This window comes from Agaricicola taiwanensis (genome assembly GCF_014635245.1).
Taxonomy (GTDB): domain Bacteria; phylum Pseudomonadota; class Alphaproteobacteria; order Rhizobiales; family Methylopilaceae; genus Agaricicola; species Agaricicola taiwanensis.
In genome coordinates this window covers 1-111,825 of the sequence record NZ_BMCP01000002.1, presented here as the reverse complement: position 1 = coordinate 111,825, position 111,825 = coordinate 1, and the positions used below count along the sequence as shown (strand labels likewise).

Below are 111,825 nucleotides of genomic sequence, written 5' to 3'. Positions count from 1 at the left end.
CATCCGCGAGCCGGATAACGGTCATGCGCGTGGGGAACGGCATCTTCGGCCATGGCATGCCGAATTCGATCAGGGGTCCGTCGACGATCCAGACGTCCGGCGCTACAACCTTCAATGTGTTGAGCGGCGGATAGGTGGCATGGGATTTACAAGACAAATCCTTCGGTCCGTCGCGAGCGATAGCAGATTCCGCCGGCTACCGGCCGTTGGCCGATGTCCCGTCATCCCTTTTCATCATGCCGCCGACTGCCGGATTAAGGAATTCGCTTATCGCCTGTAATCGCGATGGTCACGGTGGTCGCGATACTCACGGCGGTCACGATAGTCACGGTGGTCACGCCGATCGCGACGGTCCGACCGATAGACCTCACGCTCCCGCACGACCGTGCGAGATTGCACATGAGGCGCGCGCTGGTAGACGGTGGGACTGTTGGCATACCCAGGGCGTCCGTCTTGCACGCAGGCTGAAAGCGAGATGCCAGCAATAACAATCGAAGCGATCGACAGCATTTTTGTGAACATGAGGTTCCTCCAGCGAGAGTTATGGGGCAGCTGCGGGATAGGGCAACCCTGGCCGAACCCATAGACTGCGGCAAGCCATTGCAGCGCGCCTCACCGATAAGCGGAGGTGACAACGCCCATGCTCAAATTCGGTGGAGCGCGTTTAATCCCGCCGAATTCCAGAGTAAGGCGAAAGGACCGGATAAGGTCTTCGCGCCAGTTGACGCGCCAATTTCACTGTATGTTCCGTCGTCCGACAAGCACCAGACAAAAGAAAAACCCTCAGAAATGAGGTCTTTTTGCTGGCGCTCCCAAGGGGACTCGAACCCCTGTTTTCGCCGTGAGAGGGCGACGTCCTAGACCGCTAGACGATGGGAGCGGAGCGCGGAATTGCTGCGCGAGGCGCTTCTATAGCCAAGCTGCCCTCCCGCATCAAGCGTAAAGCGCAGGGCGGGCGAAACCGCTCAACGTGGCCGCGTGGCGATGGTGCCGCGCGGCTGAAGCGTCTCGGCATCCAGCACATGCACCGTCACCGCGCCGCCTTCCGCGCCGACCCGCACATAGATATTCCGGCCATCGCCATTGGCGGAAAGGATGGCCGAACCGGGTTCCGCCGGGATCGATTGCGCCATCGCCTCTGCCGGCGTGGGCTCGCTCGACTTGACGAGGCGGTAGGCGATGACCGACATGACGGCCAGAAAGCCGATCAGCATGAGGCTGGTCGATATCGCTACGATGCGCTTGAGCTTGGTGACCATTTCGGCCTGCTTGGGATCAAGCTCGTCCTCATCACGGATGTCGCTCTTCATGACTGATCGTGCTCCTCGCCGCTTTGCCGTCACCGTGCCGCCGGACACGAACGAGCGGCTGGACCGTGTGCTCGCCCAGGCGCTGCCTGAGCTGTCGCGCACCCGGATACAGGCGCTGGTGAAAGCGGGCAAGGTCTTCGCCGATGGCAAGGTGCGGCTCAACCCCAGTGAAAAGGTGGAGGGTGGCACGGAACTGACCCTGGAGGAGCCTCCACCGGTGCCCGCCGTGCCTGAAGGCGAGGCCATTCCGCTGACGGTTGTCTATGAAGACGATGACCTCATCGTCATCGACAAACCGGCCGGCCTCGTGGTGCATCCCGGCGCCGGCCACACCGGGGGCACACTCGTCAATGCCCTCCTCGCCCATTGCGGCGGAAGCCTCTCCGGCATCGGCGGCGTGGAGCGTCCCGGGATCGTCCATCGGCTGGACAAGGACACCTCCGGCCTCCTCGTGGTGGCCAAGAACGATCTGGCCCACCGGGGCCTTGCAGAGCAGTTCGCCGATCACGGCCGCACCGGCCCGCTCGACCGGGCCTATCTCGCCCTGGTCTGGGGCGCGCCATTGGCCACCAGTGGCACGGTGGACGCTCCGCTGGAGCGCGACCCGCGCAATCGGGAGAAGATCGCCGTGACGAAGCTTGGACGCGGCCGCGAAGCCATCACCCACTGGCGTGTGCTGCAGCGTTTCGGGCCCGCCGAGGCGCCGCTGGCAAGCCTCATCTCCTGCCGCCTGGAAACCGGGCGCACGCATCAGATCCGCGTGCACCTGGCGCATATCGGCCATCCGCTTTTGGGGGATGCCACCTATGGCGCCGGATTTCGCTCAAAGGCAAAGAAGCTGTCCGACCGCGCACGAGAGGCGCTGGAAGCCCTAGATCGTCAAGCGCTTCACGCTGAGCGGCTGGCTTTCGAGCACCCTGTTACCCATGAGGAATTGGGGTTTGATTCTCCACTTCCAAGGGACCTTCAACGCCTTATCGACGTTCTCCGTATCTCGGAGACGTGAGGGCTTGCCCCTTACGGAAGGGCCCGCCGCCACTTATATTAACGGGGCGGCTGGCGACATGCGGCCGCAAAGACGGCCTGCCACAATGGAGGCCAACGGAGGATAAAGACACCATGGCGCAAATGGCGCTTCCCGCTCTATCCGGCGATCACGGGCTTTCGCAGTATCTCAATGAGATCCGGCGCTATCCCATGCTGGAACCGGACGAAGAATTCATGCTGGCCAAGAGCTGGCGCGAACACGGCGACCGTGAAGCCGCGCACCGTCTCGTCACCAGCCATCTGCGCTTGGTGGCGAAGATCGCCATGGGCTATCGTGGCTATGGCCTGCCCATCGGCGAGGTCATTTCCGAAGGCAACGTCGGCCTCATGCAGGCCGTGAAAAGGTTTGAGCCGGATAAGGGCTTCCGCCTTGCCACCTATGCCATGTGGTGGATCCGTGCCGCGATCCAGGAATACATCCTGCGTTCCTGGTCGCTGGTGAAGATGGGCACGACGGCCAATCAGAAGAAGCTGTTCTTCAACCTGCGCAAGGCCAAAAGCCAGATTTCCGCGCTGGAAGACGGCGATCTGCGCCCCGATCAGGTCAAGACCATCGCCACCCGCCTCGGCGTGTCCGAGGACGAGGTCGTTTCCATGAACCGCCGGCTTTCGGGCGATTCTTCGCTCAACGCGCCCATGCGGTCTGCGGAAGCGGATTCCGCCGAATGGCAGGACTGGCTGGTGGATGAGAGCGATACCCAGGAGGACATCCTCGTTGAGAGTGAGGAACTGGACAACCGGCGCTCCGCGCTGTCCAAGGCCCTCACCGTACTCAACGACCGCGAACGCCGCATCTTCGAGGCGCGCCGTCTTGCCGACGACCCGCTGACGCTGGAGGCGCTGTCCGATGAATTCGGCGTCAGCCGCGAGCGTGTCCGACAGATCGAGGTGCGGGCCTTTGAAAAGGTACAGAAGGCCGTGCGCGACAACGTCGCGGCCATTGAGGCTCACTGACTGCTGTCAGGGGCAAACAGATCCAACAAAAAGGGCGCCCGAGAGCGCCCTTTTTCAGTTCTGATCAAGGTGCCGGCGGCGGCGGCGCGGCAGTGCCCGCGTCCTGGGCGGCCGCCGGTTGCGCCGCATCGATCTTGCTCCAAGCCTCGATGGCCTGGGCAAAGGCCTGCTGCCCGGGAGAGCCAAGCTCGAGACTGAGCACCGCGCGGCGGCCATTCTCGTAAAGCAGCGGCAGGTCGATCCAGGAGCTCTCGCGCATCAGCTTGAGGTTCTGTTCCTTGTCGTTCGGCGCGTTGGACAGGCCGATCAGGAAGAAGCCGTTCATCACCTTGACCGAAATGCCGTGGAGCGCCGTTCCGCCGGCATCCTCGCCCGCCTTGAACAGGATGCCCGGAACATTGGCGATCCCACCATTGGGGAAGCCCGGAGCCAGGGTGAACTGCATGTCGACCGTGTGGCTCGCCGGCAGCGTCGCATCGGTGTTGCGGCGGATCAGCATGACCATCTTGATGCCGCGGTTCGGCATGTCGATCTCGGCACGAACCTGCGGCTCCTGCCCGTCGCCGCCGTTCGGAATATCTTCCAGTCGCCACACCGCGGAACCGCTCACGGCCGTTCCACTCTGCTGGTCCGGGCTTTCCTCGTAAAGAACGGAGCGTTGGGCCACGGGAGCGACCGCCGGCGGCGTCGGCTCCTGCTGCGCGGCCGTGGGCGGCGCATCGGTCGCGGGCGCCGTGGTGGCGCTCGGTTCGGCATCCGGCGTGGGCTGCGCGTCGCCGGGCGGTGGTACCGCCTCGTCCTCGCCTTCGTCAGTGGTTTCCTCGCCGGCGGGCGCGCGCTCGGTATCCTTGCCCGGCACACCGGTCAAGACAGCGGTTTCGGTCCCGTCTCCGGTCAGCCTGTCGCGCATCGTATAAGCGGCAATGCCCAGACCGGCGAGGATCAGAACAGCGACGATGGCGAAGACGGCCGGGCCACGCCGCCGCTCTACCGGCTCAGCTTCCTCCGCCGGGGCATCTGCCATCGGACGCCGCTCCCGTTCCTCGGCCGGCGTCGGACGCGCGGCCGGAGGCGAGGCTTCGGGTGAAAACCGAGGCTCCACACGCGGCTGCTCGGTCTGCGCCGGATAGCCGTCGAGATCAGCCTGATCCGCAGCTGCGCGGGATTGTGCCGCCGTCGCGGCGGGGCCAAGGCGTTCCGCATCCGCCGCCGCCTGGCGCACGCTTTCCACGGGGTCGCTGCTGCGTGCCGCTGGGTTGGCCGCGCTACGCTGCTCGGTCTCCACGCGGCGGATGGCATCTTCCAGCCCGAGGCGCTCGCGCGTGATGTCCGACTCCGACAGGGGCGGATCATAGCTGCGCAGCTGCTTCACGATGGCTGTACGCGCACGTTCATAAACCGCGCGGCGCGTTTCGGCGGTGTTCTGGTCAAGTCCCGCGATGGCGCGGGACAGAACGGGGTAGTAATCGGCCATGTGGCGCCGGGCTCCCGTATGTCGTTGCGTCGTCTTGCGACGAAGACCGTTGTGTCAGTCAGTCCTGAAACGGATCTTGGACAAGAATCGTGTCGTCTCTTTCCGGACTGGTCGAAAGAAGCGCCACGGGGCAGCCGATCAATTCCTCGATCCGCCGCACATATTTGATGGCCTGGGCAGGCAGCTCCGCCCAGGAACGAGCACCGGCCGTTGATTCGGACCAGCCCTCAATAGTCTCATAAATCGGCTCGACGCGCGCCTGTTCGCATTGGCTTGCGGGAAGACGATCGATTTCCCGTCCATCGAGCTTGTAACGAGTGCAGACCTTGATCTCGGAAAGCCCGTCTAGGATGTCGAGCTTGGTCAGCGCGATGCCGTCGATGCCGCTGGTCTTTACGGTCTGGCGCACGGTGACGGCATCGAACCAACCGCAGCGGCGCGCACGGCCGGTGACCGTGCCAAACTCGCGCCCGCGCTCACCGATGCCGCGCCCGATCTCATCGAAGAGCTCGGTCGGGAACGGCCCCTCACCCACCCGGGTGGTATAGGCCTTGGCGATACCGAGCACATAACCCACAGCCTTGGGCCCGAGGCCGGAGCCGGTGGCTGCCTGTCCCGAAACCGTATTGGACGAGGTGACATAGGGATAGGTGCCGTGGTCAACGTCGAGGAGAGCGCCCTGCGCGCCTTCGAACAGGATGCGCGCGCCTTCGCGGCGGCGCTGGTCGAGCAGCTCCCAGACCGCGTCCATATAGGGCAGCACCTTGTCGGCGACCGCCGCCAGTTCCTCGTAGATGGCTTCCGTGGTGAACTCGGACAGGCCGAAGCCGCGACGCAACGCGTTATGATGCGCCAGCAGCCGCTCGATCTTTTCCTTCAACTTGTCGAGATAGGCGAGGTCCATCACGCGGATGGCGCGGCGGCCGACCTTGTCCTCATAGGCAGGGCCGATGCCACGCTTGGTGGTGCCTATCTTGGACCCGGCGCTGGAAGCCTCCTCGCGCAGGGCATCAAGCTCGCGATGGAGCGACAGGATCAGCGTGGCGTTGTCGGCAATGCGCAGGCTCTCACGGCTGATGGCGACGCCCTGCCCTTGCAGCTTGTCGATCTCGCTGACCAGCGCGTAAGGGTCGATGACCACGCCATTGCCGATGACCGACAGCTTACCCGGCCGCACGACGCCGGAGGGCAGCAGCGACAGCTTGTAGGTCACGCCGTCGATGACGAGGGTATGGCCTGCATTATGTCCGCCCTGGAAGCGAACGACGACATCGGCCCTGTCAGACAGCCAGTCGACGATCTTGCCCTTGCCCTCATCGCCCCATTGGGCGCCGACCACCACGACGTTTGCCATTCGCTTAACCAATCCAACTCGACGTCGAAAAAAGCCCGATTCCGCTAAGGAGTCGGGATGCATCAGCGTCGTAACGGATCGGCGGAGGCGAGTAAAGCGAGGCGCTTCATAAGCAGCGCGGCAATATCCAACATGCAGGGCTGCAACAACAGACAGCTTGTGCGAAAGCTCCGCACTGACGACATGATCCATCAACAGATGGAGATGACCCCATGCCGCACCGGCTGCCTGCCACCACCACGCTCGGCCCCGTGACGCTGCGTATCGCGGACCTCGACCGTTCGCTCGCTTTCTATCGCGATCTCCTGGGCTTCGAGGTCCTGACGAGCGACACTGACGGCACCGCCACGCTGGGTGCAAATGGAAAACCCCTGATCCTGCTTGAAGCCCACGCCGGTCTTCCGCCACGTCCGCATGACGCGCCGGGGCTGTTCCACGTGGCGATCCTTCTGCCCGACCGCCCCTCCCTCGGCGCCATGTTGGGACGTCTCGCCCGTCACGGCATACGGCTTGGCGCGTCCGATCACATCGTCTCTGAGGCGCTTTACCTCGACGATCCCGACGGCAACGGCCTGGAAATCTATTGCGACCGTCCGCGAACCGACTGGCGATGGCATGGTGGGGAAGTCGAGATGGCGACCGAACCCATGGACACCCGCGCCGTCCTCGCCCAGGCCGCACCTGAGGACGAGCCCTATCGACTTCCGGCTGGCACCGCCATCGGCCATGTGCACCTGCAGGTGGGCGATCTCGCCGAAGCCAAGCGCTTTTATGTGGACATCATGGGCTTCGATGTGACGACAGAAAGCTACCCCGGTGCTCTCTTCGTCAGTGCCGGTGGTTACCACCACCATCTCGGCCTGAACGTCTGGCGTTCACGCGGGGGCAAAGCCGCGCCGCATGACAGGGCGGGCCTCGAACGACTGGTGCTTCAGTTCCCATCCCCTGATGCCGCAGCCGTGCGGGAACGTGCCGCCTCGGCCGACCTCAACTCCACCGAGGTGCCACAAGGATTCATCCTGCGAGACCCATGGGGCAACGCCATGCTGGTGACATCGGAACCCGCGTGAAGCGGTTTTTTCGGCAGGCGAGGCCGGACGCGGTTTGACCCCCGCGTCCGGCAGGTCTAGACCGCTGATACCGCTCCCTGCCCGAGTGCCCCAGTGTCACAGCCGCCCCGCTTCTTCGGTCTTTACGACCGGCCCTATCTTCTCCTATCGCTGACGTCGCTGTTCTGGGCCACCAACATCGTGCTCGGACGCTTTATCGCAGGCTCCATTCCACCGATCACGCTCGCCTGGGTGCGCTGGGCCGCCGCGGCGGTGATACTGGCGCCCTTCGCCTGGCATCACGTGAGGCGCGACTGGCCCGCCCTGCGCGAGCGCATCGGCGTTGTGATCGTCCTCTCCCTCACCGGCATCACGCTCTACAACACCATGGCCTACATCGGCCTGACGCACACCCAGGCGCTCAACGCCCTGCTGCTCCAGTCGACGGTGCCGGTCATGATCGCGGTGATGACCTTCTTCATGTACGGCGACCGGCTCACCGGCCGGCAGCTTTCGGGCATCCTCACCTCCATGCTGGGCGTGGTCACCATCATCTGCCGCGGCGATCCGCGGGTGCTCCTGAGTGTCGAGCTCAATCAGGGTGATATCTGGATGCTCTCGGCCCTGGCGATCTACGCGTTCTACTCCGCCGTTTTGCGCAAGAAACCGCAGGTGCATCCGCTGTCGCTGCTCTGCGCCACCATCACCCTCGGCGCGATCCTGCTGACACCCTTCTTCCTGTGGGAGCTCTCCACCGGCGCACGACCCGTGGTCAGCGCCGCGACAGTCGCGGTCTTCGTCTATGTGGCGATCTTTCCATCCCTGGTCGCCTATCTCTTTTTCAACCGCGGCGTCGAACTCATCGGCGCCAATCGCACCGGCCCATTCTTCCATCTGATGCCGCTGTTCGGCTCGGCCATCGCGATCCTGTTCCTGGGAGAGCGGCCGATGTGGTTCCATGCGCTCGGCTATGCACTGGTGGTGACAGGCATTTTCCTGGCCACGCGGCGCAGCCGCCCAGAACCCCAACTCGCCCCTTGATGCTTCCTACTTCGGCAGGCGCAGGAAGCTGAAATCGCACCCCTCGTCGGCCTGCAGAACAGTCTCTTCGAAAAGCCGCGCATAGCCGCGCGCGGGTGCTTCGCGCCGTGGCGCCCTTTCCAGTTCGTCGCGCCGCCGCGCGAGCTCCTCCTCCTCGACCAGAAGATCGATGCGCCGCCCCGCGACGTCGAGCTGGATCAGATCGCCGTTACGCACCAGAGCCAGCGGCCCGCCATCGGCGGATTCAGGCGTGATGTGCAGGACGATCGAGCCAAAGGCCGTGCCGCTCATGCGCGCATCCGAAATGCGCACCATGTCCTTCACGCCTTGGCGGCCAAGCTTCTTGGGGATCGGCAGATAGCCCGCCTCCGGCATGCCGGGAGCGCCCTTGGGGCCGGCGTTGCGCAGCACCAGCACGTCATCGGCCGTGACATCGAGATCGGGATCGTCGACACGGGCGGTCATGTCTTCAACCGACTCGAAGACCACGGCACGGCCTGTGTGCTGCAGGAGATGCGGAGATGCCGCCGCGCTTTTGATGATGGCACCGCGTGGCGCGAGATTGCCGGTGAGCACAGCCATCGACCCCTCCCTTTTGATCGGGTTGGACCGTGGCCGGATGACGTCCTGCCCCGGCACATCCTCGGCCCGTGCCGCGATTTCGGCCAGCGTCTCGCCGGTGATCGTCTTGGCATGAAGATCAAGAAGATCGCCGAGCTGCGCGATCAGCTTCGGCATCCCGCCGGCGTGGTGGAAGTGCTCCATGTAGTGGGAGCCGGAGGGCTTGAGATCGATCAGCACCGGCGCATCTCGGCCCACCTGGTCAAGGTGGGCCATGCTGAAGCCGTGCGGGGTGCGGTTTGCGATGGCCGTCAGGTGGATGACGCCGTTTGTGGAGCCGCCGATCGCCTGCAGCACCACCGCCGCGTTGCGGAAGGCGGAAGGTGTCAGGATCTCGCTCGGGCGAGGCCCGCCGCTCACCGCCATCTGTGCGGCCACCCTGCCGCTTTCCTCGGCGATGCGGATGCGCTCGGCATGGGGCGCCGGCACGGTCGCGCTCATGGGCAGCGACAGCCCCATGATTTCCGTGATGCAAGCCATGGTACTGGCTGTTCCCATGACCATGCAGGTGCCGACTGACGGCGCGAGGCGCCCGTTGACCGCCGCGATCTCCGCCTCGTCGATCTCACCGGCGCGATGCGCGCTCCACAGTCTGCGGCAATCGGTACAGGCGCCGAGCACCTCGCCTCTGTGATGACCCACCACCATGGGGCCAACAGGCACCACCACCGTCGGCAGATCGACACTGACCGCCCCCATGATCTGCGCTGGCAGCGTCTTGTCGCAGCCGCCGATCACCACCACCGCGTCCATGGGCTGGGCGCGGATCATCTCCTCGGTGTCCATGGCCATCAGGTTGCGCAGGAACATCGAGGTGGGGTGCGAGAAGCTCTCGTGAATCGAAATGGTCGGGAAGGCCATGGGCATGGCGCCGGCCAGCATCACTCCCCGCTTCACCGCCTCCACGAGCTGCGGAACGTTGCCATGGCATGGATTATAGTCGCTGTACGTGTTGGTGATACCGACGATGGGCCGGCTCAGGGCGTCGTCGGAATAGCCCATGGCCTTGATGAAGGCCTTGCGCAGAAACAGCGAGAAGCCCTCGTCGCCATAGCTGGTCAGCCCCTTGCGCAATCCCTTGGTCATGTCCATTCCTCCACACGACGCCACCATTCACCAGATCGGTGATAAGCTGCAACCAGATCATTATCAATAATATCAACGAGATTTGGCGCAAAATAGCTCATTGAAGCGATGAGTTATCAAACATTATTGACAATCCTGCTTTTCGGCCCCATCGTTCATGCTGACTGAAGAGGTCAGAGGTTCTGACGGCAATGATTGAGACGTCTCCTTCACGTGACAGGGCCCTTGAGGATCTCGTTCGCGCGATCGAAGAGGACATCATCTTCGGCAGGCTCGCGCCCGGCTCGCGGCTAGTGGAAGACGCACTCATGGCGCGTCATGGCGCGACCCGTCATTTTATCCGCCAGGCGTTGGTGCAGCTCGAGCGCAGCGGGATCGTCCGCCGCGAAAAGAACATCGGCGCGACGGTCGCCTCCTATTCGGCCGAACAGATCCGGCAGATCTATCAAGTGCGTGAGATGCTGACCCGGCAGGCGGCCTTGATGACGCCCCTGCCCGCGCCCCCGGCGCTGATCGATCAGCTGATCGAGATTCAGGCCCGCTATATCAAAGCCGCCGAAGAGGGCCGCCTTCGTGATCTGCATGAAATCAACGAGGAGTTTCATGCCGCGCTCTTCGCCGCCTGTGGCAACCGCTATCTGGCCCAGACGCTGCAGGAATATGTCAGCCTGACGCTGCTGGTGAGGTCCAAAACGCTTGCCGATCCAGCGGGTCTCGCCAAGTCACGGCGCGAGCATGACATGATGATCGAGCTTCTGCAGGGCGATGACCCCTGGGTCTTCGCGCAGCTCTGCGTCGAGCATCTCCAGACCAGCAAGAAGGACTATCTGAACCGCGTCGCCTCCGGGAAGCCGCCCTTCCCGGTCGCGGTTCCCGATGACAGCTGAAAAATCGATGGCGAAGCCCCGCAAGAGGGCGGCCGAAACCGGGAGGAAACATCGATGAGAAAACTGATCCTGCTCACGGCCCTCGCGTGCATGGGGGCCAGCCTTGCCGCGCGCGCCGAGGAAAACTGGCCGAAGAGCGACGTCTGGGTGATCGTGCCCTTTGCCGCGGGCGGCACCACCGACATGTTCGCCCGTATCTTCACCAATGACATGCAGGCTAAATACGGCAAGCCGTTCGTGGTGGAGAACAAGTCCGGCGCGGGCGGCACCGTGGGTGCGGCCGCGGCGGCCGCCGCCGAAAACGACGGCCAGACCTTCCTCGTGGGCACGGCCAGCACCCACGCCATCGCGCCCTTCGTCTATGCCTCGCTGCGTTACGACGCGGAAAAGGATTTCCAGCCGGTCGGGCTTTTCGCCAAGGTCCCCAACCTTCTGGCGGTCAGCAACAAGCTGCCCATCAAGACCGTGCAGGATCTGATCGATTACGCCAAGGCTCATCCGGGCGAGCTGAACTTCGGCTCATCAGGCATCGGCAGCGCGCCTCACCTGCCCGCCGAGCTCTTTCAGGCCATGACCGGGACCAAGCTCAACCATGTGCCCTACAAGGCATCCAACGAAGTCATGGCGGCCCTTATCGCGGGCGAGATCGATCTCGCCTTCGACAATATCACCTCCGCCCTTCCGCAAGCGCAAAGCGGCACCATCCGCGCCGTTGCCGTCACCAGCCCGGAGCGCAGCGCGGCGGCGCCCGATCTGCCGTCGGTGGCGGAGACCCTGCCCGGTTTCGACGCCCAATCATGGCATGGCCTCTTCGCGCCGGCAGGAACGCCAAAGGCAATCGTCGACAAAGTGTCTGCCGATGTGAAGCGGATCGTCGCCAAGCCCGAAGTCGACAAGAGACTGAAGGAGATCGGCGCTGTCCCGAGCCCGATGACACCGGAAGAGTTCACGGCCTTCGGGGCGGACGAGCGGGTCCGTTACAAGGAGATTGTCAGCAAGGCCGGCATCGTGCCGCAGTAAGGGACCGACGGCCGTTTGTTCTACAGCTTGCGCGGCGGCGCACCCGTATAGGCCCAGAGCCATTCGCGGGGCAGCGGACCCTTGTTGCGATCCGGCTTCTGAGACTGCTCCCAGGCATGGGCCAGGATGCCCACCGAACGGGACAGGACGAACAGGCCGCGCGTCAGCGTCGGCGGGAACCCCAGTTCCCCATAGATAACCGCCGTCGCGCCATCGATGTTCATGGGGATTGTCTTGCCCTTGCGGGCTGCGATGTCGGCCTCGATGGCCTCGGCGATGCCTGCGAAACGGCCGTTGATGACCCCTTCCCGGGCATACTGGCGCGTGATCTCCAGAAGCCTCGGCGCTCTGGGATCAACGGGGTGGAAGCGATGTCCGAAGCCGGGGACATAGCCTTTGGTTTCAGCAAAGAAGCGGTCGAGCCGATCCCGGACGGCATCTTCAAGCGATGCGCCACCGTCCATATCCGCCGCGATGGCACCGTAGAATTCCAGGGCCTGTTCACCGGCGCCGCCATGGACATCCCCCAGCACGTTGACGGCCGAGGCCATGGCACTGTTGATGCCGACGCCGCAGGTGGCCGCGATGCGGGCGATCGCGATGGAGGGGGCCTGCGGCCCGTGATCCACAGCAGCGGCAAGCGCGATGCCAAGCAGCACCGCCTGCTCCTCGGTCGGCAGCTCGCCACGCAGCATCAGCCAGATCATGGCGGGAAAGCTGACATTGCCGATGAGATCCTGGATCTCATAGCCCCGCAGCCGGATCGTTCCCGGATGCATTTCGATGATGTCGGTCGACCACCATTCCTCGCCGCGTTCCCGTCCGGTTTTCCTCTCACTCATGCGACAGCATCCTTTCGATCACGCGGCGTAAGGCTGGCGAAGACATCGTCCGTGTGTTCGCCAAGTTCTGGCGGGGCGAGCGAGGGGCGCGGCGCGGCGCCATCCACGAGAAAGCCGCCCCTGAGCACCGTCAGCGGCCGTCCGTCCTCGCCACGGTCGGGGAAGCTCGACGTGAGCTGACGCTCGACCACCTGCGGCTCGGTCAGCACCTGAGGGATGGTGAGGATGCGCCCGGCGGGCACGCCGGCGCGGTTGAAGATCCCTTCCCACTCCAGCGCGGATCGTGTCATCAGGCGCGCCTCGATTTCGGCTGTCAGCGCGGCACGATTGACCTTGCGCGCTTCCCGCTCGGCGAAGCGGGGATCGGCCGATAGATTCGCCCGGTCGATCAGCTGGCAGAGCGTGACGAACTGCTCCTGCTTGTTGGCGGCGATGTTGAGCAGGCCATCGGCGGTCCGGAAGGCGCCGGAGGGCGAGGCCGTCATGTTCTCGTTGCCCATGGGCCGTGGCTCCACATCGGCGGTGAGATAATTGGATACCGGCCAGCCGAGCGCGGAGAGGGTGCATTCCAGCATGGAGACATCGAGGAAGGCACCCTGCCCCGTCGTCTTCTGCCGGATCAGGGCGGACACGATGGCAAAGGCGCCGACAAGGCCTCCGAGCGTGTCGGCAACGGGATAGCCGACCCGCAGCGGCGCCGTATCCGCCGTTCCCGTAATGCTCATGACCCCGGAAAGGCCCTGGATGATCTGGTCGTAGGCGGGATTGTTGCGCATCGGACCGGTTTGGCCGAAACCGGAAATGGCGCAATAGACCAGCCCCGGCTTCACCCGGCTGAGCTCCTCGTACCCAAGGCCAAGCCGTTCCATCACGCCCGGCCGGAAATTCTCAACCAGCGCGTCAGCTGATGCGACGAGATCGAGGAATTTTTCCCGATCCGCCTCGTGTTTGAGATCGACCACCACCGACTTCTTGCCGGCGTTCTGGGCGAGGAAGGAGGCGCCCATACCGGCCCTGTTCAGCTCCGATGACGCTCCCAGCTGACGCGCGAGATCGCCGCCATTGGGCGTCTCGACCTTGATGACGTCGGCACCGAGCAGCGCCAGCTGATAGGCGCAATAAGGCCCGGCAAGGACATTGGTGAGATCGAGGACACGGATGCCCTCAAGCAAATTCGTCATGAAAACTCCTGAGTATCAGGCATCGCCGGGAACATGCGCGAGGCCGCGCATGCGCCGCTGCCTGATCAGGCTGAAGAGAAAAGGTGTGAGCAAGGCAAAGGCCGCGAGGGACAGCAGCGTGAGCGACAGCGGATGCGTGTAGAAGACCGACCAGTCGCCATTGGAGATGGTCATGGCGCGGCGGAACTGCGTTTCCGCAAGCGGTCCGAGGATCATGCCGATGATGACGGGTGCGATGGGAAAATCATAGCGCCGCATGACGAAGCCGATCGCTCCAAGCACATAGAGCACCACGAGGTCGATGGGCGACTGCGAGATGCCGTAAGTTCCGACCGTGGCGAAGATCAGGATGCCCGCGTAAAGCTGCGGCGCCGGAATGCGCAGCATGCGGACCCACAAGCCGATCAGCGGCAGGTTGAGAAACACCAGGACGACATTGGCGATGAACAGGCTGGCGATCAGGCCCCAGACCAGCGCCGGCTGCGTCTGCAAAAGCATGGGGCCGGGGCTGATGCCGTAGCTCTGGAATGCCGACAGCATGATCGCGGCCGTGGCCGAAGTCGGCAGGCCAAGCGTCAGCATGGGGACAAGCACGCCGGCGGCGGATGCATTGTTGGCCGCCTCCGGCCCCGCGACGCCTTCGATGGCTCCGATCGTGCCAAACTCTTCCTTGTGCTTGGAGAGCCGCTTTTCCAGGGCATAAGACAGGAAGGTGGGGATTTCAGCGCCACCGGCGGGCATGGCGCCGATGGGAAAGCCGATGAAGGCTCCGCGGATCCAGGCCTTCCATGAGCGCCCCCATTCCGCAGCGGTCATATAGAGCGAGCCCTTCAGCGGTACGACTTCGTCTTTGCCGGCGCGCAGGCGGGAAACCATGTAGAGCGTCTCTCCCACGGCGAAGAGACCAACAGCCGCGACGACCACATTGACCCCGTCGAGCAGTTCGGTCAGCCCAAAGGTGAAGCGCGGCTGGCCGGTTTGCAGATCCACGCCGATCATGCCGAGGACGAAGCCGAGGAACAGGCTGCTGAGGCCGCGCACCGCCGATGATCCGAGCACGGCCGAGACCATGACGAAGGCCAGCACCATCAGAGCGAAATATTCCGCCGCGCCGAAGGCCAGCGCGACACTGACGACGACGGGTGCGAGGAAAGCAACGCCTGCGGTGCCGATCAGACCGGCGACGAAAGAGCCGATCGCTGCGGTTGCGAGGGCGGCTCCCGCGCGGCCTGATCGTGCCATGCGGTTGCCTTCGAGCGCGGTCACAATCGTCGCGCTCTCGCCTGGTGTGTTGAGGAGGATCGATGTGGTCGACCCGCCATACATCGCGCCGTAGTAAATGCCCGCGAACAGGATGAAGGAAGCTTCCGGAGCGACCTGATAGGTGATGGGCAGCAAAAGCGCGATGGTGAGCGCCGGCCCCAGGCCCGGCAGCACGCCAATGGCGGTGCCGAGTGTCGTGCCCACCAAGCACCACATCAGGTTCGCCGGCGTGAGCGCGACGGCAAATCCGTTCGCAAGCTGGGTGAGCGTCTCCATGTCAGCCTCCGAGCAGATTTTCGATGAAGCCGGAGCCGATGCTGACGCCGAGCGCCTTGGCGAAGCCAAAGTAGACGGCAAGCGAAAGCACCAGGCCGATCAGAGCATCACGTCCCGGCCGCCTGCTGCCGAACCCATGGCACACGAGCACGAACAGGACGACCGATGCGGCCGTGAAGCCGAGGGGCTTGATGAGAACGACGTTGGCAAGAAGACCGGCGGCGACAAACAGGACTGATCGCCAGTGGACAGCCGTGTCCTTCTCTTCCTGGGGCTGCCATCCGCCCCGTACCGCCGAGATCAGGAGCAGCAGGGACAGGAGAACAAGCCCCGCGCTCGTCATATAGGGAAAAACTGTTGGTCCGACCTTGGAGTACATGGGCGAGACCGGGATCGCCACGACCTGCCATATGGCAATGCCGGCGCAGGCCATCAGGCCCAGCGCGATGGACAGCTCGGGCAATGCAAGGCGCGCGGGGGCGCGGCGCTCATCGCTGAGGCTCATCGTATCACTCCAGATATAGTGGGTCATTGCGGGGAGAGAGGTGAGCGCGGCGGAGTTGGCCGCGCCCACCCGTCGATCACGCCAGGCCGAGGTCCTTGAGGATCGCCTCGATCCGCGCTGTGTCCTCCTTCAGGAACCGGTCGTAATCGTCGCCGGTCATCAGGATGGGCGTCCAGCCGCGATTCTTGCATTCGGCCTGCCAGGCCTCGCTGGCCGACATGGTCTCCATCAGCTTGATCATCGCCGACTTGTTCTCGTCGGTGATCCCGGGAGGAGCGAAAACGCCGCGCCAGTTGAAGAGCTCGACGTCCACGCCGGCTTCCTTCAGCGTCGGGGCATCGATGCCGGGCTGCCGGCTGTCGGACGAGATCGCGAGGACCCGAAGTCCTCCCGCCTTAACCTGCTCGGCGAATTCTCCATAGCCGGAAATGCCGCCCGCGACCTGATTGCCCAGCAGCGACGCCAAAGCTTCGCCCCCGCCGGCAAAAGGCACATAGGACAGGCTCGTTGCCTTCACGCCGACGGCTTTGGCGATCAGACCAAACAGGATGTGATCGGATCCACCTGCCGATCCGCCCGCGACCGGCACCTTTGTCGGATCCGCTTTGAGGGCGTCGAGGAAGTCCTGCGTTGTCTTGAAGGGCGATGCCGCCGGAACGACCAGGGCTTCGAACTCACCCGTCAGCCGCGCGATCGGCGTCACCTGGCTCAGGTCGTTGGCCGAGCGATTGGCGATGATGCTGCCCACCATGACCATGCCGCCGACCATGAGGGCGTTGTCACGCCCCTTCCACTGATTGACGAACTGCGGCAGCCCGACGGTGCCGCCCGCGCCACCGACGTTCGTGATCTGGGCGCCGCCGATCAGCTTCTCCTTGCGCAGAACCTGATCCATCGTGCGGGCCGTCTGGTCCCAGCCGCCACCGGGAGCGGCCGGCACGAACATCTGCAATTGCTGGATATCCTGCGCGAAAGCCGGCGAGACGCCGGGCAGAAGGCCGGCTGCACCGAAGGCGGCGGCGGTCAGAAGAAAGCTGCGTCTGTCCATATGGAATTCCCTCCCTGGGAGCGCCTGACGGCGTCTTGAATGGTGGCGTGGCCAACCTTGCCGCGTCAGTAAGCCCATGACGTTTTGTTCTGTCAAGAAGAATAACGTTCTGTTAGACAGAACGAAAACAAGCTGCTACGGTCATCACACAAGAGATTGGAGATTTGCATGGCACCAGCAGCCGACGGCGATTCCTCCGCGACGGGCGGCGGAGTTGCCGCCCTGAACCGAGCCATTGCCATCCTGACCGCCTTCACAGCCAAGGACAGGTCACTGAGCCTGGCGGAACTTGCCGCGCGGACGGGGCTCTACAAGAGCACGATCCTGCGGCTGGTGGTCTCGCTGCTGGAGCATCAGTTCATGGAGCGGCTGGAGGATGGCCGCTACCGCATTGGGCCAGCGGCATTTCAGCTCGGGACCATGTATCAGCGCTCGGTCGCGGCCAACGACATCATGCTGCCGATCATGCGGGAGCTGTCGGATCTCTCCCTGGAGAGTGTCGCCTTCTATGTGAGGTCGGGAGCGCTGCGGACCTGCCTCTATCGCGTCGAGTCCAAGCACCCGATCCGCTACAGCATCCGCGAAGGCGATGTGCTGCCGCTGGAATCAGGTTCCGGCGGCCGGGTCCTGGCCGCCTTCTCCGGCAAGGCGGGGGAGCCCTATGACGCCATCCGACGAGATTTCTTCTACATGGCCCTGGGTGAGCGCGATCCCGAGACCGCGGGCATATCGGCTCCCGTGTTCTCTCCCGGACAGAATCTGGTCGGTGTCCTCACCCTCGCCGGCCCGCGCATCCGTGTGACGGAAGACTTCCTGATGAAGATGAGACAGCCGTTGCTTCAGGCGGCTGCCCGCGCAAGCCGCGCCTTCGGTGACGATGGAGCGGGGCTCGACCGTGCCAGCCGCATGAATTGAACGACACGAACAAGAAGAGCCGGATGCATCACCGCATCCGGCTCTTTCGTCGTTGGGATCGGTGGGCGCCAACCTGCGCCCGGTCACGATCAGAACGTCAGGGCTTTCGCCTGCTTCACCTGCGGCAGCGCCTTCACCTTCTCCACCACATCATTGGCGATGGGGCCATCCACCTGCACGATGGCGATGGCATCACCGCCCGGGGAGGTACGACCGAGATTGAAGGTGGCGATGTTGACGCCGGCCTGGCCGAGCGTGGAGCCGAGCGCGCCGATATAGCCCGGCTGGTCGGTGTTGGTGACATAGAGCATGGACGCACCGAATTCGGCGTCGATCGAGATGCCCTTGATCTCGATGATGCGGGGCTTGCCGTCGGCAAAGACGGTGCCTGTCACGCTGCGGCTCTGCTTCTCGGTCTGGATCACCAGCTTGATCGCGCTCTCGTAATTGGCGGATGCCTCACGGCGCACCTCTTCGATAGCTATGCCGCGCTCACGCGCGACAGCCGGAGCGGACACCATGTTGACGTCCGACAGCATGGGGCGCAGCACGCCTGCCACCGCAGCCGAGGTGAGCGCGCGGGTGTTCATGTCCGCAACGGCACCCTCATATTCGATACGGATGCCCTTGAGGCCCGTCTCGGTGAGCTGCCCGGCGAATGAGCCGAGCTTTTCAGCCAGTTCCACGAAAGGCTTCAGGCGCGGAGCTTCCTCGGCCGAGATGGACGGGAAGTTGATCGCATTGGTGATCGCGCCGCGCACCAGATAATCCGCCATCTGCTCGGCAACCTGGAGAGCCACGTTCTCCTGCGCTTCATTGGTGGAGGCGCCGAGGTGCGGTGTGGCGATGACGTTCGGGTGGCCGAACAGCACGTTCTCGGTAGCCGGCTCCGTCACGAAGACGTCGAATGCCGCACCGGCGACATGGCCGCTGTCGAGCGCGGCGCGAAGCGCCACCTCGTCGACGAGGCCGCCACGGGCGCAGTTGATGATGCGGACGCCCTTCTTGGTCTTGGCAAGGCTTTCCGCCGACAGGATGTTCTTGGTCTTGTCGGTGAGCGGCGTGTGCAGGGTGATGAAGTCGGCCCGAGCCAGAAGCTCGTCCAGCTCGACCTTTTCCACGCCCATCTCCCGCGCGCGCTCCGGCGACAGGAACGGGTCGAAGGCGATGACCTTCATCTTCAGGCCGATACCGCGCTCGGCGACGATGGAGCCGATGTTGCCGCAACCGATGACGCCAAGCGTCTTGGCGGTGATCTCGACGCCCATGAAGCGGTTCTTTTCCCACTTACCGGCCTGGGTGGAGGCGTCGGCGGCGGGAAGCTCGCGGGCCAGCGCGAACATCATGGCGATGGCATGTTCGGCGGTCGTGATGGAATTGCCGAAAGGCGTGTTCATCACGATGATGCCCTTGGCGGTTGCCGCCGGGATATCGACGTTATCGACGCCGATGCCGGCGCGGCCGATCACCTTCAGATTTGTGGCGGCGGCAATGATCTTGTCGGTGGCCTTGGTCGCCGAGCGGATCGCGAGGCCGTCATACTGGCCGATGACGGCGGCGAGCTTTTCCTTGTCCTTGCCGAGGTCGGGCTCATAGGTGACGTCGACGCCGCGATCCTTGAAGATCTGCACAGCTGCGGGGGAAATCTTGTCGGAGATGAGTACTTTGGGTGCCATAACGGCTGCTCCTCGAAAATGTGGTGATGCGATCCCGGCGCCAGGCCGGTCGGTTCAAGGCAAAAATCTTCGGGATCGGAAAGCATGGCCGGATGGTGCCGGCCATGCGGAAGAACGATCAGGCGGTGGCGAGTTCGGACTTCGCGTTGGCGAACGCCCAGTCGAGCCACGGCGTCAGCGCCTTGATGTCCGACGTCTCCACGGTGGAGCCGCACCAGATGCGAAGGCCGGGAGGCGCATCGCGATAAGCGCCGATGTCGAGCGCCACGCCTTCCTTCTCCAACGTGGAGGCCAGCGATTTGGCGAAGGCGGCCTGGGCCTCGTCGGGAAGCGCCGTGACGGCGGGATCGACGATCTTCATGCAGACTGAGGTGTTGGAGCGGATCGCCGGATCGGCTGCCAGGAAGTCGACCCAGTCGGTCTTGGCCGCCCAGTCGGCCAGCACCTTGGTGTTGGCATTGGCGCGTTCGATGAGCGCGCGTCCGCCGCCGATGTTCTTGGCCCAGTTGAGGGCGTCGATGTAGTCCTCGACGCAGAGCATGGAGGGCGTGTTGATGGTCTCGCCGACGAAGATGCCTTCGATCAGCTTGCCGCCCTTGGTCATGCGGAAGATCTTCGGCAGAGGCCAGGCCGGCGTATAGCTTTCCAGACGCTGAACAGCCTTCGGGCTGAGGATCAGCATGCCATGGGCCGCCTCCCCGCCGAGCACCTTCTGCCAGGAGAAGGTCACCACATCGAGCTTGGCCCAGTCGAGGTCCTGCGCGAAGGCCGCCGAGGTTGCATCGCAGATGGTGATGCCCTCGCGGTCGGCCGCGATCCAGTCGGCATTGGGCACGCGCACGCCCGAGGTCGTGCCGTTCCAGGTAAAGACGACGTCGCGGGCCTTGCTGTCGACGGTGGAAAGATCGGGAAGCTCGCCATAGCCCGACTTGATGATCCGGGCATCCTGCAGCTTGAGCTGCTTCACCACGTCGGTGACCCAGCCTTCGCCGAAGCTTTCCCAGGCGAGCATGTCGACGCCGCGTGCGCCAAGCATCGACCACATGGCCATTTCAACGGCGCCGGTGTCGGAGGCCGGAACGATGCCGATGCGGTAGTCATCAGGCACGCCGAGGATCTCGCGCGTCAGATCGATCGCGAGCTTGAGCTTTGCCTTGCCTGGCTTGGCGCGGTGAGACCGGCCGAGCAGTGCGTCGTGAAGGGATTGGAGAGACCAGCCGGGGCGCTTTGCGCAGGGGCCGGAAGAAAACTTCGGATTCGCGGGCATCGTGCCCGGCTTTGCAGTCGTCATGTTGGCTATCCTTTCAGATAGGCGCCTTCCGTTGGGGGAAGGTGTCCCACGGATGGCGCTACTCCTCTCCAGCGGCGCTGTCAAGGAGGCCCTCCCCTCGGCGCGCCACCCGCGCCGAACGCAATGAACAAACTAAAAAGGCCGGGCGATGGCCCGGCCTTGAAGGTTTGACGAAACCTGGATCAGAACTTGGCGAAGAGCGGTTCTTCGTCGCCGAACATGGGCGCGGGCGAGCCGCCGAAGCGATAGCGCAGGCCGATCATGAAGTCGTGGCTGCTGACGTCCTTGAACTCCAGAGGATTGTAGACCGCGTTGGTGCCATCGAAATTGATGATGTCGCCGGTGCGGCCATCGCCGAGATTGAGGTAGCGGTAGCCGAGGTCCAGGGTCCAGTTCTGGGTCAGCTGGTAGCCGAAGCCGGCATAGAGCGCCCAGGCGAGGTTCCACTCGTGCTCGGTTCCGGCATAGCCGCCGCCGCCGGTGACCTCGTTGACGTCGGTCAGATCGCCGATTGACAGCCGCGTCGCGCCGATGCCCGCGCCGACGTAAGGCGTGATGCCATACCAGGTGCCGATGTCCACATAGGCGTTGGCGAGGAACAGATATTCCTTCTTCTTGGCGCGGTAGTCGTTGGTGCCGCCGCCGAAGCCGGAATAGCTGTCGAAGCCGTCAAAGTCGCTGTCGTGCCGATATTCCGCCGTCACGTCGAAGCGCACCCAGCGATTGAGCTGGTAGCCGACGCCGCCGCCGAAGAAGACTGATTCGTCGAAGTCCTTCTCCGACACGATCACCGTGTCGTCGAACAGCGCATTGTCGAGCTTGCGCACCCGCTGGCTGCTGATGCCGATATGCCCCCGCAGGTACCAGCCGCTCATGTCTTCCACTGGCGGAGCGATGATCGGCGCAGGCGGCAGGTCCGCCGCCTTGGCGACGGGCACGACAGCGGCGGCAACGGAAATTCCGAGAAGCGCGGCGGTGAAACGTAGCATGTGAATTCATCCCCGAAAGATTTCCGCGCCCCGCACGGAAAGAGTCCTCTTTCGGGACAATCCACTGTCTTGCTTAAAAACCTCTTAACCTTAACGCCGCGTCACCAATCTTCGTGCGTGATTAACCAAAAATGCTCAGGCGGCAGTGCCGGAGAGCGCGCTGACGACATCGTTGACGGCGGTTTCAACCAGCGCCGGATCATCCGCCTCACCCATCACGCGGATGACGGGTTCGGTTCCCGAAGGCCGAATCACAAGGCGCCCGCGCTCACCGAGCCGCGCCGTCGCATCAGTGATGGCCTTCTGCACTTCGGCACGCTCCAGCGGCTGGCCGCCCTTCTTGTAGCGCACGTTCTTCAGGACCTGCGGCAGAGGCTCAAAGCGGCGACAGACCTCCGATACCGGACGGTCGAGCTTCTTGACCATGCTCAGCACCTGAAGTGCCGCGACCAGGCCATCCCCCGTCGTGGCGTAATCGGACAGGATGATATGGCCGGACTGCTCGCCGCCGACGTTGTATCCCTGAGCCCGCATCTGCTCGGACACATAACGATCGCCCACGGGCGTCCGTACCAGCGTCAGGCCACGGCTGCCGAGATGCCGCTCAAGGCCGAGATTGGACATGATGGTCGCGACGATGCCGGGCTTCGACAGGCGGCCATCGTCCGCCCAGCTTTCCGCCACCACCGCCATGAGCTGGTCGCCGTCGATGAGCTGCCCCTTCTCGTCCACCAGGAGCACGCGGTCAGCGTCACCGTCGAGCGCGATGCCGATGTCGGCCCGCGTCTCATGAACCTTTCGGGCCAGGGCATCAGGAGCGGTCGAACCAACGTCGCGGTTGATGTTGAAGCCATCGGGTTCCACGCCGATGGCGATGACTTCGGCCCCCAGCTCCCACAGGGCTTCCGGCGCGGCGCGATAGGCCGCGCCATTGGCGCAGTCGACCACAACCCGCATGCCTTCGAACGAAACGGCGCGGGTCAGGGTCCGTTTGGCAAATTCGATATAGCGGCCCGAAGCTTCCTCGATGCGGCGTGCGCGGCCGAGTTGGTCGCTGTCGGCCAACTTAGGCGTAAGGTCCGATTCGATGAGGGTCTCGATCTCGCCCTCCACCTCATCGGACAGCTTGTAGCCATCCGGTCCGAACAGCTTGATGCCGTTGTCCGCATAGGGGTTATGGGAGGCTGAGATCATGACGCCGAGATCGGCGCGCATGGAGCGCGTCAGCATGGCCACCGCCGGGGTCGGCATGGGCCCCAGAAGGATCACGTCCATCCCCACCGACAGAAAGCCCGACGTCAGCGCCTGCTCGATCATGTAGCCGGACAGACGGGTGTCCTTGCCAATGACGACGCGGTGGCGATGGTGGCCGTTGCGGAAGATCGTCCCTGCCGCCATGCCCACCTTCATCGCCAGGTCAGGCGTGATGGGAAACTTGTTGGCGCGGCCGCGAATACCGTCTGTGCCGAAATACTTGCGGGTCATGTGTCTAGAGATCCTGGCGAAAGCTCGCTGATGGATAGCGCGAAACCATGCAAGATGGCGTCACAAAAATTTAAAGATTGTTTCCAGTGCACGGGAAACGAGAAACGGCGCCGTGCTGCCACGGCGCCGTTTTCCGGATCTGGCTTTGAATCAAGCCTGGGGTTGCGGCTCCAGGCCGCTGTCACCGGTCGGCTTGGGGCGGGCCTTGCCGGTCGAGGGCACAGCCGAGCCGCGCGGGGCCGGCGGCTCGTCGGCGTCGCGCACCGGCGGCTTGCCAGCGAGCAATCCGATGATCTCCTCGCCCGTCAGAGTCTCGTATTCGATAAGCCCCTTAGCCAGGTTTTCGAGAGACTCCTGGCTCTCGGTGAGAATCCGAGACGCTTCCTGGTAGCCCTCTTCCACGAGACGCCGGACCTCATTGTCGATCTTCTGGGCCGTCGCCTCGGACACATTCTGCTGGCGAGACACGGAGTGGCCGAGGAACACTTCCTCCTGGTTCTCGCCATAGGCCACCTTGCCGAGCTCCTTGGAGAAGCCCCAGCGGGTCACCATGGCCCGGGCCAGGCGCGTCGCCTGATCGATGTCGCTCTGAGCGCCCGAGGTCACCTTGTCATGACCGAAGATCATCTCCTCGGCCACGCGGCCGCCCATGAGGATGGCAAGACGTGAGGTCATCTGCTCGTAGGACATGGACAGCTTGTCCCGCTCGGGCAGTTGCATGACCATGCCGAGGGCGCGGCCGCGCGGAATGATGGTCGCCTTGTGCACCGGATCGGTCGCCGGCACATTGAGCGCCACCACGGCGTGGCCCGCCTCGTGATAGGCTGTCAGCCGCTTTTCTTCCTCGGTCATGACGAGCGTGCGGCGCTCCGCACCCATCATGATCTTGTCCTTCGCGTCCTCGAACTCCTGGTGCGTCACCATGCGCTTCGAACGGCGGGCGGCCATGAGGGCAGCCTCGTTGACGAGGTTCATGAGATCGGCGCCGGAGAAGCCGGGGGTGCCGCGTGCAAGGGTCTTGAGGTCAACGTCGGGAGCCAGCGGCACCTTGCGGACATGAACCTTGAGGATGCGCTCGCGGCCGACGATGTCGGGGTTGGGGACAACCACCTGCCGGTCAAAACGGCCCGGACGCAACAGCGCGGGGTCGAGCACATCGGGACGGTTGGTGGCGGCGATGATGATGATGCCTTCGTTGGCCTCAAAGCCGTCCATCTCCACCAGGAGCTGGTTCAGCGTCTGCTCACGCTCATCGTTGCCGCCGCCGAGACCGGCGCCACGATGGCGGCCGACCGCGTCGATTTCGTCGATGAAGATGATACAGGGCGCGTTCTTCTTGGCCTGCTCGAACATGTCGCGGACACGGCTGGCGCCGACGCCGACGAACATCTCGACGAAGTCCGAACCGGAGATGGTGAAGAAGGGCACATTCGCCTCGCCGGCGACGGCGCGTGCGATCAGCGTCTTACCGGTGCCGGGAGGGCCGACGAGCAGCACACCGCGGGGAATACGGCCGCCGAGCCGCTGGAACTTCTGCGGATCGCGCAGGAACTCCACGATCTCATGCAGGTCATCCTTCGCCTCTTCCACGCCGGCTACGTCATCGAAGGTAACGCGCCCATGGGCTTCCGTCAGAAGCTTTGCCTTGGATTTGCCGAAGCCCATGGCCTTGCCCGCGCCGCCCTGCATCTGCCGCGACAGGAAGATCCACACGCCGATCAGCGCGAGGAACGGCAGCCAGGAGATCAGGAGGCTGATGAACCAGGGGACGCTGTCCTGCGGGGGGCGCGCGGTGACGGTGACGCCCTTGCCATAGAGCCGTTCGACCATGCTTGGGTCGTTGGGCGCATAGGTGCGGAACTGGCGGCCATCCACGAAAGTGCCCTGCAGGTTCGGCCCCTCGATGATGACATCGCGCACACGGCCGTTGTCCACCTCGGTGAGGAACTGCGAGAAGGCGATGTCATTGGTGCCGCCGCGCTGGCTCGGACTCTGGAAGAGCGTGAACAGCGCCAGCAGAAGCAGGACGATGATGACCCACAGGGCCAGATTCCGGAAATTCGGATTCATAGTGTTTCCCGACCTAGAGACGGATCCTCAGGAATGTCCATCTCGTCTGTGGCAAATGTAGGGGCGCTGCCGCCCCTTGCCAAGTGATGGAACCCTACCAAACAATCACTTCACGAGGGTGAACGCGGCCTGCGCGGCGGCGCCGGTGTGATGCGCAACTCGTTGCGTGTCAGCGCAACCCTCATTCCTGCCAAGGTTTTCACCAGGCTCGCTCCCTCGTGAAAGGCATCTCGGAGGGCACCGGCAAGAGCTTCCAGGCGATCGAGGCGCAAGGACAAAATGTCCTCGTTCGAGGCCAGCGCCCGCCGCAGCAGACGCAGTGTGATCTCCTCCGGCAAGCCGAATGCCTCCGCCGCGATGCGGAAATCCCCGCCCGTCCCGCTGACATGGCGCGCCCAGGCCTGATCAACCGCTGCTTCGACGGCCTCATCCATTCGGCCCATACGCTGCGCCAGGATAGCCAGGCGTTTGTTTGTCAGTCCTTCCCGGGCCAGCACATCCATGGACCGCCGCAGCCGCGCCCGTGCGAACGCCGGATCGGCGTTCATGGGATCCTCGCTCCATGGGATGCCCCGCTCTTGAATCACTTTCACAAGTCGCGACTTCGGAACCTGCAAAAGTGGCCGCAAGTGCATGATTCCATTGGAACGTTTCACAAGCCTTCGCATGCCGCGGAGGCCGGACGGGCCTGATCCCGCGGCCAGCCTCAGCAGCACGGTCTCGGCCTGATCGTCCAGGGTATGAGCCGTGACCAGCCAGCCCGCCCCCTCCACGGCCATATGCTGCTCCAGCAGCGCATAGCGTGCGGCACGTGCCTCGGCTTCGATGCCTGTTTCAGGTTTATTGCCCCGCCAGGACAGGATCGCATGCGGCACATCGAGACTGGCCGCAAAAGCTCCGGCTCGCACCGCCTCGTCGTGGCTGCCCTCGCGCAGACCATGATCCACCGTGGCAGCGATCAGCCGTCCGGCTCCTCCCCAGCGCCACAGCAGCCAGAGAAGCGCGACGGAATCCGCGCCGCCCGACAGCGCCACAAGCACAGAAACGCCCGCCAGAGGCTCGAAAAGCCGCGCGGCCTCCTGCGGCTCGACAGGATCTGAAGGCTCCGCCGCGCTCAATGATGTCAGCAGCCGAGGCGCTGGCGCTCGCGCGCGCCCTGTGCCTTGGTGTTGGTGGCGCGGGGATACTTGCGGTCGATTTCCGCGAAGGTCGCGCAAGCGTTTTCCTTTTCACCGATCTGCGCCAGCGACTGACCCAGCCGCAGCAGGCTTTCCGGCGCCTTGGATGAATCCCCATGGTCCGTCACCACATTGAGAAACGGTTCGATGGCATCGCGGTGCTGGCCGCGCTGGTAAAAGCTCTCGCCGAGACCGTAAAGCGCCTCACCCACCCGGCGGTCCTGTGGATGTGCCTCGGTGAACTGGCGGAAAGACACCTCTGCCAGTTCATAGTCCTTGCGCTGCAGGAAGCCTGACGCCAGGGCGAACTCATCATCCGGGCTGTTGGTCGGCGCGGCGATGGGCGCGACGCCGGCCGGCGTATTGTTGACGCCGCCGCCGGTGCCCGCACCCACACCGGGAGGTGCGAGGTTCAAGGGACCGCTGTTTCCGCCGGCACCGCCTGCCGGCAATGTGCCGAGATTGCGCGGGGGCGCCCCCGGCCCGGTCGGAGTCGCGGAATTCTGCGGAGGCATCGGCGCCGGCGGCATAGCCTGTCCGCTGCGCTGCGGCGCTCCGGCGGGAGCCTGTCCTCCGCCCTGCGCTCCGCCACGGCTCAACTGTTCCTGGCGCTGCCGGTTCTGATGCTCCAGCTGCTCCAGCCGGCCGTTCATTTGCCGGATCTGGTTTTCCAGCTGGTTGAGCCGCAGGCTGAGGTCGGCCGCCGATCCCTGCTGCTGCATCGGTTGCTGCGGCTGTCCAGGCCAGGATTGTGCACCGGCGGGCACAAGCGTTGCCGCCAGCATGGCGCCGGCAACAAGAGAGCGGGACAGATAAGCAGCGGTCATAGTCAAACCCTCAAGCTCTTCGCGGACAAGTCCACGAATATATGTCGCAATATGCGCAATCCGGAGGTCCGGCAATAAGATGCCGGCAGAAAGACTGTGAGACTGGGGCTTTATTTGGGCCGTGGCTTCAGAGCTTTGTGAGCAGGCTGGCACACCCGCGCGACAACGAAAACACCCTCGTCTCCGCTAGGAAACGAGGGTGCAGAAGATCGGCTGGATGGCGGAAAGACCGCCTCGTCAGCTTCCGGCGGCGCCGCCGAGAACAGTCACGCCACGGCGATTCTGCGACCAGCAGGAAATGTCGTCACAGACCGCGACCGGCCGTTCCTTACCGTAGGAGATCGTGCGCAGCCGGCCCGGGTTGACGCCGCGCGCCGCGAGATAGTCTCGAACGACCTGGGCGCGGCGGGCGCTGAGCGCGAGGTTATATTCACGGGTGCCGCGCTCGTCGGCATGACCTTCGACCGTCACAGGATAATTGCCGTAACGGTTGAGCCACTGCGCCTGCTTGTCCAGCGTAGCGCGGGCCTGCGGCGTCAGATCGGTGGAATCGGTCTCGAAGAAGACGCGATCGCCGACATTGACGACGAAATCCTGCTGGCTACCCGGCGTACCGGCGCTACCGCCGAGGCCGGCACCGGGCCCACCGGCCTGATTGTTCTTGGCACAGGCAACGGCAAGCAGGGCCAGGCCAAAGGCGGCGGCAAGCTTGCCGCGACGCATAACCGAGGTACGCGACATCTTTCAAACTCCTCGTGTCCCCATCGGACGCGCGAACCGTAACCGGTCCATGGTTAAGTGAGCGTTGCCAAACTCTGGGCGAATCGCGGCAATTTCGAGTCATTCAGTAAATATTTGCCGCGATCATGCGCGGATTCACAGCTTTCAGCTGAGCGGCGGCGACCAGGCCGGATCCGAGGCGAAGGATGGCGTCGGAACGCGCTGCTCATTGTGGCCGGTGATGTCGATGGAGTAGAGATGCGGTCCGCCGCCACCGCCGCTGTCGCGGAAGAACATCAGCACACGGCCGTTCGGCGCCCAGGTGGGCCCCTCATTGTGAAAGCCCTCGGTCAGGATGCGCTCGCCGGACCCATCGGGCCGCATCACGCCGATGGAGAATTTGCCGCCGGCCTGCTTGGTGAAGGCGATCAGGTCGCCGCGCGGCGACCAGACCGGCGTGGAATAGGAACCGTCGCCGAAGGAGATCCGCTGCTGCGAGGATCCGTCGGCACCCATGACATAGAGCTGCTGCCGACCACCGCGATCGGATTCAAAGACGATGCGGCTGCCGTCGGGCGAAAAGGATGGCGCGGTATCGATGGCCGGCGTATCGGTCAGGCGCGTGGTGGCGCGGGAGCGCAGATCCATTGTGAAGATGTTGGAATTGCCGCCCTGCTGCAGGCTGAGGATCACGCGCTGGCCATCGGGTGAGAAGCGCGGGCTGAACGTCATGCCGGGAAAATTGCCGACGATCTCGCGCTGGCCCGTCTCGATGTTGAGGAGATAGACCCGCGGCTGGCCGCCGGCGAAGGACATATAGGTGATTTCCTGACTGGTCGGGCTGAATCGCGGTGTCAGCACCAGGTCCTCGCCGCGCGTCAGGTAGCGCACCCCTACCCCGTCCTGATCCATGATGGCGAGACGCTTCACGCGCTTGCTCTTCGGACCGGATTCATCGACGAAAACGATGCGGGTATCAAAATAGCCCTTCTCGCCGGTCATGCGCTCGTAGATCTCATCGGCGATGAGATGTGCCACGCGACGATGGTTTTCAGCGGAGGTGAAATACTGCTGGCCGGTGATCTGCGTGCCGCGCAGCACGTCCCAAAGGCGAAACTCCGCGCGAAGACGGCCATCCCCTTCCCGCGTGACCCGTCCGGTGACCAGGGATTCGGCATTGATGATGCGCCAGTCGCCGAACCGAGGCGGCTGATCGATGTTGACGATATTTTCAACGAAGGCGGCGCGATCGATGGGGGCAAACAGGCCGGAACGGCGCAGATCCGCTTCCACCACCTGGGAGATCTGCATGGCGACTTCGCCCTCGCTGCCCGTACCGGCAACGAAATTGGTGATGGCGATCGGCAAGGGCCGCACCTGGCCTTCCGTGATCTCCACCTGAAGCTGGGCATGGGCCGGAAGCGTGAACAGACCACCGACGGCCAGAGCCGTCAGAACCATTGTGCTGCGAAGCTTATGCGTCAGCGATGGCATTCGTATCTCCGAAATCAAGGTCTGAGGGCCAGCGGAAACCCTTTAGCCGCCGAGCATCTGGCTGGGATTGAGCGTAATCTGAACATCCCGCCACTGCTCGTAGGAGGCCGCGGGTAGATCCTGGAACGGCGCGCTGAGGTAGACTGCACGAAGGGCCGAATCCGCAGCCGCCGAGAAGAAGGGGTTAGCCGAATTGTTGACCACCTGCGGGTTGCCGCTCAGCGTTCCGTCCTGGTTGAGCTGGAAGCGCACCACGACCAGGAGATCGGATGCGCCCTGAGCGCCGATGGGAATGTTCCAGTTTGGGCGAATCTGATTGCTGATGGCTGAGACCAGTGCCTGGAGCTCATTGACGGACAGGCGCGATGCCTCGCCGGTGGCGGTGCCAAGGGACGCCGTCTGCGAGATCTCGTCGCCCGAACGTTCCGTGCGCGAGGGTGCGCGTTTGTCCAGCAGGGCGCTGATCGCGTCCGGGTTGAACTCGCGTTCCGGCTTCTTCGGCTTTTCCTCTGCCGCCTTTGGCTTGGGCTCGGCCTTGGCCACCTTCTTGGGCGGCTCCGGCCGTTTCGGCGGTGTCGGCACCGGCGGCTTTTCGGCCGTCTTCGGCTTTTCCGGCTGCGGGGTCGGCTCGGGCGCCTTGGCCTCGGCCTGTTTCGGGGGTTCGGGCTTGGGCGCAGGCGGAGCGGGCTCCGCCTTGGCCGTCTCCGGGGCGGGCTTGGGCTCCGGCTTGGGAGCATCAGCCTGCTTCGGCGGCTCGGTGTTGTTGGGCTTCACATCCTGCTTGGCGACAGGCGCATCCGGCTTCGGATCACGCTTGACGGGCTCGACCTTCTCCACCTTCTGCTTCGGCTTGGAGACGTCCTTGGACTTCAGCTCACCCTTGGTGATCTGATTGAACTCTTCAGTGGTGAGAAGCTCCACCGGAAGCGCGGGCATGGGAGGAGCGTTGTTCGGCACGGCGTTACCGAAGCTGATCAGCCCCCAGGTCAGGACGACCGTATGGGCCGCGACAGAGACAACCATCCCAGGACGCACGGGCGGCATGGCATCAGCCTCCTTGCGCCTGCTCGGTCACAAGCGCGACACGGCGGAAACCCGCGCCCGAGATCGCGCCCATCACCTGCATCACCTGTCCGTAATTCACGCTGCGATCACCTCGAACGTAGATGCGCTCCTCGTAACCGGCATTCGTGATCGCAATGAGGCGAGGAACCACCTCCTCGGCTGTAACCTTCGTATCCTGCAGGAAGATTTCGCCCTGACCGTTCACGGAAATCGTGAGAGGCTCCTTCTCCTGGTTCAGCGCTTCGGCCTGGCTTTCCGGCAGGTCGATGGGAACGCCGACGGTCAGCATGGGCGCCGCCACCATGAAGATGATGAGCAGCACCAGCATGACGTCCACGAAGGGCGTCACGTTGATTTCCGACATGACGGCGGCCCTGCGGCGCGACCTGCGCCGCCTGCTGCCGCCTCCACCGCCACCGCCCGGACCGCTCATGCCCATGGGTCAGGCTCGCTCGTCGATCTGGCGCGACAGGATCGCGGAAAATTCATCGGCGAAGCCTTCCAGCCGCGCGCCCTGTTTGGCCACCTCACTCGCGAACTTGTTATAAAAGATCACCGCCGGAATGGCCGCGAGGAGGCCCAGCGCCGTCGCAAAAAGCGCCTCGGCGATACCAGGCGCCACCACGGCAAGGCTGGTGTTCTTCGAAGCCGCGATCGACTGGAAGCTCGACATGATGCCCCAGACAGTCCCGAAAAGGCCGATGAAGGGCCCGGCGGAACCAACCGTCGCCAACACCAGGAGGCGCGTCTCCAGCCGTTCCAACTCGCGCTGGATGGTCACGTCGAGCACCTTGTCGATCCGCTGATTGAGCGTGCCGATGGCGCGGCCGCCGCCCTCGAAGGAGCGCTTCCACTCGCGCATGGCCGCGACGAAGACAGCCGCCATGGACGTGTTCGGCCGGTTTGCCAGCGAGCGATAGAGTTCCTCAAGGCTCTGGCCGGACCAGAACACTTTTTCGAAACGGTCCATCTGCCGGCGCGTGCGAGCGTACAGCATGGTCTTGTCGACGATGATCGCCCAGCACCAGACTGATGCGATGACCAGGCCGATCATGACGAACTTGACGATGAAATGCGCTTGAAGGAACAGCCCCCACAGGGACATGTCCGCATTCGCTGCGCCGATCGCGGTTTGAGCAACCGCTGCGGGCTCCATTTATCCGATCTCCGCGTTCAAAAACATATCCGTGTGGGTCCTGCCCTCACACCGGTCACCATCATGTCTGGCGCGCGCCTCTTCCCGCGTGCGCCGAAAAACCTTAATGACGGCTGCGAGCGCTAGGTCGCTTCCCAATGTGTTGAAACTGCGGCGTTCGGAGCAGTCGCAACATCTCTTAATCGCGCGTCAAGGTTAAGGGCGCCTTAACCTTGTTTGTAAGGTGCCCATATGCCGCGTTCCTGGTTTCTTTTTGCAGCTTCTTTCCTTCTGGCCGCAGGTTCAGCCAAGGCGCTGGATGGCGGATATCCCGCCCGCGCCGACCATGCCCTGCGCCGTTCCACCGTCGCCATCCAGTCGGTCCAGCCGCTCGCCAGCGGCAAGGCCCGGGTCTCCGACTGCACGGGCATCCTCATCGCTCCCGACCTTGTGCTGACCGCAGGCCATTGCCTGGAGGTGGCCGAACGGCCGGAGCATACCGTCGTCGTCGGCTTCATGGCCGATGGCCGCCCCGGCGCACCGGTGACGGCGCGCAGCGTGGTCTTTCATCCCGATCACGTCGCCGGCTGGTGGCGCCAACCCGGCAGCCCCGAGACACGGCAGCGCGAGATCGCCGCCGATATGGCGCTGGTCCGCCTCTCCCGCCCCCTGGGCGGCGATGCAGCCCCCATCGCGGTTGCCGGCGATGTCCGGTCGCGAGCCAAGGCCGGCTCCTCCTATATCGCTGGCGCCGGCGTCGGTGGCGGCGGTGCCTTCGGCCTGCGCATCGCGCCGGTCGGCGGCATCGCGCTGCTTCAGCGCGGCGCGACCATCGCCCTCGGCTCGGCCGGCGGCGCGAAAGCCTGCCGCGGCGACAGCGGCGGGCCCGTTGCCTCGCTGGTGGACGGCCAACTGGAAGTCTGGGGCGTGACCGGCGCGGTCCTGCGCGAAAACAGGGGCTGCAGCACCCGTGTCGCCATCGCCTTCATCGAGCCCGCCGCCTTGCGATCGATGATGGCGAGGATCGGCCGCTAGAACCGGCCCGGCGCCGGTCAGTGTACCGGCGCGTGATGGGCCCGAAACAGCCTGCCCCGCTCAGCAAACAGCACCATGGCGAGCGCGCCGAAGCCGAACAGTGTGAGGCCCAGCGTAAAGGGCACCACCGTGCCGTCGAAGTGCTGGCCGACATAGGCCCCGAGCAGCGCGCCGCCCAGCGTGGTGAAGAAGCCCATCACCGATGAGGCGGTACCGGCGACATGGCCGAGCGGCTCCATGGCCATGGAATTGAAGTTCGACACCAGCAGACCAAAGCAGAACATGAGGCCGGACTGCAGCAGCCAGAACGTCCAGATGTTCTCATAGCCGAGAAGCGCCACGAAAAGGTGGACGGTGCCAAAGAAGATATAGCCGAAGAGCGCCGAATGGGAGACGAGGCGCGACCCGAGGCGCTCGACGATGCTGGCATTGAGAAACGACGACGCGCCCATGAAGATGGCAATGGCGGCGAAGACAAGCGTGAAGACGTCGGCGGCGTCGAGCGCGGTGAAGAAGATCTGCTGGGCGGAGTTCACGAAGCCGAATAGCCCGCCCATCATCATCGTCACCGCCATCATGTAGCCCACCGCCAGCCGATTGGTGACGACAAGCATGAAGGCATACTTCAACCCGCCGAAGGACAGCGGCAGACGATTTTCCGCATGCAGCGTCTCCGGCAGCTTGGCGATGACCCACAGCGTGATGCCGACACCAGCGATAGAGAGGATCACGAAGATCCAGCGCCAGGGCGCGATCAACAGGACGAACTGCCCGATGGACGGCGCCAGCACCGGAACGGCGACGAAGACGATGAAGGCGAGCGACATGACGCGCGCCATCTTGCGGCCGGAGTAGCAGTCGCGGACGATCGAGATGACCAGCACACGTGTGGCGGCGATGCCGATGCCCTGAACCGCCCGCGCCGCGATCATGGCTTCAAAGGACGACGCGAAGATCGCGGCGATGCTGGCAAGAACGAAGACAGCGAGCCCGATCAGGAGGATCCGCTTGCGGCCATAGCGGTCGGAAATCGGCCCATAGATGATCTGCGCACCACCAAAGCCGAGCAGATAAGCGGTGACGATCCACTGACGATGGTTCTCGGTGTCGACCGAGAGCGCGTCGCCGATCTGCGGCAGCGCCGGCAGCATGATATCGATGGACAGAGCATTGATGGCCATCAGAGAGGCAACCAATGCGATGAATTGACGGAAGCCTAAGCCCGGATGCGGCCCGGCGGCTTGAGAAGTCATGGCGAAACCTTAAGACGTGATGCGGCGCAAGCGGAGGGGTCGACGGAACTGCCGGCTGGCTTCGCCCGGAAAGAGGGGAGCAATATGCCCGAGGCGGAGATCAGCACAATGCTTTCTGTATCACGATCCGTTGCGACGTGATGGCCGCTCGGGATCAACCGTCCCGCAGGAACAGCTTCCGCACCTCAGGGGGAATACGCCTCGGCTTGCCCTCGGCGATCGCCACGATGATCACACTGGCGCTGGCGAGAACAGCACCATCCCTGAGAACGCGCTGGGACAGCGTCATGGAGGCGCCGCCAATCTCGGCCACGAATGTCTCCACGGTGAGAAGGTCGTCCAGCACCGCCGGACGATCGAAGACGATGTCCATGCGCCGCACCACGAAGGTCATGCCTTCGCGTGCCTGCAAGCCCCCCTGCCCCAAGCCGAGATCACGCAGGAGTTCGGTGCGCCCGCGCTCCATAAAGTTGAGATAGTTGGCGTGATAAACGATGCCGCCCGCGTCGGTGTCTTCCCAATAGACGCGGATGGTCAGCTCATGCGTACGGCCTGCCAGTTCAGTCATCGCCGCCCTGGTCGAACAGCGGCATCTGCGCCCCTTGGGAAGGTGGCGGCGTCAGCCCGAGGTGTCTGAAGGCATGGATCGTCAGCATGCGTCCGCGCGGCGTGCGCTGGATGAGCCCCTGTTGGATGAGGTAGGGCTCGATGATCTCTTCGAGCGCGTCACGGGGTTCGGACAAAGCCGCCGCGATGGTCTCCACGCCGACGGGTCCGCCACCATAGTTGTGCGCGATGACAGACATATAGCGCCGGTCAAGCGCGTCGAGACCGGCGTCATCCACTTCCAGCTGCCGCAGCGCCTTGTCGGCGACGGCCCGGTCCACCACCTCCGCCCCGGCGACCGAGGCGAAATCGCGCACGCGCCGCAGGAGCCGCCCAGCGATGCGCGGCGTGCCACGGGCCCGGCGGGCGATCTCACGGGCGCCGTCGGGATTCATGGCAAGGCCAAGAACGCGCGCGCCCCGCGTGACGATGAGATCGAGCTCCTCGACCGTATAGAAGTTGAGCCGAACGGGAATACCAAATCGGTCGCGCAGCGGCGTGGTCAGCAGCCCCGCGCGGGTGGTGGCGCCAACAAGCGTGAACTTGGCAAGATCGATCCGCACCGAGCGCGCCGCCGGCCCCTCGCCGATGATAAGGTCGAGCTGGAAATCCTCCATGGCGGGGTAGAGGATTTCCTCCACCGCCGGATTAAGGCGATGGATCTCGTCGATGAAGAGGACGTCGCGCTCCTCAAGGTTGGTCAGAAGCGCGGCAAGGTCGCCCGCCTTGGCGATTACGGGACCGGAGGTGGCGCGAAAGCCGACCCCAAGCTCGCGCGACATGATCTGCGCCAGCGTGGTCTTGCCAAGGCCCGGGGGGCCGGCAAACAGCACATGGTCCAGCGCCTCGCCGCGCGATTTGGCCGCCTCGATGAAGACGGAAAGATTGGCCCGCGCCTGCGCCTGGCCGATGAATTCCGAAAGCCGCTGCGGACGAAGGGACGCGTCGGCAGTGTCCTCATCGCGCTTCTCAGGAGACACCAGCTCGCGGCTCACCGCGCCAACTCCTTAAGCCCCATGCGGATGAGCGTTTCGGTCGTCGCACCCTCCCCGGCCTTCGCCATGGCCGAGGACACGGCAGCGGAAGCCTGCACCTGCGCATAGCCGAGGTTCACGAGGGCCGAGACCGCATCCGCCACCGGAGCGGGAGCACGCCTGTCGGTCAGCGCGTCATGCAGCTTAAGGTGACCCGCATCCACATCCGCGAAGGCCGGCGCCCGGTCCTTCAGCTCCGCGACGATGCGCGCAGCAACCTTCGGCCCGACGCCCGGTGCGCGCGAGACCGCCGCCTTGTCCTGCAGGGCGATGGCATTGGCAAGTTCGCTCGCCTTCATGATGCCGAGGATGGCCAGCGCCACCTTCGCACCCACGCCTTGGACGCTCTGCAGCAGGCGGAACCACTCACGATCGAGATCGGTGGAAAAACCGAACAGCCGGATCTGGTCCTCGCGCACATAGGTTTCGATCGCAAGCACTGCGGCCTCGCCGGCCGTCAGTGTTCCCAGCGTCTTGGCCGGGCAATGCACGAGATAGCCCACCCCGCCGACATCGAGGATGACCCAATCCGTGCCGATGCTGTCCACGGTGCCGCGAAGTTTTCCGATCATCAGGCACCTCTAGCATTGAGTCGGGCGCGAACAAAGCGGGATCAAAAGCGCAGGTTCCAGCGTTAGGTAACCTCACGCAGCAGGATACCCATCCTTTGGTCACCCAGAAACGCGATTTGCGCACCGGCCGAACGATTTGGCAGGAAAAGCGGCTTCCGTCCGTTCCCGCAAAATCTCTCAAACATGATGTCGAAACCGACATCCTCATCATCGGCGCCGGGATCTCCGGCGGAATGATCGCGGAAGCCCTTGCCGCAGATGGGCATAAGGTCATGATTGTCGATCGGCGCGGGCCGCTGAAGGGTTCCACCGCCGCGAGCACGGCCCTGATCCAATATGAAATCGACACGCCGCTGACCAAGCTCGCCCGGTCCATCGGCATGGCGAATGCCATCAGGGCCTGGCGCAGGTCCGTTCTTGCAGTTCACTCACTCGCGGCCAAGGCGCAGGAGCTTGGTGGAGGAGACGAGTTCATCCCCCGCAGCAGCCTCTATCTCAGTGGCGACGAGCTCAATGCCGACGCGCTGATCAAGGAAGGCCAGGCACGCCGCCTTGCCGGCATCGAGACAACGATCCTGACACGAGCCCAGCTGAAGAGCCGCTTCAACATCAAGCGAGAGGCCGCGCTGCTCGGCTACGACAACCGCGCCGCCGATCCCCGCCAGCTCGCCGCTCTGTTTCTGAACGAGGCTGTCCGCCACGGCGCCGACATCAGGGCCAAGGTCGAGATCGTGGATGTGGAGGCCAAGCGCTCAGGCATCAGGGCCATGACGAAGAGCGGCTGTGAAATCCGCTGCAAGCGTCTCGTCTTCGCCACCGGTTATGAAGTTCCGAAGGGCATGCCGCCGGATGGCCACCGCATCGTCTCCACCTATGCCATCGCCACCGTGCCGCAGCCGCGCAAGCTGTGGCCGGAGCAATGTTTCATCTGGGAAGCATCCGACCCCTATCTCTATCTGCGCACCACGCGAAAAGGGGCCATCATCTGCGGCGGCGAGGACGAGAGCTTTTCCGACGCCGAGATACGCGATCAACTCCTGCCCGCGAAGACTGCCACACTGCGCAAGAAGCTCGGCAAGCTCCTCCCAAATATCTCGACAGAGGTTGAACATGCCTGGACCGGCTCCTTCGGCACAACCGACACGGGCCTGCCGCTCATTGGCGAAATCCCCGGCATGGCCAACTGCTGGGCGGCGCTCGGCTATGGCGGCAATGGCATAACCTACAGCCGCATCGCGGCGGACCTTATCCGCGCGGCGTTCTCCGGCCAGGAGGATCCCGATGCGGACCTTTATCGGTTCCGTTAGTGAACCAGCCACGGGATGAACCGTTTCGATCTCAGCATCACACGCGGGAAATCGCTCATGACCGACACGGCAGTTCATCACCGCACCCTGTCGCTTGACGGAGTGAACATTTTCTATCGCGAGGCGGGATCACCAGACGCTCCCGCTCTCCTCCTGCCGCACGGCTATCCCTGCTCGTCGTATGAGTTCCGCAACCTGATGCCGCGTCTGGCGGATCGTTACCACGTGCTGGCTCCGGATTTTCCAGGAAGCGGTTACACCGATACGCCTGATGATTTTTCCTATGACTTCGATGGCTTTGCCGAATTTCTTCAATGCTTTGCCGACGCCCGCGGAATCAGAACCTTCGCCATCTATCTGCATGATTTCGGCTCTCAGATCGGCCTGCGCCTCGCCATCCGCGCGCCCGGCCGGATCACCTCTCTCATCATCCAGAACGGCGACATCTATGAGGATGTATTGGGCCCCAAGTACGATGGGATCAAAGCCTATTGGGATGATCCCACGCCGGAGCGCCGCGCGGCCTTCTTCGATGTGGTGACCGAGGAAGGATTCAAGGACGAGTTTCTCAGCGATGTCCGGCCGGAGCTTGCCGCCCGCATCCCTCCCGATCTGTGGAAGCTGCACTGGTCGTTGATGACGGAGAAGCGCCGGCACATCGCCGTCGACGTCATCGCCGGCCTCGACGAGAACCGCGGCTGGTTTCCGCGCTACCAGGCCTATCTGCGGGAGCATCAACCGCCGACGTTGATCGTCTGGGGTCCACAGGACGGCTATATGCCGGAGGCGTCCGCCCGCGCCTACCTGCGCGACCTGCCAAGGGCGGAACTGCATCTTCTCGACGGCGGGCATTGGCTCTTGGAGACGAACCTTGAGGAGGTGGTGCCCCTGATGCGTGACTTCCTGGAGCGGAACCATGGACCCGGAGGCAGCCGCTGCTGAAGGCCTGGATGCTAGGCACAAGGCCCAGCACGACGAAAACAAAAAAGGCGCGGAGGTTGCCCACCGCGCCTTTGTAACAAACCACAGCCTCAGGCCTTCAGCGCCTCAACGCCCGGCAGGGATTTCCCTTCCAGCCATTCCAGAAACGCGCCGCCTGCTGTCGAGACATAGGTGAAGCTCTCACCTGCCCCCGCGTGGTTCAGCGCGGCCACCGTGTCGCCGCCACCGGCAACCGACAGGAGCTTGCCTGCCTTGGTGCGTTCGGCGGCATGCTTTGCCACGGCAACCGTTGCCGCATCGAAGGGCGTCAGCTCGAAGGCGCCGAAGGGGCCATTCCAGACCAGCGTCTTGGCGCCGTCGATGATCTTGTTCACCTCGTCCACCGATTTCGGGCCGGCGTCGAGGATCATCTCATCGTCGGCAACACCGTCGAGGCCGACCGTGCGGTTCGCGGCATTGGCCTTGAACTCCTTGGCCACCACCACGTCCACCGGCAGCACGATACGGCAACCCGCAGCTTCCGCCTTCTTGACGATGTCACGAGCGGTGGCGGCAAGATCATGCTCGCACAGCGACTTGCCCACCTTGCCGCCATTGGCCGCAAGAAAGGTGTTGGCCATGCCGCCGCCGATCACGAGATAGTCCACCTTGGCAACGAGGTTGCCCAGGAGGTCGAGCTTGGTGGAAACCTTGGCGCCGCCGACAACGGCCACCACAGGGCGTTCCGGTTTGCCGAGCGCCTTGGCGAGCGCCGTCAGCTCCGCTTCCATGGAACGGCCGGCATAGGCCGGCAATGCCCGGGCCAGCCCCTCGGTGGAGGCATGGGCGCGGTGCGCGGCCGAGAAGGCGTCGTTGACGTAAAGATCGCCATTGGCCGCCAGTGCCTTGACGAAATCACCGTCGTTCTTCTCCTCGCCCGCATGGAAGCGGGTGTTCTCCAGGAGAAGGGCGTCGCCATCGGCCATGGCGCCGACCGCGGCCCTGGCGGCATCACCCACGCAATCATCAGCGAAGGCGACAGGCTTGCCCAGTTCCTCGGCCAGCGGAGCCACCAGCGGCTTCAGCGACTGTTCGGGATCCCGTTTGCCCTTCGGCCGGCCGAAATGGGCAAGCAGGATGACCTTGCCACCTTTGCCCGTGATGTCCCGGATGGTTGGCAGGATGGCGCGGATGCGGGTCGCGTCGGTGACGCGGCCCCCATCCATGGGAACGTTGAGATCGACGCGGACGAGGACGCGCTTGCCCTTTACGTCCGCATCATCAAGCGTACGGAACTCAGCCATGCTGGATCAGATCAGCTTGGCAAGAGCAACCGCAGTGTCCGACATGCGGTTGGAGAAGCCCCACTCGTTGTCGTACCAGGACAGGACGCGCACGAGGTTGCCTTCCAAGACCTTGGTCTGGTCCATGGCGAAGGTCGAGGAATGCGCGTCGTGGTTGAAGTCGATCGAGACGTTGGGCTCGTTGGTGTAGCCGAGGATGCCCTTGAGCGAGCCGTCGGCTGCGGCCTTGATGGCCGCGTTGATCTCGTCCTTGCTGGTCTGCTTCTTGGCGATGAACTTGAAGTCAACGACCGAGACGTTCGGGGTCGGCACGCGGATCGAGGTGCCGTCCAGCTTGCCGTTCAGCTCCGGCAGCACAAGGCCCACGGCCTTTGCGGCGCCGGTGGAGGTCGGGATCATGCTCAGGGCCGCCGCACGGGCGCGGTAGAGATCCTTGTGCATGGTGTCGAGCGTCGGCTGGTCGCCGGTATAGGCATGGATCGTGGTCATGAAGCCCTTCTCGATCCCAACGGCTTCGTGCAGCACCTTGGCGACGGGCGCCAGGCAGTTGGTGGTGCAGGAGGCGTTGGAGATGACGAGATGATCCTTGGTCAGCTTGTCGTGGTTGACGCCGAAGACCACGGTCAGGTCAGCGCCGTCGGCCGGTGCGGAAACGATCACGCGCTTCGCGCCTGCGTCGAGATGGGCCTTGGCTTTGTCGCGCGAGGTGAAGATGCCGGTGCACTCAAGAGCGATGTCGACCTTGAGTTCCTTGTGGGGAAGCTCCGCCGGGTTCTTGATGGCGGTCACGCGGATCTTCTTGCCGTCGACGACGATGTTGTCGCCATCCACTTCCACCTTGGAGGGGAAGCGGCCATGCACGCTGTCGAACCGCAGGAGGTGGGCGTTTGTCTCGACAGGGCCGAGGTCGTTGATGGCCACGACCTCAATGTCGGTGCGGCCCGACTCCACGATGGCGCGCAGAACATTGCGCCCGATGCGCCCGAAACCGTTGATCGCTACCCGAACCGTCATCTTCGTCTATCTCCTGCTTTAGTCGTTCTCGGCCCTCATGGCCGCGTTGAATCGGTCAGTCGAACGCGTCAGGCATTACCTCCAAGCCGCGCCATGGCCTTCGTGACGATCGCGCTGTTGGTGATGCCAAACAATTCATACACTTCCTTGTAAGGGCCGCTGGCGCCGAAACCAGTCATGCCGACGAAGTCGCCATCATGGCCGATGATGCTGTCCCAGCCCATGCGGATCGCGGCTTCGACGCCGATCTTGATCTGCGCCCGTCCGATCACTTCGGCACGGTATTCCGCCGACTGCTCGAAAAACAGATCCATGCAGGGCACCGAAACGACCCGCGTGGGGATGCCGCGACGTTCCAACTCCTTCTGGGCCTCCAGGGCAAGCTCGACCTCCGAGCCGGAGGCGAACAGGCTAACACGTGCCTCGCCGTCAGCGGAGCGCAGCTCATACGCGCCACGGGCGGAAAGGTTCCGTTCCTCGCCTTCCGTGCGAACCAGCGGCAGGTTCTGGCGCGTCAGAGCGAAGACCGACGGACGGCTCTGGCGCGCGGCGACATCCCAGCATTCGGCTGTCTCGACCGTGTCGGCCGGACGGAACACGAGCACATTGGGAATGGCCCTGAGGGCAGCGAGATGTTCAACCGGCTGATGGGTGGGGCCATCCTCGCCGACGCCGATGGAGTCATGCGTCATGACATGGACGACGCGAAGTCCCATGAGAGCCGCGAGGCGGATCGACGGCCGGCAGTAGTCGGAGAACACCAGGAAGGTGCCGGACACGGGCAGGATGCCGCCGTGCAGGGCCATGCCGTTCATGGCCGCCGCCATGGCGTGTTCGCGAATGCCCCAATGCACGAAGTTGCCGGAGAAATCGTCCGACGTGATGGGCTTCATGGTCTTGGTGCGGGTGTTGTTGGAGCCCGTCAGGTCTGCCGAGCCCGACACGATTTCCGGCAGGAGCTCGGCCACCGTCTCCAGAACAGTCTCGCCCGACTTGCGGGTCGCCACAGGCTTGGCGTCGGCGCCCACCTTCTCCTTCAGCTTCACCATGTTCTCGGTGAAGCGGGCGGGAAGCTCGCGCGCGAAACGGCGATTGAATTCCGCACGCGTCTCGGCGTCGAGCGCGGCAAAGCGCTCATCCCATGCGGTGCGCGCCTTCTTTGACTGCAGCCCGGCAATCCGCCAGGCATCGCGCACATCGGAGGGAATGTCGAAAGGCTCGAACTCCCAGCCCAGCGCCTGCCGCGTGGCGGCGATTTCGGCCGCGCCCAGCGGCGAGCCATGGGCGGCGGACTTGCCCGCCTTTGCCGGCGAGCCGAACCCGATGACGGTCTTGCAGGCGATCATGGTTGGCTTGTCGGAACGCTTTGCTTCCTCGATGGCCGCAGCGATGGCCTCCGGATCGTGGCCGTCGACACGCAGCGCGTTCCAGCCCGCCGACTGGAACCGCATGATCTGATCCACACTGTCGGAAAGGCTGAGCGGACCATCGATGGAGATGCCGTTGTCGTCCCACAGCACGATGAGCTTGTTCAGCTTCAGGTGACCGGCAATGCCGATGGCCTCCTGGCTGATGCCTTCCATAAGGTCGCCATCGGAGGCGAGCACATAGGTGTGATGGTCGATGATGCCGGGGAAGCGATCGGCGAGAATACGCTCGGCCAAGGCCATGCCGACGGCATTGCCAAGCCCCTGCCCCAGCGGGCCGGTGGTGGTCTCCACGCCCGGGGTCATGAAGTTTTCCGGATGGCCCGGCGTCTTGGAGTTGAGCTGGCGGAAACGCTTCAGCTCGTCGATGGTCAGATCGTCCGATCCCAGAAGGTGCAGCACCGAATAGATCAGCATGGACCCATGGCCGGCCGACAGCACGAAGCGGTCACGGTTCGGCCAGGTCGGATCGGTCGGATCGAACTTCAGGAAGCGGGTGAAGAGCACCGTCGCCACATCGGCGGTCCCCATGGGCAGGCCGGGATGGCCGGAATTGGCGGCCTCGACGGCATCCATGGCCAGAGCCCGGATGACGTTCGCCATACGATCATGCTTTTCACGCGTCACAGTCATGGGAAAAATGCGGCCTTCCTGCGGGTCGCCGCACTGCGGCGCGCGCCGTGATCATCTTGTATGCGCCGAATGCGGCGAGCGGCATTATGCCTTTGCTCGCGCTGGCGCGCGGACCATTAGCACTTGAGGGGGCCGAGTCAATGTTCCGTGGGGACAGAAGACACTACCTCGGCCGAGCCGCGTTGACGCAGGCTTCGTGTGGACTCTAATCTTCCGCGCGCAAACCTTTAGGGAATCTGGCAAGTTTGATTCTCGGCACCCAAACCTCAACCGGAAAGGCTTAGATGGCGCCTTCGACCAACGTGCGAGCTGCAATCCGCCGTCTGGAAGCTGCCATTTCCGCCATTGAGGCGGCGGCGGGGCGCGTGCGCCATGCTTCCGACCGGGACAGTGAGCTTGCCATCTTCGCGGCTGACCGGGCAAAGCTCGCCGAAGAACTGGATGCGATGAGCGCGCGCGCGCAGCGGCTGGAGGCAGCCAATCGGGAAGTATCCCGCCGCCTCGGCCAATCCGCCGACGCGATCCGCGACATGCTGGACGCCCCGGAGTGAAGGACGTTCCATGGCTCAGGTAACGGTGACCATCGCCGGGCGCAGCTACAGGATGGCCTGCGACGACGGCCAGGAAGAGCACCTGCGCGAGCTCGGCCGCATGCTTGATGAAAAGATCGAGGAGCTGCGCGGCGCCTTTGGCGAGATCGGTGACATGCGCCTCGCCGTGATGGCTGCCATCACCATGGCCGATGAACTGGCCGAGACACGCCGCCGCGTGGCCTCGCTCGAGCGCGAGGTGCAACTGCTCTCCTCTTCCGAGCACGAGGAACAGATCGCCCGCGCGCTCGATGGCGTCGCCGGGCGGCTGGAGCGCATCGCGTCCGACCTCAACGCGCGCACCCGCAATCAAGACAGCACTGGCGCAGAGGCCACGCCGGGCCTAGATTAGGGATGCGTTGCTGCGGGGCGCGTCAGGAGACAGCATCCCCGGGGCCTTATCGATCCAAAAGGGAGCTGTTCCCGGCCTTGCCCGTGGGCTTGGCCATACGGCGCCCACCTACGTTGTAGGTTTCCCGGGATCGATATCTCCAACGGCCATCGTGGCTTCGCACTTCTTTTTCGACAGCCGGTCAGATACTTGGGCCGCGGCGCTTGAATCAGAATGTGATCCAAGGCTTAAAGTCAGCCCATGTCCGTTTCTCCCTTCCCTGAAAAAGCCGCCCTGCGCCGTGAAAAGCGCGAGCTGCGCGCCGCCGTTCCCGCCAATGAAGCGCGGGAGGCTGCCGAACGCGCCGCGGCCGAAGCCGAGCCCTGGATCCTGGAGCGCTCGCCCGACTGCGTCGCGCTTTATGCCGCCCGTGGCGGCGAACTCGATCCAGCCCCGCTGGCCGCACGGCTGTGGGCCCACGGGATCCAGCTGGCCTTGCCCGCCGTGGTGGCGCGTGACAGGCCTCTTGCCTTTCGCGCCTGGCGTCCGGGCGGCGCGACCGTCTCAGGCTTTGCGGGGATCATGGAACCCACCGCCGATTCCGCGCCCGTGATGCCCGACGTGATCGTGGTGCCGCTGCTGGCCTTCGACCGCGCCTGCCATCGCATCGGCTCGGGAGCCGGCTTTTATGACCGCACGCTGGAGCGTCTTGCCGTAAAGCATCGCGTCGCGACGCTTGGCTATGCCTTCGCCCTGCAGGAAGCAGACAACATGCCGGTTGAAGCCCATGACGTCGCGCTCGATGCCATCGCCACCGAACGTGGCCTCATCCGGCCAGGAGGCTAACATGCGCATCCTCTTCATCGGTGATGTGGTCGGCCGCTCCGGCCGCAGGATCGTGACGGAGACGCTGCCGGAACTGCGGCGGCGCTGGGCGCTGGATCTGGTCGTCATCAACGGCGAGAATGCCGCAGGCGGCTTCGGCATCACCGAGACCATCTACAATGAGCTGGTGGAAGCCGGCGCCGACGCCATCACGCTCGGCAATCATTCCTTCGATCAGCGCGAGGCGCTCGTCTTCATCGAACGCGCGCCGAATCTGATCCGGCCGGGAAACTATCCCGCAGGCACTCCCGGACGCGGCGCCGCCATGGTGGAAACGGCAAAAGGCCAGCGCGTCCTGATCATGAACCTGATGGGCCGGATTTTCATGGATGCCATGGACGATCCCTTCGCGCTGGCGGACCGTGAACTCGCCGCCTGCCCGTTGGGCCAGGCGGCTGACGCCATCCTGGTCGATTTCCACGGCGAGGCGACCAGCGAGAAGATGGCCTTCGGCCATGCCTTCGACGGCCGCGCCAGCGTCATCGTCGGCACGCACACCCACATTCCGACCGCCGATCATCAAGTCCTGTCGGGAGGCACCGCCTATCAGAGCGACGTCGGCATGACCGGCGACTTCGACAGCGTCATCGGCATGGAAAAGGACGAGCCGGTCCGGCGTTTCCTGACGAAGATCCCGTCGGGACGGTTCGAGGCCGCGAAGGGCCCGGCCACGCTCTGCGGCCTCGCGGTTGAAACCGACGACGCCACCGGCCTGGCGCTCAAGGTCGCGCCCCTGCGCCTCGGCGGACGGCTTTCAGAGACCCAGCCTGACTTCTGGTGATCTCCAGCCTTAGTTCGCGATCATGCCATCCCGCAGGAAGGTCTCTCCCTTCGGCGTGACGGCGACCCAGGTCTGCGGGCCATGAGAGCTGAGCTGCGTCTCGCAGGCGACGAGCCCCTGGTCCACGGCATCTTCCCATATGGTCTGACGGGGACAGGACGAGCGCCAGATTTCCATCACCTCCTGATAAGGTCGCGGCTTCTCGGCGACCCATTTCACAAGGTCGACGATCAGAGCTTCACTCGGGTCCGGCATGACGGCCAACTCCTTTCCATGCGCGCCTGAATCTAAATCTACACATGAGCCGGAGCGAAAGTTCCATGCTTTTCTTCACGCCGCCGTCGAATTATAAGCTGGCCGCTTAGAATGACGGCAGAGATAAGGATCGACCCATGGCGGGACATTCGCAATTCAAGAACATCATGCACCGCAAGGGACGCCAGGACGCGGTGCGCGCCAAGCTGTTCTCCAAGCTGGGCCGCGAAATCACCGTCGCTGCCAAGATGGGCATGGCCGATCCTGACATGAACCCGCGGCTCCGCCTTGCCATCCAGGCGGCCAAGGCCCAGTCCATGCCCAAGGAGAACATCGAGCGCGCCATCAAGAAAGCGGAAGGCGGCGATACCGAGAACTATGAGGCCATCCGCTACGAAGGATACGGCCCGGGCGGCGCCGCTGTCATTGTCGAGGCGCTCACCGACAATCGAAACCGTACCGCTTCCGCCGTGCGCTCTTATTTTACCAAATCCGGCGGCGCGCTCGGCGAGACAGGCTCTGTCGGCTTCATGTTCGACCGCGTCGGCGAGATCGTCTTCCCTACCAAGGTGGGTGATGCCGACAAGGTTCTTGAGGCCGCCATCGAGGCCGGCGCGGACGACGTGGTCAGCGACGAGGAAGGCCATGTGGTGACCTGCGCCTTCGAGAGTCTCGGCGAGGTCTCGGACGCCCTGACTAAGGCCCTCGGCGAACCGGAAAGCGTCAAGGCCATCTGGAAGCCGCAGACCCGCACCGCGCTCGATGAGGACAAGGCCGCTTCCATGCTCAAGCTGATGGACGCGCTCGAGGACGACGATGACGTGCAGAACGTCTTCTCGAACTTTGAAGTCTCCGACGATGTCATGGCAAAGCTGACGGTCTGATCCGTCAGCACGCCTCAGGCGGCATCCTGGATGTCGAAACGGGCCACCTTGCCCTCTCGAAGACGGAAGACGTGTCCGACCGTCTTGTCCTTGAGCCCGTGCGTCTGTCCCTGGAGCGGCTTGCCTTCGAGATCGCGCACGGACTGCCGGACTTCTGCGATGATCGCGCCATCATCAGTCCGATGAAAGCCTACGGGCTCGACGTGCGGACTGACGATGGTCCACTGGCGCGTCCAGTATTCGCGAACGGCCTCGCAGCCATGGATGTGGCCACCGTCCATCCCGTTGGCCCAGACGACGTCATCGGTGAGCGCCGTCAGCACGCCGTCTATGTCCCGCGCGTTGAAGCGATTGTAGATGCGTTCAAGGGTTTTGACGTCATCGTCCACCGGTCCGCTCCTGCACGTTGCGAATGTTGCGCCAAATACATATGCACGTATATACGTGGGCCTCGGTGAGGTGCGATGAATCCTGATGTGCTCTCGACGCCCGGGCACCTGATCAGTCTCGCGGCGCGCGGGTTCGCCCGCCTCAGCGAAGCGCGGCTCAAGCCCCTTGGCTTCGGCGTTGGACATTTGCCAGTGCTGGTCGCGCTAAGGGATGGCAGGGCAAGCACGCAACGTGATCTCGCCCGCTTCGCCAGGACCGAACAGCCGCCGATGGCGCAGATGCTCGCCCGTATGGAGCGGGACGGGCTGATTGAACGCACACCCGATCCGAACGATCGGCGCAGCAGCCGCATCACATTGACAGGATCCGCCGAAGCGCGCCTGCCGGACGCGGTTGCTACCCTGCTCCAGGGCAATCATGAGGTACTGTGCGACTTCACCGACGAGGAGGTCGGGCAACTCGTTGCCCTGTTGACGCGCCTGATCGCAAATCTCGATCGGATCGCCGGCGTGGAAGCGCCACCCGACCTCCGAAGGGAAACTGACCAGACCACCCGCTGAAAGCCTAGAGCGGGGCTCGGTCTTCCTCGACCGGCCCGCCGAGGGCAGCAAGATTGGATATCACATCAGCCGCTACGAAGCGCGCGCTGGCATAGGGACCGCGCCGGCGCACCACCGAGCAGCATCGCATCACGCCGCCCGGCATCATCACCGTGAAATGCGTCGGCACCCTGTCGGCATCGGCGAATGCGAAGCGCGCGCCAGAGTGGGAAATGTCCAGGATGGCGCAAGGAAAGCTATCGCCCGTAAGGCGACAGGTTACTATGGCATCAAGTCTGATGTCCCTGCGGGGATGTTTGCGGCGATTAATCATGGCCGGAATGTGGCACGGAAGTTTGACCATCGCGTAAACGGTCACGGTTTCTGACTTATTGTTGGATGTCAGCAATGCAGCAGCATACGATCCGCATCCTCGGTATCGATCCCGGCCTCAGGCGCACCGGCTGGGGCGTGATCGACAGCGCGGGTTCGCGGCTGTCCTATGTGGCCTGCGGCGTCATCCTGTCCAATGACAAGCTGAGCCTGGCCGAACGCCTGTCCGCGCTCTACGACGGCATCGCCAGTGTGATCGTGGCCCATCGTCCTGACGAGGCAGCGGTGGAGGAGACCTTCGTCAACACCAATCCTGCCTCGACGCTGAAACTCGGCCAGGCACGCGGCATAGGGCTTCTCGCGCCTGCGCGCGCCGGACTGCCGGTGGGGGAATATGCGGCCAATCTGGTCAAGAAGTCGGTGGTCGGCAGCGGCCATGCCGACAAGGGCCAGATCCAGGCCATGATCCGCGTGCTGCTGCCCGCCGCCAGCACCACGAGCGCAGATGCCGCGGATGCGCTGGCCGTTGCCATCACCCACGCCCACCACCGCACAGTGCGGGCTCTGGCGGCGATGCGGTAAGTCCTATGGCCGCAAGGCAGGCCAAGAAGGAACTCGTGGATACCGCCCCAAGGGCGGGCATGACGGTTGCGGCAAGCGTCGGTGGATTTCGGCAATGTTTGGTTGGGTATGGGAAGCGCAATCGTCGTCATGCCCGGGCTTGGCCCGGGTATCCACGAATTCCTTCCCTTTCAGAAATTAAGCCGCTCGTTGCTGCGGCAGCCACACGTCGCCCGATCAGACCTTGCCCACCAGACGCAGCAGGTCACGCTGGATCGTCTCGTTGCCCGCCACGACCGTGCCGGTCTCCAGCATTTTCTGTCCGCCCCAGGCGTCGCTGACATAGCCGCCGGCTTCTTTCACCAGAAGCAGTCCGGCCGCAATGTCCCAGGCTTGCAGATGCCGTTCCCAATAGCCATCGAAGCGGCCGGAGGCGACCCAGGCGAGATCGAGCGCCGCGGATCCGAAGCGACGCACGCCCGCCACCTGCGCCTGCACCTTGGCAAGCTCCGCCCGGAACGTGTCATGCTCGCCATGCCCCATGAAGGGGATGCCGCAGGCGATCACCGACTCACGCAGCTTCTGACGTGCCGCCACCCGGATGCGGCGGTCATTGAAATAGGCACCCTGCCCGCGCTCGGCTGTGTAGAGCTCGTCGGTAGCGGGATTATAGATGATCCCGGCGACGATGTTGCCGGCCCGCTCCAATGCCACCGAGATGGCGAAATGCGGCATGCCGTGCAGGAAATTGGTGGTTCCATCGAGCGGATCCACGATCCAGCGGTGCTCTGCGTCCGTGCCTGGGATCTCACCGGCCTCTTCCATCAGGAAGCCATATCCGGGCCGCGCCTTTTCAAGCTCACGGCGGATGGTCTCCTCCGCACGGCGGTCGGCTGCGGAAACGAAATCAGCCGGCCCCTTGATCGAGACCTGCAGCTGTTCGACCTCGTTGAAGTCGCGGCGCATGCCCTTGCCCGCGGCGAGCACGGCGCGGGCCATCACGGTCATCAGAGCGGAACGGGGCATGGATTTTCCTTACACTCAAGCCGCAAAGCGCGGCCGGGAAAGGCACACGCGCAAGGCTTCGGCGCCGATCAGTCGGCGCGGCGGACGTAGGTTACTTCGTTGGTGTCGACGACGATGCGCTCGCCGGTTGCGATGAAGGGCGGCACCAGGACGCGCAGACCGTTCTCGAGCTTAGCCGGCTTGTACGAGGAGGCCGCCGTCTGCCCCTTCACCACGGGATCAGCTTCAGTGATCTCGAGCGTCACGTAGTCCGGAAGCTTCACGCCGATTGGCGTCTCTTCGTGGCTTTCCACGGTCACCATCATGCCGTCCTGCAGGAAGGCAACGCGATCGCCCAGGAAGTCCTGCGAGATGGTGATCTGCTCGTAGCTCTCGGTATCCATGAAGACGAGGTTGTCGCCCTCGGCATAGAGGAACTGATAGTCCTTCTGTTCCAGCCGCACCTTTTCCACGGTCTCATCGGCGCGGAAGCGCTCGTTCAGTTTGCGGCCGTCGATGAGGTTCTTCAGTTCCACCTGATTGAAGGCGCCGCCCTTGCCGGGCTTCACCGCCATGGTCTTGACCGCGACCCAGAGGCCGCCCTGGTGGGTGATGACGTTACCGGGGGTGATCTGGTTGCCGTTGATCTTCATGGGGTCACTTCTGGTGCGATGGAATTGGGCTGGTCGGTCGTTTGCCCCGTTGGCCGCGAGCCGTCAAGAGCCAGCAATTCGATCCCCCGCCATTGCTGCGCCTGAGCATAGCCTTGTCGGCGGGTTTCCTCGGGCAGGCGCTGGACGAAAACGTCGAGCCAGGGATCATCCCGACCGCCGGCTTGCGCCAGAAGGTGCCAAGCCATGGCTTTCACCGGATCAAGCGGCACGCCGCGGCCATTGGCATAGAGCCGCGCCAGCCGGTTCTCAGCGATCGGATTTCCCTTGCCGGCGGCCAAGGCGAAATTGCGGGCTGCCGCCTCTTCGTCCTTCGCAAGGCCGTCGCCATTGAAGAGCGCGATGGCATATTCGATCTGGGCGATGATGTTGCCCTGCGCCGCCGCCTTGCCAAGCCATTCCGCCGCCGCTTCGGCGTTGGGCGGGCCGAGACGGCCGTCCTTCAGCATGGTCGCATAGGCATATTGGGCATCGCTGTCGCCCGCTTCCGCCGCGATGCGGAAGTGTTCCGCGGCCTTGCCGGTATCCAGCTCAAGACCCTGCCCCTGAAGCCTGAGCAGACCGAGGTTGTAATGGGCCTGCGCATTGCCCTTTGCGGCGGCCTGCTCAAACAGCCTGGCCGCCCCCGCCATGTCGCGGGCGGTGCCGGCGCCTTCGATCTTCATCAGCGCAAGCGCGATCGCGGCGGAAACATCGCCGCGCTGTGCCGCGGCGCTGTACCAATCCACCGCCTGCTCCAGGTCAACCGGAACGCCGAGCCCCTGCCGGTAAAGCTCGCCCAGAAGGGTAAGCGCCGCCGCGTCGTTGCCATCCTTCTCCACGCGCCGCAGCGCCAGATCAAGCGCGGCGTAATAATGGCCGATCTGATAGGCGGCAAAGGCCGCATCTCCCGAAGGCTCCTCCACCGGAGGAGGCATCCGGCGTTCCAGCGCCATGGGCAGATCCACCTGAGGCAGCGCAGGCGCCGCGAGGGCCGGGCCGCCCATCGCCAACAGAAGGATCAGCCCAAGGCGTTCTGCCGTCATGCCGACACCGCTCCCAGCTTCTTGCCTTTTTCCACGGCGGCAAGAGCCCCACGCACCACGGCGGCGATATCAGGTTCATCCCACAGCCAGGCATCGAGTGCCACGAACTCGCCGCGCGCGGCCGCCAGTGCCTCGACGCCTTCCGCATGGGGCGCGACACCGACGCAAGGCGTCTGGAACACTTCTGCCCACCATTCCACGCGCTCCACCACCGCATCGAAGGGCGGGCGGCCGCCGTCGGCGCCGGCGTCTCCAAACATCACATAGTCTACATCCCCCTCGCCGGCGCTCATGGCCTCATCGCGGCTCCGAAGCCGGCCGGCGCCAACGATCTTCTGGGGGCGGAAACGCTCCACCGCCTCCCGCGCACCCTCGAGGCCGTGGGTGTGGACGCCGTCGGCGCCGGACTTTCCAACCAGGTCGGCATGCCCCTCCAGGAGCACGGCCGCGCCCGCCTGCTGCGCCACGGCCACCAAGGGCTTGGCCCGCTCCAGGAGGGTTCGTTCATCAGCCTCCGCCAGCCGCAGGACCACAGCGGCCACATCGCCGGCGGCACATGCCTCAGCAAGCCGCGGCTCAAAGGCCGCGGCGTCCGACACGAGCGGCGTGATGAGGATCAGGCGGGTATCGACGATGTCATCCATAAGATCGATCTCTAATGCAGCATCCTGCCAGCCTTAAGGCTCCCGTCGCTTTGCCTCAAGGCTGCGGACGAACGGGAGCGGCAAAAGATCGGGCAAGCGTGGCGAAAGCGCGGCCACAAAATGAAACGGGGCCGCGGATGGCGGCCCCGTCGCTATCACGAAAGATGGAGGCTCAGGCAGCCGCCTGCTTCTCGCCGTCGGCCGTCCACTGGCCGAGCGCCGCCAGGCTGTTCATGCGAGCGCGATGCGAGAAGGCGCGCTGTCCGGCGGCGACATTCTCCGCCTTGCCGCTCCAGGCCTTCTGCGGCGCGGCCTGCAGGGCGCGGCCGTAGGAGAAGGTGAGCTTCCAGGGAAGATTGCCGATGCGGTTCATGGCGTCGAGATGCGCGGTGGCCTCTTCGTCCGACTGGCCGCCGGAGAGGAAGGCGATGCCGGGCACGGCTGATGGCACGCAGGCCTTCAGCACCTTCACGGTCTTCTCGGCCACTTCCTCGACGCCGGCGCGGTTGGTGCCCTTCTTGCCCGAGATCACCATGTTCGGCTTCAGGATAGAGCCTTCCAGCACGACGCGGGCGTCGAACAGCTCGGTATAGAGCGTCTTCAGCACCCACTCGGTGACCTGGTAGCAACGGTCGATGTCGTGGGCGCCATCCATCAGCACTTCGGGCTCGACGATGGGAACGATCTGGCTTTCCTGGCAGAGCGCCGCGTAACGGGCCAGCGCATGGACGTTGGCCTTCACAGCGCCCCAGGTGGGGATGCCGTCGGCGATATCGATCACCGCGCGCCACTTCGCGAAGCGGGCGCCAAGCTGGTAATATTCCTGCAGGCGCTCACGAAGGCCATCGAGACCCTCGGTGATGGTCTCACCGGGGAAGCCTGCCATGGGCTTTGCGCCGGCATCGACCTTGATGCCCGGGATGGAGCCGGCCTGCTCGATGAGCTTCACCAGCGGCGTGCCGTCCTTGGCCTTCTGACGGATGGTCTCGTCGTAGAGGATGACGCCGGAGATATGCTTCGACATCGCCTCCTGCGAGCGGAACAGCATTTCACGGTAATCGCGGCGGTTCTCCTCCGTGGAGGTCACACCGATCGCATCAAAGCGCTTCTTGATGGTGCCGGAGCTTTCATCGGCTGCCAGGATGCCCTTGCCGTCCGCCACCATTGCCCCGGCGACTTTCGCCAAGCCCGCGATATCCATGTCTCTCTCCATCTTCGTTGGGTTGCGGCGCGCCTTTACCGCTGAACTTCGGCAACGGCAAGGCAAGCGCCTGTGTGCAGGTGCAAAATATAGCGCTTTCGCCTTGCATCCAGCCCCCTCTGAACTTATGTAGCTTGGCAACAATTAGCATGCTAACTAAAAGACACTCACATCATGAGCACATCAAGCACCCGCATGGCCTTCATCGATGAACTGGTGAAGGTCAATCGTCAGATCCGCACGCTCTTCAACGCCCGCGCCAAAAGTTTCGGCCTGACCCATTCCCGCGCCCGGCTTATCTTGCATCTGGCCAAGAACGGCGAAGCGACGCAGACCCAGCTTGCCGACGCGATGGACGTCGAGCAACCCACCATGGTGCGCCTGATCGATGGCCTGGAGAAGATCGGTCTTCTCGAACGCCAGGTCATGGAGAACGACCGGAGATCCAAGCGCGTTGTCCTCACCGAGGCCGCCAGTACCCAGGCGGACGGTGTCCTCAGCTTCTCCAATCAACTGCGGAACGAGATCCTCGAGGAGATCGACGAGGAAGACCTTCTCGCCGCCATTCGTGTACTGCGCGCCGTGTCGGGCAAGATTGGCGATGTCAGCTGAGACGAAGGCCATGTCCATGCCAACCGGCACGACAGCCGCTTCCGCGGCAGAGCAACAGCCCCCGGCATCTGCGGCACCCCCGCCGTTCGTTCCAAGGCACCCTCTGATGGTCGCGGCCTATATGGGCGCTTCCACGCTGCTTGGCCTGACACAGGGCATGGCCATGAACCTTGTCACGGTCAACATCCCGCAGATTTCAGGGGCCATCGGCGCCACCACCACCGAGACCACCTGGCTCGTCGCGGCCTATATGGCGCCCAATGTTTCCATGGCGATCGCGCTCATCAAGATTCGGGCCCAGTATGGGCTGAGGAACTTCGCCGAGCTGTCGATCCTCGGCTTCGTTATCGTCGCCATCCTCAATCTCTTCATCAACGACCTTCAGTCGGCACTCGTGGTCCGCTTCGTCAGCGGCATCGCCGCCGCGCCCATGTCGACGCTTGCCTTCCTCTACATGCTGGAGCCGTTCCCGTCGCAGAAGAAGTTCACCATCGGGCTGTCGCTGGTCCTCACCAACACGGCGCTGGGTCCAATCCTGGCCCGGTTGATATCACCGGCGCTGCTCGACATCGGCCACTGGCATGGCCTCATGGTCCTGGAACTGGGCACCGCACTTATGGCCTTCGGCGCCGTCTATATGTTGCCGCTGACGCCGCAGCCCCGCGCCAAAGTGATCAGTACGCTGGATGTCACCAGCTATCTCCTCATCGCCATCGGCTTTGGCTGCACCGCCGTCACTCTTGTGCTCGGGCGGCTCTACTGGTGGTTCGAGGCACCCTGGCTTGGCGTCCTGCTCGCCGTCGCGATTTCCTGCGTGACGGCGGCGGTTGTGATCGAACTCAACCGGGAGCAGCCGCTCATCGACATCCGCTGGCTGACGAGCCCGGCCATGCTGCACTTCGCGGCGGCGCTGCTGATCTTCCGTGTCGTCCTCTCCGAGCAGACGACGGGCGCCGCCGGCCTGTTCCAGCAGCTTGGCCTGCTCAACGAGCAGATGCACAGCCTCTATCTCGTGATCATGGCCGCCACGATTGCAGGTGGGCTGACCTGCGCCGCCGTCCTGCGACCGGGCCGCGAGCCCTACATCCACGTGGTTGCGCTGCTCATGATCGCCACTGGTGCATTCATGGACAGCCATGCCACCAGCCTGACGCGGCCGCAGGACATGTATCTGAGCCAGGCGCTCATCGCCTTCGGCGGCGTCCTGTTCCTGCCGCCGGCGCTCGCCTCCGGGCTGATGTCGGCGCTCAAGAAGGGCCCGAACTACATCCTGAGCTTCATCGTCATCTTCCTGTCGACGCAGAGCCTCGGCGGACTGCTGGGATCGGCGGTCTTCGGCACCTTCATCACCTGGCGCGAGAAGTTCCATTCCAACATGCTGGTGGAGCATCTGGTGCTGACCCAGCCGCACGTCGCACAGCGCGTCGCCCAGCTGGGGCAAACCTATGGCCGGGTGCTGACGGACAAAACGCTTCTCAATGCCGAAGGTTTGGCACTTCTGAGCCAACAGGCAACGCGGGAGGCCAATGTCCTTGCTTACAACGACGCTTTCCTCCTGATCGGCGCCATCGCTGCAATCTCTCTTGCCACCCTCCTCGGACACATCGCCATCAATGCCCTGCGCGATCGCCGCGCCCCGGGAACAGCGGCCGCTGCCTGAATTCGGAAAAACCTGAAAATGACGAAGATCCTTCGCTCGCATGTCACCCTGATCGCCCTCGCCGTCGGCTTCACCGGCCTGATGATCGTTCTCTATGCCTGGCGCCTGCCTCCCTTCACCTCATCGGTGCAGGTGACGGAAAACGCCTATGTGAGGGGCCAGGTGACCGTGGTCGCGCCGCAGCTCGCCGGCTACATCGCCGAGGTCCCCGTACAGGACTATCAGGAGGTGAAGGCCGGCGACCTGCTGGTGCGGATCGATGATCGCATCTTCCAGCAGAAGCTGAGCCAGGCCCGCGCCACTCTCATGTCCCAGAAGGCGGCGCTCGCCAACGCGGAACAGGCCCGTCGTTCGGACGAGGCCCGCGTTCGGGCGGGACAAGCGGCAGTGGACAGCGCCAAGGCCGCACTCGACGCGGCCGAGGCCAACTGGCAACGCGTGGAGCCCCTGTCGGAGAGAGGCGTCGTGACCCAGTCCAACCTCGACGCCGCCCGCGCCGATCTCGACCAGGCCCGCGCGGCCTATGCGCAGGCAAAGGCGCAGCTGGAGGTAACGCAGCAGGACCTTCAATCCACCATCGTCAACCGCCAGTCACTGGAGGCCGCGGTCGAGGGTGCGGAGGCGGCGGTCCATCTGGCCGAGATCGATCTTCAGAACACACGCGTCGTGGCGCCGGAAGACGGCCGCCTCGGTGAGGTGGGTGCCCGGCTCGGCCAATATGTCTCCGCGGGCACCCAGCTCGTCGCGCTGGTTCCGAACCGGATCTGGGTGGTGGCAAACTTCAAGGAAACGCAGCTGCCGGGAATGAAGGCGGGCCAGCCGGTCACCTTGACGGTCGATGCGCTCCGCGATGCCGAGCTGACGGGCCACATCGAACGGTTCGCGCCAGCCACGGGTTCGGAGTTCAGCATCATCCGTCCGGACAACGCCACCGGCAACTTCACCAAGGTAGCGCAGCGCCTGCCACTCCGCATCCGCATCGACCCGGACCAGCCCAATGCCGAGCGCCTCGCACCGGGCATGTCCGTGGTGGTGCGCGTCGACACCGATGCGCAGCCGGATGCGGCATGGGTGAATCAGGCTGCGAAATAACCGGGCCAGGCCCCTCTCCTGACTCGATTTTCTATTTAGCGGGCGGCCAGATGAAGTTCAGCGCACGGGTGCAGGTTGCCGCGCCGGAATGGTCATCGCAGCCACACCCGCGATCACGCACAGCATCCCTATCAACGCAGTGGGACTCAGGCTTTCACCGAGAAAGACGAAGCCGATCGCCACACCGATCGGAACACGCAGATAAGCCTGTGCCGTCGTGCCAACCGATCCAAGCGTCTGGATGAGCCGGAAATAGATCACGAAGGCCAGCGCCGTCGAGAAGATCGAGAGCGCCAGCAAGGCCAAGACCGACACCAGCGATGGGGCGAGGGTCCAAGGCCGCTCGGTGACGAGGCTCAAGGGTACGAGGATCGCGGCGCCGCAGATCATCGATCCCGCCGCCGGAACGACAGGATCCGATCCTTTGAAATTCCTGCCGAAGATCGCTGCGCCGGCATAGCAGAGCGTGGCCGCGATGACGGCAAGCTGCGCCCATAGTGCCTGCCCGACGCCGCCGAGAGCCTGGACGCCAACGATCAGGCAGATGCCCGCCATCCCGATCCCCACGCCGAACAGCTTGCGGCCCGTCACGGCTTCATGCCGAGTGACGCCCGCGGTGATGAGGAAGGCGAAGATCGGCGACGCGGCGTTCAGGATCACCGCAAGCGCTGCATCAATCGTCTGCTGCGCCCAGGCGATCAGGGTGAAGGGGATGACGCAGTTGAGGGACGCCTGAACAAGAAGCCGCCGCCATGTCGCCGCATCGCTCGGAATCGCCACGCCGCGCCACTGCATGATGCCGACGAGCACTGCTCCGGCGATGAAGGTTCTGGCGGCGATCAGCGTCACCGGTGGGATGGTCTCGATGCCGATCTTGATGAAACTGTAGGAGGCGCCCCAAAGCGTCGACAGTGCCAACAGCAGGGCCAGATCCTTCGCGAGATTGGGATTATGGGAGATCATGCGCGGCCCCTGATGAGAAATAACGCCTGTCTCTTTACCGTGACTTCTCCGGTGGATGTTTCGGCGTCGACCGAAGTATGGGTGGCTGACTGGCAAGCGAACGCCGGATATGATCGGCCCATGTCCAATGTCGCTTCGGGGAACACGATCGCAGAAGTTGCCTCTTTGATCGGCGACGTGGCGCGAGCGAACATCCTGTCGGCTCTTATGGGCGGTCATGCCCTGACGGCGGGTGAGCTGGCACGCTGCGCAGGTGTGACAGCCCAGACGACGAGCGGTCATCTTGCAAAGCTGGCGGAAGCCAAACTGATTGCCATGGAGAGACAGGGCCGGCATCGCTATTACAGGCTTGCCTCACCCGAGGTGGCGCACGCCATGCAGTCGCTGATGGCCGTGGCTGCGGCCGGACCGAGGCGGCATCGTCCGATCGGCCCGCGCGATGAAGCCTTGCGCACGGCCCGTACGTGCTACGACCATATCGCGGGTCGGCTTGCCTTGGCGCTCACGGATTTTCTGTGTGATCGGGCATTTATCGTCGTGAGCGACGGGGCTGCCACCATCACCGATGAGGGTCTTCAGTTTTTCGCTGAATTCGGAGTCGGTCTTTCAACATCCAAGAGCTCGGCACGCCCCCTTTGCCGGACGTGTCTCGACTGGAGCGAGCGTCGCCCTCATCTTGCCGGTCGACTGGGGGCAGCCCTATTGGACCGCCTGCTGGAGCTGCGATGGGTCGTTCGCTTGCCGGACACCCGCGCTCTTGAAATCACGAGCACGGGACGGCGTGGCCTCACGAGTGTTTTCCAGTTGCCGCACGACTGGTTCGACCGCTCCTGATACGATCAGGTTTCCTTCGGGAACAAAGTTCCGTCAGGAGCTTACGCGGGCCGGCGGATTCAGTTTCACATCCTTAACCGCGGGGGCCCACAACGGCGAAATCCGCACCTTGAGGATCGACACCGTGGAGGATGAAGCAGCCTCCGGGCACCGGATCAGGCCCCATGACAACGGTACCGCCCGCCTCCTCGATACGCGCCTTGGCAGCATCGATGTCGTCGACGTTGATATAGAAGAGCCAGAACGGCGCTGGAACCGCAGGCGGCTTCGTCATCATGCCGCCTGCTGGCTCTTCACCGCCGGTGGCGAAGATGCGGTAGATGCCCATCGGCCCGCAATCCATCTGATCGGTCTCGGTCCAGCCGAAGAGGCCGGAGTAAAAGTCGAACGCGCCCTTCTCATCGCCGGCAAACAGGCTGTGCCAGCTGACGTGCCCCGGCGCCCGCTGCGGCGCCGTTGACGTATTGGCGATCCCCTGCTTCGGGCAGAAAAGGATAAAGCCGGCGCCCTGATTGTCCGCCGCGACGGCGAAGCGGCCGATATTGGGAATATCGTCGGGTGCCCGGAGAATCGCGCCTCCCGCGGCTGTCACCTTCTCGGCGGCCTTGTCGACGTCCTCGACCTCTATGTAGCCGAGCCATCCGGGCCTGTCCCAGGCCTCGCACTGCTCCGGCGGCATGCCCATGAGACCGCCCATCTCGATACCTCCGGCGGAAAGAATGTTGTAGGACATCCCGGGAACGCCGGCATCGCGCATATCCCATCCGACAACCTTGCCGTAGAAGGCCTTCGCGGCCTCCGCATCGGAGGTGATCAGTTCATACCAGACGAATGAATTGGCAGGCATGGTGCTTCTCCTGTTCGTTAGGCGGAATGTCAGGAATGGCAGCAGGAGGCGGTTTCCCTGGCCACCTCATATTCATCGTGACGGCGCACCCAATCCATGATTGTGCCTTCGTTGCGGCCGAGCGGCGCACGATCGAGGATCATGAAGGTGCCGATCAGTTCCTCCGGACCCCGCGCATAGCTTGAATAGGTATGGAAGACGGTGCCGTCGGCATCGCAGTAGAAGGCGCTGAGACCCGGATTTTCCGGACCGACATGCGCCGCATCGGTCTCCCGATAGTTGTAGGTAACCTTGCCGCGGGCCAGGTCCTCCTCGGTGAAAGAGACCTGATAGTCATAGTTGAAGCGGTTGCCGATTGAGGAGGCCCAAGGGAACTTCCATCCCATGCGCATCCGGTAAGCTTCGATTTCCGACAACGGCGCGCGCGATATGGCGATCAGCGTCACATCATGCGCGTTGAGATGAGGCAGTGTACCGTCGAAATGATCGGCAAGGAACGAACAGCCGTCGCAGCCGGCATCCCAACCGGGCGCCAGCATGAAATGGTAGACCATGAGCTGGCTGCGGCCCGCGAAGAGCTCGCTCAATCGTTTCGGTCCGTCAGCCGTGTCGAAGAGATAATCCTCCTCAACCTTTACCCAAGGCAGCGCAAGACGTTCCGCGTTGATGGCGTCGCGCAGGCGCACCGCCTCCTTTTCTCTGGCCAGCAGCACCCGGCGGGCCTTTAGCCATTCCTCACGACCAACAACCTGATGGTTCGGCATTTTTCCTCCTCCACCCTGCCTCGGGCTCTTGATTTTTTACGTTGATATCAACATTATTAGATGATGTCAAAGTCAGAGCTTTCTTTCGAGACTACCATCCGTGTGCGCGACCACTGTCTGTGCCTGCACATGCAGCGGGCAGCACGGGCATTGGCACGCCGGTTCGACATGGCGCTCAAGCCATTCGATCTCACCAACGGCCAGTTTTCATTGCTGATGTCGCTGAACCGCCCCGAGCCTCCCCCCATGGCACCTGTGGCAAACCTTCTGGCCATGGATCGAACCACCCTCACCGCCATGCTGAAGCCGCTGGAGCGGCGCGAGCTGGTCGAAGTGATTACCGCTCCGCGCGACAGACGGAGCCGGCTGCTGAAGCTGACCGAGGCGGGACGCGCGCTCCTGGCGGCGGCCGTGCCGGTTTGGGAGGAAACTCACGCCGAGATCGAAGGGGCCTTGTCGGGCACTGATCCCGACCGCTTGCGCTGCGACCTGCGACTGATTGCATGAGAAATCGCCTCGGGGCAGTTCCGTTCGTCCCCCAGCATGAGTAAGGTTGCCAAAATCTTTGCTCATCTCCGGGATGAACCGCCGACCATGGCCGTGACTGACCTTGAACCGCATCGCCTGTCGTCGCCCCGCATCTTCCTCGTGCGGATGGCGCTCTTCCTGGCCTTGGCCATCTTGATCGCCATCGTACTCTACGAGCAGATCATCAATGCCTTCATGGCAAATCCCGGCCTCAACGGACTGATCTTCGGCGTGCTTGGCGTCGGCATCGCCCTGGCGTTCCGGCAAGTCACCCGGTTGTTGCCCGAGGTGCGCTGGGTCAACAGCTACAGGGTTGCCGAGCCGGGAATTGCCTTGCGCGATTCGCCGGTCATGCTGGCTCCCATGGCCTCCCTCCTCGGCAACAACCGCATGGGCCCCGCCAGCGTCTCCACCGTGACCCTGCGTTCGATTCTTGATTCGGTCGGCACACGCCTCGACGAATCCAGAGACATGAACCGCTATCTCACCGGCCTCCTTGTCTTCCTCGGCCTTCTCGGCACCTTCTGGGGCCTTCTGGAAACCGTCGGCTCCATCAGCCAGGTCATCGGTTCCCTCGGCGGCGAGGGCGACAGCGCCGTGATCTTCGAGGATCTGAAACAAGGTCTCGCCGCCCCGCTCAGCGGCATGGGCATTGCCTTTTCTTCGTCTCTGTTCGGTCTTGCCGGATCGCTGGTGCTGGGTTTCCTCGACCTTCAGGCGAGCCAGGCCCAGAACCGCTTTTACAACGAGCTTGAGGACTGGCTGTCGACGACAGTAACCAATGTCTCCGACCCGGCCCTGGGCGAGGGCTCGGCCGGAGCCAGCCTCACGGCGGCGATCGAGCGCATGCAGCGCGCCATTTCCGAGGGCAGCGGCACCAAGGCCAACCAGGCCATGGCCCAGCTGGCCGAAGGTATTCAAGGTCTCGTCCATCACATGCGCAGCGAGCAGCAGATGATCCGTGACTGGGTGGAGGCGCAGGCCGAGGACCAGAAGGAAGTCAGACGCCTGCTGGCCAAGATCGCCAGCAACAAGATCGAAAGCTGATCCATGGCGACGCGTGCGCGGCGGCGGGAACGCGGCATCGACTACTGGCCAGGCTTCGTCGACGCCCTCTCCACCCTGCTGCTGGTCTTCACCTTCCTGCTCACGGTCTTCGTGGTGGCGCAGTTCTTTCTGTCCCGCGAACTCAGCGGGCGGGACACGGCGCTGGAAAGGTTGAACTCGCAGATCGCCGAACTCACGGAAATTCTGTCCCTTGAACGTTCGGCCAAGCGTTCGCTGGAAGATCAGCTCTCGGCGCTCGCGGCCAGCCTCTCCTCTGCCGAGAGCGAGCGCGACCGCTTGCACGGCCTTCTCGAGAATGAGCGTGGCAGCGCGGCAACCTCCGGCGCCCGTGCCAGCGAGCTTCAGGGTCAGCTTGAAGCCGAACAACAGCTGACCGCCCGCGCCCGCTCGCAGATTGACATCCTCAATCAGCAGATCGCCGCGCTTCGCCGTCAGCTCGGTGCCATCGAAGAGGCCCTGCAGGCCTCCGAAGCACGCGAGAAGGAAAGCCAGGCAAAGGTCGCGGATCTTGGCTCCCGGCTCAATCTTGCCCTCGCCCAGCGGGTGCAGGAACTGTCCCGCTACCGCTCCGACTTCTTCGGCCGCCTGCGCCAGATCCTCGCCGACCGACCTGATATCCGCGTCGTCGGCGATCGCTTCGTGTTCCAGTCCGAAGTTCTGTTCGACACCGGTTCCGCGGATCTGAATCCTGCCGGCAACACGGAACTCGACAAGCTGGCAGAGGCCTTGCTGCAGCTGGAAAAGGAAATCCCCGAGGACATCAATTGGGTCCTGCGGGTGGACGGACACACCGATTCCCGTCCCATCCGCGGCGCGTTCCCATCGAACTGGGCGCTGTCATCCGCCCGCGCCATCGCGGTGGTGCAATATCTGATCTCAAAAGGGGTGCCGCCCCAGCATCTGGTGGCGGCTGGCTTCGGCGAATTCCAGCCGCTCGACACCGCCGAGAACGATGAAGCCTATCGCCGCAACCGCCGCATCGAATTGAAGCTGACGGAGCGGTGAGGCACGGCAGACGCCAGATGCGTCATGCTAGGCCTTGTGCCTAGATCCACGCCTTCAGCAGCGGCCGCGACGGAAAAGGAATTCGTGGATGCTCGCCACAAGGGCGAGCATGACGCCCGAACCGGCCCGCGCCATCCACTCCATCATCCCAAAGCTTGGTCTTGCCATGACGATGGCAATGCCGTGCCACAGCGTGACGCGGAGCAGTGCCTTCATCAAGCCACCACGACGCCAGACTGCGGTCCATCCTCGAACTGCAGCTTGGCCAGTCGCGCATAAAGCCCGCCGCGCGCGACGAGCTCGGCATGGGTACCCTCTTCCACGATGCGGCCGCCATCAAGCACCACGATGCGATCGGCCTTGAGAACGGTCGCCAGCCGATGCGCGATCACCACGGTGGTCCGTCCCGCCATCAGCCGTTCCAGGGCCTGCTGGACGAGCGTTTCGCTCTCCGCATCGAGCGCCGAAGTCGCCTCATCCAGAAGAAGCACCGGCGCATCGCGCAGGATCGCGCGAGCGATGGCGATCCGCTGGCGCTGCCCGCCCGAAAGGTTCACGCCTCGTTCGCCGATCATGGTGTCATAGCCATCTGGCAGAGCGGAGAGGAAACCATCGGCGGCGGCATCGCGCGCAGCCGCTTCAACCGCGGCATCGCTGGCATCGGGCCGGCCGAACCGGATGTTTTCGCGGGCGGACATGGCGAAGACCACCGGCTCCTGCGGCACGAAGGCCATCCGGGACCGCAGCTCGGAAGGATCGGCTTCGCTGATGGCGATGCCATCGAGACTGACGGTGCCGACAGCAGGATCATATTGACGCAGGATGAGATGGACGATGGTGCTCTTGCCGGCACCTGATGGCCCTACCAGGGCCACGGTTTCTCCCGGGCGAATGCTGAAGCTCACATCGTGGAGCACCGGCATGTCGGGCCTGCCGGGATAGGAAAAGCTCACGCTGTCAAAGGCAAGTGCGCCGCGAGCCGGCTGCGGCAGGGCCTTCGGTTGGGCCGGCGCGCGTATCTCCGGCTCGGTGGCCAGAAGTTCCCCGAGCCGTTCGGCGGCGCCGGCCGCCTGCGCCACCTCGCCAGACACCTGGCTGAGCTCGCCCAGCGCGCCGCCGGCAAAGACCGCATAAAGAACGAACTGACCCAGCGTGCCTGCGGTCATGCGGCCGGCCATGACATCGCTGGCGCCATACCAGAGCACACCGACGATGCTGGCGAAGATCAGGAAGATCGCGACGGCCGTCAGCACCGCGCGTACGGCGACGACATCGCGGGAGGCTTCATAGGAGCGTTCGGCAGCCAGACCGAAGCTGTCGGAGAGCCTGCTTTGCGCTCCGAACGCCTGCACGAGGCGCATGGCGCCGATGGCCTCCGACGCGAAGGCGGAGGCCTCCGCGAGCTTGTCCTGCGCGGCGCGGCCCCGCTGGCGCACACGGCGGCCAAAGCCCACCAGGGGCAGCACGATGACTGGAATGGCAATGAGCACCAGTGCGGAAAGGCGTGGGCTCGTCACCACCATCATGGTGGCGGCGCCCGCGAAGAGGAAGAGATTGCGCAACGCGACGGAGGCGGAGGCGCCGAAGGCCGCCTTGATCTGGGTGGTGTCGGCGGACAGGCGCGAGACGATCTCGCCGGAAAGCGTGCGATCGTAAAAGGAAGGCGAAAGCTCGGCCAGGTGCCGGAACACCGCCGCCCGCACATCGGCCACGACCCGCTCGCCCAATGTGGTCACGAGGTAGTAGCGCGCGGCGCTGGCAAGGGAGAGCACGGCCACCACGGCCATCATGGACAGGAAATAGCGGTCCACCACCCACGGCTCGGCGTTGGAAAAACCGAAATCGATGATGCGGCGGATCGCGATGGGCACCACGAGCGTCGCGCCGGCGGCAGCAAGGAGCGCGAGCACGGAGAGCGCGATGCGCCCCTTATAAGCCAAGGCATAGGGCGCGAGCCGCCCGAGCGGGCGCAGGCTGCGCCGCGGTGGGGAAGAAGCGTCCGTCATTCTCGTCCATACCGGCTGTCGATCACGGGGCCGGACAATGACGGCCAAGCCCGGCGAGGGCAACGCTTGTGCCCGGCCCTCGCCTGCGCTATAGGCACGCAGCTTTCCAATCCATCGATATGAAGTCCGCCGGCGCCTGGCGGCGACGGAGCAAGGCCATGAAGAACGACATTCATCCCGACTACCACTTCATCAAGGTGCTGATGACCGACGGCACCGAGTATCAGACGCGCTCGACGTACGGCAAAGAGGGCGACACCCTGCAGCTCGACATCGATTCAAAGGTGCATCCGGCCTGGACCGGCGGCGAGCAGAAGCTGCTTGATCGCGGCGGCCGCCTGTCGCGCTTCAACAAGAAGTTCGAAGGCTTCGGCTTCAAGTAAGCCGCCGACATCTGAAATAAGAAAGCCCCGGATCGACCGGGGCTTTTTTGTGCCGTTTTTATCGCGGCAGCAGTCCATCAGGCACAGGCCCGCGCCCCCAGTTGGCGCGCACCGGCCCCGACCTCCTGTCAGATGCCAAAAGCGGTTTTGATGAGCGAAAGCTGGTCCTGCACGGGGCTGATCGGAGCGTCCGCGGCAAGATCCAGCCGGGATTGCTTTTCCAGATAGACGATGCGGGCATGCAGGCGCTCGACCCGCTCGATGAGGTCGCGGAGCCGTTCGGGAAGCTGGGCATAGACCTCGGCCGAAGTGGGGCGAACCGGCTTGGCAAGCTTTACCTTGGCGCGCTCTTCCTGCGCCTGCTCCAGCGTCATCTCGCCTTCGTTGGTCGCGCGCTGGATCAGAAGCCAGGAGGCCAGCTGCATGAGCCGCGTCGTCAGCCGCATGCTTTCGGTGGCATAGGCGAGCGCCACGGTTCGCTCCAGAACCCGCGACTCCGTACGGCCGTCGCCATCGAGGTACGAGGCCGTTTCTTCCACAAGCCCCATGCCTTCGCGGAACAGCACCTTGAAAGCGTCCGATGACAGGAGCCGCGCCCCGAAGGCAACGGCAACCGTCGAGGGCTCATCGAGAAGATCGGACGAAGCAGACATGAACAGCCTTTCAGAACACACCAGTTTCTCAACGCCCTCGCGGCTGGACTGCAGGCGAGGTCGTGCTCTTGCGGGTCTGATTGTGGCGCACAATGGCGCGGCTGCAAGCAATTCGTGAATAGAAGGTTAAAACCCACAGCCTGTGCACCGGCCGCTGCCGTTGCGGCACAAAAAAAGAGCCGCTCAAAATCGCGGCTCCAAAGTCTGTGATGACAGGGAGGCGTCAAACAGAGTGGGACAGAACCACTCAGACAAAGTCCAGAAACACTGGATGGACCAAGTCATAAAATAGAAACCTTAACTTCAGGTTAACGCAAAACGATCATTTGCGCGAAAACACCGCCTCTGCTTGCAGCTTGTGACCTGACTTGGCATCGATGTCTTTGCGTATACGCTCGATCTCACCTTCCAGTATACGGATACGTTGATGCAGCTCATCAACGGAAAGTAATGACAGATCCTGACCGATGCGGATCGCGTCCTGCGGGACGCGCGGCTCGTTATCGTCTGCGAACATGAAATGCCTCCTCCACTCGCGCCGTGTTTCCGGGAACCGGAAGTGCTACACAGCATAGCATTTGACGCTTCAGGGAGGAAAAACCATGCCCGCCATGATGCGCGCCATCGCCATTGCCAGCCCCGGCGGCCCGGAGGCATTGGTCCTGGAGGAGCGCCCTGTCCCCGCCCCGGCTCCCGGAGAAATCCTGGTGCGCGTGGCCGCGGCAGGCGTGAACCGGCTAGATATCCTGCAGCGCAAGGGAAACTACCCCGTGCCACCTGGAGCGTCGGATCTTCCCGGATTGGAAGTCGCCGGCACGGTGGCCGAGACCGGCCCGGGCGTGTCCCGCTGGCAGGTAGGCGATCAGGTCGCGGTGCTGATGGCCGGTGGCGGTTATGCGCAATATGCGACGGTGGCCGAAAGCTGCGCCCTGCCGGTGCCTGAGGGGCTCTCGATGGTTGAGGCGGCCGCCCTGCCCGAAGCCACCTTCACGGTCTGGAACAACGTCTTCGAGCGCGGGGCGCTCCGCGAGGGTGAGACCTTCCTCGTGCATGGCGGCACCAGCGGCATCGGCATGACCGCAATTCAGATCGCGAAGGCGCGTGGCGCCCGCGTCATCGCCACAGCAGGATCGGAGGAAAAACTCGCCGCCTGCCTCGGCTGGGGGGCGGACCATGCCGTCAACTACCGCACGGCTGATTTCGTGGCCGAAGTCATGGCGGCAACGGAGGGCAAGGGCGCTGACGTCATCCTGGACATGGTGGGAGGCGATTACACCGGGCGCAATCTGGAGGCCGCCGCCGAGGAGGGGCGCATCGTTCAGATCGCCTTTCTCAAAGGCTCGCGCGTGACGGCCGACCTCAGGCTTCTGATGACCAAGCGGCTCATACTGACGGGCTCCACCCTGCGCGCCCGCTCCATCGCCTTCAAGGCGAAGCTCGCAGAGGCCGTGGAGCGCGAGGTCTGGCCCCTCATCGCCTCAGGCCGCCTCAAGCCCGCCGTTCACGCCACCCTTCCCCTGGAGCAGGCGCGGGAGGCCCACGAACTGATGGAAACCAGTTCCCACATGGGAAAGATCATTCTGAAAGTCGATTAATCTCATTTGCGTCGAGGGGCCGGCGCGTTATATGTAGCCCATTCCCGTCATCGCTGGATGAGGAAAGCTTCGCCCGAAGGCGGGCGGAGCTGCAGAGGAGATTTTGCCCATGTCGAACGCGCCCCTGATGCCGAAAGCCACAGCTGTCTGGCTCGTCGACAGCACCTCGCTCACCTTTTCGCAGATCGCAGATTTTTGCCATCTGCACGAGCTTGAGGTGAAGGCCATTGCCGATGGCGACGCCGCGCAGGGCATTCGCGGCATTGATCCCGTTACCATGGGCCAGCTCAGCCGCGAGGAGATCGAGCGCGGCGAGAAGGACCCGGCCTATCGCCTGAAGCTTCAGGAATCCAAGGTGCGCCTACCGGAAGTCAAGAAGCGAAAGGGTCCGCGCTACACTCCGGTCTCGCGCCGCCAGGACCGTCCCAACGCCATCCTGTGGCTCGTGCGCAACCATCCTGAACTGAAGGACTCGCAGATCATCCGCCTCGTCGGCACCACCAAGACGACCATTGAGGCCATCCGCGAGCGCACCCACTGGAATTCCGCCAACCTGACCCCCATGGATCCGGTGACGCTTGGCCTCTGCTCGCAGATCGACCTCGATTTCGAAGTGGCGCGCTCGGCAAAGGACCGCCCGCAGGTGGAGGAAGCCGAGAGCAACCAGACGCTTCTTCCCGCCGAAACGACCACCGGTGCCGTTCCGGAACCGCAGGAAGACACCCGTGATCTGCGCCAGCAGGCCGACGACATCGACGTCAATTCCGTCTTTGCAAAGCTGAAGCAGCTGAAGCGCGACGAAGACGACGAAGACTGATCGGACGCGGCGTCGAGACGCCGTTTTCCGCACCGCGGTTAAGCGAACATCAGCCCTTTCCGGCTAGAACCACGCCGGAGAGGGCTTTTTCGTGACAACAGCAATCGCTTCTAGGATCAGGCTGCCGAAGTGGCACCTACATCTGGCGCGGATGACCGCCGCCACCATCGCTGGACAAGCGCCGACGCTCACCTATATCGCCCTCTACACGATGGTAGGACATGTCCTGCTGCAATCGACAGACCGGGTCAAACCACACGACTTCCAAAACCTGGCGACGATCTTCCTTTCGACCTCGATGCCGGTCCTTTTTTTCGCCATCGTCGTCGCACGCTTCCTGCATGTCGGCTTCCATCAGCGGGCGAAACATCCAATCATCGCTCTCCCCGTCGACATCTTCCGCTTCCTGACCTCTCCACCCCGGCTGATCCTCGGGATGCCGCTGGTGATCTCGCTCTGTCTCTTTGTGCGCGTCTTTACCGACATCAAGTACAACATCCCAACTCTCGCACCCTATTCCTGGGACGAGACCTTCATGAACCTCGACCAGTGGTTGCACTTTGGCTACCACCCGCATGAACTGCTGCAGCCGGTGCTTGGACATCCGCTGATCACGCTGGCCCTCGACATCGTCTACCAGCTCTGGTTCATGATCATGTGGATGTTCTGGGTGGTGTTGGCTTTCGCATTGCGTCCCTCGGTCATCCGCACGCAATTCTTTGCGGTCTTCGTCCTGATTTGGTCGCTGGGTGGAAGCCTGGCGGCCATTGGCTTCTCGTCCGTCGGCCCCTGCTTCTATGGGCCTTTGGGACTTGCGCCGAACCCCTACGCGCCGCTGATGGACTATCTCCACCAAGTGAACGGAAACTACCACCTCTTCTCGGTCCAGGCTCAGCATCTCCTGTGGCAGGCCTAGATGGGCGAACAGAACATCGTCGCCGGTATCTCCGCCATGCCAAGCCTGCACAACGCGACCTCCCTGCTCTTTGCACTGACGGCCTGGCGCATGGATAAACGCCTAGGCGCGGCCATGTACGTTGTCTCGGCCGTCATGTTCCTCGGATCGGTACATCTCGGCTGGCACTATGCCGTCGACGCATATCTTGGCTGGGCTATGACGGGACTGGCGTGGTGGATCAGCGGCTGCTACGCACGGGTTTGGTCGAGGACCTCATGGAATCGCAAGCTCGACGAAACATGCACAGATTTTTCGAAGAATTAAGCCTGACTTAGATTCGACAATCATGCTGAGTCACGAGAACGCCACAAACAGAACAAGATTTCGTCAGATCGAGAAAAAATTCTGACAATAAAGTCCGTTTGATGTGGCCATCCCTCCCTCGACATCCTAGACCTCATCTGTGAGGTGGAACCTTAGAGCGAGTCGGATGTTGTCCAATCGCTTGATAGATCAACGGATAGGCTTTGCAATGCGCGGGAATGTTGGAAATCGGGACGTCCGCATTGATTTTTTTCGCGGGCTGGCCCTTCTCAGCATTTTCATCAACCACATCCCCGGGAACCTCTACGACCGGTTCACGCACCGCAACTTCGGGTTCTCGGACGCGGCAGAGCTGTTCGTGTTCCTGGCAGGATTCGTGGCCGCCCTCGCCTATTTTCCGAAATTCCTTGAAGGCCGGGTTCTGGCGCAAAGCTACAAATCCATGAGGCGCTCGGGCCAGCTTTACCTCGCCCATATCGCCTCGATCGTTGCCGCCATCGCGCTTTTCGCCTTCGCCGCCAAGCTCTATGGCGACGCCTCGATCGCGGGCAAGATCAACATCGCGCCCATCCTGGAAGACCCGGCCAACACCATCCTGGGCCTTGCGACGCTGGGTCACCAGCTCGGTTACTTCAACATCCTGCCGATGTACATCGTGCTGCTGGCCATGCTGCCCGTCATCATGATGCTCGCCCGGATCGACCTGCGGCTGGCGCTCGGCGCATCTTTCGCACTGTATCTGGCGACGCACCTCTTTGGGCTGAACCTGCCGCAATACCCCTTGGGCGGCGGCTGGTTCTTTAATCCGCTGGCCTGGCAGTTCCTCTTCACCATCGGCTTCACCGCCGGCGCCCTCACCCGCTCGGGGCACGGCGTGCCCTATCACCCGGTCGTCTTTTACGCCGCCGTTGGCTTCCTCACCGTCGCCTTCGTCTGGGCCATCACGGGCTTCTGGGTTGATAACGCCAACATCCCAAACCCGATCACACTGTTCGGCTTCGACAAGACCAACGAGTCGCTGATGCGGCTCCTCCATGTGCTGGCGCTGGTCTATGTCTTCGTGCACTCGCCGGTCGGCGAATGGTGCAAGCAGATCCGCTACGATCACCCCATCGCATTGGTGGGGCGCCATTCACTTCCGATCTTCTGCACCGCCTCGCTTCTGTCCATGGCAAGCATGATCCTGCGCGAGGAACAGGGAGGCAGCTTCGGCCTCGATACGGTGCTGATCTCCATTGGTGTTGCGATCCAGCTGGGCCTCGCACAGGTCATGGAATGGAATCGCACTGCCACGGTGCCGAAGCCGTCCACGGTCCCGCAGACGAAGCCTGCGAAAGCACTGCCGGACCATGCCCGCGCAAGCCTGAAGAGCGGAAAGTCTACCGCTCCGGCATCCTTGGCTGCCGTTCCGATACGCGCCCGCTGATCACCGATCTCCTGCACAAAAAACCGCGCCATGGTCTCATGGCGCGGTCATCCATTCGTCAACACTGAACCAATGGGCCACACCCCTACGGCCTGACCTCTTGTCTCGGCAACGCCTGCGGAGGCCGGTAACGGCGCAAGGCCGCTGTTCGATGGCAGCTCAAACGCAGAACTCGAAATGCGACCGGCCTAAGAGATCATCCAGTCAAAGCCGCCCTGGGGTCAGTGCAGGGTCTCGGGGCTGCTCCCTAGCCGGGTTATTTCATCCTTGATGTGCAGCTTGCGGCGCTTCAGTTCGACGACCCGCATGTCGTTGGCATTGGCATGCCTGAGTTCATTTTCGATTTCCTGCTTAAGCGCCAGATGCTTCCGTTTCAGCTCCGCAAGATGCGATTCAATTGACATGGTCGCTCCTTTAAGTTGCTACGGTTACCGCGACAGTCTGGCACGCTTTGGCGGCTCGTGTCGAACCTCTTTGAATGCTGGTTAGGAGGCCTTGAAGAGCTCGGGAATAATGCGATACTTCCCGCGCCTTTCGAACGGCAAATGTGGCGTAAAAGCGGTCAAATCCATGGGCGAAGAAGAACGCAATGAAGTATGCGCGGAACTGGCTCGTCTGCGTCAGGAACACGGCGATCTCGACAGCGCCATCGAGGCCCTCGGCCGCCTGGCTGTGGCTGACCGCCTGCAGATCCAGCGGCTGAAGAAGCGCAAGCTATGGTTGAAGGACCGCATTTCCTATCTGGAAGACCAGCTCACCCCTGATATCATCGCCTGACGCAGCATCGACCGCCGCAGAAGGTGACGTCAACCTGACCTGGCGCCCAAGAAAAAAGGCCCGGTGGAGACCGAGCCTTCGTTCATGCGACTGAGGCATGGAGTTCAAACGGTGCGGAGCTGTCCGGCAGCCATTTTGCCGCGGCTCTCGACCAGCTCGAAGCTGACTTTCTGGCCTTCTGCGAGGCTATAGATACCAGCAGCCTCGAGAGCGGTCGCGTGGACGAACACGTCCTTGCCGCCATCGTCAGGCTGAATGAATCCATAACCCTTCTGGGCGTTGTAGAACTTAACGGTACCTTCGGCCATGATGGCCTCCATGCATGACAGTGCGTAATGCGTCCGGCCTCGTGGGCGCGTCCGGGTGGCAATCGGAGTTGTGGGGATTGACTGAAAGGCGCGACCCGAAACGAGAGGCGATTATAGTCAAGACAGGCCGCAACCCTGATCGTCTCCCAAGAAGACGCAATTTCGCGCCCGCCGTCAAGCGGGATCGTCACAATCCGTCTTAAATGAAGGTTTTAAGTCGCGTCAGTGAACGTTCCAGCGATCAATTAAATCGCCGGAAAGCATCCCTCATCCCAAACTTCTAGAGTATCTGGGAGCTAAGCCGCGCGCCTGGACCAAATATGTCGCACTAAAAACAAAATCAGACAAATTCAATACAGGATAATCAAGGCTCAACTCACAAGGATGCACTCGATCAAGACTTAGATTTCGCACCCGACAACAAGATAACTGTGATCCAGGTTACCCGTTGATTTTTTCCGTCCGTCAGGACGATCTTCCCATTTTGCGGTATAATACTTGCACCCTCACAACCATCCCGTTGGTCCATCTGGACTACCGAAGCGCGCTCTTCCTCTCCCTACTTTGCCGACAACATCAATGTTCCCTGTTCGTGAACAAAGAACTTCGATATCTTGATCGCGACGCCATCGATAGAGCGCCCCTCCCCTTGCATGGTCGCAGCGGATTCCTATAATCCGCCGCCTCTTGTATCCCCCACCACGGAGAGCACAAATGAGCGAACCGGCCCGCCCGGTCGCGATCGTCATGGGAAGCCAATCCGATTGGCCCACCCTGCGCCACGCCGCTGAAACGCTTGACGCGCTCGGCGTGGGTTATGACGCGCGCATCGTTTCGGCTCATCGCACGCCGGATCGCCTTTATGCCTTCGCCAAGGGTGCTAAGTCCGAAGGCTTCCAGGTGGTGGTCGCCGGTGCCGGCGGCGCGGCGCATCTTCCCGGGATGGTCGCGGCTCTCACCGAGCTGCCCGTCCTCGGCGTTCCGGTGGAGAGCAAGGCGCTTTCGGGGGTCGACAGCCTTTACTCCATCGTTCAGATGCCCGCGGGCATCCCAGTCGGCACGCTTGCCATCGGCAAGGCCGGTGCCGTCAATGCCGCCCTCCTCGCGGCCGCCATGCTTGCCAATCATGATCCGGCTCTGGCCAAGCGCCTTGCCGACTGGCGAGCAAAGCAGACGGGCGCGGTTGCCGAACGTCCGTCCGACGGGGCATGAGGCCAGTGACAGCTTCCCCAAAGCGCCTCTCGCCCGGCGCCACCATCGGCATTCTCGGCGGCGGCCAGCTCGGACGCATGCTGGCACTTGCCGCTGCCCGGCTGGGCTTCAGGACGCACATCTACTGCCCTGATGTGAAAAGCCCTGCCTTCGATGTGACCCGGGACTTCACCATCGCCCCCTATGAGGATGAATCGGCGCTGATGCTGTTCGCCGACAGCGTCGACGTTGTGACCTATGAGTTCGAGAATGTGCCGGCGCGGACCGCCGCCATCGTCGCTCGTCAAAAGCCGCTTTATCCCGATGCCAAGGCACTTGAGACGACACAGGATCGTCTGACGGAAAAAAGCTGGATCAACGGACTTGGCATCCCGACCGCGCGTTTTGCGCCTGTGAACGACCGCGCCAGCCTCGCAAAGGCGGTGGGCCATGTCGGTCGCCCCGCCGTGTTGAAGACCCGCCGCTTCGGGTACGACGGCAAGGGCCAGATCATGCTGCGCGAAGGGCTGGACCTCGATGCCGCCTGGGGGCTCATCGGTCGGCAGCCCTCGATCCTGGAAGCCTTTGTCCCATTCGAGCGCGAAGTCTCAGTGGTGGCGGCGCGCGGCCTCGACGGCTCCTTCGCCGCCTGGGATGTGGCCGAGAACCATCACGAGAATCACATTCTCAAAACCACCAGCATACCGGCGAGGATCTCCCCTGACGCCAGCGCCTCCGCGGTGGACTGCGCGCGCCGCATCGCCGAATCGCTCTCCTACGTCGGCGTCCTCGCGGTCGAGATGTTCGTCACGCGGAACAGCCAGGGCACGGAGGAGATTCTCGTCAATGAGATCGCACCTCGTGTTCACAATTCCGGCCACTGGACGCAGGATGGTGCGGTCACCTGCCAGTTTGAACAGCACATCCGGGCCATCGCGGGCTGGCCGCTCGGCGGCACCGCTCGCCGCGGCCGCACCGAGATGACCAACCTCATTGGGGATGAGGTGCTGGATCTTGACCGCTGGCTGGAGGACCCGAGAGCCTCACTCCATCTTTATGGAAAGACGGAGGTGCGCGCCGGACGCAAAATGGGCCACATCACCCGCGTTTTGCCCGAGGAAGACGCCGGATGACGGTGGACATAGGCCGGATGGCCTGCTATGCAACTTTCAAACGGCGGGCGACGCATACGCGGCGCACCGTCATGTTTTTGTCCATTCCGTGAGATAAAGGACGATCCGTGCAGGTTCTCGTTCGCGACAACAACGTCGACCAGGCCCTTAAGGCCCTTAAGAAGAAGATGCAGCGCGAAGGCATCTTCCGCGAAATGAAGCTCCGTGGTCATTACGAGAAGCCTTCTGAGAAGAAGGCTCGCGAGAAGGCTGAAGCTGTTCGTCGCGCCCGCAAGCTCGCTCGCAAGCGCGCGCAGCGTGAAGGCCTGATCCCCATGAAGAAGCGCGCCTGACGCTCCAAGCGTCCTGGCATGTGAAGACGGCCCAGCGCCCCGGGGAACTCCTCGCGGGCGCTTTCCGTTTTGGAGCAAGCTCTCCATCCAATTCTCGCCGTATTCGCTCCGACACTGGCCTCGTTCCCTGAAGGATATGCGATTCATGATCTTGCTTTCCGCCTCCGCTCATCGCCGCCCCGCCACAGCCCTCGGCCTCGTGTTGATGACGGCGGCCTGCCAGAGCATGGGGGGAGGTGAGAGCGTCGATCCGAGCGTCTATGCGGCACAGCAGGTCAACGTGGCCTCCCTGAGCCAGGTGGTGAAGGCCAATCCGAGCGATCCCGAGGTCTACAACACCCGAGGCATCGCCCTGGCACGACAGGGCAAGTACGACGACGCCATCGAGGATTTCAGTCAGGCGGTTCGGATCAACCCGAACATGGCAAAGGCCTACGCCAACCGGGCGCTAGCCCGCCGCGAACTGGGTCAGGACGGCCAAGCCATCCAGGACTACAATCTCGCTATTCAGGCCGACCCCAATTATGCCTCCGCTTACGTCGGCCGGGGCAACATCTATCGCCAGTCCAATCGCGGCAACGAGGCCTTGGCCGATTACCAGCGCGCATTGGAAATCGACCGGCGCAATGCCCAGGCGTTCCACAATCGCGGTTTGCTGTACCAGACGGAGGGCAATCACCAGATGGCCATCGACGATTTCACCAGCGCCATCGCCGCCGCCTCCAACGCGCAACCGCCCTACATCGCGCGCGGCATGAGCTATCTGGCCATCAACGACCCCAAGAGCGCCGCGGAGGACTTCGAGCTGGCGATCAACATCGACCCGAAGAACGCCGACGCCTGGTCTGGCCGCGGTCAGGCCTATGCCATGATGAACAATCTGGAACGCGCTCGCGGCTCCTATGCCCGCGCGCTCATGGTCGATCCCAACCACGCCAACGCCAAGGAAGGCTTCCGGCAGGTCGGCGGCGAACCCGGCGTGAACTACAACGTTCAGTAGCGGGAGCCACGGCGGCATTTCACGCGTTGATGGGCATCAGTCCATCACGGAGGAGAATGCCATGAGAACCGCCGCTCCCACTCAAGAGCCGGAGAGCGTTGTTCTGGCGCCCAACGGGGGCTTTCCCAACTCTTCGCTGCCGGCATTGATCTACCGGAAGGTGGCCACCGAAGCCCCAGACGGCGCACGCTTCTTTGAAGAGCTGTTTGAAAAGAACGGCTGGACCAACAGCTGGCGGGCCGGTGTTTTCGACTATCACCACTTTCATTCCAACACCCACGAGGTGCTGGGGATCGCCACAGGCCAGATCGACCTCAGACTGGGCGGCGACAGCGGGCGAACATTCTCGCTGGCTCGAGGCGACGTTGTCGTCATTCCGGCAGGCGTTGCTCATCGCTGCGAGGGAGCATCCGACCTTCTGGTCGTCGGTGCCTATGCCGAAGGCCGCGACTGGGACATCCGCAAGGGAGATCCCGCCGAACTGGCTGAGGTGAGAGAAAACATCGAAAAGGTGCCCCTCCCCCATGAGGATCCGGTGGAGGGGAAAGATGGCCCACTAGTGACGGCCTGGACGCAGAACTCTTGAAAATCAGCGCCGTTGCACCGACAGGGGAATGAGGCATGAGGCGCCTCATTCCCTGCCTGATCAGTGCGCCAGCGCCTTAACGATGTCGTCGGTGACCTTCTTGGCATCGCCGAACAGCATCATCGTGTTGTCGCGGAAGAACAGCTCGTTCTCGACGCCGGCGTAGCCTGAACCCATGCCGCGCTTGATGAAGAGCACCGTCTTGGCCTTCTCCACATCCAGCACCGGCATGCCGAAGATGGGAGATGAAGGATCGGTCTTCGCCGAGGGGTTGGTCACATCATTGGCGCCGATAACGAAAGCGACATCCGCCTGAGCGAATTCGGCGTTGATGTCTTCCAGCTCGAAGACCTCGTCATAAGGCACATTCGCCTCGGCCAGCAGCACGTTCATGTGCCCCGGCATGCGTCCGGCGACGGGATGGATCGCATATTTGACCTCCACGCCTTCCTTCTTCAGCGTGTCCGCCATCTCGCGCAGCGCATGCTGCGCCTGGGCGACGGCCATGCCGTAGCCGGGCACCACGATCACCTTCGAAGCGTTCTTCATGATGAAGGCCGCGTCGTCGGCAGAACCCTGCTTGACCGGCCGTTCTTCGCGGGCGCCCGCCGCCGCGACGCTGTCGCCGCCGAAGCCGCCAAGGATCACCGAGACGAAGGAGCGGTTCATGCCCTTGCACATGATGTAGCTGAGGATCGCGCCCGACGCGCCGACCAGCGCACCGGTGATGATCAGGGCAAGATTGCCGAGCGTGAAGCCGATGCCGGCGGCCGCCCATCCGGAATAGGAGTTCAGCATCGACACGACGACGGGCATGTCGGCTCCGCCGATGGGGATGATGAGCGTCACGCCCAGCACCAGGGAGACGACCGTGATGGCCCAGAACAGCGTGGTGCTGCCGGTGGCGACAAAGAGGATGACCAGCACCACCAAAAGCGCGGCAAGGGCAAGGTTCACCAGATGGCGTGCCGGCAGGATGATCGGCTTGCCCGACATCCGGCCATCAAGCTTCAGGAAGGCGATGATGGAGCCGGAAAAGGTGATGGCGCCAATGGCGACGCCGAGCGACATCTCCACAAGGCTTGCGCCGTGGATATCACCCGGAACACCGATGCCGAAGGCCTCCGGCGCATAAAGAGCCGCCGCGGCGACGAAGACCGCGGCAAGACCGACGAGGCTATGGAAGGCGGCCACGAGCTGCGGCATGGACGTCATGGCGATGCGCTTGGCCACCACCGCGCCGATTCCACCGCCGATGGCGATGCCGAGAATGGTGAGGCCCCAGGCTGAAAAGCCACCGGGCGGCGCGATGATGAGTGTGGTGACGATGGCGATGGCCATGCCCGCCATGCCCATCAGGTTGCCCCGGCGCGACGTGGTCGGATGCGACAGCCCACGCAGCGCGAGAATGAAGAGCACGCCGGAGGCGAGATAAAGGAACTGGGCGAGATTGATCACGGCTGCTCAGCCCTTCTTCTTGTACATGGCGAGCATGCGGCTCGTGACCAGGAAGCCACCGAATATGTTCACGGATGCGAACACCAGGGCGAGGAAACCAAAGAGGCGCGACCAGCCGCCGCCGTCCATGAGATTGACGCCGACGGCAAGAAGAGCGCCTACGACGATCACGGAGGAGATCGCGTTGGTGACCGACATCAGCGGCGTATGGAGCGCGGGCGTCACGCTCCAGACCACATAATAGCCGACGAAGATCGCCAGCACGAAGATCGCGAAGCGGAAGACGAAGGGATCGATGGCACCGCCGGTGGCGCCATGAGCGATCATGCCTGCGGCCTCGGCGGCACTATCGGCATAGGTCTGGGCGGCATCGGCCGCAGCGCGGGCGGCGTCAGCCGCCTGGCGGGCCCGTTCCGCCGCATCTTCCATTGGTGCTTGGGCAAGATGGATCATGCCGTTTCTCCCACGCTTTTGGGCGCAAAGGCCGGATGGATCACCGCGCCATCGCGGGTCAGGACCACGGCTTTCAGGATGTCATCCTCCCACGGCACTTCGATCGTTCCCTCTTTGGAGATGAGAAGGTCGAGGAAGGAGAGAAGATTGCGGGCGTAGAGCGCCGAAGCCGAGGCCGCGACGCGGCCAGCCACATTGGTATAGCCCAGGATCTTCACGCCATTGACCTCGGCCACCTCGCCCGCACGCGCGCCCTCGACGTTGCCGCCGCGTTCCACCGCGAGATCGACCAGCACGGAGCCCGCCTTCATGGAAGCGACCATATCGGCCGTGATGAGACGCGGCGCCGGGCGCCCCGGGATCAGAGCCGTGGTGATCACGATGTCCTGCTTGGCGATGTGAGAGGCCACAAGCTCGGCCTGCTTGGCCTTATAGGCGTCCGACATTTCCTTGGCGTAGCCACCAGAGGTCTCCGCCTGACGGAACTCATCGTCCTCCACGGCCACGAACTTCGCGCCCAGACTTTCCACCTGCTCCTTCACCGCCGGGCGGACATCCGTCGCGGTGACGATCGCGCCGAGGCGGCGCGCGGTGGCAATGGCCTGAAGACCGGCGACGCCCGCACCCATGACAAAAATACGCGCGGCAGGGATCGTGCCGGCGGCGGTCATCATCATGGGAATGGCCCTGCCGAAGGCCTCCGCGCCATCGATTACGGCGCGATAGCCGGCGAGGTTCGCCTGCGAGGAAAGCACGTCCATGACCTGGGCGCGCGTAATCCGCGGCATCAGCTCCATGGCGACGGCGGTAACACCGGCGCCGGCCAAAGCGCCGATTTCACCCTCGTGGCCGTAAGGGTCCATATGAGAGACGACGAACGCGCCGGAGGCGACGCCGTTGAGGCTGTCCGGAGAGGGGCGCCGCACCGCAAGAACGATATCGGCCGCAGCGACAGTCCCCGCGGGATCGGCCGAGACATCCGCGCCTGCCGCCTGGTAATCAGCGTCGGAGATGCCGGACGCTGTCCCTGCCCCGGCTGAGACCACCACCGTCGCGCCCCGGCCTGCCAGCTTCCTGACCGTTTCAGGTGTGGCAGCGACGCGCGCTTCGTTCGGATCGGTCTCCGCGACAACGGCTATCTTCATCGGATCAGCTCACGAGCGCGAGCACGAGAAGCAGGAAGACGAGCAGCCCGCCCAGGATCGCGGGCTTGCCATCGCTGGACGCAAGACCGATGCCGGTGCCGACCAACGCCGCGAAAATGCCGAAGAGCATCCAGAACATCGAGCCCGCGATGCCACCCACGGCCAGGGCAGCAACCACGCAGAGCGTCGCCAGCGTGCTGACCTTCGCCAGTTTGATGACGTTCTCGTAGGTGCGCTCGTGCTCGGGGTAATCATTACCCTGAGCGGTGGCATATTCCGGCGTGGCATGCTCGGCCATTTCGCATTCCCCGTTCAACTAAGGTTTGAACAGGCAATTAGCGGAATCCCGCCCTAAGGGCAACGATTCAAAAATGTTTCATGGTTGGTTCTCAAGGCCCACGCTGGCGAGCGCCGCCTCCTGCCGCCGCGTCACCTCGGCCGCGCTGAAACCGGCGATCGTCTCGACGAAAAGATCATGGAAATTGAGCTCTGCCCTGAGATGCAGGAACACCGAGCCAAGACCGATGGCGGCACGGTCCATGAAGACGAATTCTCGTGGAACGGTAACGGGCCCCTTCTCCTTCAGGGTCTTGTGCACCAAAAATGCTTCACGGCGGCCGTAATGCCCCGGCGCCACCCCATCGGCGATGGTGCGCACCCTGTCGTCGAGAAGGGGGCCATAGATGAAACGCGCCCAGATGCTGAGCGCTTCGATGAGTTCATTGGTGAGCCCGCGGAAGCCCCATGTTTCATAGGCGGAAACGACCCTGGCGCGATCATCGGATTTCAGCCCCTCGTAAAGATCCACCACGCCTTTGACGAAGCTCGCCGGGAAGATGCGGATGCAGCCATAGTCGAGCAGGTTGATGCCGCGCGGCTCTCCCTCCTCCGCCCAGATCGTATAATTCCCGAGGTGGGGGTCGCCGTGGATCACGCCATAGTGCGAGAAGGGCCGCCACCAGGCCTGGAACATGACCATCGCCAGTCGATTGCGGATATCGAGGCTCGCGTCCCGATGGCTCAGAAGCTTCGTGCCCTCAAGCCAGTCGAGCGTGAGGAGGCGCCCCGTGGACAGAGCCGCATGAGTGCCGGGCACCCTCACCTCCGGGACGTCGGATAGCATGGAGGCATAAAGCGCGGCGTGTTTGGCCTCGCGGCGATAATCCAGTTCCTCGCGGATACGCGCTCCAAGTTCCTCAGCGATTTCACGGGTATCGATCGCGGGGTCCATTCGCCGATGCAGTGAAAACAGCACCTGAAGCTGTGCGAGATCGGCCTCCACGGCGGACTGCATGTCGGGATATTGCAGCTTCACAGCCAAAGGCGCGCCCTCGAGGCTGACCGCACGATGCACCTGCCCCAGGGATGCTGCGGCGGAGGGTGTGAGATCGAAGGAGGAGAAGCGGTCTTTCCAGTCCGGGCCGAGCTCGGCGGTCATCCGGCGCTTGACGAAGGCGGGGCCCATGGGCGGCGCATCGGACTGCAGCTTTTGCAGCTCCTCGGCATATTCAGGCGGCAGGACATCGGGAATGGTCGCCATAAGCTGCGCGACCTTCATCAGGGGCCCCTTAAGCCCGCCGAGCGCCTGCGCGAGGTCCGAGGCGTAGCGCGTCCGGTCACGGCCAAGAAGGCGCGCGCCTGCCAGCCGCGCCGCGACACCGCCAACATTGACGCCGACACGTGCATAACGTGCGGCACGCGCGGAGATGCGGTTGGCTTCGTCGTCCTTGATGGCCATGCGGGGAACACCTTTGTCGCGGAGATCTCTGACATATGGGCCGTGCGAGCTCCGGTTGAAAGGCCACCGGCGTCAGGCGATCGGCCGGCGCCGGAACAGGCGTCGCCACATCTTGGGAGGACGTTCGGGGTCCACCAGTTCGGTTTCCGACAGAACGTCTCCGATGGCATCCACCGGCTCCGGCTCCAGCGGCCTCAGCGAGCGGCCGGGCCCGCGCAGTTCCTCAATCGTCCTGATCAGGGATCCGGTCGCGCAGGCATGCTCCGCAACCTTTGCGGATGGAAGGCCGAGATGCTCCGCCAAGAGATCGTCCCGGATCGCATGGAATGCCTTGCGCAGACGCGTTTCATCAGAATCCCCCTCCACCGCTTCCATGGCGAGGTCGCATTCGCTGTCGAAACCCATGGAACGGTTGTTGAGATTGGAGGAGCCGACCCGCAGCAGGCGGTCGTCAATGACCATGATCTTGGCGTGGACGTAGATGGGTCTCCCCTCCTCCGTCACCGGATAATAAAGGCGGAAGCGATCGTGGAGATCGTTGTTGCGAACATAGGTGACCAACTTCGCACGGGCGGAATCCATGGTGACTTCTTCAAGCCAGCCATCCGCCTTCTTCGGGTTCACCACAACGACCTCGGGCCCGTCAGGTTCGCGTAGGCGTCTGGCCAGCGCCATGGCAACCTTGCGAGAGGCGAAATACTGGCTCTCCAGATAGATGGTTCGCTCTGCCGCCAGGATGCCGGCCACGTAGAGCGCCTCCACCTCCCGCGCTTCCTGAGAATCCGGCATTTCTGGAACCGTCCGCGCGATCGCGACGTCCACATCGGTCAGCACCGGTTCAAATTCGTCCGGCCAAGCCTCACCGCCACCGGGCGCTTCCGGCAGTTCCTCGCCGGTGGCGTGGTGCCAGCGGCGGCGAGCCAGATCGCCCAACGCCTTCGCCGCCTTGCCGTCAACCATGGTGGCAGCATCATGCCAGGGGCCGTAAGAGCCACCCCAGGGCCTGCGGCGGCAGGGCTGCTTGTCCTTATGCTCGCGCGTGTCCCACCGAGACGAGGTCATGTCGATGCCGCCGCAGAAGGCGATCGCATCGTCTACCACGATCAGTTTCTGATGGTGGGCGGCTGCAACCGGGTGCTTCTTGTCCAAGCGGAAGCGCACACGGTTGTCCGTCATCCAGTCCATCAGCATCAGGGGCGTCGAGCCGCGCCAGAGGAACTGGATCAGGCCGAGATCCCACTTCAGCATGTAGATGTGGAGTTCGGGCCGCGTCTTGGACAGCCAGATGAGGAAACGTCCGAGCTTGTTGGGACCATCGAGCGTCTTGCCCTGAGGTTCGAGCCGGATCCGCGTGTCGAAGTCCCAGCCGATCAGATAGATCGAGTGCCGGGCGGCCAGCATGGAAGCCTTGGCGGCACGGAAATAATCCGCCGCATCGACGATCAGCCTAACCCGATCCGCCCGGTCGATCCGCCAGCAGGTCTCGCCGGGCTTGAGCAGGCGGCGCGTGTCCGCCTTTTGATTGGAGATCGGTTCGGGGGAAAGCATCAGGCCACCGGGAGCATTGGAAAAGTCAAACGCTCCCGATGTGGAAAGGTTGCAGTAGCGGTCAAGCTTCTTCCAGCTCTTCCAGCTCCGTGATCATGCGGTCGATGAGATTGAGACCGGTCTGCCAGAAGGCCGGATCGCGCGCGTCGAGCCCGAAGGGGGCCAGCAGCTCGGAATGATGCTTGGTGCCACCGGCCTTCAGAAGCTCGAAGTACTTCTCCTGGAAGCCCGTCTCCGCCTTCTCGTAAACGGCATAGAGCGAGTTCACCAGACAGTCGCCGAAGGCGTAAGCGTAGACGTAGAACGGCGAGTGGATGAAGTGCGGGATATAGGTCCAGAAATTCTCATAACCCTCATGGAGGGTGATGGCGGAGCCCAGGCTCTCGCGCTGCACCTCCATCCAGATCTCGCCAAGCTGCTCGGCTGTGAGTTCACCGTTCTTGCGCTCCAGATGAATCTTGCGCTCGAAGGTGTAGAAGGCGATCTGGCGCACCACCGTGTTGATCATGTCCTCCACCTTGGAGGCGAGCAGCGCCTTCTTCTGCTCGGGATCGGTGGTGTTCTGCAGGATCGACCGGAAGGTCAGCATTTCGCCGAACACCGAAGCGGTCTCGGCGAGCGTCAGCGGCGTCGGCGCCATCAGAGGGCCCTGCGGCCCGGCAAGCACCTGATGCACGCCGTGGCCCAGCTCATGGGCCAGCGTCATCACATCACGCGGCTTGCCGAGATAGTTGAGCAGCACATAGGGGTGGGCCGAAGGCGTGGTCGGATGGGCAAAGGCGCCGGGCGATTTCCCCGGCCGCACCGGTGCATCGATCCACTTCTCATCGAAGAAGCGCTGCGCGATCTTCGCCATCTCAGGCGAAAAGCCGGCATAGGCCGATAGAACCGTATTCCGCGCATCATCCCATTTGATGTTGCGCGTCGGCACCTTGGGCAAAGGCGCGTTGCGATCCCAGTAGTCGAGCGCATCCTTGCCAAACCATTTGGCCTTCAGCCTGTAATAGCGATGCGAGAGGCGCGGATAGGCTTCGCGCACGGCGGAGACCAGCGCGTCCACAACTTCCCGCTCCACCCGATTGGAAAGATGGCGCGCATCCGCCACGTCCTCGAAGCCGCGCCAGCGATCGGAGATATCCTTGTCCTTCGCCAGCACGTTGGTGATGAGCGTGAAGACGCGGAGGTTCTCCTTGAACGTCTTGGCCAGCGCCTCCGCCGCCTTGCGGCGCACCGCGCCATCGGTATCCACCATCAGGTTCAGCGCCTGTTCGATGGAAAGTTCCTCGCCATCGACGTTGAAGCGCAGGCTCGACATGGTCTCGTCGAACAGCCGGTTCCAGGCGCCGCGTCCCGTGGACGACTTTTCGTGGAACAGCTTCTCGATCCTGTCCTCGAGCTGATAGGGCTTTTCCTTGCGCACATCGTCGAACCAGGGCCGATAGCGCGACAGGCCCTCATGCTGCAGCGCGCTTTCGATCACCCCATCGTCCACCCGGTTGATCTCCAGCTGGAAGAACAGGACCAGGGCAGAGGCCGCGGTCAGCTTGTCCTGCACGTCGCCATAGAACTTGGCATAGCGCGGGTTGCTGGTGTCGCTGGCATAGATCAGGCCGGCATAGGAGCCGAGGCGGGTCATGAGATCATCGAGCGCCTCATAGGCCTGGATCGCCTCGAACAGCTTCGCGCCGTCCTGGGCGAGGTCGGTCACCTTGCCTTCATAGGCCTTGGCAAAGGCGGCTGAGTCGGCCTGCGCCTTTTCCAGATCGCGCGCCACCTCGGAAGAATCGATCGCGGGATAGAGGTGGGTCAGATCCCACTCCGGCAGGGCTCCGAGATCAACGGCTTGCGGGCGGACAGCGGTCGTCGTGGTCAAGGCATTCTCCTGATGAAAGCATCCATGGCGGGCAACGAGGAACATATCGGCGCTTTGCAAAAAGGTTCAACCGTTCCTGACTGCTCCAACTTGAAACAGACATTTTTCGTTGAATTTTCCGAAAAGGTGCCATCCGGGGGAAGACTTTCCGGCGCCGGCTTAAACGCTCGTTTACCTCGACAGGCGAGCATCGCTGCCAACCCATATAAGAAACTGCGCAGGTCTCATGAACGCCACCATCCTCATCGTCGAAGACGATCCCGTTCAGCGTCGGCTCCTGGAGGCCATGATCCGCCGTCAGGGCGGCACGCCGGAGCTCGCGGAAAACGGGAACGAGGCGGTGGAGCGTCTCACGGGCCCTGACGGCGGCCGCATCGACGCTGTGGTGCTTGATCTCGTCATGCCCGAGCTCGACGGCATGGGCGTGCTCGAAAAGCTCGCCGAGAAGAAGGTCAATGTGCCCGTGATCGTGCAGACGGCCAACGGCTCCATCGATGCCGTCGTGGCCGCCATGCGCGCCGGTGCCGTGGACTTCGTGGTCAAGCCGGTGGCGCCCGAGCGCTTGCAGGTGTCACTGCGCAACGCTCTGCAGACCAGTGCGCTTGAAGGCGAAATCCGCCGTCTCAGCCGTCGCACCTTGGGCAGGATGACCATCGACGATCTCGCCACCAAGAGCGCCTCCATGGAGCGCGCGGTGGGACTGGCCCGGCGCGCTGCGGCCTCATCGATCCCCGTGCTCATCGAGGGCGAATCGGGGGTTGGCAAGGAAGTGCTCGCCCGCGCCGTGGCGGGATCCGGCGACCGCGCCGGAAAGCCTTTCGTCGCCGTCAACTGCGGCGCCATCCCCGGCCATCTCGTTGAAAGCATTCTCTTCGGCCACGAAAAGGGGGCCTTCACCGGCGCCACCGAAAAGCACATCGGCAAGTTCCAGGATGCCCACGGTGGCACGCTCCTTCTCGATGAGGTGGGAGAGCTGCCGCTCGAGGCGCAGGTGAAACTGCTGCGCGTCATCCAGGAGGGCGAGATCGACCCCGTGGGCGGCAAGCGCCCCGTGCGTGTCGACGTCCGCATCATCTCCGCCACCAACCGCAATCTGATCGACCTCGTGCGCGAGGGCCGCTTCCGCGAGGATCTTTATTACCGGCTCAGCGTGTTCCCGATCATGCTGCCGCCGCTGCGCGAGCGCCGGGCGGACATCGCGAGCCTTGCCCGCCGTTTCGCCGCCCGCTTCGCGGCGGAAGAAGGCCGCCGCATCAAAGGCATTTCACCGGCGGCACTCGCCAAGCTGGAGGCCTGCGACTGGCCCGGCAACGTGCGGCAACTCGAAAATGCGGTGTTCCGGGCCGTGGTGCTGGCGGAAAGTGATGAGTTGAGCGCCGACGACTTCCCGCAGCTGCCCGCTCTCAGCCAGCCGTCCTCTGCTCCCGCTCAGCCGTCCGCCGGCGGCGTTCGGGCCATGGAGGAGCGCAACTATCCACACCTTGCCCGGCTCATTGGCGACGATGGTCATGCCCGCCCCCTGGGCGTCATCGAGGAGGAGGCGATCCGCCACGCCCTCGACCGCTATTCCGGGCGCATCACCGATGTGGCCCGCCGGCTCGGCATCGGCCGTTCCACCCTTTACCGGCGCATGAAGGAACTCGGGCTGGATGCCGAATGTGGTCCGGATACCACGACGGGCGAGCGCGCGGCGGGCTGACCCTTTTTGCATCTTGCGCGCCGCGGCCGGAAGCATAGAAGCGTATCCACGGGGTGCATGTGACAGTGGGGAATCATGCGTAAGGGCTGGAAATCTGGTGGCTCGGCGATCGCGCTGACCTTGCTGTTACCGGGCATCTCCTTGGCCGAAGGCCGGGCAGAACTGCCTCGCGCGCCGCTTGAATCAGAGATACCCTTGGACTGGGCCGCGCCGGCCATACCGCACGCGCCGGCTCCGGCCATGGCGGAGCCCCCCGCGCCCATGCCGCTTGATTGGCAGGCACCGGATATCTCCGCCGAAATTGCCGACGAGAAGACCCGAAGCCGCATCGAATCGATCTTCCTCGCCGGCACGGCGCCCGCCATGGAGGCCGGCCGGCTGGAGGCGATCACCGCCTTCTATGCTGCCCGCCAGTACCGCCCGCTGTGGAGCGAGAACGGCGCCTGGAGCGACAATGCCACGGCAGCCTTCGACCGTATCGCCAAGGCTGCTGACGACGGTCTCGACCCGGCGGCGTACAAGCTTCCCGCTCCCCCGTCGAAAGATGCCGATACGCTTGCCCTCGCGGACATCGAACTCTCCGCCGCCGTCGTCGCCTATGCGACCGAAGCGGAGGGAGGCCGTATCGAGCCCCGCTCCATATCGCCTCTGCTGACCGCAAAGCCGGAGAAGCCGGACGCAGGCGAGGTTCTGGACAAGGTCTCCGGCGCACGCGACGTCGCAGGCGTGCTCGACAGCTTCAATCCATCCCATGACGGTTTCCGCAAGCTGCGCGTCAAGCTCGCCGAGCTGCGCCGGACCGCGAAAACGCATGAGACACTGCCGGTGGTGGAGAAAGGCAAGCTGATCCGCCCCGGCATGCAGGATCCGCGCGTGCCCGTGCTGCGCGCCCGTCTCGGCCTGCCCACCGCCCAGGACACGACCTACGACTCGGCGCTGGCCGACGCCGTGAGGGAGTTCCAGCGCTCCAAAGGCCTCAACGACGAGGCGGTGGTCGGCAATCTCACCATCACCGCGCTGAACGAGGAAATATCAGCTGATCCCGTGGCCGACATCCTGGTCAATATGGAGCGCTGGCGCTGGCTGCCCCGGGATCTTGGGCGGCGGCATGTCTTCGTGAATATCCCGGAGTTCCACGCCTGGGTGATGGAAGACGGCTCGGCCATCCACGACACGCGCGTCGTGGTGGGGACACCGGCCAACCAGACGCCTGTGTTTTCCGACGCCATCCAGTTTCTGATCGTCAATCCCTACTGGAACGTCCCCTACTCCATTGCCTCCAAGGAAATGCTCCCGCGTCTGCAGCAGGACCCGACCTACCTCGCCCGTCAGGGGATCGAGGTGGTGCATGTGCGGGGCAATCGCCGCCGGGTGCTGGATTCAACAGCCATCGACTGGAACAACGTCAGCCTGAAGGGGCTGTACTTCCGCCAGCCACCGGGCGAGCGCAACGCGCTGGGCAACATCAAGTTCATGTTCCCCAATGAGCATGCGGTCTATCTGCACGACACGCCAAGCCGTAGCCTGTTCGGCCGCTCTTCGCGGGCCTTCAGCCACGGCTGCGTGCGGGTCGAAGATCCTTTCGCGCTGGCCGAAGTGCTGCTCGGCGTCGAAAATGGATGGTCGAAGGAAAAAGTGAAGCGCCTTATTGGCGGCTCTGAACGACGCATCAACCTGAAGACCCCGGTTCCGGTGCATCTTGCCTATTTCACCGCCTTCGTAGATGACGGTAATACCTTGAAAACGCACAAGGATATCTACGGACACGACAGCAGGATGCGGGCAGCTCTAGGCCTTGCGGGCCACTAAAATCCGCCCTTTAAGGCAGCAGAATCTTCAGCCTGATCACCGTTGAGGGCTTGTTTTCGCCATCATCCGACCGTAACCGGGGCATTCCGGGCGGGGGTTCTTGGTCGGTGTCAACCGGCTATTTACCAATCTCGGAAAGACTTCATTCGCCAAAGCTGCCGCTTTCTGCGGCCGCTCTTGTAGAGATTGCGCGTCTTTCGGATCGGATTGCCCAGTGAAATTGATGTCGCTGACAAAGCTTAAGCGCAAAAGCCTCAAAGGGCTTTTGACGGCAGTGCTGGCATCCGGCGGGGTGCTTTTCGGGGTCCAGGGATTGCAAGGTGTCATCGCCAACGGCGACACCCGGACCATCAGCCTCTTTCACACTCACACCCGCGAAAGCATCAACATCACCTTCAAGAAGAACGGACGCTACGACAGCGACGCCTTGAAGAAGCTCAATTACTTCCTGCGAGACTGGCGCAACGACGACGTCATCAAGATGGATCCGCGCCTGTTCGACCTCGTGTGGGAGGTCTATCGCGAGGCCAACGCCCGCCAGCCGATCCAGATCGTTTCCGCCTATCGCTCCCCGAAGACCAACGCCATGCTGCGGTCGCGTTCCAAAGGCGTGGCAAAGAACAGTCAGCATACGCACGGACGGGCCATGGACTTCCGTATCCCCGGCGTTGGCGCCGATACGGTGCGGGCCATCGGGCTTCGTCTCCAGCGTGGCGGCGTCGGCTATTATCCCGGTGGCAACTCCTACTTCATCCATATGGACACCGGCAGCGTGCGGCACTGGCCGCGCATGACGCGCTCGCAGCTCGCCCGTGTGTTCCCGGATGGCCGCACGATCCACGTACCGTCTGACGGCAAGCCGATGCCCGGCTACGCCCTGGCCATGGCCGATCTAAAGCGCGGTGGTTCAGTCGCGCCGGAAACCTCGTCCAGTGGCGGCCTCTTCGCCCGCCTTTTCGGTGGGGATGAAGAAGAAGAGACCACAGCGGCCGCACCGGTCCAGGTGGCCGCCGCTCAGCGCGCAGCGCCTGCCCCGGCTCCGGCGGCACCGGTTGCGGCGCCTCAGCCAGCGGCCCCTGTGCTTGCCGCGGCTCCCGCCATGCCCATGCCTCGTCCGAGCGGCGTCGCCGCCAATGCGCAGGTCCAGATGGCATCTCTTGCTGGCGGGCCGCGCATGGTCTGGCAGACCGGCGCCGAAGGCCAGCAACCGGCAGCCGCCCCAACTGCCGCGGCACCGGCCTTACCGCTGCCGCGCCCGGCGTCGCACATAGTAGCTGCGGCTCAGGAGAGCGAGCCCTCCATGGTCACCGCTTTCGCCGCCGAGCCCGATCCGGTACCGCTACCGCTGCGGGCGCCGGTGCAGGCCGCGATGCTGCCGAAAGCCCTTCCGGTGCAAGACGTGGCGCGCACCGCAACCGTCTCACCACACAGTGGCGCGCTGCTGCGCGCCGCGATCGCGGAAGAGCCGAGGCCGGAGCTTGTCACCGTCAAGCTTGACGCCTCCACGATCCGCACCGCCGTCACGCCGGATCGCATCACGCGCAGCGGCGAGAACAGTCACCTCTCCCATCCCGATCAGAACGCGCTGGCCGCGCTGATGCACAAACCATCGAAGTCACTGGGCCAATCCTTCGGCGGCAACCCGACTGGCGGACTGCGCAGCGACATGTTCCAGGGCCGGGCTGTCGCGCTCATCCGCACCGTGCGGCTTGATCTGGCTCAGGCCAACCAATCGCTGGCCCGCCGCGGCGGCTGACATTGCTCAGCCGGGCATGAAAAAAGGGGCGGTTACCGCCCCTTCCGCCTAATGGCCAACGCTGACCTCAGTTCCTGAAGGCCTCACAGGGCGAGACCTCCGGGAACCCGCCCCGCTCAGTTGATACCCAGAGCCTGCAGGTAAAGGTCGAGGATCGCCTCCTGCTCTTGCCGCTCATCGCGATCCTGCTTGCGGATCGACACGACCTTGCGCAGGACCTTCGTGTCATAGCCGTTGCCCTTGGCCTCGGCATAAACTTCCTTGATGTCTTCGGAGAGGGCTTTCTTCTCCTCTTCGAGCCGCTCGATGCGCTCAATGATGGACCGTAGCTGATCCTTGGCGATCTCGTCGGGATTGATCATGAAAAACTCCGGCTGGCTTCAATGTGAGAAACTGATGCCGAGGGTCTCAACCAATAAGTCCGAGGCGTCAAGCGGAGTTGCCGTCATCCACATGCCGTCCACCTGATCCTTCGAAGGTGGCCCTTGCCTGAGGGCTGGCCTCTCGCTGATAAAGCTCCTTCCAGCGCTCGTAGGGCATGCCATAGACCGCTTCACGCGCCTCATCCTTGGTCATGGGCAGATGATGCAGCCTGGCCGCCTCCAGCATCCAGTTCGAAAGGCAGTTGCGGCAGAAGCCGGCGAGATTCATCAGGTCGATGTTCTGCACGTCGGTGCGCGCGCGCAGGTGCGTGATGAGACGATCCAGCACCGCCGCTTCGATCTCGGCTTTCAGCGCAGGCGCGATTCCTCCGTCGTGCCTGTCGGTACGTGAGCCATAGAATTCAACCCGGCCGTTCGCCGGATCATCCGCAAGAGGCCGCAGCACATCGGCCAGTCTCGCCGCCCATTCGTCGGCGCCTGCGTCATCGGCGATAAGATCCTGCCTCACCTCGATCAGAACATGCGGCAATCCGCGGGAGGTGCCGTGCCGGTGCATGGTGTCGCCGGGAAGCGCGCCATCGTAAGGCTCATTGTTGCCGATGATCAGCCCGGCATCCTGGCGCAGCGCCTCCAGCACCGGCAGCGCAAGGCGCGGATCCTTGTCCCACAGCACCGCCGCATGCCAAGGCCGCACCGCTCCCCGCCAGGATGGCGTAAAACTGTGAATGGAGACGAGCAGCGGCACCTGCCCGCGCGCCTGCCGCTCGTCCAGCGTTCGCGTGATGGCCTGATGATAGGGCCGGTGAAACAGATCCAGCCGCTTCTCCACTTCGTCCGCATCGGCCCGTGCGTTGCCCGGAATAATGGCTCCATCGGACAGCCGCATCACCAGGGTGGGATCGATCTCACCGCGGTTGGGATCGATCAGCAGCCGGGAAAAGCGCGTGAGCAGGGCCTCTGCCCCGAGCGTGGCGGCAAGCTGCCGCGTCACCCTCGCCGCGCCGATATCATAGCCGATGTGCCGCTCCATTTGCTCCCGCGGCAGACCGAGGTCCCCATAGGGCTCGGGCACCGCATTGGACGCATGGTCGCACAACAGCACAAAGGGGGTGCCTTGATTGCCGTTGATGACCTCATGGGAGGTATGGGTCAGGGAGGTTGTCATGTTCATGGACGCAAACATAAGCAGGGGATCGCCCGCACTCCAGAGGCAGCAGCCCTGCGGCGGCGCATCGGGCAGAAATCTCTTCTGGACGGTCGTGATGCCGTCGCATTTCTGTAGCAAAACACTGCCACCGGTTCTTCGAGACAACAGGAGATCTTCTCCGCACCGGCCCCACGCGGACCAATGTCATCGACGTGAGGGTGATCCTCGTTGACCCGGCCCTCTGGCACCAGCTAGACCTTGGCCGTCAGTGATTTGCGAGACTCAAGACCCTCTCATGAACCTCCGCATCGTCACACAATTCGTTACGACAGGCCTCACAAGCACTCTTCTGCTCCTTGCCGCGGCGGGTGCCGCGCGGGCGGACTTCCAGGTCTGCAACTCCACGTCGAGCCGCGTCGGCGTTTCCGTCGGCTATAAGGACGGCGAAGGCTGGGCGACCGAGGGCTGGTGGAACATCCCCGCCAACAGCTGCGAAACCTTGATGCGGGGCGACCTCATCGCCCGCTATTACTACATCCACGCCATCGACTACGATAATCAGAACGAAGCCTGGGACGGCCCGGTGCCCATGTGCATTCGCGACAGCGAGTTCACCATCAAGGGCATCGACAACTGCCTGGCGCGCGGTTTCGAGCGCAAGGGCTTCTTCGAGGTGGACACGGGCGAGAACCGCACATGGACCGTGCAGCTCACCGCCACCAATGCCGCCAGTCACGCCGCTGCCTCCAGCGGCCAGAATCCTCCTACCACGCAATAAGTTTCCTTCCCTCCCACAGCAAGGCGCATTCATGAGACGGTTACGGCGGGTCAAGATAGTCGCGACACTTGGCCCTGCATCGTCGGATCGCGCGATGATCCAGCGGTTGTTCGAGGCAGGTGCGGATGTCTTCCGCATCAACATGAGCCACTCGAGCCATGAGGTGTTGAACAATCTCGTTTCCGACATCCGCGCGGTGGAGAAGATCGTGCGTCGCCCCATCGGCATCCTGGCCGATCTCCAGGGCCCGAAACTCCGGCTTGGCCTCTTCGCGGAAAAATCCATCAGCGTCGAAAAGGGCGACCGCCTGACGCTCGACGGTGATCCCGCCCCCGGCGACAAGTCCCGGGTTCAACTGCCGCATCCGGAGGTGCTGGCCGCCCTGAAGCCCGATCAGCGCATCCTGGTCGATGATGGCAGGGTGCAGTTGAAGGTGATCGAAGCGAGCGACGGCAAGGTGCTGGTGGAGGTGGTGGTCGGCACCACGCTCTCCAACCGCAAGGGCATGAGCTTCCCCGACACCGTGATCCCGACGACGGCCATGACGGAAAAGGATCGCGCCGATGCCGATGCCGCCATCGAGGCCGGCGCCGACTGGATCGCGCTCTCTTTCATCCAGCGGCCGGCGGATGTGGCCGAACTCAGGAAGATCGTGCGCGGCCGCGCCGGTATTATGTCAAAGATCGAGAAACCCCAGGCGCTGGAGCACCTCCATGAGATCGTGGAATTGTCAGATGGCCTGATGGTGGCGCGTGGCGATCTCGGCGTGGAAATGCCGCTGGAACAGGTGCCCGGCATCCAGAAGCGCATCACCCGCCTCTCCCGTCGTTATGGCAAGCCCGTGATCGTGGCAACGCAGATGCTGGAATCCATGATCGAAAGCCCGGTGCCAACGCGCGCCGAAGTCTCCGACGTGGCAACCGCCGTCTTTGAAGGTGCCGACGCCGTCATGCTCTCGGCGGAAAGCGCCGCAGGGCGATACCCCGTCGAGGCGGTCTCCACCATGAACCGCATCGCCGAGGCGGTGGAAACGGATGATCTCTATCCGCCCATCATCCATGCCCAGCGCAGCGTGGCGGAAGCCACCGGCCAGGACGCCATCAGCCTTGCCGCCCGCACCATGACGGACACACTGGACCTTGCCGCCATCGTGTGCTGGACCTTTTCAGGCGCAACCGCCATCCGCGCCTCGCGCGAACGGCCGCGGAACGCCATCGTGGTGCTGACACCCAACATCAACACCGCCCGCCGTATGGCCCTCCCCTGGGGCCTCCACAGCGTGTTGACCGACGATGTGCGCGATATGGACGACATGGTACGGCGCGCCTGCGACCTCACCCATCAGGAGGGCTTCGCCAAGATCGGCGAGCGGGTCGTGATCATCGCCGGCCTTCCCTTCGGCACCCCCGGCTCCACCAATATGATGCGCATCGCCTTCATCAACGTGCCGCATTGATAAGGGCGGCATGAGCAGATTGCTCGGTACCTAGTATGGAGACGGCGGCATGAAGCCTCTGGTCCTGATCCTCATAGCGGCTCTCGCCGCAACGCCGGTGCTGGCGCAGCCGTTCGGAGCCCGCAGCAGTCATGATGACGGGCGGGCCGCGCCGCGCCTGACGCGCGCGATCAACTCATCCATCTCCGCCACCACGCGATCCGTCGCGGTGTGATGGGGCATATGGCCGGCCTCGGGCAGAATGACGAGCTTGGAGCCTTCGATCTGCTTTACGATCGGCCGCGAATGGGTATCTGGATAGACGATCGTGTCCCGGTCAGCCGTCATCACGGTGGTGGGCACCCGGATGTCCCCATATCGTGGGGCCTGGCGTGTCACGAAGGCGAGCAGGCCTTTCACATCCTCGGCATTGGCCTGAAATTCATCCGGCCGCAGGATCAGCGGGATTGCGGCGCGATGCAGATAGTCCTTCGGGGGCTGATGCGGCAGGAACACGCGGTCGGCCACCTTCTCCAGGGTGGCAAGCCCCAGCGGCATGACGATGGTGCGCACCATGACATCGCCCAGGAGCGGCGCGGTCGCGACGTGGTTCTGCCAGGCCACACCTCCCTCCCAGGGATGGGTGGCCGCCGACAGCAGCATCAGCCCCGAAACGCGATCGGTGTGATCCAGCGCAAGATTTGCCGCTACGGCTCCGGCCAGGGAGTGTCCCACGACCACCGCACGATCGATGCCGAGCCCGGCCATGCCCTGTGCGATAAGGCCCGCCTGCATGGCCGGCGAGGCATCCTTCTCCCCCTTCGGCCGATCGCTCCAGCCATGGCCTGGGCGATCGAAGGCGATCACCCTGTGTCCCCTGGCGGCGAGCGGCGCGCCGAGGCCAAGGTCGATCTCCAGCGCATTGCCTGAGGCGCCATGCAGCAGGACCACGGTGACGCCGCTGGGAACGCCCTCCGGTCTCCGCTCCACGTAATGCAGCCGGCCGCCGAAGACGCCGATGAACTGACCGCGCGGCGGATAACGCTCCTCAAGCCGCGCCGTTTGGACCGCCGTGAAGAGGGCGAGCCCGGCCACGGACAGGACCACAAGGACCAGGACAGCGAGAAGGATGAGGCGAATCAGATTTCCCGTCCCCGCACGATCAGCTCGAGACGCTCGATGTTCTCGTCGATCTCATCGATATAGGGATTGAGAGCCTTGCCGCGTCGGAAAGCTTCCAGCGCCGTCGCTTCATCGCCCATCTGTTCCATGATGCGGGCAAGACTGACCCAGGCGCCGTAGTGGCGCGGTTCCAGCCGCAGCGCCTGACGGATGTCGAGCAGACCGCGCTGGACATGGCCTTCCACGAGATAGACCGTGGCGCGTTTGTTGTAGGCCTCGGCATGCTTGGGCGCGGCATCAATGGCTGCGGTGAGAAGCGTAAGGGCGGCGGAATGGTCGTCGCGCTGGAACGCATCGAGCGCCCGGCGCGTCAGCAGATCGGCCGTCGGGCTGCCGGACTGCAGCCAGATCGCCTCGATGTTGGATTCGATGCGCTTGGCCTCTTCAGGCGTTTCGCTGCCGGCGAGGCTGTCGAACAACCGATCAAGTCGCGATTGATGTCCGGGTTGCGCAGGAGCATCCTGCGCCGCGGCGGGACCGAAGCTCAAGAAAGCCACCACCATCGCGGCGCAACAGGCACGAAAAAACGTCCACCGACCCATACCTTGAAAAGTATGGCGCGATGGACGCGACGTCAAAGCATAAAGCTGTGAGCTGGCGCGGGACCGCCTCAGCCCTGGCGGGCCTTGTAGCGCTTCTGCGTCTTGTTGATGATGTAGACGCGGCCCTTGCGACGGATGATCTTGTTGTCGCGGTGGCGGTCGCGCAGCGACTTGAGCGAGTTACGGATCTTCATCTGACTTCCCTTGTCCGCCGGCTGCGACGGCCTTCATCTTGAATGGTGGGCGCGACAGGGATCGAACCTGTGACCCCTACGATGTCAACGTAGTGCTCTCCCGCTGAGCTACGCGCCCGTGAGCACCGAAGTGCTCGAAATTCTGGGTTTCCGGCCGGAACCGGAAGCGGAGGCGCCCATATAGCCGCTTGGAGGCCTGTGCGCAAGCGCCTGACAAGCGCTGTTCCGCCAAATTTTTCAGGGGCGGATCAGGCTGCGGTCAGCATCTTCTGAACCTCATTGACCAGGTCCTTCAGATGAAACGGCTTGGACAGGATCTTGGCATCCTTCGGCGCCTGGGAATCGGGGTTCAGCGCCACGGCCGCAAAGCCTGTGATGAACATGATCTTGATATCGGGATCGATATCGGACGCGCGGCGCGCCAGCTCGATGCCATCCATCTCCGGCATGACGATATCGGTCAGCAGCAGTTCGAAGGGCTCTTCCCGCAGGCGATGATAGGCCTCGAGGCCATTATCATAGGAGATCACCTGATATCCGGCGTTTTCCAGTGCACGCACGAGAAAGCGGCGCATATCGTTGTCGTCTTCGGCAAGCAGAATCTTGTTCATGGAGGCTCAGCATCAAACGGGGCGTCGGCGGCATCAGCCAGACAGTGCGATTTCGACCGAATTTAGTAAACAGCCGGTTTCTGTTCCAGCGAATGGAACATTCTGTCATGGACAGCGTCATTCCGGCTTGGCACGATTGGCGGACAAAAATTGCCCGTCGGACTGGCTCTACGCGGATTGATGACAGAAACCAACGACTTTCCAGCCCCCTTCGATCTCTTCACGCCCGCGGCGAGGCGAGCACCCGTTCTGTTCAACTCGCCCCATTCCGGATCGATTTACCCCAAGAGCTTCCTCGCCACGTCGCGGCTTGATCCGCTGACGCTCCGGCGCTCGGAAGACACCTTCGTGGACGGGCTCTTCGTGGGCGCTGTGGAAAAGGGCGCATCCTTCATGCGCGCGCATTTCCCCCGCGCCTATCTCGACGTGAACCGCGAGCCCTACGAACTCGACCCGCGCATGTTCGATGGACGGCTGCCGCCTTACGCCAATACGAGGTCGCTGCGTGTGGCCGGCGGCCTCGGCACCATCGCGCGTCTCGTAGGCGAGAACCAGGAAATCTACCGGTCGCGCCTGCCGGTCGCCGCGGCGCTGGAGCGTATCGAGAACCTCTACAAGCCCTATCATCAGGCGCTGACCAACGCGTTGATCGACATCCATCAGGCGCATGGGGCGGCGGTTTTGATCGACTGCCATTCGATGCCGTCAAACAGCCAGCGGCGACCGGAGAAATTCCGTGCCGATATCGTGCTGGGAGACCGTTATGGGACCAGCTGCGCGCCCGAGCTCACCGCTTTCGTGGCGGCGGCCCTGACGCGGCTCGGCTACGCGGTCATGCACAACAGGCCCTATGCCGGCGGCTATATCACCGAACATTACGGCAACCCCGCCATGCGGTTTCACGCGCTCCAGATCGAGATCAACCGCGGCCTCTACATGGATGAGGCGACCCTGACCAGGAACGACGGCTTCGACCGGCTGGCGGCGGATCTGGGGCAGATGATCGATGAGCTGATAACCTTCCCCTTTGACGACCTTCTGCCCGAGCGGGCGGCCGCCGAGTAAAAAATAAGGCCGCTGAGACAGCGGCCCAAGTCTAGGGAGGAAACGCCCAAGAAGGGCCACGAAAACCGCACGAGGTGCGGTATCGCAATGCACAAATAATATTACTGCGCCGCACAAAAATCAAGCTCACCGGCCGATTTTATCTTAAGACTAAGGTCTCATATGCCCAGTCTCAGGAGCAGCGTGGGGTGATTGCGCCGCCGGCGCGTCTCACCTATCACTGCGGGGCATCTTACAGGTGAATGGGACAGTTGTATGACGGCCGTTGACTTCGAAGCCTTCGTCGATCGTTTGGCCGCCACGTCAGGCGAGGCCATCCTGCCCTTCTTCCGCTCGTCCATCGGCGTCGAGGACAAAGGTGCCGGCGCCATGTTTGATCCGGTCACGGCCGCCGACCGCGCCGGTGAGGCGGCCATGCGGCGCCTGATCATGGAGACCTTCCCGAGCCACGGCATCGTCGGTGAGGAATATGGGTCCGAACACCCCGATGCCGAATTTGTCTGGGTGCTCGATCCCATCGACGGCACCCGCGCCTTCATCACCGGCCTTCTTGCCTGGGGGACACTGATTGGGCTTCTGCGTGGCGGCAATCCGGCTTTCGGCCTCATGCATCAGCCTTTCACCCGTGAGCGCTTTTCCGGTGATGGCGGCTCAGCCCGCTATCAGGGGCCCAACGGCAACCGCCGCCTGCGCACACGGCACTGCCCGGACATCGCTCACGCCGTGCTGTCGGCGACATCGCCGGCGATCTTCGACATGGATGAAATTCCCGCCTTCCAGCGCGTCGAGGCCAGGGCCAAGCACACCCGCTACGGGGGTGACTGCTATGCCTATTGCATGCTGGCGGCCGGCCACATCGACCTCGTGATCGAGGCCGGACTGCAGCCTTACGACATCGTCGCCCTCATCCCCATCATCGAGGGCGCGGGCGGCGTGGTCACGACCTGGGATGGCCAGCCCGCCACCAAGGGCGGCCGCATCATCGCCGCCGGCGACAAGCGCGTGCATGCCGAGGCCATGGAGCTGTTGAACCATAGCGCCTAGGACGCGTGAAGGTTGCCGGCTGTCATCCAACTGCAACAGAGAGCGTGCTCATAGCCACCGTATTCACATATGGAACTCGTCTGGAACGAGCGGATACATGGCAAAACTCACCCAAACCTTCATCCACGAGAGCGCGCGCCTGCGCGAGGCGCAGGTCGGCCTGCATTGCGAGATTCTTGAACGCTCCGGCCTGGAATATTCCGTTCTCGGAGACTTCAGCTATCTCGGCCCGGACTGCACGGTATCCGACGCATCCATCGGAAAGTTCTGCGCGATCGCGGCATCCGTCAGAATTGGCGCGCCCGACCATCCCTACAAACGCGTATCGCAGCACCGTTTCACCTATTGCCCCGAGTATTATGACGACCATGCCCAGCGCGACGCCGGCTTCTTTGCCGACAGGCGGGCGACGCGGACATGCGTCGGCCATGACGTGTGGATCGGGCATGGCGCCACCGTGATCGCCGGGGTGACGATCGGCACGGGAGCGATCATTGCGGCGGGCGCTGTGGTTACACGAGACGTCGCGCCCTATCAGATTGTGGGCGGCGTGCCCGCCAAAGTCATCAAGGCGCGCTTCTCCGAGCCCGAGGCCGAAAAGCTTCTCGCCCTCGGTTGGTGGGAGTGGGATTTCGAGACTCTCTTCGGCAGGCTTGACGACTTCAAGGACCTGCCCCCGCTGGCTTTCTGCGAGAAGTATCAGAGTGCAAAGGTCGCCGCCGAATAGAAGCACAAGGCGGCGTTGACCCTTTCACAGGTCGGACATTCATCGTCATAGGGCGTCATGATGATGCCTGCTGTCCGCTTCAGCGAAGGGGTCCGTGCCGGGGATGAAGGCGTCGACGGCGGCCAGCACCCCCTCCCGGATGGCATCACGCTCCATCAGCATTTCGTGGCGCGCGCCATCGATCGAGATCACGCGGGCGGTGCGCAGGCGCCTTGCCACCCGCGTTATGGCGGCATTGCTGACAATGCCTTCGTAGGCGGCCGTCAGGATCAGCACCGGTGTTCGCAGGGAGGCGGGAAACTGACGTGCCGAGATGATGTCCATGGCGCCGAAGGCGCTGTGGATCCAGCCGTTGGTCGGCCCGCTGATGCGCAGATGCGGGTGCGCTGTCAGCACCGCCGCGGTGCGCAGGAAGCGCCGCTGATCCGAGGTCAGGAGGTTGCCCTCGAACACCCGCTGCAGGATGCGCTTGCGGTTGCCGAAAGGCATGAAGAAAGAACCCAGCCCGAGCAGCGTGACCGTGCGCGCGATGCTGCGCGCGGTGCGGCCCATCTGAAGGCCGGGTAGGCCAAACAGTGGCGCCAGGAGGACCAGGCGCTCGAACCAGGTGAAGTGCCTCTGGGCCGCGATGAGGGCGATCGGGCCGCCCATGGAATGGGCCAGCCCGAAGATCGGCGCCGGACATTCCGGCAGCACGAAGCGCTCCATGAAGACCTTGATGTCGCGCTGATAATGCGAGAAATGCGGGATATGCCCCTTCAATGGGTCACGGGTCAGCCGCGCCGAGCCGCCCTGCCCGCGCCAGTCGAGCGCCGCCACCACGAAGCCGCGGGCGCGCAGGTCCTCGATGGTTTCGAAATATTTCTCGATGGTCTCGGCCCGCCCCTGGAACAGGCAGATCGTTCCCTTTGGCTGCCCCGCCGGCGGGGCAAAGCGCGCGGCGCGCAGGCGGACCCCGTCTTCCGCCGTCAGGACCTCGACGACGGCTCCTTCCGGCACCGGATTTTCGGGGATCCCGAAAAGTTCGGCGCATGCGTCACGCGGCATAAGAATCACCTGAAAAGGGGGTCTTGAACTGCGGAAAAGGGCTTACCACCTCTCTCCTGCGCAGACCATGTGGTTGCGCTACGGACGTCCGGCCTTTGAAGGCGGACACCCGCATGTTGCTCAAATGGAAAGAGGATATGCTATGCGTCAGTTCGATTTGACCCCGCTTTATCGTTCCACCGTCGGTTTCGACCGGCTCTTCTCGCTTCTCGATGCCGCGGCCGATACGGCTCCGACCTATCCGCCCTACAACATCGAGCGCACCGGCGAGAACACCTACCGCATCTCGATCGCCGTCGCCGGCTTCGCCGAAGGCGACCTCAACATCGAGGTGAAGGAAAACGCGCTCTTCGTGCGTGGTGAGAGGCAGGCCGTCACCTCGCCCAGCACCACCGTCCTGCATCAGGGCATCGCTGCCCGGGCCTTCGAGCGCCGGTTCCAGCTCGCCGATTACGTGCAGGTACAGGGTGCCTCCATCGAGAACGGCCTCCTCCACATCGATCTCGTCCGCGAGATTCCGGAGGCCTTGAAGCCGCGCCGCATCGAGATTGCGGCGCCCAAGGCTCTGGAGGCTACCAAAGAGGCCGCCTGACGGTTTCGAACCTTCCGTCTGATGAGGGCGCCACGGGCAACCGTGGCGCTCTTTTTCATGCCCTGAACCAGTCGCGACAAGGCGGCGCAGCCTTGATCCCGGCACCGATTTTGGCGCCAAAGCAGGTTTTTATTATTCCATTTCAAGATCATGCGCGCCATGATGCAGGGAGGCTGCTGGGCGAAGAAGCAGTCGACATGGAACAGTTTTGAAACACCTCTTGCGCGCGAGAGGGTTCTCGTGCATGTTCGCAGCGCAATAGGACAACCTTACTACCCTTCCAAAGCCCGTTCGGCGGAAAGATCGAACGCGTTACGGGAGGTTGTTTCCGTGAAGATAGGGACGAAACGATGAGCGAGTTCAGGAACGAGCGCGTCCAAGCTCACAGCGCCTTTCCCGCGCCCCAGGGCCTTTATGACCCCCGCAAGGAGCATGATGCCTGCGGCGTCGGCTTCATCGCGGACATGAAGGGCCGCAAGTCCCACAAGATCATCCGTGACGCCATCTGCATCCTGGAGAATTTGGAGCATCGCGGCGCCGTGGGCGCCGATCCGCGCGCCGGCGACGGTGCCGGCATGCTGGTGCAGATCCCCCATCGCTTCTTCGCCGAAGAGACCGCCAAGCTCGGTTTCGAGCTGCCCGAGCCCGGCCATTACGCCGTCGGCCATATCTTCATGCCGCGCGATCTGGAGGGCCAGCGTTTCATCCGCGAGACATTCGCCAAGGTCGTTGCCGAGGAAGGTCTGGTGCTGCTCGGCTGGCGTGAGGTGCCCACCGACAACTCCACGCTCGGCGAAAGCGTGAAGCCCACCGAACCCGGCCACGCCCAGGTCTTCATCGCCCGTGGCCCCAAGGTCACCTCCGAGGCCGATTTCGAGCGCCGCCTCTTCGTCTGCCGCAAGGTGATCTCCAACATCATCTATGACGGCAAGGACCCCAGGACCGAGGGCTATTACCCGGTCTCGCTGTCCTCGCGCACGCTTGTTTACAAGGGCATGTTCCTGGCCGACCAGCTCGGCCCCTATTATCCGGATCTGTCGGACCCGCGTTTTGAGAGCGCGCTGGCTCTGGTCCACCAGCGCTTTTCCACCAACACCTTCCCGGCCTGGCCGCTGGCCCATCCCTACCGGATGGTGGCTCACAACGGCGAGATCAACACCCTGCGCGGCAACGTCAACTGGATGGCGGCGCGGCAGGCCTCGGTGGATTCGGAGCTCTTCAACAACGACATCTCCAAGCTCTGGCCCATCTCCTACGAAGGCCAGTCTGACACCGCCTGTTTCGACAATGCGCTGGAATTCCTGACCCAGGGCGGCTACTCGCTCGCCCATGCGGTCATGATGCTGATCCCCGAGGCCTGGGCGGGCAACCCGCTCATGGATGAGGAGCGCCGCGCCTTCTACGAATATCATGCCGCACTGATGGAGCCGTGGGACGGCCCCGCCGCCGTCGCCTTCACCGATGGCGTGCAGATCGGCGCGACGCTGGATCGCAACGGCCTGCGCCCCGCCCGCTATTTCGTCACCAAGGACGGCATGGTCGTCATGGCCTCCGAAATGGGCGTGCTCGACGTGCCGGAGGAGGACATCGTCGAGAAGTGGCGCCTGCAGCCGGGCAAGATGCTGCTGATCGACACCGAGGAAGGCCGCATCATCTCCGACGAGGAGATCAAGACCCAGCTTGCCACGCGCCATCCCTACCGCGCCTGGCTGGACCGCACCCAGATGGTGCTGGAGGAGCTGCCCTCCGTGCCGCCGTCCGCGCCGGTCACGGACGTGTCGCTGCTGGATCGCCAGCAGGCCTTCGGCTACACCCAGGAAGACTTCAAGCTGCTGCTGCCGCCCATGGCCACCACGGGCCAGGAGGCGGTCGGCTCCATGGGCACCGACACGCCCATCTCGGCGCTGTCGGGCCAGTCCAAGCTGCTCTACACCTACTTCAAGCAGAACTTCGCCCAGGTGACGAACCCGCCGATCGATCCGATCCGCGAGGAGCTCGTCATGAGCCTCGTCTCCTTCATCGGCCCGCGCCCCAACATCTTCGACCTCAAGGGCACCTCCCGCAGGAAGCGCCTGGAAGTGCGCCAGCCCATCCTCACCAACGAGGACCTGGAGAAGATCCGCGCCATCGGCGACGACGAGAGCAACCACTTCGACACCAAGACGCTCGACATCACCTATCCCGTGGAAAAGGGCGCCGGCGGCATGGAAGACGCCATCCTGCGCCTCAGCGAACGCGCCGAGGCGGCGGTCCACGGCGGCTTCAACATCATCATCCTGTCCGACCGGATGATGGACCACGACCGCATTCCCATCCCCGCCCTCCTGGCGGTGGCGGCGGTGCACAACCACCTGATCCGCAAGGGCCTCAGGACCTCCGTCGGCCTCGTGGTGGAGACGGGCGAGGCACGCGAGATCCATCACTTCGCCTGCCTTGCCGGCTATGGCGCCGAGGCGATCAACCCCTATCTCGCCTTCGAGAGCCTGCAGGCCATGCACAAGGACCTCGACTTCCCCGAGGAGGTCGACGCCAAGGAGATCGTCAAGCGCTACATCAAGTCCATCGACAAGGGCCTGCTCAAGGTCATGTCCAAGATGGGCATCTCCACCTATCAGTCCTATTGCGGCGCGCAGATCTTCGACGCGGTCGGCCTCAAGTCGGAATTCGTGCAGAAGTACTTCTTCGGCACCGCCACCTCCATCGAGGGCGTCGGCCTGGAGGAGATCGCCGAGGAGACGGTACGCCGTCACGCGATCGCCTTCTCCGGTGATCCCGTGCTGCAGGACGCGCTTGAGGTGGGCGGCGAATATGCCTGGCGCCGCCGCGGCGAGCAGCATTCCTGGACGCCTGATACGGTGGCCCTGCTTCAGCATGCGGTGCGCGGCAACGCCCAGGACAAATACGAGGCCTTCGCCGAAGCCATCAACGTGGAATCGGAACGGCTGATGACGCTGCGCGGCCTCATGCGCATCCGCGACGGCAAGGAGATGGGCCGCGCGCCCGTGCCCATCGAGGAGGTGGAACCCGCCTCCGAGATCGTGAAGCGGTTCTCGACCGGCGCCATGTCCTTCGGCTCCATCAGCCGCGAGGCGCACACCACGCTCGCCATCGCCATGAACCGGATCGGCGGCAAGTCCAACACCGGTGAAGGCGGCGAGGAAGCCGAGCGCTTCAAGCCCATGGCCAATGGCGACAGCATGCGCTCCGCCATCAAGCAGATCGCCTCCGGCCGCTTCGGCGTCACGGCGGACTATCTCGTCAACGCCGACCAGCTCCAGATCAAGGTGGCGCAGGGCGCAAAGCCCGGCGAAGGCGGCCAGCTGCCCGGCCACAAGGTGGATGCCGTCATCGCCAAGGTGCGCCACTCCACCCCCGGCGTCGGCCTCATCTCGCCCCCGCCGCACCACGACATCTATTCCATCGAGGATCTGGCGCAGCTCATCTACGACCTCAAGAACGTCAACCCTGAGGCTGACGTCTCGGTGAAGCTCGTCTCCGAAGTCGGCGTCGGCACGGTTGCCGCCGGCGTGGCGAAAGCACGGGCCGACCACATCACCGTTTCCGGCTTTGAGGGCGGCACGGGCGCAAGCCCCCTCACCTCCCTGAAGCACGCCGGCTCCCCCTGGGAGATCGGCCTTGCCGAGACCCAGCAGACCCTCGTCCTCAACAAGCTGCGCGGCCGCATCGCCCTGCAGGTGGACGGCGGGCTCCGCACCGGCCGCGACGTCATCATCGGCGCGCTGCTCGGCGCGGACGAGTTCGGCTTTGCCACCGCGCCCTTGATCGCGGCCGGCTGCATCATGATGCGGAAGTGCCACCTCAACACCTGCCCCGTGGGCGTCGCCACGCAGGACCCGGTCCTGCGCCGCCGCTTCAAGGGCACGCCCGAGCACGTCATCAACTACTTCTTCTTCGTGGCCGAGGAGGTGCGCCGCATCCTCGCCGGGATGGGCTTCCGCAAGCTGGAGGACATCGTCGGCCAGTCGCAGCTGCTCGACCAGGAACGCGCGCTGGAGCACTGGAAGGCCCGGGGCATCGACCTCACGCGCCTGTTCCACAAGCCGAACAACGACGCGGCGGTGCGCCATGTGGAGGTGCAGGAGCACCACATCGACAAGGTGCTTGACCGCACCCTGATCGAGAAGGCGAAGCCCGCTCTCGAAAAGGGCGAAGCCGTCACCATCGACATGCCGATCCGCAGCCGCGACCGTTCCGCCGGCGCCATGCTGTCGGGCGCCGTCGCCAAGATCTATGGCGATGAGGGCCTGCCCGACGACACCATCACGGTGAACCTGAAGGGCACCGCCGGCCAGAGCTTCGGCGCTTTCCTGTCCAGCGGCGTCACGCTGAAGCTCGCGGGCGTTGCCAACGACTATGTCGGCAAGGGCCTGTCGGGCGGCAAGATCATCGTCCACCCGCCGGCGGAATCCGCCATCGTGCCGGAGAAGTCGATCATCGTCGGCAACACGGTGCTCTATGGCGCCACCGGCGGCGAATGCTACTTCCGCGGCGTCGCGGGCGAGCGTTTCGCCGTGCGCAACTCCGGCGCCATCGCGGTTGTCGAGGGCGCGGGCGATCACGGCTGCGAATATATGACCGGCGGTGTCGTCGTCATCATCGGCCCCACCGGCCGCAACTTCGCGGCGGGCATGTCGGGCGGCGTCGCCTATGTGCTCGATGAAGCCGGCGATTTCGCCACCCGCTGCAACATGTCCATGGTGGATCTGGAGCCGGTGGAGGAGGAAGAGGAGCTTCTGGAGAAGCTGCACCACCACGGCGGCGATCTGGAGTTCAAGGGCCTCATCGACGTGATGGAGGACATGAACCACCATGACGAGGAGCGGCTCAGGCAGCTCATCGAAAACCACGCGCATTACACGGGCTCCACCCGTGCGCGCACCATCCTCGACAATTGGGCGGACTACCGGCCGAAGTTCGTGAAGATCATGCCGGTCGAATACCGCCGCGCGCTGCGCGAGATGGAAAAGATGCGGTCACTGCAGGCAGCGGAGTGAGTTATGGGCAAGGTCACAGGCTTTCTTGAGATCGACCGGCTGGAGCAGAAGTATCAGCCGGCATCCGACCGCATTCGCCATTTTCGCGAGTTTACCCTGCCGCTGCCGGAGGCCGAGGTCGGCCGCCAGGCCGCACGCTGCATGGACTGCGGCATTCCCTTCTGCCACGGCGACACAGGCTGCCCTGTCCACAACCAGATCCCCGACTGGAACGACCTCGTCTACAACGGCGACTGGGAGGAAGCCTCGCGCAACCTCCATTCCACCAACAATTTCCCGGAGTTCACCGGCCGCATCTGCCCCGCCCCCTGCGAGGAAGCCTGCACGCTGAACCTGGAGAATGTGCCCGTTGCCATCAAGACGGTGGAACAGGCCATCGCCGACAAGGCCTGGGAGAACGGCTGGGTCCAGCCGCAGCTTCCCGGCGTCAAGACCGGCAAGCGCGTCGCCGTCATCGGCTCCGGCCCTGCCGGCATGGCCGCCGCCCAGCAGCTCGCCCGCGCCGGCCACGACGTTCATCTCTATGAGCGGGAGCCCAAGCCCGGCGGACTGATGCGCTATGGCATCCCCGACTTCAAGATGGAAAAGCACCACATCGATCGCCGCGTGGCGCAGATGGAGGCCGAAGGCGTCACCTTCCATTGCAACGTCAACGTGGGCGTGACCAAGCCCTTCGCCGAGCTGGTGGCCGAGCATGACGCCGTGCTGATGGCCGGCGGCGCGGAAAACCCGAGGGATCCCGGCATCCCCGGCCAGGACCTCCACGGCGTCCATTACGCCATGCCCTTCCTGGTGCAGCAGAACCGCCGTGTTGGCGGCGAGAGCATCGGCGATGAGGACCCCATCCTCGCCACCGGCAAGCATGTGGTGGTGGTTGGCGGCGGCGACACGGCCTCCGACTGCGTCGGCACCTCCTTCCGCCAGGGCGCGCTTTCCGTCACCCAGATGGACATCCGCCCCTGCCCGCCGCAGATCGAGGACAAGCTCTCCAACTGGCCCTATTGGCCGACGAAGTTCCGCACCTCATCCTCCCAGGCCGAAGGCGCCGAGCGCGAATTCGCGGCGGCGACGCTTGGCATCGAGGGCAACAAGAAGGGCCAGGTCACCGGCGTGCGCTGCGCCCGCGTGGACGAAAAGCGCCAGCCCATCCCCGGCACCGAATTCGTGCTGAAGGCCGACCTCGTCTTCCTCGCCATCGGCTTCGCCGGCCCGGTGAAGACAGGCATGGTGGAACAGTCCCTCACGGCGCTGGACCGCCGCGGCAATGTGCAGGCGGACACCAAGCTCTATGCGACCTCCGTGCCGAAGGTCTTCGCCGCCGGCGACATGCGGCGTGGGCAATCGCTGGTGGTCTGGGCGATCCGCGAGGGCCGCCAGGCCGCTCGTGCGATTGACGAGAGCCTGATGGGAACGACGACCCTGCCGCGCTGAGGCGCGGCGGGCCTTACTCGGGCAAAAAGAATTGTGACAGATATGATCTATGAAGTTGCACTCGTCCAATAAGCATCTTGTTTTCGTTCGCGTACTCCAACATTGATAGAGACACGAAACCTCTTCGTACAGCCGCTGAAAGCCCACGCATCATACCTTCATCAAGGTCTTCTTGAACATCCGCAACCTTTATTTCTTCACCCATCCGGGAAATAATACCTGTTGCATACGCTAACCCGCGCGGAATGAATGTTGATACTAGTTCCCTTGCTCGGGGGCAGAGCCGTTCTAGGTCCGTAGAACCGTCGGGTGAACCTCCCAGGGCCTCTTCTATCTGCCGAATGGTTTCGCCCTGCACCCAACCAATTATTCCGGGCAAGAGATTGCTCAAGATCTCCGCGTCAAGCTCGGTATTGCCTGCTCGGCCAGTGGCAATCAACGCAGACCGACTGACGTCAGATAGCAACTGCTGTCTTGCATCCGCATCTTCTTTCAACCAATCGATCGTCCATTCGAGCCAAGCGACAACCGACGTGGGCAAGCGACCGAGGCTTGTCTGCAACCGCATCCTGAGGCGCTCCAGCAGATCAAGCGGCAGCCCGCTTTGGGAAGCTATCAACAGAACAGCAGCTTCTGTGCTTTCATCTGCCACCAGCCGCGCCTGCGTCCAAAGCTTAGTCATCTTTGCATTGTATTCATTCTCTGTCGCGTTTGCTCTCGCCAGAAATGCACCGAAAGACTTGATTAGAATATTGTCCTTCGAGACATCGAAATCGGGAGATGAACTGAGAGATGCAAGCCTGTTTATCGTATAGCGGACGTCCCGATCCTGAAAATCCCCCTCCATTATGCGATCAAGTACTATCTCTAGGGGATCGCTGATCGCAACGCACCGATCATCATTTGGCAGAACAGAATTCAGCTTGTCTTTCAAATCCTTACGCAATGTCTCGCCGGGTAAAAATCTTATCAAAGGCTCTGGAATCAGAATAACTAGGCCATTTGCCAGGTGACCCGCGCGACCTGCGCGAGCAGCAGCATTTAGCAGCTCATGCGCTTCGAGGGGCCTGCGCTCACCTTTGGCTTCTCCAGCCCGCTTATCGCCTGCCAGCACCGCTAAGCTTGCCGGGAGATTCAGGCCTTGAGCCAAGGTAGGCGTAGCAACGATAACCTTAGCCCCGTCAGACCTTCTGAAGAGACGCTCCGACATGGCTCGCTCAAGCCTGAGCATAGCTGAATTGTGAGGAACAGCCGAAAAATCCCGGCCAGCGAATATCGAGTGCTTCTCATCGCCGAGCTCAGCGACCAGCACCTCCCAAAGTGCTTCTTCCCCCTCAGACAAATTGACTGTGAACTCGATCTGAGTGGCAATCTTTCTCGCAACTCGGACTGAATCCGCCTTTGTATTGACGAAAACAATTGTTTTCAGCCCGCCTAACACGGCATTAGACGCTATCCGCGCGGCAACCTCGTTAGCGTTTGGGCTGGCCCAGAGCGATCCATTTTTAAAGCCGCCTCCTAGTGTCAGCGGCTCATTGATGATGGCCGTGTGCGAATAGGCATCAGCTACCGCCATCCAGTTATGGTGAAGGCCCCAGACAACGTAGGGCCTAGCGGTAATTTCTCTCTCAGCAGCAACACGTAAGCTTTTCGCTGTCTTACCCGCAAGAAGATCCTGTTTTCGCTGCTGCGATCGAGCTCTACTTAAAGACTTCTGCACCTCCCGCTCATCATAAACCACAATACCTCGTGCCTGACGGCTTGGCTTCCAAAGCAATTCAACAGCCACACAGGATCTTCCAGTCAGCTCACTTATCCAATTTGCAAATTGCTCGCCATTGTTAAGCATTGCTGACAAAAACAGCAAATCAGCTTCAGGAGCAGCTACTAGGAAGGCCAAAATACATAACATCCCATCAAGAGCTCGACCAATCTTTTGAGTGTCTGGGCTGAGAAGGTGACACTCGTCAAAGACAAGAAGTCCAACCTGAGAAAACGAAGATGGCGAGAACGACAGCATAGCCAAGCAGCGTTCTGGCGTCATCACCTCAATAGACTGAAGTTGCTGATCATCCAAAAGAACAGAGTCAAAATCGCTAGAAATTCCTAATTCAAATTTATCTTCCGGAAATATCTCTTGAAGATCCTCCGTAAGCTGCTCGACAAGAGCATGAGTAGGGGCAAGGAATATTACCTTCTTTCCTCTAGCAATAACACCGGCTATCTTTAACGCAGAGACAGTTGTTTTTCCCGCTCCCGTAGGAAGCACCAAGACAGCGGATTTGCCGGTTTCATAAAATTCCTTAGCGATCGCCTCTCGGTGGTTGCGCCAGAGAAACGGCATACTCGTCGCCCTGAAACGCAGCCACTCTGACCACCAGGTAGCCTCGGCACCGGTCGGTGGCACAAGCTTTGTTAGAGCCGCATCATTTAGGGCATCTGCAACCGACAAAAGCAACGACGCTAGGTGAGCCGGGCCTGCAAAATGTGTCGTGTAGTGTCCATCGATGTGGCGGGAAGCTCTTTCACTCGTGTTGCTAGCGAGACCAATAACGCTGCGAAACGCCGATTGCGCAGTGGCAAACCGTTGGGGCGTTGAGTCTGGCAGCGGCATTGACAGCATGTGCGCAGCCAGAATCTCTATCCCATCACAGAGAGCAGCAGCTAGCGCGCGGAAAGCACGATTATCTAATCGCCCGACCGATCTTCGCCCTTCTCTCCATCGATCGGCACGATGCAATATCGAGACTAGCTTGCCGCGACTAAGATCTCTGATGTGATCTCCCAATACAATTGCTTCGCGATAGCCGCCGCTCTTAGGGATGGCTAGCGCTGCCTCGTTGGCATCAGCATATTGTTCTGCGATTAAAAACAAGAGAGCAGCCGAAAGAGAAGGATCAACTCTCTCGCGACTGATCAGAGGAGAAGAATCCACCTGGCTTTGGCTTAGAGTTCGTCTAGATAGTATTTGCTGAGCAGTTCCGGCCACAAACGCAGCGGCTCTTCGATATTCTCCATCTTCTTCGATCGACGCGACTATTTCATATGCATCAGCGATCCGCTCCAAAGGCCATTCTTCATTTGCATCATCCTCAAGGGCATCTGCCCCCAGTCGCATTGAGACTATTTGAGCATAATGCCTGGTAAGAAGTTGCGGAAGCTGATCCGAATCTAGGCCCGGAAGACTGGGTGCGGAGGCCAACATTCGGGCGGTTAGTGGATCAAACATTCCGCCCCTCATATTTTGACAGCACCGTTAGAACTTGACCGGCAAGGCCATCAAACCAATCTCGTAAAGGTTGATCTACCGTGAAAATAGCAGCAACACGTTGGTCTTGATTAAGTTGATCCAAAATAACTTCATAATCTTTGAAGAGCTTGGCGCGCTTTGCTGCAGAGCTGATGTGAGAACTGACTGTTAACGAAGCTCGGTAGCTACGACATGCTCTGTCCAGCACGCGAGCCGCGGCCTTAGTCGCAGCAGTTCCGTTGATGTCGCTTTCCTTGATCAGGGCAACAGCGCAAGCCACGAGCTCATTACATCGGCGATCGTTATGGTAGTCACCAAAGCTTCGCAGAACTTCTTGCTTGAACTTCTTTCGAGGGTTTTCTGTGCACTTATCTTCAAAGATCGTCGCACGTATTACGTTCGCCTCGACCTCATCCAACTCGATCATCAAACCATCCAGACCTTGAGTTGTGGATGATATATGCGGCTCCTTCATAAAGGTCCGCTGCCCAACTGACGATCTGGCAGCAATCCAGGATATACATTCAAAAAGAAAACCATCGCGCTGGTATCGAGACGCCTCCAACTTAGGCTGAGTATCCCCAGAGATTTGCAGGTGCATCCTCGCACAACGATACAGATGAGCGTGGGATATAGCAGGACCCATAGGCTCGAGCGCCCGCAAGATACGCACTGCGTGTTCCGCTTGACCTAAGGCTATCACAGCGATGATCTTGGCAAGGCTGTCTTGGCATCCTACAGATAGGGCAAAGCCAGCTACATGATCGTTTATTTCTACGGGTTCAACACTTATTGCATTCATCATAACCTTCAGCAGTAGGCGCAGATATATCGTTCGCCCATGGGAGACGGTCCACAACGAATTGAACCATTGCACTAATTTTGCCTAATCGCGATTGATTGATCTAAGTATCCACAGCTGGCGTTGAGATGATGTCGCTCCCTCACAATATAGGCCTCCTGACAAGCACTTGCGGACGGTAACACCAATTCTTGCCATGACGTGAGGACGCGGGCGGTTGCGCTGCCGCGTGGTATGCCACAACACTCATTCAATTTTCTCACGCCACCGCCTTTTCCAAAGGAGCCTCCCCCATGCACATCGGTTTCATCGGTCTCGGCAAGATGGGCGTCGCCATGGCCCGCAATCTGGCGAAGGCGGGGCATCGGGTGTCCGCCTGGAACCGCTCGCCCGTCACTGAGGTGATCGATGACGTCGATCTTGTCGCCTCGCCCGCTGAGGCTTTCCAGGCCGAGGCGGTCTTCACCATGCTGTCGGACGATGCGTCGATCCGGCAGGTGGTGCTGGAGGCAGACCTGCTCGCGCATGCCCCTTCGGGATGCGTGCATGTGGTCACCTCCACCATTTCCACGGCTTTTGCCGACGAACTGGCCCGTGCCCATGAAGCGGCTGGCGTCGCTTATGTCTCCGCGCCGGTGTTCGGCCGCCCGGATGTGGCGGCCGCAGGGGCGCTCAATGTGGTGGCGGCGGGCCGGCCTGAGGCGATCGCCCGGGTGGAGCCGCTGTTCGATGTAATCGGCCAAAAGACCTGGGTAATGGGCGAGGACCCGAAACAGGCCAATGCCGCCAAGATCGGCGGCAACATGATGATATCCATGGCCATCGAAGCCATGGCCGAGGGGCTGCTGCTGACCGGCGCCCATGGCGTGAAGCCGGAGGCCTTCCTGGAGCTGATGACGGGCACGCTGTTCGGCAGCCGCGCCTATCAGAGCTATGCGCCGAAGATCGCCAGCGGCGATTTCACGCCCGGCTTCCGCATGACGCTGGGACTGAAGGACCTGCGGCTGGCGACCGAAGCCGCGCAGGCCGCCGGACGGCCGACGCCCATGCTGGATGCGGTCGCCACGCAGATGGAAGGCGCTGTCGAGGCGGGGCTCGGCGACAAGGACTGGTCGGCCGTGACGGCCTTTACGCGGGGGTTGAAGGGGGCTTGAGTGTGACCGGCGGGGGTTGTGGTTGAGGTACTCGCCACACACGCGTCATGCCCGCCCTAGTTGTTTGGTCTTGAGACATAGCTGACAGATGTTCGGAGACATCCCTGACACTTTTGATGCGGATTGCATCGGGAGGACGGG

At 63.2% G+C, this 111,825-nt stretch carries 111 protein-coding genes, 2 tRNA genes and 1 other RNA gene (1 of these 114 only partly in view); 49 read left to right on the top strand and 65 right to left on the bottom strand.

Annotated features, from left to right (window positions below; genetic code table 11):
• From IEV58_RS07975 to IEV58_RS07960, 4 genes are all read right to left on the bottom strand, one after another.
• Positions 1–157 carry the 5' end (the start) of a DUF4336 domain-containing protein gene (locus IEV58_RS07975; RefSeq protein WP_229729276.1) on the bottom strand. Its footprint begins 590 nt before the window's first position, so 157 of the gene's 747 nt are visible here — the first part of the coding sequence; the start codon lies at positions 155–157; the stop codon falls past the left edge of the window.
• A 110-nt stretch (positions 158–267) separates the two neighbouring features.
• Entirely contained in the window at positions 268–522 is a 255-nt protein-coding gene (locus tag IEV58_RS07970) for a hypothetical protein (RefSeq protein WP_188409227.1), read from the bottom strand.
• Positions 523–804: 282 nt separating this feature from the next.
• Positions 805–880, bottom strand: a tRNA-Glu gene (locus tag IEV58_RS07965).
• Positions 881–965: 85 nt separating this feature from the next.
• Positions 966–1,310: a hypothetical protein gene (locus tag IEV58_RS07960; protein WP_188409226.1), complete on the bottom strand. Its 345-nt coding sequence runs from the start codon at positions 1,308–1,310 to the stop codon at positions 966–968.
• On the opposite strand from IEV58_RS07960, the gene IEV58_RS07955 reads away from it, so the two are divergent.
• Both IEV58_RS07955 and rpoH read left to right on the top strand, forming a co-directional pair.
• The gene (locus IEV58_RS07955; protein ID WP_229729275.1) at positions 1,309–2,316 is read left to right on the top strand and encodes an RluA family pseudouridine synthase; all 1,008 of its coding nucleotides are present in this window, start codon (positions 1,309–1,311) and stop codon (positions 2,314–2,316) included. The genes IEV58_RS07960 and IEV58_RS07955 overlap by 2 nt on opposite strands.
• Before the next feature lie 113 nt (positions 2,317–2,429).
• Positions 2,430–3,311 carry an RNA polymerase sigma factor RpoH gene (rpoH, locus tag IEV58_RS07950; RefSeq protein ID WP_188409224.1) on the top strand — a complete coding sequence of 294 codons (882 nt, stop codon included), beginning with the start codon at positions 2,430–2,432 and terminating at the stop codon, positions 3,309–3,311.
• 64 nt (positions 3,312–3,375) lie between these two features.
• Here the strand turns inward: rpoH and IEV58_RS07945 are convergent, their stop codons facing one another.
• Together IEV58_RS07945 and IEV58_RS07940 are read right to left on the bottom strand one after the other, a co-directional pair.
• Positions 3,376–4,785 (bottom strand): hypothetical protein, encoded by a 1,410-nt coding sequence (locus IEV58_RS07945; protein ID WP_188409223.1) that lies wholly within the window; start codon positions 4,783–4,785, stop codon positions 3,376–3,378.
• Between the two features lie 58 nt (positions 4,786–4,843).
• Complete coding sequence (locus IEV58_RS07940) at positions 4,844–6,139, bottom strand: adenylosuccinate synthase (protein WP_188409222.1); 1,296 nt, start codon at positions 6,137–6,139, stop codon at positions 4,844–4,846.
• A gap of 212 nt (positions 6,140–6,351) precedes the next feature.
• Between IEV58_RS07940 and IEV58_RS07935 the strand changes: the two genes are divergently transcribed.
• Both IEV58_RS07935 and IEV58_RS07930 read left to right on the top strand, forming a co-directional pair.
• The gene (locus IEV58_RS07935) at positions 6,352–7,209 is read left to right on the top strand and encodes a VOC family protein (RefSeq protein ID WP_188409221.1); all 858 of its coding nucleotides are present in this window, start codon (positions 6,352–6,354) and stop codon (positions 7,207–7,209) included.
• Between the two features lie 93 nt (positions 7,210–7,302).
• Positions 7,303–8,229 (top strand): DMT family transporter, encoded by a 927-nt coding sequence (locus tag IEV58_RS07930; protein WP_188409220.1) that lies wholly within the window; start codon positions 7,303–7,305, stop codon positions 8,227–8,229.
• 6 nt (positions 8,230–8,235) lie between these two features.
• Here the strand turns inward: IEV58_RS07930 and IEV58_RS07925 are convergent, their stop codons facing one another.
• On the bottom strand, positions 8,236–9,936 hold the full coding sequence (locus IEV58_RS07925; RefSeq protein WP_188409219.1) for an IlvD/Edd family dehydratase: 1,701 nt from the start codon (positions 9,934–9,936) through the stop codon (positions 8,236–8,238).
• A gap of 191 nt (positions 9,937–10,127) precedes the next feature.
• On the opposite strand from IEV58_RS07925, the gene IEV58_RS07920 reads away from it, so the two are divergent.
• Positions 10,128–10,823: a GntR family transcriptional regulator gene (locus IEV58_RS07920; protein ID WP_188409218.1), complete on the top strand. Its 696-nt coding sequence runs from the start codon at positions 10,128–10,130 to the stop codon at positions 10,821–10,823.
• A gap of 54 nt (positions 10,824–10,877) precedes the next feature.
• On the top strand, positions 10,878–11,843 hold the full coding sequence (locus IEV58_RS07915) for a Bug family tripartite tricarboxylate transporter substrate binding protein (protein ID WP_188409217.1): 966 nt from the start codon (positions 10,878–10,880) through the stop codon (positions 11,841–11,843).
• 20 nt (positions 11,844–11,863) lie between these two features.
• On the opposite strand, the gene IEV58_RS07910 is transcribed toward IEV58_RS07915, so the two are convergent.
• From IEV58_RS07910 to IEV58_RS07890, 5 genes are all read right to left on the bottom strand, one after another.
• Entirely contained in the window at positions 11,864–12,685 is an 822-nt protein-coding gene (locus IEV58_RS07910; RefSeq protein ID WP_188409216.1) for a citryl-CoA lyase, read from the bottom strand.
• Positions 12,682–13,866 carry a CaiB/BaiF CoA transferase family protein gene (locus IEV58_RS07905; protein ID WP_188409215.1) on the bottom strand — a complete coding sequence of 395 codons (1,185 nt, stop codon included), beginning with the start codon at positions 13,864–13,866 and terminating at the stop codon, positions 12,682–12,684. Before IEV58_RS07905 ends, IEV58_RS07910 begins: the two co-directional genes overlap by 4 nt.
• A gap of 15 nt (positions 13,867–13,881) precedes the next feature.
• Positions 13,882–15,405 (bottom strand): tripartite tricarboxylate transporter permease, encoded by a 1,524-nt coding sequence (locus IEV58_RS07900; RefSeq protein WP_188409214.1) that lies wholly within the window; start codon positions 15,403–15,405, stop codon positions 13,882–13,884.
• A gap of 1 nt (position 15,406) precedes the next feature.
• On the bottom strand, positions 15,407–15,910 hold the full coding sequence (locus tag IEV58_RS07895; protein WP_188409213.1) for a tripartite tricarboxylate transporter TctB family protein: 504 nt from the start codon (positions 15,908–15,910) through the stop codon (positions 15,407–15,409).
• A 76-nt stretch (positions 15,911–15,986) separates the two neighbouring features.
• Positions 15,987–16,958: a Bug family tripartite tricarboxylate transporter substrate binding protein gene (locus tag IEV58_RS07890; RefSeq protein WP_188409212.1), complete on the bottom strand. Its 972-nt coding sequence runs from the start codon at positions 16,956–16,958 to the stop codon at positions 15,987–15,989.
• A gap of 168 nt (positions 16,959–17,126) precedes the next feature.
• On the opposite strand from IEV58_RS07890, the gene IEV58_RS07885 reads away from it, so the two are divergent.
• Complete coding sequence (locus IEV58_RS07885; protein ID WP_188409211.1) at positions 17,127–17,873, top strand: IclR family transcriptional regulator; 747 nt, start codon at positions 17,127–17,129, stop codon at positions 17,871–17,873.
• 89 nt (positions 17,874–17,962) lie between these two features.
• Here IEV58_RS07885 and serA read toward each other — a convergent pair whose 3' ends face one another.
• The 12 genes from serA to tolQ all read right to left on the bottom strand — a co-directional run bounded on the left by serA (position 17,963) and on the right by tolQ (position 31,824).
• Positions 17,963–19,549 carry a phosphoglycerate dehydrogenase gene (gene serA, locus IEV58_RS07880; RefSeq protein ID WP_188409210.1) on the bottom strand — a complete coding sequence of 529 codons (1,587 nt, stop codon included), beginning with the start codon at positions 19,547–19,549 and terminating at the stop codon, positions 17,963–17,965.
• Positions 19,550–19,667: 118 nt separating this feature from the next.
• A complete protein-coding gene (locus IEV58_RS07875; protein WP_188409209.1) occupies positions 19,668–20,840 on the bottom strand; it encodes a phosphoserine transaminase in 1,173 nt (390 codons plus the stop codon).
• Positions 20,841–21,022: 182 nt separating this feature from the next.
• Positions 21,023–21,829: an outer membrane protein gene (locus tag IEV58_RS07870; protein ID WP_188409208.1), complete on the bottom strand. Its 807-nt coding sequence runs from the start codon at positions 21,827–21,829 to the stop codon at positions 21,023–21,025.
• Between the two features lie 135 nt (positions 21,830–21,964).
• Entirely contained in the window at positions 21,965–23,314 is a 1,350-nt protein-coding gene (gene glmM, locus IEV58_RS07865) for a phosphoglucosamine mutase (RefSeq protein WP_188409207.1), read from the bottom strand.
• 150 nt (positions 23,315–23,464) lie between these two features.
• Positions 23,465–25,384, bottom strand: coding sequence for an ATP-dependent zinc metalloprotease FtsH (ftsH, locus tag IEV58_RS07860; RefSeq protein WP_188409206.1), 1,920 nt, complete (start codon positions 25,382–25,384; stop codon positions 23,465–23,467).
• Positions 25,385–25,494: 110 nt separating this feature from the next.
• Positions 25,495–26,502: a tRNA lysidine(34) synthetase TilS gene (gene tilS / locus IEV58_RS07855; RefSeq protein WP_188409205.1), complete on the bottom strand. Its 1,008-nt coding sequence runs from the start codon at positions 26,500–26,502 to the stop codon at positions 25,495–25,497.
• Between the two features lie 5 nt (positions 26,503–26,507).
• Positions 26,508–27,389: a tol-pal system protein YbgF gene (ybgF, locus tag IEV58_RS07850; protein WP_188409204.1), complete on the bottom strand. Its 882-nt coding sequence runs from the start codon at positions 27,387–27,389 to the stop codon at positions 26,508–26,510.
• A 237-nt stretch (positions 27,390–27,626) separates the two neighbouring features.
• The gene (pal, locus tag IEV58_RS07845; RefSeq protein ID WP_188409203.1) at positions 27,627–28,130 is read right to left on the bottom strand and encodes a peptidoglycan-associated lipoprotein Pal; all 504 of its coding nucleotides are present in this window, start codon (positions 28,128–28,130) and stop codon (positions 27,627–27,629) included.
• Positions 28,131–28,274: 144 nt separating this feature from the next.
• Entirely contained in the window at positions 28,275–29,603 is a 1,329-nt protein-coding gene (tolB, locus tag IEV58_RS07840; protein WP_188409202.1) for a Tol-Pal system beta propeller repeat protein TolB, read from the bottom strand.
• A 42-nt stretch (positions 29,604–29,645) separates the two neighbouring features.
• Positions 29,646–30,647, bottom strand: coding sequence for a cell envelope integrity protein TolA (gene tolA / locus IEV58_RS07835; protein ID WP_188409201.1), 1,002 nt, complete (start codon positions 30,645–30,647; stop codon positions 29,646–29,648).
• Positions 30,648–30,651: 4 nt separating this feature from the next.
• The gene (tolR, locus tag IEV58_RS07830; RefSeq protein ID WP_188409200.1) at positions 30,652–31,107 is read right to left on the bottom strand and encodes a protein TolR; all 456 of its coding nucleotides are present in this window, start codon (positions 31,105–31,107) and stop codon (positions 30,652–30,654) included.
• 3 nt (positions 31,108–31,110) lie between these two features.
• Positions 31,111–31,824, bottom strand: a complete 714-nt coding sequence (tolQ, locus tag IEV58_RS07825; RefSeq protein WP_188409199.1) for a protein TolQ — start codon at positions 31,822–31,824, stop codon at positions 31,111–31,113.
• 231 nt (positions 31,825–32,055) lie between these two features.
• Between tolQ and IEV58_RS07820 the strand changes: the two genes are divergently transcribed.
• Positions 32,056–32,838, top strand: coding sequence for a trypsin-like serine protease (locus tag IEV58_RS07820; protein WP_188409198.1), 783 nt, complete (start codon positions 32,056–32,058; stop codon positions 32,836–32,838).
• Positions 32,839–32,855: 17 nt separating this feature from the next.
• On the opposite strand, the gene IEV58_RS07815 is transcribed toward IEV58_RS07820, so the two are convergent.
• The 4 genes from IEV58_RS07815 to ruvA form a co-directional block, all read right to left on the bottom strand.
• On the bottom strand, positions 32,856–34,091 hold the full coding sequence (locus IEV58_RS07815; RefSeq protein WP_188409197.1) for a multidrug effflux MFS transporter: 1,236 nt from the start codon (positions 34,089–34,091) through the stop codon (positions 32,856–32,858).
• 154 nt (positions 34,092–34,245) lie between these two features.
• Positions 34,246–34,659: a tol-pal system-associated acyl-CoA thioesterase gene (gene ybgC, locus IEV58_RS07810; protein WP_188409196.1), complete on the bottom strand. Its 414-nt coding sequence runs from the start codon at positions 34,657–34,659 to the stop codon at positions 34,246–34,248.
• Positions 34,652–35,692 carry a Holliday junction branch migration DNA helicase RuvB gene (gene ruvB / locus IEV58_RS07805; RefSeq protein WP_229729273.1) on the bottom strand — a complete coding sequence of 347 codons (1,041 nt, stop codon included), beginning with the start codon at positions 35,690–35,692 and terminating at the stop codon, positions 34,652–34,654. Before ruvB ends, ybgC begins: the two co-directional genes overlap by 8 nt.
• Positions 35,689–36,303, bottom strand: a complete 615-nt coding sequence (gene ruvA, locus IEV58_RS07800) for a Holliday junction branch migration protein RuvA (RefSeq protein ID WP_188409195.1) — start codon at positions 36,301–36,303, stop codon at positions 35,689–35,691. The genes ruvB and ruvA overlap by 4 nt, the downstream gene beginning before the upstream one ends.
• 95 nt (positions 36,304–36,398) lie before the next feature.
• On the opposite strand from ruvA, the gene IEV58_RS07795 reads away from it, so the two are divergent.
• A complete protein-coding gene (locus tag IEV58_RS07795; RefSeq protein WP_188409194.1) occupies positions 36,399–37,610 on the top strand; it encodes an NAD(P)/FAD-dependent oxidoreductase in 1,212 nt (403 codons plus the stop codon).
• A gap of 57 nt (positions 37,611–37,667) precedes the next feature.
• Positions 37,668–38,552: an alpha/beta fold hydrolase gene (locus tag IEV58_RS07790; protein WP_188409193.1), complete on the top strand. Its 885-nt coding sequence runs from the start codon at positions 37,668–37,670 to the stop codon at positions 38,550–38,552.
• Positions 38,553–38,641: 89 nt separating this feature from the next.
• Here IEV58_RS07790 and IEV58_RS07785 read toward each other — a convergent pair whose 3' ends face one another.
• The 3 genes from IEV58_RS07785 to tkt form a co-directional block, all read right to left on the bottom strand.
• Positions 38,642–39,835, bottom strand: coding sequence for a phosphoglycerate kinase (locus IEV58_RS07785; RefSeq protein WP_188409192.1), 1,194 nt, complete (start codon positions 39,833–39,835; stop codon positions 38,642–38,644).
• Positions 39,836–39,841: 6 nt separating this feature from the next.
• Positions 39,842–40,849, bottom strand: coding sequence for a type I glyceraldehyde-3-phosphate dehydrogenase (gene gap / locus IEV58_RS07780; RefSeq protein ID WP_188409191.1), 1,008 nt, complete (start codon positions 40,847–40,849; stop codon positions 39,842–39,844).
• 68 nt (positions 40,850–40,917) lie between these two features.
• Positions 40,918–42,909: a transketolase gene (tkt, locus tag IEV58_RS07775; protein WP_188409190.1), complete on the bottom strand. Its 1,992-nt coding sequence runs from the start codon at positions 42,907–42,909 to the stop codon at positions 40,918–40,920.
• 284 nt (positions 42,910–43,193) lie between these two features.
• On the opposite strand from tkt, the gene IEV58_RS07770 reads away from it, so the two are divergent.
• The 5 genes from IEV58_RS07770 to IEV58_RS07750 all read left to right on the top strand — a co-directional run bounded on the left by IEV58_RS07770 (position 43,194) and on the right by IEV58_RS07750 (position 45,496).
• Positions 43,194–43,460, top strand: a complete 267-nt coding sequence (locus IEV58_RS07770; RefSeq protein ID WP_188409189.1) for a DUF4164 family protein — start codon at positions 43,194–43,196, stop codon at positions 43,458–43,460.
• A 10-nt stretch (positions 43,461–43,470) separates the two neighbouring features.
• Positions 43,471–43,851, top strand: a complete 381-nt coding sequence (locus IEV58_RS07765; protein ID WP_188409188.1) for a cell division protein ZapA — start codon at positions 43,471–43,473, stop codon at positions 43,849–43,851.
• Positions 43,852–43,855: 4 nt separating this feature from the next.
• Positions 43,856–44,013, top strand: a non-coding RNA gene (gene ssrS, locus IEV58_RS07760) — 6S RNA.
• A gap of 78 nt (positions 44,014–44,091) precedes the next feature.
• A complete protein-coding gene (locus IEV58_RS07755; protein ID WP_188409187.1) occupies positions 44,092–44,676 on the top strand; it encodes a 5-formyltetrahydrofolate cyclo-ligase in 585 nt (194 codons plus the stop codon).
• A gap of 1 nt (position 44,677) precedes the next feature.
• Complete coding sequence (locus tag IEV58_RS07750; RefSeq protein WP_188409186.1) at positions 44,678–45,496, top strand: TIGR00282 family metallophosphoesterase; 819 nt, start codon at positions 44,678–44,680, stop codon at positions 45,494–45,496.
• A 9-nt stretch (positions 45,497–45,505) separates the two neighbouring features.
• On the opposite strand, the gene IEV58_RS07745 is transcribed toward IEV58_RS07750, so the two are convergent.
• Positions 45,506–45,751, bottom strand: a complete 246-nt coding sequence (locus IEV58_RS07745) for a hypothetical protein (protein ID WP_229729272.1) — start codon at positions 45,749–45,751, stop codon at positions 45,506–45,508.
• A gap of 137 nt (positions 45,752–45,888) precedes the next feature.
• On the opposite strand from IEV58_RS07745, the gene IEV58_RS07740 reads away from it, so the two are divergent.
• Positions 45,889–46,635 carry a YebC/PmpR family DNA-binding transcriptional regulator gene (locus tag IEV58_RS07740; protein WP_188409184.1) on the top strand — a complete coding sequence of 249 codons (747 nt, stop codon included), beginning with the start codon at positions 45,889–45,891 and terminating at the stop codon, positions 46,633–46,635.
• Positions 46,636–46,649: 14 nt separating this feature from the next.
• On the opposite strand, the gene IEV58_RS07735 is transcribed toward IEV58_RS07740, so the two are convergent.
• Positions 46,650–47,024, bottom strand: a complete 375-nt coding sequence (locus IEV58_RS07735; protein WP_188409183.1) for a nuclear transport factor 2 family protein — start codon at positions 47,022–47,024, stop codon at positions 46,650–46,652.
• Between the two features lie 75 nt (positions 47,025–47,099).
• Here IEV58_RS07735 and IEV58_RS07730 point away from each other — a divergent pair, with 75 nt between their 5' ends.
• The gene (locus IEV58_RS07730) at positions 47,100–47,585 is read left to right on the top strand and encodes a MarR family winged helix-turn-helix transcriptional regulator (protein WP_188409182.1); all 486 of its coding nucleotides are present in this window, start codon (positions 47,100–47,102) and stop codon (positions 47,583–47,585) included.
• A 4-nt stretch (positions 47,586–47,589) separates the two neighbouring features.
• Here IEV58_RS07730 and IEV58_RS07725 read toward each other — a convergent pair whose 3' ends face one another.
• On the bottom strand, positions 47,590–47,943 hold the full coding sequence (locus tag IEV58_RS07725) for a PilZ domain-containing protein (RefSeq protein WP_229729271.1): 354 nt from the start codon (positions 47,941–47,943) through the stop codon (positions 47,590–47,592).
• A gap of 29 nt (positions 47,944–47,972) precedes the next feature.
• Between IEV58_RS07725 and ruvC the strand changes: the two genes are divergently transcribed.
• Positions 47,973–48,479 carry a crossover junction endodeoxyribonuclease RuvC gene (ruvC, locus tag IEV58_RS07720; protein ID WP_229729270.1) on the top strand — a complete coding sequence of 169 codons (507 nt, stop codon included), beginning with the start codon at positions 47,973–47,975 and terminating at the stop codon, positions 48,477–48,479.
• Between the two features lie 216 nt (positions 48,480–48,695).
• Here the strand turns inward: ruvC and IEV58_RS07715 are convergent, their stop codons facing one another.
• The 5 genes from IEV58_RS07715 to IEV58_RS07695 all read right to left on the bottom strand — a co-directional run bounded on the left by IEV58_RS07715 (position 48,696) and on the right by IEV58_RS07695 (position 53,004).
• On the bottom strand, positions 48,696–49,484 hold the full coding sequence (locus tag IEV58_RS07715; RefSeq protein WP_188409179.1) for an inositol monophosphatase family protein: 789 nt from the start codon (positions 49,482–49,484) through the stop codon (positions 48,696–48,698).
• Between the two features lie 68 nt (positions 49,485–49,552).
• Complete coding sequence (gene efp, locus IEV58_RS07710) at positions 49,553–50,116, bottom strand: elongation factor P (protein ID WP_188409178.1); 564 nt, start codon at positions 50,114–50,116, stop codon at positions 49,553–49,555.
• Positions 50,113–51,159, bottom strand: coding sequence for an SEL1-like repeat protein (locus IEV58_RS07705; protein WP_188409177.1), 1,047 nt, complete (start codon positions 51,157–51,159; stop codon positions 50,113–50,115). The genes efp and IEV58_RS07705 overlap by 4 nt, the downstream gene beginning before the upstream one ends.
• Positions 51,156–51,803 (bottom strand): thiamine phosphate synthase, encoded by a 648-nt coding sequence (locus tag IEV58_RS07700; RefSeq protein ID WP_229729269.1) that lies wholly within the window; start codon positions 51,801–51,803, stop codon positions 51,156–51,158. The genes IEV58_RS07705 and IEV58_RS07700 overlap by 4 nt, the downstream gene beginning before the upstream one ends.
• A 172-nt stretch (positions 51,804–51,975) precedes the next feature.
• On the bottom strand, positions 51,976–53,004 hold the full coding sequence (locus IEV58_RS07695; protein ID WP_188409176.1) for a class I fructose-bisphosphate aldolase: 1,029 nt from the start codon (positions 53,002–53,004) through the stop codon (positions 51,976–51,978).
• A gap of 174 nt (positions 53,005–53,178) precedes the next feature.
• On the opposite strand from IEV58_RS07695, the gene IEV58_RS07690 reads away from it, so the two are divergent.
• From IEV58_RS07690 to IEV58_RS07680, 3 genes are read left to right on the top strand one after another with little or no spacing between them, the layout of a single operon-like run.
• A complete protein-coding gene (locus IEV58_RS07690; protein WP_188409175.1) occupies positions 53,179–53,616 on the top strand; it encodes a MarR family winged helix-turn-helix transcriptional regulator in 438 nt (145 codons plus the stop codon).
• A 10-nt stretch (positions 53,617–53,626) separates the two neighbouring features.
• On the top strand, positions 53,627–55,276 hold the full coding sequence (locus IEV58_RS07685; RefSeq protein WP_229729268.1) for an MFS transporter: 1,650 nt from the start codon (positions 53,627–53,629) through the stop codon (positions 55,274–55,276).
• Positions 55,277–55,294: 18 nt separating this feature from the next.
• Entirely contained in the window at positions 55,295–56,368 is a 1,074-nt protein-coding gene (locus IEV58_RS07680) for an HlyD family secretion protein (RefSeq protein WP_188409174.1), read from the top strand.
• 57 nt (positions 56,369–56,425) lie between these two features.
• Here IEV58_RS07680 and IEV58_RS07675 read toward each other — a convergent pair whose 3' ends face one another.
• On the bottom strand, positions 56,426–57,331 hold the full coding sequence (locus tag IEV58_RS07675) for a DMT family transporter (protein ID WP_188409173.1): 906 nt from the start codon (positions 57,329–57,331) through the stop codon (positions 56,426–56,428).
• A 120-nt stretch (positions 57,332–57,451) separates the two neighbouring features.
• Between IEV58_RS07675 and IEV58_RS07670 the strand changes: the two genes are divergently transcribed.
• Positions 57,452–58,165, top strand: coding sequence for an ArsR/SmtB family transcription factor (locus IEV58_RS07670; RefSeq protein ID WP_188409172.1), 714 nt, complete (start codon positions 57,452–57,454; stop codon positions 58,163–58,165).
• A 73-nt stretch (positions 58,166–58,238) separates the two neighbouring features.
• Here the strand turns inward: IEV58_RS07670 and IEV58_RS07665 are convergent, their stop codons facing one another.
• Entirely contained in the window at positions 58,239–59,012 is a 774-nt protein-coding gene (locus IEV58_RS07665) for a VOC family protein (RefSeq protein ID WP_188409171.1), read from the bottom strand.
• A gap of 29 nt (positions 59,013–59,041) precedes the next feature.
• Positions 59,042–59,776: a DUF899 domain-containing protein gene (locus IEV58_RS07660; protein WP_188409170.1), complete on the bottom strand. Its 735-nt coding sequence runs from the start codon at positions 59,774–59,776 to the stop codon at positions 59,042–59,044.
• A 63-nt stretch (positions 59,777–59,839) separates the two neighbouring features.
• On the opposite strand from IEV58_RS07660, the gene IEV58_RS07655 reads away from it, so the two are divergent.
• The 3 genes from IEV58_RS07655 to IEV58_RS07645 all read left to right on the top strand — a co-directional run bounded on the left by IEV58_RS07655 (position 59,840) and on the right by IEV58_RS07645 (position 62,377).
• On the top strand, positions 59,840–60,283 hold the full coding sequence (locus tag IEV58_RS07655) for a MarR family winged helix-turn-helix transcriptional regulator (protein ID WP_229729415.1): 444 nt from the start codon (positions 59,840–59,842) through the stop codon (positions 60,281–60,283).
• 87 nt (positions 60,284–60,370) lie between these two features.
• On the top strand, positions 60,371–61,351 hold the full coding sequence (locus IEV58_RS07650) for a flagellar motor protein MotA (protein ID WP_188409168.1): 981 nt from the start codon (positions 60,371–60,373) through the stop codon (positions 61,349–61,351).
• A gap of 3 nt (positions 61,352–61,354) precedes the next feature.
• Positions 61,355–62,377: a peptidoglycan -binding protein gene (locus IEV58_RS07645; RefSeq protein WP_188409167.1), complete on the top strand. Its 1,023-nt coding sequence runs from the start codon at positions 61,355–61,357 to the stop codon at positions 62,375–62,377.
• A gap of 54 nt (positions 62,378–62,431) precedes the next feature.
• Here IEV58_RS07645 and IEV58_RS07640 read toward each other — a convergent pair whose 3' ends face one another.
• Positions 62,432–62,593 (bottom strand): hypothetical protein, encoded by a 162-nt coding sequence (locus tag IEV58_RS07640; RefSeq protein ID WP_188409166.1) that lies wholly within the window; start codon positions 62,591–62,593, stop codon positions 62,432–62,434.
• Positions 62,593–64,383, bottom strand: coding sequence for an ABC transporter transmembrane domain-containing protein (locus IEV58_RS07635; RefSeq protein ID WP_188409165.1), 1,791 nt, complete (start codon positions 64,381–64,383; stop codon positions 62,593–62,595). Before IEV58_RS07635 ends, IEV58_RS07640 begins: the two co-directional genes overlap by 1 nt.
• A 158-nt stretch (positions 64,384–64,541) precedes the next feature.
• Here IEV58_RS07635 and rpmE point away from each other — a divergent pair, with 158 nt between their 5' ends.
• Entirely contained in the window at positions 64,542–64,766 is a 225-nt protein-coding gene (gene rpmE / locus IEV58_RS07630) for a 50S ribosomal protein L31 (protein ID WP_188409164.1), read from the top strand.
• 128 nt (positions 64,767–64,894) lie between these two features.
• Here the strand turns inward: rpmE and rcdA are convergent, their stop codons facing one another.
• Both rcdA and IEV58_RS07620 read right to left on the bottom strand, forming a co-directional pair.
• The gene (gene rcdA, locus IEV58_RS07625) at positions 64,895–65,419 is read right to left on the bottom strand and encodes a protease adaptor protein RcdA (RefSeq protein ID WP_188409163.1); all 525 of its coding nucleotides are present in this window, start codon (positions 65,417–65,419) and stop codon (positions 64,895–64,897) included.
• Between the two features lie 322 nt (positions 65,420–65,741).
• The gene (locus IEV58_RS07620; RefSeq protein ID WP_188409162.1) at positions 65,742–65,936 is read right to left on the bottom strand and encodes a DUF1192 domain-containing protein; all 195 of its coding nucleotides are present in this window, start codon (positions 65,934–65,936) and stop codon (positions 65,742–65,744) included.
• A gap of 85 nt (positions 65,937–66,021) precedes the next feature.
• Between IEV58_RS07620 and IEV58_RS07615 the strand changes: the two genes are divergently transcribed.
• The 5 genes from IEV58_RS07615 to IEV58_RS07595 all read left to right on the top strand — a co-directional run bounded on the left by IEV58_RS07615 (position 66,022) and on the right by IEV58_RS07595 (position 70,479).
• Entirely contained in the window at positions 66,022–67,014 is a 993-nt protein-coding gene (locus IEV58_RS07615) for an NAD(P)H-quinone oxidoreductase (RefSeq protein WP_229729267.1), read from the top strand.
• Between the two features lie 109 nt (positions 67,015–67,123).
• Positions 67,124–67,831 (top strand): DUF1013 domain-containing protein, encoded by a 708-nt coding sequence (locus IEV58_RS07610; protein WP_188409161.1) that lies wholly within the window; start codon positions 67,124–67,126, stop codon positions 67,829–67,831.
• 91 nt (positions 67,832–67,922) lie between these two features.
• Positions 67,923–68,747: a hypothetical protein gene (locus IEV58_RS18375; RefSeq protein WP_503826555.1), complete on the top strand. Its 825-nt coding sequence runs from the start codon at positions 67,923–67,925 to the stop codon at positions 68,745–68,747.
• Positions 68,748–69,053 carry a phosphatase PAP2 family protein gene (locus tag IEV58_RS18475; protein ID WP_188409159.1) on the top strand — a complete coding sequence of 102 codons (306 nt, stop codon included), beginning with the start codon at positions 68,748–68,750 and terminating at the stop codon, positions 69,051–69,053.
• Between the two features lie 208 nt (positions 69,054–69,261).
• Positions 69,262–70,479 (top strand): OpgC family protein, encoded by a 1,218-nt coding sequence (locus IEV58_RS07595; protein WP_188409158.1) that lies wholly within the window; start codon positions 69,262–69,264, stop codon positions 70,477–70,479.
• Positions 70,480–70,700: 221 nt separating this feature from the next.
• On the opposite strand, the gene IEV58_RS07590 is transcribed toward IEV58_RS07595, so the two are convergent.
• Positions 70,701–70,883, bottom strand: a complete 183-nt coding sequence (locus IEV58_RS07590; protein WP_188409157.1) for a YdcH family protein — start codon at positions 70,881–70,883, stop codon at positions 70,701–70,703.
• 166 nt (positions 70,884–71,049) lie between these two features.
• On the opposite strand from IEV58_RS07590, the gene IEV58_RS07585 reads away from it, so the two are divergent.
• The gene (locus IEV58_RS07585; RefSeq protein ID WP_188409156.1) at positions 71,050–71,256 is read left to right on the top strand and encodes a YdcH family protein; all 207 of its coding nucleotides are present in this window, start codon (positions 71,050–71,052) and stop codon (positions 71,254–71,256) included.
• Positions 71,257–71,360: 104 nt separating this feature from the next.
• Here IEV58_RS07585 and IEV58_RS07580 read toward each other — a convergent pair whose 3' ends face one another.
• Complete coding sequence (locus tag IEV58_RS07580; protein WP_188409155.1) at positions 71,361–71,564, bottom strand: cold-shock protein; 204 nt, start codon at positions 71,562–71,564, stop codon at positions 71,361–71,363.
• A gap of 714 nt (positions 71,565–72,278) precedes the next feature.
• Here IEV58_RS07580 and purE point away from each other — a divergent pair.
• The 5 genes from purE (at position 72,279) to IEV58_RS07555 (ending at position 75,806) form a co-directional block, all read left to right on the top strand.
• Positions 72,279–72,776, top strand: a complete 498-nt coding sequence (gene purE / locus IEV58_RS07575; RefSeq protein WP_188409154.1) for a 5-(carboxyamino)imidazole ribonucleotide mutase — start codon at positions 72,279–72,281, stop codon at positions 72,774–72,776.
• 5 nt (positions 72,777–72,781) lie between these two features.
• Positions 72,782–73,888 carry a 5-(carboxyamino)imidazole ribonucleotide synthase gene (locus IEV58_RS07570; protein ID WP_268235570.1) on the top strand — a complete coding sequence of 369 codons (1,107 nt, stop codon included), beginning with the start codon at positions 72,782–72,784 and terminating at the stop codon, positions 73,886–73,888.
• 107 nt (positions 73,889–73,995) lie between these two features.
• Complete coding sequence (gene rpsU / locus IEV58_RS07565) at positions 73,996–74,220, top strand: 30S ribosomal protein S21 (RefSeq protein ID WP_188409152.1); 225 nt, start codon at positions 73,996–73,998, stop codon at positions 74,218–74,220.
• A gap of 145 nt (positions 74,221–74,365) precedes the next feature.
• Positions 74,366–75,220 carry a tetratricopeptide repeat protein gene (locus tag IEV58_RS07560; protein WP_188409151.1) on the top strand — a complete coding sequence of 285 codons (855 nt, stop codon included), beginning with the start codon at positions 74,366–74,368 and terminating at the stop codon, positions 75,218–75,220.
• 61 nt (positions 75,221–75,281) lie between these two features.
• On the top strand, positions 75,282–75,806 hold the full coding sequence (locus IEV58_RS07555) for a cupin domain-containing protein (RefSeq protein ID WP_188409150.1): 525 nt from the start codon (positions 75,282–75,284) through the stop codon (positions 75,804–75,806).
• Between the two features lie 60 nt (positions 75,807–75,866).
• On the opposite strand, the gene IEV58_RS07550 is transcribed toward IEV58_RS07555, so the two are convergent.
• The 7 genes from IEV58_RS07550 to IEV58_RS07520 all read right to left on the bottom strand — a co-directional run bounded on the left by IEV58_RS07550 (position 75,867) and on the right by IEV58_RS07520 (position 84,021).
• Positions 75,867–77,264: an NAD(P)(+) transhydrogenase (Re/Si-specific) subunit beta gene (locus tag IEV58_RS07550; protein WP_188409149.1), complete on the bottom strand. Its 1,398-nt coding sequence runs from the start codon at positions 77,262–77,264 to the stop codon at positions 75,867–75,869.
• A 6-nt stretch (positions 77,265–77,270) separates the two neighbouring features.
• Positions 77,271–77,717, bottom strand: a complete 447-nt coding sequence (locus tag IEV58_RS07545; protein WP_188409148.1) for a proton-translocating transhydrogenase family protein — start codon at positions 77,715–77,717, stop codon at positions 77,271–77,273.
• Entirely contained in the window at positions 77,714–78,862 is a 1,149-nt protein-coding gene (locus tag IEV58_RS07540) for a Re/Si-specific NAD(P)(+) transhydrogenase subunit alpha (RefSeq protein WP_188409147.1), read from the bottom strand. Before IEV58_RS07540 ends, IEV58_RS07545 begins: the two co-directional genes overlap by 4 nt.
• 4 nt (positions 78,863–78,866) lie before the next feature.
• Positions 78,867–79,160 carry an aa3-type cytochrome c oxidase subunit IV gene (locus IEV58_RS07535; protein ID WP_188409146.1) on the bottom strand — a complete coding sequence of 98 codons (294 nt, stop codon included), beginning with the start codon at positions 79,158–79,160 and terminating at the stop codon, positions 78,867–78,869.
• A 78-nt stretch (positions 79,161–79,238) separates the two neighbouring features.
• The gene (locus tag IEV58_RS07530) at positions 79,239–80,600 is read right to left on the bottom strand and encodes an ABC1 kinase family protein (protein ID WP_188409145.1); all 1,362 of its coding nucleotides are present in this window, start codon (positions 80,598–80,600) and stop codon (positions 79,239–79,241) included.
• 72 nt (positions 80,601–80,672) lie between these two features.
• A complete protein-coding gene (locus IEV58_RS07525) occupies positions 80,673–82,148 on the bottom strand; it encodes a phospholipase D-like domain-containing protein (protein WP_188409144.1) in 1,476 nt (491 codons plus the stop codon).
• Between the two features lie 61 nt (positions 82,149–82,209).
• Complete coding sequence (locus IEV58_RS07520) at positions 82,210–84,021, bottom strand: M3 family oligoendopeptidase (protein WP_229729266.1); 1,812 nt, start codon at positions 84,019–84,021, stop codon at positions 82,210–82,212.
• Between the two features lie 226 nt (positions 84,022–84,247).
• On the opposite strand from IEV58_RS07520, the gene IEV58_RS07515 reads away from it, so the two are divergent.
• From IEV58_RS07515 to mepK, 3 genes are all read left to right on the top strand, one after another.
• Positions 84,248–85,720 (top strand): sigma-54-dependent transcriptional regulator, encoded by a 1,473-nt coding sequence (locus tag IEV58_RS07515; RefSeq protein ID WP_188409142.1) that lies wholly within the window; start codon positions 84,248–84,250, stop codon positions 85,718–85,720.
• Positions 85,721–85,795: 75 nt separating this feature from the next.
• A complete protein-coding gene (locus IEV58_RS07510; protein ID WP_188409141.1) occupies positions 85,796–87,529 on the top strand; it encodes a L,D-transpeptidase family protein in 1,734 nt (577 codons plus the stop codon).
• A 223-nt stretch (positions 87,530–87,752) separates the two neighbouring features.
• Positions 87,753–89,285 (top strand): peptidoglycan L,D-endopeptidase MepK, encoded by a 1,533-nt coding sequence (mepK, locus tag IEV58_RS07505; protein ID WP_188409140.1) that lies wholly within the window; start codon positions 87,753–87,755, stop codon positions 89,283–89,285.
• Between the two features lie 116 nt (positions 89,286–89,401).
• Here the strand turns inward: mepK and IEV58_RS07500 are convergent, their stop codons facing one another.
• Together IEV58_RS07500 and IEV58_RS18370 are read right to left on the bottom strand one after the other, a co-directional pair.
• Positions 89,402–89,647, bottom strand: a complete 246-nt coding sequence (locus tag IEV58_RS07500) for a DUF2312 domain-containing protein (protein WP_188409139.1) — start codon at positions 89,645–89,647, stop codon at positions 89,402–89,404.
• Positions 89,648–89,714: 67 nt separating this feature from the next.
• Entirely contained in the window at positions 89,715–90,839 is a 1,125-nt protein-coding gene (locus tag IEV58_RS18370; protein ID WP_188409138.1) for a DUF1244 domain-containing protein, read from the bottom strand.
• Between the two features lie 271 nt (positions 90,840–91,110).
• Here IEV58_RS18370 and IEV58_RS07490 point away from each other — a divergent pair, with 271 nt between their 5' ends.
• Positions 91,111–91,593, top strand: coding sequence for a DUF1036 domain-containing protein (locus IEV58_RS07490; protein ID WP_188409137.1), 483 nt, complete (start codon positions 91,111–91,113; stop codon positions 91,591–91,593).
• A 31-nt stretch (positions 91,594–91,624) separates the two neighbouring features.
• On the top strand, positions 91,625–93,049 hold the full coding sequence (gene pyk, locus IEV58_RS07485; protein ID WP_188409136.1) for a pyruvate kinase: 1,425 nt from the start codon (positions 91,625–91,627) through the stop codon (positions 93,047–93,049).
• A gap of 129 nt (positions 93,050–93,178) precedes the next feature.
• On the opposite strand, the gene IEV58_RS07475 is transcribed toward pyk, so the two are convergent.
• The 5 genes from IEV58_RS07475 to cpdR form a co-directional block, all read right to left on the bottom strand.
• The gene (locus IEV58_RS07475) at positions 93,179–94,123 is read right to left on the bottom strand and encodes an alpha/beta fold hydrolase (RefSeq protein ID WP_229729265.1); all 945 of its coding nucleotides are present in this window, start codon (positions 94,121–94,123) and stop codon (positions 93,179–93,181) included.
• Between the two features lie 44 nt (positions 94,124–94,167).
• Positions 94,168–94,698 carry a tetratricopeptide repeat protein gene (locus IEV58_RS07470; RefSeq protein ID WP_188409134.1) on the bottom strand — a complete coding sequence of 177 codons (531 nt, stop codon included), beginning with the start codon at positions 94,696–94,698 and terminating at the stop codon, positions 94,168–94,170.
• A 122-nt stretch (positions 94,699–94,820) separates the two neighbouring features.
• Complete coding sequence (ykgO, locus tag IEV58_RS07465; RefSeq protein ID WP_188409133.1) at positions 94,821–94,946, bottom strand: type B 50S ribosomal protein L36; 126 nt, start codon at positions 94,944–94,946, stop codon at positions 94,821–94,823.
• A 43-nt stretch (positions 94,947–94,989) separates the two neighbouring features.
• Positions 94,990–95,064, bottom strand: a tRNA-Val gene (locus IEV58_RS07460).
• Positions 95,065–95,194: 130 nt separating this feature from the next.
• On the bottom strand, positions 95,195–95,557 hold the full coding sequence (gene cpdR, locus IEV58_RS07455) for a cell cycle two-component system response regulator CpdR (RefSeq protein ID WP_188409132.1): 363 nt from the start codon (positions 95,555–95,557) through the stop codon (positions 95,195–95,197).
• A gap of 180 nt (positions 95,558–95,737) precedes the next feature.
• On the opposite strand from cpdR, the gene IEV58_RS07450 reads away from it, so the two are divergent.
• From IEV58_RS07450 to IEV58_RS07440, 3 genes are all read left to right on the top strand, one after another.
• Positions 95,738–96,622 (top strand): N-formylglutamate amidohydrolase, encoded by an 885-nt coding sequence (locus IEV58_RS07450; protein ID WP_188409131.1) that lies wholly within the window; start codon positions 95,738–95,740, stop codon positions 96,620–96,622.
• Positions 96,623–96,877: 255 nt separating this feature from the next.
• On the top strand, positions 96,878–97,666 hold the full coding sequence (hisN, locus tag IEV58_RS07445) for a histidinol-phosphatase (protein ID WP_188409130.1): 789 nt from the start codon (positions 96,878–96,880) through the stop codon (positions 97,664–97,666).
• A gap of 97 nt (positions 97,667–97,763) precedes the next feature.
• Positions 97,764–98,393 (top strand): LbetaH domain-containing protein, encoded by a 630-nt coding sequence (locus tag IEV58_RS07440; RefSeq protein ID WP_188409129.1) that lies wholly within the window; start codon positions 97,764–97,766, stop codon positions 98,391–98,393.
• 45 nt (positions 98,394–98,438) lie between these two features.
• On the opposite strand, the gene IEV58_RS07435 is transcribed toward IEV58_RS07440, so the two are convergent.
• Positions 98,439–99,440, bottom strand: a complete 1,002-nt coding sequence (locus IEV58_RS07435; RefSeq protein ID WP_188409128.1) for an alpha/beta fold hydrolase — start codon at positions 99,438–99,440, stop codon at positions 98,439–98,441.
• Positions 99,441–99,582: 142 nt separating this feature from the next.
• Between IEV58_RS07435 and IEV58_RS07430 the strand changes: the two genes are divergently transcribed.
• From IEV58_RS07430 to IEV58_RS07420, 3 genes are all read left to right on the top strand, one after another.
• Positions 99,583–100,032, top strand: a complete 450-nt coding sequence (locus tag IEV58_RS07430) for an Hsp20 family protein (RefSeq protein WP_188409127.1) — start codon at positions 99,583–99,585, stop codon at positions 100,030–100,032.
• 350 nt (positions 100,033–100,382) lie between these two features.
• Positions 100,383–105,047, top strand: a complete 4,665-nt coding sequence (gltB, locus tag IEV58_RS07425) for a glutamate synthase large subunit (RefSeq protein ID WP_188409126.1) — start codon at positions 100,383–100,385, stop codon at positions 105,045–105,047.
• A gap of 3 nt (positions 105,048–105,050) precedes the next feature.
• The gene (locus IEV58_RS07420) at positions 105,051–106,478 is read left to right on the top strand and encodes a glutamate synthase subunit beta (RefSeq protein ID WP_188409125.1); all 1,428 of its coding nucleotides are present in this window, start codon (positions 105,051–105,053) and stop codon (positions 106,476–106,478) included.
• Positions 106,479–106,491: 13 nt separating this feature from the next.
• On the opposite strand, the gene IEV58_RS07415 is transcribed toward IEV58_RS07420, so the two are convergent.
• Positions 106,492–109,707 carry a DEAD/DEAH box helicase gene (locus IEV58_RS07415; RefSeq protein WP_188409124.1) on the bottom strand — a complete coding sequence of 1,072 codons (3,216 nt, stop codon included), beginning with the start codon at positions 109,705–109,707 and terminating at the stop codon, positions 106,492–106,494.
• Positions 109,700–110,155, bottom strand: a complete 456-nt coding sequence (locus IEV58_RS07410; RefSeq protein WP_188409123.1) for a hypothetical protein — start codon at positions 110,153–110,155, stop codon at positions 109,700–109,702. The genes IEV58_RS07415 and IEV58_RS07410 overlap by 8 nt, the downstream gene beginning before the upstream one ends.
• A gap of 668 nt (positions 110,156–110,823) precedes the next feature.
• Here IEV58_RS07410 and IEV58_RS07405 point away from each other — a divergent pair.
• Complete coding sequence (locus IEV58_RS07405) at positions 110,824–111,684, top strand: NAD(P)-dependent oxidoreductase (RefSeq protein ID WP_188409122.1); 861 nt, start codon at positions 110,824–110,826, stop codon at positions 111,682–111,684.
• Positions 111,685–111,825 lie beyond the last annotated feature (141 nt).

Bases quoted from the DNA above. Each gene is read 5' to 3' on its own strand.
- mepK (WP_188409140.1), top strand. From the start codon at position 87,753: ATGTCGCTGACAAAGCTTAAGCGCAAAAGCCTCAAAGGGCTTTTGACG.
- IEV58_RS07675 (WP_188409173.1), bottom strand. From the start codon at position 57,331: ATGATCTCCCATAATCCCAATCTCGCGAAGGATCTGGCCCTGCTGTTG.
- IEV58_RS07940 (WP_188409222.1), bottom strand. From the start codon at position 6,139: ATGGCAAACGTCGTGGTGGTCGGCGCCCAATGGGGCGATGAGGGCAAG.
- ykgO (WP_188409133.1), bottom strand. From the start codon at position 94,946: ATGAAGATCCGTAACTCGCTCAAGTCGCTGCGCGACCGCCACCGCGAC.
- IEV58_RS07920 (WP_188409218.1), top strand. From the start codon at position 10,128: ATGATTGAGACGTCTCCTTCACGTGACAGGGCCCTTGAGGATCTCGTT.
- IEV58_RS07640 (WP_188409166.1), bottom strand. From the start codon at position 62,593: ATGAAGGCACTGCTCCGCGTCACGCTGTGGCACGGCATTGCCATCGTC.
- pal (WP_188409203.1), bottom strand. From the start codon at position 28,130: ATGTCGCGTACCTCGGTTATGCGTCGCGGCAAGCTTGCCGCCGCCTTT.
- IEV58_RS07690 (WP_188409175.1), top strand. From the start codon at position 53,179: ATGAGCACATCAAGCACCCGCATGGCCTTCATCGATGAACTGGTGAAG.
- IEV58_RS07705 (WP_188409177.1), bottom strand. From the start codon at position 51,159: ATGACGGCAGAACGCCTTGGGCTGATCCTTCTGTTGGCGATGGGCGGC.
- IEV58_RS07430 (WP_188409127.1), top strand. From the start codon at position 99,583: ATGCGTCAGTTCGATTTGACCCCGCTTTATCGTTCCACCGTCGGTTTC.
- IEV58_RS07595 (WP_188409158.1), top strand. From the start codon at position 69,262: ATGCGCGGGAATGTTGGAAATCGGGACGTCCGCATTGATTTTTTTCGC.
- rpmE (WP_188409164.1), top strand. From the start codon at position 64,542: ATGAAGAACGACATTCATCCCGACTACCACTTCATCAAGGTGCTGATG.
- ftsH (WP_188409206.1), bottom strand. From the start codon at position 25,384: ATGAATCCGAATTTCCGGAATCTGGCCCTGTGGGTCATCATCGTCCTG.
- IEV58_RS07415 (WP_188409124.1), bottom strand. From the start codon at position 109,707: ATGTTTGATCCACTAACCGCCCGAATGTTGGCCTCCGCACCCAGTCTT.
- tolA (WP_188409201.1), bottom strand. From the start codon at position 30,647: ATGCCGCCCGTGCGTCCTGGGATGGTTGTCTCTGTCGCGGCCCATACG.
- IEV58_RS07590 (WP_188409157.1), bottom strand. From the start codon at position 70,883: ATGTCAATTGAATCGCATCTTGCGGAGCTGAAACGGAAGCATCTGGCG.
- IEV58_RS07730 (WP_188409182.1), top strand. From the start codon at position 47,100: ATGAATCCTGATGTGCTCTCGACGCCCGGGCACCTGATCAGTCTCGCG.
- ybgC (WP_188409196.1), bottom strand. From the start codon at position 34,659: ATGACTGAACTGGCAGGCCGTACGCATGAGCTGACCATCCGCGTCTAT.
- gltB (WP_188409126.1), top strand. From the start codon at position 100,383: ATGAGCGAGTTCAGGAACGAGCGCGTCCAAGCTCACAGCGCCTTTCCC.
- IEV58_RS07785 (WP_188409192.1), bottom strand. From the start codon at position 39,835: ATGGCTGAGTTCCGTACGCTTGATGATGCGGACGTAAAGGGCAAGCGC.
- IEV58_RS07895 (WP_188409213.1), bottom strand. From the start codon at position 15,910: ATGAGCCTCAGCGATGAGCGCCGCGCCCCCGCGCGCCTTGCATTGCCC.
- pyk (WP_188409136.1), top strand. From the start codon at position 91,625: ATGAGACGGTTACGGCGGGTCAAGATAGTCGCGACACTTGGCCCTGCA.
- IEV58_RS07530 (WP_188409145.1), bottom strand. From the start codon at position 80,600: ATGGCCATCAAGGACGACGAAGCCAACCGCATCTCCGCGCGTGCCGCA.
- IEV58_RS07945 (WP_188409223.1), bottom strand. From the start codon at position 4,785: ATGGCCGATTACTACCCCGTTCTGTCCCGCGCCATCGCGGGACTTGAC.
- IEV58_RS07500 (WP_188409139.1), bottom strand. From the start codon at position 89,647: ATGATCAATCCCGACGAGATCGCCAAGGATCAGCTACGGTCCATCATT.
- purE (WP_188409154.1), top strand. From the start codon at position 72,279: ATGAGCGAACCGGCCCGCCCGGTCGCGATCGTCATGGGAAGCCAATCC.
- IEV58_RS07440 (WP_188409129.1), top strand. From the start codon at position 97,764: ATGGCAAAACTCACCCAAACCTTCATCCACGAGAGCGCGCGCCTGCGC.
- IEV58_RS07580 (WP_188409155.1), bottom strand. From the start codon at position 71,564: ATGGCCGAAGGTACCGTTAAGTTCTACAACGCCCAGAAGGGTTATGGA.
- IEV58_RS07910 (WP_188409216.1), bottom strand. From the start codon at position 12,685: ATGAGTGAGAGGAAAACCGGACGGGAACGCGGCGAGGAATGGTGGTCG.
- IEV58_RS07960 (WP_188409226.1), bottom strand. From the start codon at position 1,310: ATGAAGAGCGACATCCGTGATGAGGACGAGCTTGATCCCAAGCAGGCC.
- IEV58_RS07610 (WP_188409161.1), top strand. From the start codon at position 67,124: ATGTCGAACGCGCCCCTGATGCCGAAAGCCACAGCTGTCTGGCTCGTC.
- IEV58_RS07885 (WP_188409211.1), top strand. From the start codon at position 17,127: ATGGCACCAGCAGCCGACGGCGATTCCTCCGCGACGGGCGGCGGAGTT.
- IEV58_RS07900 (WP_188409214.1), bottom strand. From the start codon at position 15,405: ATGGAGACGCTCACCCAGCTTGCGAACGGATTTGCCGTCGCGCTCACG.
- IEV58_RS07535 (WP_188409146.1), bottom strand. From the start codon at position 79,160: ATGGCCGAGCATGCCACGCCGGAATATGCCACCGCTCAGGGTAATGAT.
- rpoH (WP_188409224.1), top strand. From the start codon at position 2,430: ATGGCGCAAATGGCGCTTCCCGCTCTATCCGGCGATCACGGGCTTTCG.
- IEV58_RS07650 (WP_188409168.1), top strand. From the start codon at position 60,371: ATGGCCGTGACTGACCTTGAACCGCATCGCCTGTCGTCGCCCCGCATC.
- IEV58_RS07765 (WP_188409188.1), top strand. From the start codon at position 43,471: ATGGCTCAGGTAACGGTGACCATCGCCGGGCGCAGCTACAGGATGGCC.
- IEV58_RS07905 (WP_188409215.1), bottom strand. From the start codon at position 13,866: ATGACGAATTTGCTTGAGGGCATCCGTGTCCTCGATCTCACCAATGTC.
- IEV58_RS07870 (WP_188409208.1), bottom strand. From the start codon at position 21,829: ATGCTACGTTTCACCGCCGCGCTTCTCGGAATTTCCGTTGCCGCCGCT.
- tolQ (WP_188409199.1), bottom strand. From the start codon at position 31,824: ATGGAGCCCGCAGCGGTTGCTCAAACCGCGATCGGCGCAGCGAATGCG.
- IEV58_RS07670 (WP_188409172.1), top strand. From the start codon at position 57,452: ATGTCCAATGTCGCTTCGGGGAACACGATCGCAGAAGTTGCCTCTTTG.
- efp (WP_188409178.1), bottom strand. From the start codon at position 50,116: ATGAAGATCAACGGCAACCAGATCACCCCCGGTAACGTCATCACCCAC.
- IEV58_RS07740 (WP_188409184.1), top strand. From the start codon at position 45,889: ATGGCGGGACATTCGCAATTCAAGAACATCATGCACCGCAAGGGACGC.
- IEV58_RS07645 (WP_188409167.1), top strand. From the start codon at position 61,355: ATGGCGACGCGTGCGCGGCGGCGGGAACGCGGCATCGACTACTGGCCA.
- IEV58_RS07915 (WP_188409217.1), top strand. From the start codon at position 10,878: ATGAGAAAACTGATCCTGCTCACGGCCCTCGCGTGCATGGGGGCCAGC.
- IEV58_RS07685 (WP_229729268.1), top strand. From the start codon at position 53,627: ATGTCCATGCCAACCGGCACGACAGCCGCTTCCGCGGCAGAGCAACAG.
- tkt (WP_188409190.1), bottom strand. From the start codon at position 42,909: ATGACTGTGACGCGTGAAAAGCATGATCGTATGGCGAACGTCATCCGG.
- IEV58_RS07545 (WP_188409148.1), bottom strand. From the start codon at position 77,717: ATGATCCATCTTGCCCAAGCACCAATGGAAGATGCGGCGGAACGGGCC.
- IEV58_RS07695 (WP_188409176.1), bottom strand. From the start codon at position 53,004: ATGGATATCGCGGGCTTGGCGAAAGTCGCCGGGGCAATGGTGGCGGAC.
- IEV58_RS07490 (WP_188409137.1), top strand. From the start codon at position 91,111: ATGAACCTCCGCATCGTCACACAATTCGTTACGACAGGCCTCACAAGC.
- IEV58_RS07435 (WP_188409128.1), bottom strand. From the start codon at position 99,440: ATGCCGCGTGACGCATGCGCCGAACTTTTCGGGATCCCCGAAAATCCG.
- IEV58_RS07615 (WP_229729267.1), top strand. From the start codon at position 66,022: ATGCCCGCCATGATGCGCGCCATCGCCATTGCCAGCCCCGGCGGCCCG.
- IEV58_RS07515 (WP_188409142.1), top strand. From the start codon at position 84,248: ATGAACGCCACCATCCTCATCGTCGAAGACGATCCCGTTCAGCGTCGG.
- hisN (WP_188409130.1), top strand. From the start codon at position 96,878: ATGACGGCCGTTGACTTCGAAGCCTTCGTCGATCGTTTGGCCGCCACG.
- IEV58_RS07935 (WP_188409221.1), top strand. From the start codon at position 6,352: ATGCCGCACCGGCTGCCTGCCACCACCACGCTCGGCCCCGTGACGCTG.
- tolR (WP_188409200.1), bottom strand. From the start codon at position 31,107: ATGGGCATGAGCGGTCCGGGCGGTGGCGGTGGAGGCGGCAGCAGGCGG.
- IEV58_RS07410 (WP_188409123.1), bottom strand. From the start codon at position 110,155: ATGATCGAGTTGGATGAGGTCGAGGCGAACGTAATACGTGCGACGATC.
- IEV58_RS07745 (WP_229729272.1), bottom strand. From the start codon at position 45,751: ATGCCGGACCCGAGTGAAGCTCTGATCGTCGACCTTGTGAAATGGGTC.
- IEV58_RS07875 (WP_188409209.1), bottom strand. From the start codon at position 20,840: ATGACGACTGCAAAGCCGGGCACGATGCCCGCGAATCCGAAGTTTTCT.
- IEV58_RS07700 (WP_229729269.1), bottom strand. From the start codon at position 51,803: ATGGATGACATCGTCGATACCCGCCTGATCCTCATCACGCCGCTCGTG.
- IEV58_RS07820 (WP_188409198.1), top strand. From the start codon at position 32,056: ATGCCGCGTTCCTGGTTTCTTTTTGCAGCTTCTTTCCTTCTGGCCGCA.
- IEV58_RS07715 (WP_188409179.1), bottom strand. From the start codon at position 49,484: ATGCCCCGTTCCGCTCTGATGACCGTGATGGCCCGCGCCGTGCTCGCC.
- IEV58_RS07665 (WP_188409171.1), bottom strand. From the start codon at position 59,012: ATGCCTGCCAATTCATTCGTCTGGTATGAACTGATCACCTCCGATGCG.
- IEV58_RS07560 (WP_188409151.1), top strand. From the start codon at position 74,366: ATGATCTTGCTTTCCGCCTCCGCTCATCGCCGCCCCGCCACAGCCCTC.
- IEV58_RS07405 (WP_188409122.1), top strand. From the start codon at position 110,824: ATGCACATCGGTTTCATCGGTCTCGGCAAGATGGGCGTCGCCATGGCC.
- ruvA (WP_188409195.1), bottom strand. From the start codon at position 36,303: ATGATCGGAAAACTTCGCGGCACCGTGGACAGCATCGGCACGGATTGG.
- rcdA (WP_188409163.1), bottom strand. From the start codon at position 65,419: ATGTCTGCTTCGTCCGATCTTCTCGATGAGCCCTCGACGGTTGCCGTT.
- IEV58_RS07510 (WP_188409141.1), top strand. From the start codon at position 85,796: ATGCGTAAGGGCTGGAAATCTGGTGGCTCGGCGATCGCGCTGACCTTG.
- IEV58_RS07815 (WP_188409197.1), bottom strand. From the start codon at position 34,091: ATGACTTCTCAAGCCGCCGGGCCGCATCCGGGCTTAGGCTTCCGTCAA.
- tolB (WP_188409202.1), bottom strand. From the start codon at position 29,603: ATGCCATCGCTGACGCATAAGCTTCGCAGCACAATGGTTCTGACGGCT.
- IEV58_RS07420 (WP_188409125.1), top strand. From the start codon at position 105,051: ATGGGCAAGGTCACAGGCTTTCTTGAGATCGACCGGCTGGAGCAGAAG.
- serA (WP_188409210.1), bottom strand. From the start codon at position 19,549: ATGGCACCCAAAGTACTCATCTCCGACAAGATTTCCCCCGCAGCTGTG.
- ruvC (WP_229729270.1), top strand. From the start codon at position 47,973: ATGCAGCAGCATACGATCCGCATCCTCGGTATCGATCCCGGCCTCAGG.
- IEV58_RS07755 (WP_188409187.1), top strand. From the start codon at position 44,092: ATGTCCGTTTCTCCCTTCCCTGAAAAAGCCGCCCTGCGCCGTGAAAAG.
- IEV58_RS07525 (WP_188409144.1), bottom strand. From the start codon at position 82,148: ATGCTTTCCCCCGAACCGATCTCCAATCAAAAGGCGGACACGCGCCGC.
- IEV58_RS07790 (WP_188409193.1), top strand. From the start codon at position 37,668: ATGACCGACACGGCAGTTCATCACCGCACCCTGTCGCTTGACGGAGTG.
- IEV58_RS07680 (WP_188409174.1), top strand. From the start codon at position 55,295: ATGACGAAGATCCTTCGCTCGCATGTCACCCTGATCGCCCTCGCCGTC.
- IEV58_RS07635 (WP_188409165.1), bottom strand. From the start codon at position 64,383: ATGACGGACGCTTCTTCCCCACCGCGGCGCAGCCTGCGCCCGCTCGGG.
- IEV58_RS07660 (WP_188409170.1), bottom strand. From the start codon at position 59,776: ATGCCGAACCATCAGGTTGTTGGTCGTGAGGAATGGCTAAAGGCCCGC.
- IEV58_RS07770 (WP_188409189.1), top strand. From the start codon at position 43,194: ATGGCGCCTTCGACCAACGTGCGAGCTGCAATCCGCCGTCTGGAAGCT.
- IEV58_RS07585 (WP_188409156.1), top strand. From the start codon at position 71,050: ATGGGCGAAGAAGAACGCAATGAAGTATGCGCGGAACTGGCTCGTCTG.
- IEV58_RS07555 (WP_188409150.1), top strand. From the start codon at position 75,282: ATGAGAACCGCCGCTCCCACTCAAGAGCCGGAGAGCGTTGTTCTGGCG.
- IEV58_RS07655 (WP_229729415.1), top strand. From the start codon at position 59,840: ATGTCAAAGTCAGAGCTTTCTTTCGAGACTACCATCCGTGTGCGCGAC.
- IEV58_RS07955 (WP_229729275.1), top strand. From the start codon at position 1,309: ATGACTGATCGTGCTCCTCGCCGCTTTGCCGTCACCGTGCCGCCGGAC.
- IEV58_RS18370 (WP_188409138.1), bottom strand. From the start codon at position 90,839: ATGAACATGACAACCTCCCTGACCCATACCTCCCATGAGGTCATCAAC.
- IEV58_RS07620 (WP_188409162.1), bottom strand. From the start codon at position 65,936: ATGTTCGCAGACGATAACGAGCCGCGCGTCCCGCAGGACGCGATCCGC.
- IEV58_RS07750 (WP_188409186.1), top strand. From the start codon at position 44,678: ATGCGCATCCTCTTCATCGGTGATGTGGTCGGCCGCTCCGGCCGCAGG.
- cpdR (WP_188409132.1), bottom strand. From the start codon at position 95,557: ATGAACAAGATTCTGCTTGCCGAAGACGACAACGATATGCGCCGCTTT.
- IEV58_RS07540 (WP_188409147.1), bottom strand. From the start codon at position 78,862: ATGAAGATAGCCGTTGTCGCGGAGACCGATCCGAACGAAGCGCGCGTC.
- IEV58_RS07925 (WP_188409219.1), bottom strand. From the start codon at position 9,936: ATGACCAAGGGATTGCGCAAGGGGCTGACCAGCTATGGCGACGAGGGC.
- IEV58_RS07970 (WP_188409227.1), bottom strand. From the start codon at position 522: ATGTTCACAAAAATGCTGTCGATCGCTTCGATTGTTATTGCTGGCATC.
- ybgF (WP_188409204.1), bottom strand. From the start codon at position 27,389: ATGACCGCTGCTTATCTGTCCCGCTCTCTTGTTGCCGGCGCCATGCTG.
- IEV58_RS18475 (WP_188409159.1), top strand. From the start codon at position 68,748: ATGGGCGAACAGAACATCGTCGCCGGTATCTCCGCCATGCCAAGCCTG.
- IEV58_RS07890 (WP_188409212.1), bottom strand. From the start codon at position 16,958: ATGGACAGACGCAGCTTTCTTCTGACCGCCGCCGCCTTCGGTGCAGCC.
- glmM (WP_188409207.1), bottom strand. From the start codon at position 23,314: ATGACCCGCAAGTATTTCGGCACAGACGGTATTCGCGGCCGCGCCAAC.
- gap (WP_188409191.1), bottom strand. From the start codon at position 40,849: ATGACGGTTCGGGTAGCGATCAACGGTTTCGGGCGCATCGGGCGCAAT.
- IEV58_RS07450 (WP_188409131.1), top strand. From the start codon at position 95,738: ATGACAGAAACCAACGACTTTCCAGCCCCCTTCGATCTCTTCACGCCC.